The sequence below is a fragment of the Mycobacterium sp. P2_H7 genome (assembly GCF_056403275.1).
The window spans coordinates 1-110,073 of sequence record NZ_JBFUFU010000019.1 but is presented as its reverse complement, the minus strand read 5'-3'; the positions used below and the strand labels follow the sequence as shown (position 1 = coordinate 110,073).

At 67.2% G+C, this 110,073-nt stretch carries 121 protein-coding genes and 1 pseudogene (1 of these 122 only partly in view); 71 read left to right on the top strand and 51 right to left on the bottom strand.

Translation table 11 applies throughout. The annotated features are described in order from the left end of the window. Positions 1-268, bottom strand: partial view of a Rieske 2Fe-2S domain-containing protein gene (locus AC1DY7_RS25875; RefSeq protein ID WP_477496601.1) — the 5' end (the start) only. Its footprint begins 761 nt before the window's first position; 268 of the gene's 1,029 nt are visible here — the first part of the coding sequence; it begins with the start codon at positions 266-268; the stop codon falls past the left edge of the window. A 56-nt stretch (positions 269-324) separates the two neighbouring features. Here AC1DY7_RS25875 and AC1DY7_RS25870 point away from each other — a divergent pair, with 56 nt between their 5' ends. Genes AC1DY7_RS25870 through AC1DY7_RS25855 form a run of 4 tightly spaced genes read left to right on the top strand, consistent with a single transcriptional unit; the run spans position 325 to position 4,370 of the window. Next, entirely contained in the window at positions 325-948 is a 624-nt protein-coding gene (locus tag AC1DY7_RS25870; RefSeq protein WP_477496600.1) for a TetR/AcrR family transcriptional regulator, read from the top strand. Between the two features lie 48 nt (positions 949-996). After that, positions 997-1,974, top strand: coding sequence for an Acg family FMN-binding oxidoreductase (locus AC1DY7_RS25865; protein ID WP_477496599.1), 978 nt, complete (start codon positions 997-999; stop codon positions 1,972-1,974). Positions 1,975-2,018: 44 nt separating this feature from the next. After that, positions 2,019-2,666 (top strand): hypoxia response regulator transcription factor DosR/DevR, encoded by a 648-nt coding sequence (gene dosR, locus AC1DY7_RS25860; protein ID WP_477496598.1) that lies wholly within the window; start codon positions 2,019-2,021, stop codon positions 2,664-2,666. Between the two features lie 6 nt (positions 2,667-2,672). Next, positions 2,673-4,370 carry a GAF domain-containing sensor histidine kinase gene (locus AC1DY7_RS25855; RefSeq protein WP_477496597.1) on the top strand — a complete coding sequence of 566 codons (1,698 nt, stop codon included), beginning with the start codon at positions 2,673-2,675 and terminating at the stop codon, positions 4,368-4,370. Between the two features lie 11 nt (positions 4,371-4,381). Here AC1DY7_RS25855 and AC1DY7_RS25850 read toward each other — a convergent pair whose 3' ends face one another. Both AC1DY7_RS25850 and AC1DY7_RS25845 read right to left on the bottom strand, forming a co-directional pair. Next, positions 4,382-4,957 carry a TetR/AcrR family transcriptional regulator gene (locus tag AC1DY7_RS25850; protein ID WP_477496596.1) on the bottom strand — a complete coding sequence of 192 codons (576 nt, stop codon included), beginning with the start codon at positions 4,955-4,957 and terminating at the stop codon, positions 4,382-4,384. 72 nt (positions 4,958-5,029) lie between these two features. Next, entirely contained in the window at positions 5,030-5,887 is an 858-nt protein-coding gene (locus tag AC1DY7_RS25845; protein ID WP_477496595.1) for a LysR family transcriptional regulator ArgP, read from the bottom strand. 95 nt (positions 5,888-5,982) lie between these two features. Between AC1DY7_RS25845 and AC1DY7_RS25840 the strand changes: the two genes are divergently transcribed. Both AC1DY7_RS25840 and AC1DY7_RS25835 read left to right on the top strand, forming a co-directional pair. Then, entirely contained in the window at positions 5,983-6,579 is a 597-nt protein-coding gene (locus tag AC1DY7_RS25840; protein WP_477496594.1) for a TetR/AcrR family transcriptional regulator, read from the top strand. A 92-nt stretch (positions 6,580-6,671) separates the two neighbouring features. Next, entirely contained in the window at positions 6,672-7,145 is a 474-nt protein-coding gene (locus AC1DY7_RS25835; protein WP_477496593.1) for a nuclear transport factor 2 family protein, read from the top strand. On the opposite strand, the gene AC1DY7_RS25830 is transcribed toward AC1DY7_RS25835, so the two are convergent. Both AC1DY7_RS25830 and AC1DY7_RS25825 read right to left on the bottom strand, forming a co-directional pair. Then, a complete protein-coding gene (locus AC1DY7_RS25830) occupies positions 7,142-7,975 on the bottom strand; it encodes an SDR family NAD(P)-dependent oxidoreductase (protein ID WP_477496592.1) in 834 nt (277 codons plus the stop codon). The genes AC1DY7_RS25835 and AC1DY7_RS25830 overlap by 4 nt on opposite strands. After that, on the bottom strand, positions 7,972-8,460 hold the full coding sequence (locus tag AC1DY7_RS25825) for an SRPBCC family protein (RefSeq protein WP_477496591.1): 489 nt from the start codon (positions 8,458-8,460) through the stop codon (positions 7,972-7,974). The genes AC1DY7_RS25830 and AC1DY7_RS25825 overlap by 4 nt, the downstream gene beginning before the upstream one ends. A 59-nt stretch (positions 8,461-8,519) precedes the next feature. Between AC1DY7_RS25825 and AC1DY7_RS25820 the strand changes: the two genes are divergently transcribed. From AC1DY7_RS25820 to AC1DY7_RS25810, 3 genes are read left to right on the top strand one after another with little or no spacing between them, the layout of a single operon-like run. Then, positions 8,520-9,335: a thioesterase family protein gene (locus AC1DY7_RS25820; protein ID WP_477496590.1), complete on the top strand. Its 816-nt coding sequence runs from the start codon at positions 8,520-8,522 to the stop codon at positions 9,333-9,335. A 24-nt stretch (positions 9,336-9,359) separates the two neighbouring features. Next, positions 9,360-9,917 (top strand): thiaminase II/PqqC family protein, encoded by a 558-nt coding sequence (locus AC1DY7_RS25815; protein WP_477496589.1) that lies wholly within the window; start codon positions 9,360-9,362, stop codon positions 9,915-9,917. Further along, positions 9,914-10,528, top strand: coding sequence for a TenA family protein (locus tag AC1DY7_RS25810; protein ID WP_477496588.1), 615 nt, complete (start codon positions 9,914-9,916; stop codon positions 10,526-10,528). The genes AC1DY7_RS25815 and AC1DY7_RS25810 overlap by 4 nt, the downstream gene beginning before the upstream one ends. 33 nt (positions 10,529-10,561) lie before the next feature. Here the strand turns inward: AC1DY7_RS25810 and AC1DY7_RS25805 are convergent, their stop codons facing one another. From AC1DY7_RS25805 to AC1DY7_RS25785, 5 genes are all read right to left on the bottom strand, one after another. Further along, complete coding sequence (locus AC1DY7_RS25805; RefSeq protein WP_477496587.1) at positions 10,562-11,023, bottom strand: PPOX class F420-dependent oxidoreductase; 462 nt, start codon at positions 11,021-11,023, stop codon at positions 10,562-10,564. Positions 11,024-11,032: 9 nt separating this feature from the next. Then, positions 11,033-11,914 carry a DUF4436 family protein gene (locus AC1DY7_RS25800; protein ID WP_477496586.1) on the bottom strand — a complete coding sequence of 294 codons (882 nt, stop codon included), beginning with the start codon at positions 11,912-11,914 and terminating at the stop codon, positions 11,033-11,035. 72 nt (positions 11,915-11,986) lie between these two features. Next, positions 11,987-13,024 (bottom strand): ABC transporter permease, encoded by a 1,038-nt coding sequence (locus tag AC1DY7_RS25795; protein ID WP_477496585.1) that lies wholly within the window; start codon positions 13,022-13,024, stop codon positions 11,987-11,989. 4 nt (positions 13,025-13,028) lie between these two features. Continuing rightward, positions 13,029-14,606 carry a sugar ABC transporter ATP-binding protein gene (locus tag AC1DY7_RS25790; RefSeq protein ID WP_477496584.1) on the bottom strand — a complete coding sequence of 526 codons (1,578 nt, stop codon included), beginning with the start codon at positions 14,604-14,606 and terminating at the stop codon, positions 13,029-13,031. A 5-nt stretch (positions 14,607-14,611) separates the two neighbouring features. Further along, positions 14,612-15,952: a sugar ABC transporter substrate-binding protein gene (locus AC1DY7_RS25785; RefSeq protein ID WP_477496583.1), complete on the bottom strand. Its 1,341-nt coding sequence runs from the start codon at positions 15,950-15,952 to the stop codon at positions 14,612-14,614. Between the two features lie 164 nt (positions 15,953-16,116). On the opposite strand from AC1DY7_RS25785, the gene AC1DY7_RS25780 reads away from it, so the two are divergent. Then, entirely contained in the window at positions 16,117-17,442 is a 1,326-nt protein-coding gene (locus AC1DY7_RS25780; protein WP_477496753.1) for an LLM class flavin-dependent oxidoreductase, read from the top strand. Positions 17,443-17,494: 52 nt separating this feature from the next. Here AC1DY7_RS25780 and AC1DY7_RS25775 read toward each other — a convergent pair whose 3' ends face one another. Genes AC1DY7_RS25775 through AC1DY7_RS25750 form a run of 6 tightly spaced genes read right to left on the bottom strand, consistent with a single transcriptional unit; the run spans position 17,495 to position 25,196 of the window. Beyond that, positions 17,495-18,709, bottom strand: coding sequence for an acyl-CoA dehydrogenase family protein (locus AC1DY7_RS25775; protein WP_477496582.1), 1,215 nt, complete (start codon positions 18,707-18,709; stop codon positions 17,495-17,497). Next, the gene (locus AC1DY7_RS25770) at positions 18,706-20,076 is read right to left on the bottom strand and encodes an LLM class flavin-dependent oxidoreductase (RefSeq protein ID WP_477496581.1); all 1,371 of its coding nucleotides are present in this window, start codon (positions 20,074-20,076) and stop codon (positions 18,706-18,708) included. Before AC1DY7_RS25770 ends, AC1DY7_RS25775 begins: the two co-directional genes overlap by 4 nt. Beyond that, positions 20,073-21,713: a dipeptide ABC transporter ATP-binding protein gene (locus AC1DY7_RS25765; RefSeq protein ID WP_477496580.1), complete on the bottom strand. Its 1,641-nt coding sequence runs from the start codon at positions 21,711-21,713 to the stop codon at positions 20,073-20,075. The genes AC1DY7_RS25770 and AC1DY7_RS25765 overlap by 4 nt, the downstream gene beginning before the upstream one ends. Then, positions 21,710-22,576, bottom strand: coding sequence for an ABC transporter permease (locus tag AC1DY7_RS25760; protein WP_477496579.1), 867 nt, complete (start codon positions 22,574-22,576; stop codon positions 21,710-21,712). Before AC1DY7_RS25760 ends, AC1DY7_RS25765 begins: the two co-directional genes overlap by 4 nt. Beyond that, positions 22,573-23,544: an ABC transporter permease gene (locus tag AC1DY7_RS25755; RefSeq protein ID WP_477496578.1), complete on the bottom strand. Its 972-nt coding sequence runs from the start codon at positions 23,542-23,544 to the stop codon at positions 22,573-22,575. Before AC1DY7_RS25755 ends, AC1DY7_RS25760 begins: the two co-directional genes overlap by 4 nt. Further along, positions 23,541-25,196, bottom strand: a complete 1,656-nt coding sequence (locus AC1DY7_RS25750) for an ABC transporter substrate-binding protein (RefSeq protein ID WP_477496577.1) — start codon at positions 25,194-25,196, stop codon at positions 23,541-23,543. The genes AC1DY7_RS25755 and AC1DY7_RS25750 overlap by 4 nt, the downstream gene beginning before the upstream one ends. Before the next feature lie 189 nt (positions 25,197-25,385). On the opposite strand from AC1DY7_RS25750, the gene AC1DY7_RS25745 reads away from it, so the two are divergent. After that, the gene (locus AC1DY7_RS25745) at positions 25,386-25,808 is read left to right on the top strand and encodes a nitroreductase family deazaflavin-dependent oxidoreductase (RefSeq protein ID WP_477496576.1); all 423 of its coding nucleotides are present in this window, start codon (positions 25,386-25,388) and stop codon (positions 25,806-25,808) included. 3 nt (positions 25,809-25,811) lie between these two features. Here the strand turns inward: AC1DY7_RS25745 and AC1DY7_RS25740 are convergent, their stop codons facing one another. Next, positions 25,812-26,975 carry an aromatic ring-hydroxylating oxygenase subunit alpha gene (locus AC1DY7_RS25740; RefSeq protein WP_477496575.1) on the bottom strand — a complete coding sequence of 388 codons (1,164 nt, stop codon included), beginning with the start codon at positions 26,973-26,975 and terminating at the stop codon, positions 25,812-25,814. Positions 26,976-27,044: 69 nt separating this feature from the next. Between AC1DY7_RS25740 and AC1DY7_RS25735 the strand changes: the two genes are divergently transcribed. Next, positions 27,045-27,662: a TetR/AcrR family transcriptional regulator gene (locus tag AC1DY7_RS25735; RefSeq protein WP_477496574.1), complete on the top strand. Its 618-nt coding sequence runs from the start codon at positions 27,045-27,047 to the stop codon at positions 27,660-27,662. On the opposite strand, the gene AC1DY7_RS25730 is transcribed toward AC1DY7_RS25735, so the two are convergent. Further along, on the bottom strand, positions 27,592-28,206 hold the full coding sequence (locus AC1DY7_RS25730) for a class I SAM-dependent DNA methyltransferase (RefSeq protein ID WP_477496573.1): 615 nt from the start codon (positions 28,204-28,206) through the stop codon (positions 27,592-27,594). The two genes, AC1DY7_RS25735 and AC1DY7_RS25730, sit on opposite strands and share 71 nt — an antisense overlap. A 98-nt stretch (positions 28,207-28,304) precedes the next feature. On the opposite strand from AC1DY7_RS25730, the gene AC1DY7_RS25725 reads away from it, so the two are divergent. After that, positions 28,305-29,006, top strand: a complete 702-nt coding sequence (locus tag AC1DY7_RS25725) for a TVP38/TMEM64 family protein (RefSeq protein WP_477496572.1) — start codon at positions 28,305-28,307, stop codon at positions 29,004-29,006. A 23-nt stretch (positions 29,007-29,029) separates the two neighbouring features. Here the strand turns inward: AC1DY7_RS25725 and AC1DY7_RS25720 are convergent, their stop codons facing one another. Both AC1DY7_RS25720 and AC1DY7_RS25715 read right to left on the bottom strand, forming a co-directional pair. Continuing rightward, on the bottom strand, positions 29,030-29,803 hold the full coding sequence (locus AC1DY7_RS25720; protein WP_477496571.1) for a TIM barrel protein: 774 nt from the start codon (positions 29,801-29,803) through the stop codon (positions 29,030-29,032). Further along, positions 29,800-30,774 carry a Gfo/Idh/MocA family oxidoreductase gene (locus tag AC1DY7_RS25715; RefSeq protein WP_477496570.1) on the bottom strand — a complete coding sequence of 325 codons (975 nt, stop codon included), beginning with the start codon at positions 30,772-30,774 and terminating at the stop codon, positions 29,800-29,802. Before AC1DY7_RS25715 ends, AC1DY7_RS25720 begins: the two co-directional genes overlap by 4 nt. 78 nt (positions 30,775-30,852) lie before the next feature. Here AC1DY7_RS25715 and AC1DY7_RS25710 point away from each other — a divergent pair, with 78 nt between their 5' ends. The 9 genes from AC1DY7_RS25710 to AC1DY7_RS25670 all read left to right on the top strand — a co-directional run bounded on the left by AC1DY7_RS25710 (position 30,853) and on the right by AC1DY7_RS25670 (position 40,039). After that, positions 30,853-31,842, top strand: a complete 990-nt coding sequence (locus tag AC1DY7_RS25710; RefSeq protein WP_477496569.1) for a LacI family DNA-binding transcriptional regulator — start codon at positions 30,853-30,855, stop codon at positions 31,840-31,842. Positions 31,843-31,886: 44 nt separating this feature from the next. Beyond that, positions 31,887-32,945 (top strand): amidohydrolase family protein, encoded by a 1,059-nt coding sequence (locus AC1DY7_RS25705; RefSeq protein ID WP_477496568.1) that lies wholly within the window; start codon positions 31,887-31,889, stop codon positions 32,943-32,945. Positions 32,946-33,052: 107 nt separating this feature from the next. Next, positions 33,053-33,820, top strand: coding sequence for an SDR family oxidoreductase (locus tag AC1DY7_RS25700; protein WP_477496567.1), 768 nt, complete (start codon positions 33,053-33,055; stop codon positions 33,818-33,820). A gap of 7 nt (positions 33,821-33,827) precedes the next feature. Further along, positions 33,828-34,493, top strand: coding sequence for a nitroreductase (locus tag AC1DY7_RS25695; protein ID WP_477496566.1), 666 nt, complete (start codon positions 33,828-33,830; stop codon positions 34,491-34,493). 47 nt (positions 34,494-34,540) lie between these two features. Beyond that, the gene (locus tag AC1DY7_RS25690) at positions 34,541-37,330 is read left to right on the top strand and encodes an AAA family ATPase (protein ID WP_477496565.1); all 2,790 of its coding nucleotides are present in this window, start codon (positions 34,541-34,543) and stop codon (positions 37,328-37,330) included. Positions 37,331-37,434: 104 nt separating this feature from the next. Further along, on the top strand, positions 37,435-38,031 hold the full coding sequence (locus AC1DY7_RS25685) for a sigma-70 family RNA polymerase sigma factor (protein WP_477496564.1): 597 nt from the start codon (positions 37,435-37,437) through the stop codon (positions 38,029-38,031). Positions 38,032-38,038: 7 nt separating this feature from the next. Then, positions 38,039-38,755 (top strand): SDR family NAD(P)-dependent oxidoreductase, encoded by a 717-nt coding sequence (locus AC1DY7_RS25680; protein ID WP_477496563.1) that lies wholly within the window; start codon positions 38,039-38,041, stop codon positions 38,753-38,755. A gap of 14 nt (positions 38,756-38,769) precedes the next feature. Further along, positions 38,770-39,192, top strand: coding sequence for a cupin domain-containing protein (locus AC1DY7_RS25675; RefSeq protein ID WP_477496562.1), 423 nt, complete (start codon positions 38,770-38,772; stop codon positions 39,190-39,192). A gap of 7 nt (positions 39,193-39,199) precedes the next feature. Beyond that, positions 39,200-40,039, top strand: a complete 840-nt coding sequence (locus AC1DY7_RS25670) for a hypothetical protein (protein WP_477496561.1) — start codon at positions 39,200-39,202, stop codon at positions 40,037-40,039. Here the strand turns inward: AC1DY7_RS25670 and AC1DY7_RS25665 are convergent. Then, positions 40,014-41,039 (bottom strand): alpha/beta fold hydrolase, encoded by a 1,026-nt coding sequence (locus tag AC1DY7_RS25665; protein WP_477496560.1) that lies wholly within the window; start codon positions 41,037-41,039, stop codon positions 40,014-40,016. The genes AC1DY7_RS25670 and AC1DY7_RS25665 overlap by 26 nt on opposite strands. Further along, positions 41,036-42,595 carry a GMC family oxidoreductase gene (locus AC1DY7_RS25660; RefSeq protein ID WP_477496559.1) on the bottom strand — a complete coding sequence of 520 codons (1,560 nt, stop codon included), beginning with the start codon at positions 42,593-42,595 and terminating at the stop codon, positions 41,036-41,038. The genes AC1DY7_RS25665 and AC1DY7_RS25660 overlap by 4 nt, the downstream gene beginning before the upstream one ends. A 72-nt stretch (positions 42,596-42,667) precedes the next feature. Between AC1DY7_RS25660 and AC1DY7_RS25655 the strand changes: the two genes are divergently transcribed. Next, positions 42,668-43,567: a LysR family transcriptional regulator gene (locus AC1DY7_RS25655; RefSeq protein ID WP_477496558.1), complete on the top strand. Its 900-nt coding sequence runs from the start codon at positions 42,668-42,670 to the stop codon at positions 43,565-43,567. A 2-nt stretch (positions 43,568-43,569) separates the two neighbouring features. On the opposite strand, the gene AC1DY7_RS25650 is transcribed toward AC1DY7_RS25655, so the two are convergent. Then, positions 43,570-44,172 carry a TetR/AcrR family transcriptional regulator gene (locus tag AC1DY7_RS25650; RefSeq protein ID WP_477496557.1) on the bottom strand — a complete coding sequence of 201 codons (603 nt, stop codon included), beginning with the start codon at positions 44,170-44,172 and terminating at the stop codon, positions 43,570-43,572. A 209-nt stretch (positions 44,173-44,381) separates the two neighbouring features. Between AC1DY7_RS25650 and AC1DY7_RS25645 the strand changes: the two genes are divergently transcribed. Continuing rightward, positions 44,382-45,308, top strand: coding sequence for a metal-dependent hydrolase (locus tag AC1DY7_RS25645; protein WP_477496556.1), 927 nt, complete (start codon positions 44,382-44,384; stop codon positions 45,306-45,308). After that, positions 45,301-46,437 (top strand): DUF7802 domain-containing protein, encoded by a 1,137-nt coding sequence (locus tag AC1DY7_RS25640; RefSeq protein ID WP_477496555.1) that lies wholly within the window; start codon positions 45,301-45,303, stop codon positions 46,435-46,437. The genes AC1DY7_RS25645 and AC1DY7_RS25640 overlap by 8 nt, the downstream gene beginning before the upstream one ends. Here the strand turns inward: AC1DY7_RS25640 and AC1DY7_RS25635 are convergent. Then, positions 46,420-47,112 (bottom strand): hypothetical protein, encoded by a 693-nt coding sequence (locus tag AC1DY7_RS25635; RefSeq protein ID WP_477496554.1) that lies wholly within the window; start codon positions 47,110-47,112, stop codon positions 46,420-46,422. The genes AC1DY7_RS25640 and AC1DY7_RS25635 overlap by 18 nt on opposite strands. Positions 47,113-47,226: 114 nt before the next feature. Here AC1DY7_RS25635 and AC1DY7_RS25630 point away from each other — a divergent pair, with 114 nt between their 5' ends. Further along, positions 47,227-47,970 (top strand): SDR family oxidoreductase, encoded by a 744-nt coding sequence (locus AC1DY7_RS25630; RefSeq protein ID WP_477496553.1) that lies wholly within the window; start codon positions 47,227-47,229, stop codon positions 47,968-47,970. Between the two features lie 120 nt (positions 47,971-48,090). Next, on the top strand, positions 48,091-48,474 hold the full coding sequence (locus tag AC1DY7_RS25625) for a thioesterase family protein (protein ID WP_477496552.1): 384 nt from the start codon (positions 48,091-48,093) through the stop codon (positions 48,472-48,474). 3 nt (positions 48,475-48,477) lie between these two features. Here AC1DY7_RS25625 and AC1DY7_RS25620 read toward each other — a convergent pair whose 3' ends face one another. Continuing rightward, on the bottom strand, positions 48,478-48,735 hold the full coding sequence (locus AC1DY7_RS25620; RefSeq protein ID WP_477496551.1) for a DUF7218 family protein: 258 nt from the start codon (positions 48,733-48,735) through the stop codon (positions 48,478-48,480). Between the two features lie 351 nt (positions 48,736-49,086). On the opposite strand from AC1DY7_RS25620, the gene AC1DY7_RS25615 reads away from it, so the two are divergent. The 3 genes from AC1DY7_RS25615 to AC1DY7_RS25605 are packed head-to-tail and all read left to right on the top strand — an operon-like array spanning position 49,087 to position 52,065. After that, positions 49,087-50,151, top strand: a complete 1,065-nt coding sequence (locus AC1DY7_RS25615) for an LLM class flavin-dependent oxidoreductase (protein WP_477496550.1) — start codon at positions 49,087-49,089, stop codon at positions 50,149-50,151. A 29-nt stretch (positions 50,152-50,180) separates the two neighbouring features. After that, positions 50,181-50,945, top strand: a complete 765-nt coding sequence (locus AC1DY7_RS25610) for a DUF1684 domain-containing protein (protein ID WP_477496549.1) — start codon at positions 50,181-50,183, stop codon at positions 50,943-50,945. 58 nt (positions 50,946-51,003) lie between these two features. Further along, positions 51,004-52,065 (top strand): LLM class flavin-dependent oxidoreductase, encoded by a 1,062-nt coding sequence (locus AC1DY7_RS25605; protein ID WP_477496548.1) that lies wholly within the window; start codon positions 51,004-51,006, stop codon positions 52,063-52,065. Positions 52,066-52,074: 9 nt separating this feature from the next. Here the strand turns inward: AC1DY7_RS25605 and AC1DY7_RS25600 are convergent, their stop codons facing one another. Next, on the bottom strand, positions 52,075-52,671 hold the full coding sequence (locus tag AC1DY7_RS25600) for an HD domain-containing protein (protein WP_477496547.1): 597 nt from the start codon (positions 52,669-52,671) through the stop codon (positions 52,075-52,077). Positions 52,672-52,750: 79 nt separating this feature from the next. Between AC1DY7_RS25600 and AC1DY7_RS25595 the strand changes: the two genes are divergently transcribed. Beyond that, positions 52,751-53,680, top strand: coding sequence for a 2-hydroxyacid dehydrogenase (locus AC1DY7_RS25595; protein ID WP_477496546.1), 930 nt, complete (start codon positions 52,751-52,753; stop codon positions 53,678-53,680). Here the strand turns inward: AC1DY7_RS25595 and AC1DY7_RS25590 are convergent. Next, positions 53,667-54,455, bottom strand: coding sequence for a TauD/TfdA dioxygenase family protein (locus AC1DY7_RS25590; protein WP_477496545.1), 789 nt, complete (start codon positions 54,453-54,455; stop codon positions 53,667-53,669). The genes AC1DY7_RS25595 and AC1DY7_RS25590 overlap by 14 nt on opposite strands. Positions 54,456-54,573: 118 nt before the next feature. Between AC1DY7_RS25590 and AC1DY7_RS25585 the strand changes: the two genes are divergently transcribed. Then, the gene (locus tag AC1DY7_RS25585) at positions 54,574-55,017 is read left to right on the top strand and encodes a TIGR03618 family F420-dependent PPOX class oxidoreductase (protein WP_477496544.1); all 444 of its coding nucleotides are present in this window, start codon (positions 54,574-54,576) and stop codon (positions 55,015-55,017) included. Between the two features lie 341 nt (positions 55,018-55,358). After that, on the top strand, positions 55,359-56,099 hold the full coding sequence (locus AC1DY7_RS25580; RefSeq protein ID WP_477496543.1) for an SDR family oxidoreductase: 741 nt from the start codon (positions 55,359-55,361) through the stop codon (positions 56,097-56,099). Here AC1DY7_RS25580 and AC1DY7_RS25575 read toward each other — a convergent pair. The 4 genes from AC1DY7_RS25575 to glgX all read right to left on the bottom strand — a co-directional run bounded on the left by AC1DY7_RS25575 (position 56,075) and on the right by glgX (position 60,673). After that, positions 56,075-57,004, bottom strand: a complete 930-nt coding sequence (locus tag AC1DY7_RS25575) for an iron-containing redox enzyme family protein (RefSeq protein ID WP_477496542.1) — start codon at positions 57,002-57,004, stop codon at positions 56,075-56,077. The two genes, AC1DY7_RS25580 and AC1DY7_RS25575, sit on opposite strands and share 25 nt — an antisense overlap. Positions 57,005-57,085: 81 nt before the next feature. After that, positions 57,086-58,117 (bottom strand): zinc-binding metallopeptidase family protein, encoded by a 1,032-nt coding sequence (locus tag AC1DY7_RS25570; RefSeq protein ID WP_477496541.1) that lies wholly within the window; start codon positions 58,115-58,117, stop codon positions 57,086-57,088. Positions 58,118-58,192: 75 nt separating this feature from the next. Continuing rightward, a complete protein-coding gene (mbp1, locus tag AC1DY7_RS25565; RefSeq protein ID WP_090358965.1) occupies positions 58,193-58,423 on the bottom strand; it encodes a microaggregate-binding protein 1 in 231 nt (76 codons plus the stop codon). Between the two features lie 108 nt (positions 58,424-58,531). Beyond that, complete coding sequence (gene glgX, locus AC1DY7_RS25560) at positions 58,532-60,673, bottom strand: glycogen debranching protein GlgX (protein WP_477496540.1); 2,142 nt, start codon at positions 60,671-60,673, stop codon at positions 58,532-58,534. A gap of 352 nt (positions 60,674-61,025) precedes the next feature. Here glgX and AC1DY7_RS25555 point away from each other — a divergent pair, with 352 nt between their 5' ends. Beyond that, on the top strand, positions 61,026-61,451 hold the full coding sequence (locus AC1DY7_RS25555) for an STAS domain-containing protein (protein WP_477496539.1): 426 nt from the start codon (positions 61,026-61,028) through the stop codon (positions 61,449-61,451). On the opposite strand, the gene AC1DY7_RS25550 is transcribed toward AC1DY7_RS25555, so the two are convergent. Next, a complete protein-coding gene (locus tag AC1DY7_RS25550; protein ID WP_477496538.1) occupies positions 61,448-62,137 on the bottom strand; it encodes a PAS and ANTAR domain-containing protein in 690 nt (229 codons plus the stop codon). The genes AC1DY7_RS25555 and AC1DY7_RS25550 overlap by 4 nt on opposite strands. A gap of 394 nt (positions 62,138-62,531) precedes the next feature. On the opposite strand from AC1DY7_RS25550, the gene AC1DY7_RS25545 reads away from it, so the two are divergent. From AC1DY7_RS25545 to AC1DY7_RS25535, 3 genes are all read left to right on the top strand, one after another. Then, entirely contained in the window at positions 62,532-63,233 is a 702-nt protein-coding gene (locus AC1DY7_RS25545) for a HemK2/MTQ2 family protein methyltransferase (protein WP_477496537.1), read from the top strand. Positions 63,234-63,327: 94 nt separating this feature from the next. Next, positions 63,328-63,711: an STAS domain-containing protein gene (locus AC1DY7_RS25540; RefSeq protein ID WP_477496536.1), complete on the top strand. Its 384-nt coding sequence runs from the start codon at positions 63,328-63,330 to the stop codon at positions 63,709-63,711. An 83-nt stretch (positions 63,712-63,794) separates the two neighbouring features. Next, complete coding sequence (locus AC1DY7_RS25535; protein ID WP_477496535.1) at positions 63,795-64,247, top strand: ATP-binding protein; 453 nt, start codon at positions 63,795-63,797, stop codon at positions 64,245-64,247. On the opposite strand, the gene AC1DY7_RS25530 is transcribed toward AC1DY7_RS25535, so the two are convergent. From AC1DY7_RS25530 to AC1DY7_RS25520, 3 genes are read right to left on the bottom strand one after another with little or no spacing between them, the layout of a single operon-like run. After that, positions 64,183-64,626, bottom strand: coding sequence for a response regulator (locus AC1DY7_RS25530; RefSeq protein WP_477496534.1), 444 nt, complete (start codon positions 64,624-64,626; stop codon positions 64,183-64,185). The two genes, AC1DY7_RS25535 and AC1DY7_RS25530, sit on opposite strands and share 65 nt — an antisense overlap. Further along, on the bottom strand, positions 64,623-66,200 hold the full coding sequence (locus AC1DY7_RS25525) for a sensor histidine kinase (protein ID WP_477496533.1): 1,578 nt from the start codon (positions 66,198-66,200) through the stop codon (positions 64,623-64,625). Before AC1DY7_RS25525 ends, AC1DY7_RS25530 begins: the two co-directional genes overlap by 4 nt. Then, positions 66,197-67,447, bottom strand: a complete 1,251-nt coding sequence (locus tag AC1DY7_RS25520; RefSeq protein ID WP_477496532.1) for a PP2C family protein-serine/threonine phosphatase — start codon at positions 67,445-67,447, stop codon at positions 66,197-66,199. The genes AC1DY7_RS25525 and AC1DY7_RS25520 overlap by 4 nt, the downstream gene beginning before the upstream one ends. A 199-nt stretch (positions 67,448-67,646) precedes the next feature. On the opposite strand from AC1DY7_RS25520, the gene AC1DY7_RS25515 reads away from it, so the two are divergent. The 5 genes from AC1DY7_RS25515 (at position 67,647) to AC1DY7_RS25495 (ending at position 70,473) form a co-directional block, all read left to right on the top strand. Then, on the top strand, positions 67,647-68,066 hold the full coding sequence (locus AC1DY7_RS25515) for a phage holin family protein (RefSeq protein WP_477496531.1): 420 nt from the start codon (positions 67,647-67,649) through the stop codon (positions 68,064-68,066). Then, positions 68,053-68,394: a DUF3618 domain-containing protein gene (locus AC1DY7_RS25510; protein ID WP_477496530.1), complete on the top strand. Its 342-nt coding sequence runs from the start codon at positions 68,053-68,055 to the stop codon at positions 68,392-68,394. Before AC1DY7_RS25515 ends, AC1DY7_RS25510 begins: the two co-directional genes overlap by 14 nt. Beyond that, positions 68,391-68,690, top strand: a complete 300-nt coding sequence (locus AC1DY7_RS25505) for a DUF4235 domain-containing protein (protein WP_477496529.1) — start codon at positions 68,391-68,393, stop codon at positions 68,688-68,690. Before AC1DY7_RS25510 ends, AC1DY7_RS25505 begins: the two co-directional genes overlap by 4 nt. Before the next feature lie 83 nt (positions 68,691-68,773). Next, positions 68,774-69,058 (top strand): DUF4193 family protein, encoded by a 285-nt coding sequence (locus AC1DY7_RS25500; protein ID WP_477496528.1) that lies wholly within the window; start codon positions 68,774-68,776, stop codon positions 69,056-69,058. Positions 69,059-69,126: 68 nt separating this feature from the next. Continuing rightward, positions 69,127-70,473, top strand: a complete 1,347-nt coding sequence (locus AC1DY7_RS25495) for a hypothetical protein (protein WP_477496527.1) — start codon at positions 69,127-69,129, stop codon at positions 70,471-70,473. On the opposite strand, the gene AC1DY7_RS25490 is transcribed toward AC1DY7_RS25495, so the two are convergent. The 5 genes from AC1DY7_RS25490 to AC1DY7_RS25470 are packed head-to-tail and all read right to left on the bottom strand — an operon-like array spanning position 70,399 to position 73,910. Next, positions 70,399-70,866: a hypothetical protein gene (locus AC1DY7_RS25490; protein ID WP_477496526.1), complete on the bottom strand. Its 468-nt coding sequence runs from the start codon at positions 70,864-70,866 to the stop codon at positions 70,399-70,401. The genes AC1DY7_RS25495 and AC1DY7_RS25490 overlap by 75 nt on opposite strands. After that, a complete protein-coding gene (locus AC1DY7_RS25485) occupies positions 70,863-71,954 on the bottom strand; it encodes a molybdopterin-dependent oxidoreductase (RefSeq protein WP_477496752.1) in 1,092 nt (363 codons plus the stop codon). Before AC1DY7_RS25485 ends, AC1DY7_RS25490 begins: the two co-directional genes overlap by 4 nt. A 5-nt stretch (positions 71,955-71,959) precedes the next feature. After that, on the bottom strand, positions 71,960-72,589 hold the full coding sequence (locus tag AC1DY7_RS25480; RefSeq protein WP_477496525.1) for a class I SAM-dependent methyltransferase: 630 nt from the start codon (positions 72,587-72,589) through the stop codon (positions 71,960-71,962). Further along, entirely contained in the window at positions 72,589-73,257 is a 669-nt protein-coding gene (locus tag AC1DY7_RS25475; protein WP_477496524.1) for a TIGR04282 family arsenosugar biosynthesis glycosyltransferase, read from the bottom strand. The genes AC1DY7_RS25480 and AC1DY7_RS25475 overlap by 1 nt, the downstream gene beginning before the upstream one ends. After that, entirely contained in the window at positions 73,254-73,910 is a 657-nt protein-coding gene (locus tag AC1DY7_RS25470; RefSeq protein ID WP_477496523.1) for a glycosyltransferase family 2 protein, read from the bottom strand. The genes AC1DY7_RS25475 and AC1DY7_RS25470 overlap by 4 nt, the downstream gene beginning before the upstream one ends. A gap of 102 nt (positions 73,911-74,012) precedes the next feature. Between AC1DY7_RS25470 and AC1DY7_RS25465 the strand changes: the two genes are divergently transcribed. From AC1DY7_RS25465 to AC1DY7_RS25415, 11 genes are all read left to right on the top strand, one after another. After that, positions 74,013-74,708, top strand: coding sequence for a response regulator transcription factor (locus AC1DY7_RS25465; protein WP_477496522.1), 696 nt, complete (start codon positions 74,013-74,015; stop codon positions 74,706-74,708). A gap of 4 nt (positions 74,709-74,712) precedes the next feature. After that, entirely contained in the window at positions 74,713-75,741 is a 1,029-nt protein-coding gene (locus tag AC1DY7_RS25460; RefSeq protein ID WP_477496521.1) for a sensor histidine kinase, read from the top strand. Between the two features lie 4 nt (positions 75,742-75,745). Beyond that, positions 75,746-76,786 (top strand): NAD-dependent epimerase/dehydratase family protein, encoded by a 1,041-nt coding sequence (locus tag AC1DY7_RS25455; RefSeq protein ID WP_477496520.1) that lies wholly within the window; start codon positions 75,746-75,748, stop codon positions 76,784-76,786. A 71-nt stretch (positions 76,787-76,857) separates the two neighbouring features. Beyond that, positions 76,858-77,562, top strand: coding sequence for an HAD family hydrolase (locus tag AC1DY7_RS25450; protein ID WP_477496519.1), 705 nt, complete (start codon positions 76,858-76,860; stop codon positions 77,560-77,562). Positions 77,563-77,583: 21 nt separating this feature from the next. After that, entirely contained in the window at positions 77,584-78,012 is a 429-nt protein-coding gene (locus AC1DY7_RS25445; RefSeq protein ID WP_477496518.1) for a hypothetical protein, read from the top strand. A gap of 95 nt (positions 78,013-78,107) precedes the next feature. Next, positions 78,108-79,199, top strand: a complete 1,092-nt coding sequence (locus tag AC1DY7_RS25440; RefSeq protein WP_477496517.1) for a glycosyltransferase family 4 protein — start codon at positions 78,108-78,110, stop codon at positions 79,197-79,199. 89 nt (positions 79,200-79,288) lie between these two features. After that, entirely contained in the window at positions 79,289-80,485 is a 1,197-nt protein-coding gene (locus AC1DY7_RS25435) for an AI-2E family transporter (protein WP_477496516.1), read from the top strand. A 54-nt stretch (positions 80,486-80,539) separates the two neighbouring features. Continuing rightward, on the top strand, positions 80,540-81,916 hold the full coding sequence (locus AC1DY7_RS25430) for an NAD(P)/FAD-dependent oxidoreductase (RefSeq protein WP_477496515.1): 1,377 nt from the start codon (positions 80,540-80,542) through the stop codon (positions 81,914-81,916). A gap of 191 nt (positions 81,917-82,107) precedes the next feature. Beyond that, positions 82,108-83,613 (top strand): SulP family inorganic anion transporter, encoded by a 1,506-nt coding sequence (locus AC1DY7_RS25425; protein ID WP_477496514.1) that lies wholly within the window; start codon positions 82,108-82,110, stop codon positions 83,611-83,613. Between the two features lie 23 nt (positions 83,614-83,636). Further along, positions 83,637-84,026: a MerR family transcriptional regulator gene (locus AC1DY7_RS25420; protein ID WP_477496513.1), complete on the top strand. Its 390-nt coding sequence runs from the start codon at positions 83,637-83,639 to the stop codon at positions 84,024-84,026. A 38-nt stretch (positions 84,027-84,064) separates the two neighbouring features. Then, on the top strand, positions 84,065-84,226 hold the full coding sequence (locus AC1DY7_RS25415; RefSeq protein WP_477496512.1) for a hypothetical protein: 162 nt from the start codon (positions 84,065-84,067) through the stop codon (positions 84,224-84,226). A gap of 34 nt (positions 84,227-84,260) precedes the next feature. Here AC1DY7_RS25415 and AC1DY7_RS25410 read toward each other — a convergent pair whose 3' ends face one another. Continuing rightward, positions 84,261-86,042 carry a diguanylate cyclase domain-containing protein gene (locus AC1DY7_RS25410; protein ID WP_477496751.1) on the bottom strand — a complete coding sequence of 594 codons (1,782 nt, stop codon included), beginning with the start codon at positions 86,040-86,042 and terminating at the stop codon, positions 84,261-84,263. 467 nt (positions 86,043-86,509) lie between these two features. Here AC1DY7_RS25410 and AC1DY7_RS25405 point away from each other — a divergent pair, with 467 nt between their 5' ends. Further along, positions 86,510-88,816: a putative bifunctional diguanylate cyclase/phosphodiesterase gene (locus AC1DY7_RS25405; RefSeq protein ID WP_477496511.1), complete on the top strand. Its 2,307-nt coding sequence runs from the start codon at positions 86,510-86,512 to the stop codon at positions 88,814-88,816. 84 nt (positions 88,817-88,900) lie between these two features. After that, entirely contained in the window at positions 88,901-89,332 is a 432-nt protein-coding gene (locus tag AC1DY7_RS25400; protein WP_477496510.1) for a hypothetical protein, read from the top strand. A gap of 4 nt (positions 89,333-89,336) precedes the next feature. Here AC1DY7_RS25400 and AC1DY7_RS25395 read toward each other — a convergent pair whose 3' ends face one another. Then, on the bottom strand, positions 89,337-90,743 hold the full coding sequence (locus AC1DY7_RS25395) for an aldehyde dehydrogenase family protein (protein ID WP_477496509.1): 1,407 nt from the start codon (positions 90,741-90,743) through the stop codon (positions 89,337-89,339). Between the two features lie 300 nt (positions 90,744-91,043). Between AC1DY7_RS25395 and AC1DY7_RS25390 the strand changes: the two genes are divergently transcribed. Genes AC1DY7_RS25390 through AC1DY7_RS25375 form a run of 4 tightly spaced genes read left to right on the top strand, consistent with a single transcriptional unit; the run spans position 91,044 to position 93,065 of the window. Continuing rightward, positions 91,044-91,520, top strand: coding sequence for an RNA polymerase sigma factor (locus AC1DY7_RS25390; protein WP_477496508.1), 477 nt, complete (start codon positions 91,044-91,046; stop codon positions 91,518-91,520). After that, positions 91,520-92,125, top strand: coding sequence for a methylated-DNA--[protein]-cysteine S-methyltransferase (locus AC1DY7_RS25385; RefSeq protein WP_477496507.1), 606 nt, complete (start codon positions 91,520-91,522; stop codon positions 92,123-92,125). The genes AC1DY7_RS25390 and AC1DY7_RS25385 overlap by 1 nt, the downstream gene beginning before the upstream one ends. Next, positions 92,125-92,811 (top strand): 2OG-Fe(II) oxygenase, encoded by a 687-nt coding sequence (locus tag AC1DY7_RS25380; protein ID WP_477496506.1) that lies wholly within the window; start codon positions 92,125-92,127, stop codon positions 92,809-92,811. The genes AC1DY7_RS25385 and AC1DY7_RS25380 overlap by 1 nt, the downstream gene beginning before the upstream one ends. Next, positions 92,808-93,065, top strand: a complete 258-nt coding sequence (locus AC1DY7_RS25375) for an Ada metal-binding domain-containing protein (RefSeq protein ID WP_477496505.1) — start codon at positions 92,808-92,810, stop codon at positions 93,063-93,065. The genes AC1DY7_RS25380 and AC1DY7_RS25375 overlap by 4 nt, the downstream gene beginning before the upstream one ends. Here the strand turns inward: AC1DY7_RS25375 and AC1DY7_RS25370 are convergent. From AC1DY7_RS25370 to AC1DY7_RS25355, 4 genes are read right to left on the bottom strand one after another with little or no spacing between them, the layout of a single operon-like run. Beyond that, positions 93,035-94,117 carry a glycosyltransferase gene (locus tag AC1DY7_RS25370; protein ID WP_477496504.1) on the bottom strand — a complete coding sequence of 361 codons (1,083 nt, stop codon included), beginning with the start codon at positions 94,115-94,117 and terminating at the stop codon, positions 93,035-93,037. The genes AC1DY7_RS25375 and AC1DY7_RS25370 overlap by 31 nt on opposite strands. Then, positions 94,117-94,815 carry a glycosyltransferase family 2 protein gene (locus AC1DY7_RS25365; protein WP_477496503.1) on the bottom strand — a complete coding sequence of 233 codons (699 nt, stop codon included), beginning with the start codon at positions 94,813-94,815 and terminating at the stop codon, positions 94,117-94,119. The genes AC1DY7_RS25370 and AC1DY7_RS25365 overlap by 1 nt, the downstream gene beginning before the upstream one ends. Then, positions 94,812-96,164: a bifunctional PIG-L family deacetylase/class I SAM-dependent methyltransferase gene (locus tag AC1DY7_RS25360; protein WP_477496502.1), complete on the bottom strand. Its 1,353-nt coding sequence runs from the start codon at positions 96,162-96,164 to the stop codon at positions 94,812-94,814. Before AC1DY7_RS25360 ends, AC1DY7_RS25365 begins: the two co-directional genes overlap by 4 nt. After that, complete coding sequence (locus AC1DY7_RS25355; protein WP_477496501.1) at positions 96,157-97,179, bottom strand: acyl-CoA dehydrogenase family protein; 1,023 nt, start codon at positions 97,177-97,179, stop codon at positions 96,157-96,159. The genes AC1DY7_RS25360 and AC1DY7_RS25355 overlap by 8 nt, the downstream gene beginning before the upstream one ends. 142 nt (positions 97,180-97,321) lie before the next feature. Between AC1DY7_RS25355 and AC1DY7_RS25350 the strand changes: the two genes are divergently transcribed. The 6 genes from AC1DY7_RS25350 to AC1DY7_RS25325 all read left to right on the top strand — a co-directional run bounded on the left by AC1DY7_RS25350 (position 97,322) and on the right by AC1DY7_RS25325 (position 101,251). Beyond that, complete coding sequence (locus AC1DY7_RS25350; RefSeq protein ID WP_477496500.1) at positions 97,322-98,119, top strand: lysophospholipid acyltransferase family protein; 798 nt, start codon at positions 97,322-97,324, stop codon at positions 98,117-98,119. Positions 98,120-98,166: 47 nt separating this feature from the next. Then, positions 98,167-98,595, top strand: coding sequence for a PPOX class F420-dependent oxidoreductase (locus AC1DY7_RS25345; protein ID WP_477496499.1), 429 nt, complete (start codon positions 98,167-98,169; stop codon positions 98,593-98,595). A gap of 31 nt (positions 98,596-98,626) precedes the next feature. Further along, the gene (locus tag AC1DY7_RS25340; RefSeq protein ID WP_477496498.1) at positions 98,627-99,571 is read left to right on the top strand and encodes an alpha/beta fold hydrolase; all 945 of its coding nucleotides are present in this window, start codon (positions 98,627-98,629) and stop codon (positions 99,569-99,571) included. Positions 99,572-99,654: 83 nt separating this feature from the next. Further along, on the top strand, positions 99,655-100,071 hold the full coding sequence (locus AC1DY7_RS25335) for a histone-like nucleoid-structuring protein Lsr2 (RefSeq protein WP_477496497.1): 417 nt from the start codon (positions 99,655-99,657) through the stop codon (positions 100,069-100,071). Positions 100,072-100,102: 31 nt separating this feature from the next. Next, positions 100,103-100,477: a DUF4345 domain-containing protein gene (locus AC1DY7_RS25330; protein WP_477496496.1), complete on the top strand. Its 375-nt coding sequence runs from the start codon at positions 100,103-100,105 to the stop codon at positions 100,475-100,477. A gap of 174 nt (positions 100,478-100,651) precedes the next feature. Beyond that, positions 100,652-101,251 carry a LysE/ArgO family amino acid transporter gene (locus tag AC1DY7_RS25325; RefSeq protein ID WP_477496495.1) on the top strand — a complete coding sequence of 200 codons (600 nt, stop codon included), beginning with the start codon at positions 100,652-100,654 and terminating at the stop codon, positions 101,249-101,251. 18 nt (positions 101,252-101,269) lie between these two features. Here the strand turns inward: AC1DY7_RS25325 and AC1DY7_RS25320 are convergent, their stop codons facing one another. From AC1DY7_RS25320 to AC1DY7_RS25310, 3 genes are read right to left on the bottom strand one after another with little or no spacing between them, the layout of a single operon-like run. Then, on the bottom strand, positions 101,270-101,671 hold the full coding sequence (locus AC1DY7_RS25320) for a MarR family winged helix-turn-helix transcriptional regulator (RefSeq protein ID WP_477496494.1): 402 nt from the start codon (positions 101,669-101,671) through the stop codon (positions 101,270-101,272). A gap of 47 nt (positions 101,672-101,718) precedes the next feature. After that, positions 101,719-101,979: a hypothetical protein gene (locus tag AC1DY7_RS25315; protein WP_477496493.1), complete on the bottom strand. Its 261-nt coding sequence runs from the start codon at positions 101,977-101,979 to the stop codon at positions 101,719-101,721. Between the two features lie 27 nt (positions 101,980-102,006). Next, entirely contained in the window at positions 102,007-102,591 is a 585-nt protein-coding gene (locus AC1DY7_RS25310; protein WP_477496492.1) for a TetR/AcrR family transcriptional regulator, read from the bottom strand. A 19-nt stretch (positions 102,592-102,610) separates the two neighbouring features. Between AC1DY7_RS25310 and AC1DY7_RS25305 the strand changes: the two genes are divergently transcribed. Continuing rightward, positions 102,611-103,870, top strand: a complete 1,260-nt coding sequence (locus tag AC1DY7_RS25305; RefSeq protein ID WP_477496491.1) for a cytochrome P450 — start codon at positions 102,611-102,613, stop codon at positions 103,868-103,870. Positions 103,871-103,897: 27 nt separating this feature from the next. Continuing rightward, complete coding sequence (locus tag AC1DY7_RS25300) at positions 103,898-104,797, top strand: SAM-dependent methyltransferase (RefSeq protein WP_477496490.1); 900 nt, start codon at positions 103,898-103,900, stop codon at positions 104,795-104,797. Positions 104,798-104,800: 3 nt separating this feature from the next. Here AC1DY7_RS25300 and AC1DY7_RS25295 read toward each other — a convergent pair whose 3' ends face one another. Then, positions 104,801-105,169 (bottom strand): SRPBCC family protein, encoded by a 369-nt coding sequence (locus AC1DY7_RS25295; RefSeq protein ID WP_477496489.1) that lies wholly within the window; start codon positions 105,167-105,169, stop codon positions 104,801-104,803. Between the two features lie 106 nt (positions 105,170-105,275). Here AC1DY7_RS25295 and AC1DY7_RS25290 point away from each other — a divergent pair, with 106 nt between their 5' ends. Further along, positions 105,276-105,725 carry a hypothetical protein gene (locus tag AC1DY7_RS25290; RefSeq protein WP_477496488.1) on the top strand — a complete coding sequence of 150 codons (450 nt, stop codon included), beginning with the start codon at positions 105,276-105,278 and terminating at the stop codon, positions 105,723-105,725. A gap of 6 nt (positions 105,726-105,731) precedes the next feature. Here the strand turns inward: AC1DY7_RS25290 and AC1DY7_RS25285 are convergent, their stop codons facing one another. Continuing rightward, the gene (locus AC1DY7_RS25285; protein ID WP_477496487.1) at positions 105,732-106,331 is read right to left on the bottom strand and encodes a TetR/AcrR family transcriptional regulator; all 600 of its coding nucleotides are present in this window, start codon (positions 106,329-106,331) and stop codon (positions 105,732-105,734) included. 220 nt (positions 106,332-106,551) lie between these two features. Here AC1DY7_RS25285 and AC1DY7_RS25280 point away from each other — a divergent pair, with 220 nt between their 5' ends. From AC1DY7_RS25280 to AC1DY7_RS25270, 3 genes and pseudogenes are all read left to right on the top strand, one after another. Further along, positions 106,552-106,983: an MmpS family transport accessory protein gene (locus tag AC1DY7_RS25280; protein ID WP_477496486.1), complete on the top strand. Its 432-nt coding sequence runs from the start codon at positions 106,552-106,554 to the stop codon at positions 106,981-106,983. 47 nt (positions 106,984-107,030) lie between these two features. Next, on the top strand, positions 107,031-109,856 hold the full coding sequence (locus AC1DY7_RS25275) for an MMPL/RND family transporter (protein WP_477496750.1): 2,826 nt from the start codon (positions 107,031-107,033) through the stop codon (positions 109,854-109,856). Positions 109,857-109,891: 35 nt separating this feature from the next. Next, positions 109,892-110,073: pseudogene (locus tag AC1DY7_RS25270) on the top strand (DUF732 domain-containing protein); the annotation flags it as partial.

The window sequence follows — 110,073 nt, the reverse complement described above, 5'->3', positions numbered from 1 at the left end:
TGCAGACGTTGCGCCCCTCGTGGTTCCACTGCCATCCATGGAACGGGCATTCGATGACCTCGCCCTCGACGTGGCCGCCATGCCCGAGGTGCGCGCCGAGATGTTCGCAGTAGGCGTCCATGACGGTCAGACGCCCGGATTGCGCCCGCCACGCGATCATCTCGCGCCCGAAGTACGTCATCCGGTGCACATCGGCGACACCGATCTCGGCGGACCACGCCACCTGGAACCAGCCCGTCGGGACCATCGACAACGGCGGTTTTGCCATGGGCCAACAATCACAGAGGGTTCTATCAAAGTCAATACTCGCGTAGCATCCCCGTGATGACCGAGGCTGCCGAACGCCGCACCAACCGGCGAGGCCAGGCTTCGCGCGAGAGCATGCTGGATGCTGCGCTGCAGGCCTTGGCCTCCGGTGAACCGGGGTCGGTGTCGGGCAACCGGATCGCCAAGGACGCCGGAGCCACCTGGGGCACGGTCAAATACCAGTTCGGCGACATCGACGGACTGTGGGCCGCGGTGCTGCGCTTCACCGCGGAACGGCGGGGTGAACTGCCCTCCCGCGCCGCGCCGCACGGCCCGCTGGCCGGGCGTGTGTCGGCCATCCTCGAGATCATGTACGACGGTTTGACCGCGACGGATTCCCGCGCCATCGAGAACCTGCGCGCAGCGTTGCCCCGGGACCGGACCGAGCTCGAGCGGCTGTTCCCCCAGACGGCGGCGGAGCTCGCATCCTGGCAGCGGACGTGGATCACGGCCTGCCAGAAGGCTTTCGCCGACCTGGATGTCGACCCCGCCAGGGTCCGGGAGGTGGCGTTGTTCATTCCCGGCGCCATGCGCGGCATCACCTCCGAACGCCAACTCGGCAGCTATATCGATCTCGACGAGGCCCGCCGCGGCCTGTCCAACGCGATCGTGGCCTATTTGGAGGCCTCGCAATCGGACTAGGGACTTCTGGCCCTGCTGCACACGGCGGCAACGGAGCACGATCCAACTATGCCGACGACACTGCAACAGGTCACTCTCATCGAGGACGCCGTGCACCTCGCGTGCCGCGCTCCGTCGTATCACAACAGCCAGCCGTGGCGCTGGGTGATCAGGTCCGGCACCGTGTCGCTGTTCCTGGACCCCGACCACCTGGTCGCCTCCGACGCGGGTGCGCGCCAGGGCCTGCTCAGCTGCGGTGCCGCGCTGGATCATTTCCGGGTCGCGATGGCGGCGGGGGGCTATGGGACCCACGTCGTGCGCTTTCCCAGCACTCGAGATCCCCACCACATCGCGGACATCAGCCTGAGCACGCCGGCCGACGTGAGCGACGAGCAGCGCAGGCGCGCGGACGCGATCCTGCAGCGGCGCACCGACCGCTTGCCGTTCGCCGCGCCGCCGGACCGGGACTCCTTCGATCGGCTGGCGTGGGTCGGCGCGACACCGTCGGGGTGCACCCTCGACGTGATCGACCCCGCCGATCGGGAGACCCTGGCCGACGCTTCCCACCTGACCGACGCCATGCGTCTCTACGATTCCGAGTACCACCACGAGATCACCTGGTGGACTTCGCCGTTCGAGGTGAACGACGGAATACCCCACACCGCACTGGTCTCGGCGCAGGAAGCCGACCGCGTCGACGTCGGCCGCACCTTCCCCATCACCCGCAACCGGGAACGCCGGCTCGACATCGGCGACGATCAGGCGCGCCTGCTGGTCATCTCCGCGGCCGAGGACAGCCCCGAGGGAATCCTCGCGGCCGGTGAAGCGCTGTCCGCGGTGCTGCTGGACGCCACGATGGCCGGCATGTCGTCCTGCACGCTGACCCACGTGACCGAGATGCCCGTCAGCCGCGACATCGTCGGCGCGCTGGTCCACCGGAGCTCGCCGCAGGTGCTGGTGCGGATCGGGATCGCGCCACCGCTGGACGAGGTGCCGCCACCCACACCGCGCCGCCCGCTGCACGGTGTGCTGCGGGTGGAGATCTGACCGGGGGGACAATGGTGACAGGTCAGCTCGCGAAAGGTGTCGCCATGGTGTCGGTGTTCCTCGTCGACGACCACGAGGTGGTGCGCCGCGGGCTGATGGACCTGCTCGGCTCCGACCCCGACCTCGATGTGATCGGCGAAGCCGGGTCGGTGTCCGAAGCGTTGGCGCGCATCCCCGCGCTACGCCCCGACGTCGCCGTCCTGGACGTCCGGCTGCCCGACGGCAACGGCATCGAATTGTGCCGGGAGTTGTTGTCGCAGCTACCTGACCTTCGGTGTCTGATGCTCACCTCGTTCACCTCCGACGAGGCGATGCTCGACGCGATCCTGGCCGGCGCCAGTGGCTATGTGGTGAAGGACATCAAAGGAATGGAGCTCGCCCAGGCCATCAAGGAGGTCGGGGCGGGCCGTTCGCTCCTGGACAACCGGGCGGCCGCGGCGCTGATGGCCAAGCTGCGCGGTTCCGCCGAACGGTCCGACCCGTTGTCCGGACTCACCGACCAGGAGCGGGTGCTGCTCGACCTGCTCGGTGAGGGGCTGACCAACAAGCAGATCGCGGCCCGCATGTTCCTGGCCGAGAAGACCGTGAAGAACTATGTGTCGCGACTGTTGGCCAAGCTCGGGATGCAGCGCCGCACCCAGGCCGCGGTGTTCGTCTCGAAGCTCGATCGCCGGACCACCCGCGAACAATAGGATCGTGTGGTGGCCGGACCGGACGAGGGACGCAACCGCCCGCTGCGCGAGACACTCTCGCAGCTGCGCCTGCGCGAACTGCTCAGCGAGGTACAGGACCGTGTCGAACAACTCGTCGAGGGCCGGGACCGTCTCGACGGCCTGGTCGACGCGATGCTGGCCGTCACGTCCGGTCTGGAACTCGATGCGACCCTGGCCACGATCGTGCACACCGCGATCGAATTGATCGATGCCCGCTACGGCGCCCTGGGTGTACGCGGGCAGGGGTCGGAACTCGTGGAGTTCATCTACCAGGGCATCGACGAGACCACCCGCCACCAGATCGGGAAGCTGCCGCAGGGCCTCGGTGTACTGGGGGTGCTGATCGACGATCCGCAGCCCATCCGGTTGGACAACATCCGCGATCATCCTGCGTCCGTGGGCTTTCCGGCGCACCACCCGCCGATGACGACCTTCCTCGGGGTGCCCATCCGGATCCGCGACGAAGTGTTCGGCAACCTGTATCTGACCGAGAAGAACTCCGGGCAGCCGTTCAGCGAGGACGACGAGGTGCTGGCGCAGGCGCTGGCCGCCGCCGCCGGCATCGCGATCGACAACGCCCGGCTGTACCAGCTGTCTCAGCGCAGGCAGGCCTGGATCGAGGCGACCCGCGACATCGCCACCGAACTGCTGTCCGGTACCGACCCCGCGGCGGTGTTCCGGGTGATCGCCGAGCAGGCCCGAAAGCTGACCGGGTCCGCACTGGCCGTCGTCGCGGTCCCCGGCGAGGAGGAGGACGACGGGTCCGTCGATGAGCTCGTCGTCGTCGAGGCCGCCGGTGCCCAACCGGTCGACTTCGCGAACATTGCGCCGTTCCCGGTCGGCGTGGGAGTTATCAGCGAGGCGTATGCGCAGCGGATTCCGGTACGTACCGACCATCTCGAGCTCGCCGGCGCGACCGGCCCGGCGATGGTGCTTCCGCTACGCACCACCGAAACCGTTGCGGGCGTGTTGATCACCCGGCGCGACCCCGAATTTGGCCCGTTCAGCGACGACGACCTGTCGATGGCCGCCGCGTTCACCGATCAGGCCGCGCTGGCTTGGCAGCTGGCCACCACCCAGCGCCGGATGCGCGAGCTCGATGTGCTCACCGATCGTGACCGGATCGCGCGCGACCTCCATGATCACGTCATCCAGCGGCTGTTCGCCGCGGGGTTGGCGCTGCAGGGCACCATCCCGCGCATCCGCCCGGCCGACGCGCAACAGCGTGTGGAGAAATGTGTGGACGACCTGCAGGAGGTCATCTCCGAGATCCGCACCGCGATCTTCGATCTGCACAGCGGCTCGGCGGGAAGCACCCGACTGCGTCAGCGACTCGATTCCGCGCTGACCCAGTTCGGCTCCGCCGGCGTCCGCACCTCCGCGAGCTACACCGGTCCGCTGTCGGTGATCGAGGCGGCGACCGCGGACCACGCCGAGGCCGTGGTCCGCGAAGCGGTGAGCAACGCCGTGCGGCACGGACACGCCACCGAGGTCGGCATATCGGTGCGCGTCGACGACGAACTGACCATCGAAATCGCTGATAACGGAATCGGTTTCGATGGCCCCATCACCGAGAGCGGGCTGGCGAATCTGCGGCTGCGTGCGCAGGAGTGCGGCGGCACGCTGGCGTTCGGTGAGGGCGGCGGCACCACCAAGGTCGTGTGGCGGGTCCCGCTGCCCTGACCTTGCGCGGCTCAGTCCCGCTGCGCCAGCATCGATTCCAGGATGCTGCGCAGCTCCCGGCCCACCGTGTCCAGTGGCTGGGTGGCGCGTTCGGCCCGGCACATCGCCACCGCCCCCTCCACCGACGCCACGATCAGGGTCGCGGTGCCGGTGGCCTGCCGGTGGGCGACGCCGTGCGCACGCAGCGCACCCGCCAGGATCGAGGTCCAATTCCCGAAGGCGAACACCGCCGCATCACGCGGCGCCGGGTCACCGTCGGCCGGGTCTTCGACGGCGACCGCGAGCACCGGGCAGCCGGCCCGGAACTCAGTGTCCGTCAATGTGTTCCGCCACATTGTGATGAAGGCGTCCAGCCCTTCCACCGGCCCGGTGGCCCGAGCCAACGTCTGGGCGGTCAGGTCGTCGGCCCAGCGGACCGCCTCGGCGGCCAGCTGCGCCTTCCCGCCGGGAAAGTAGTGATAGGTGGAGCCGAGCGGGGCGCCGGTGTGTTTGGCCAGTTCCCGGACGCTGGCGGCGTTCACCCCGCGACGGCCGATCATGTCGGCCGCGCCTGCGACCATGCGCGTGCGAGCATCCGTTTCGGCCATGCGACCTCCTATGACGACCGCCATAACAGTAGCTTAAACACTACTTATAACAGACGTCATAGGCACGGCGCGTCACCCGTTCAGACCCTCGGCCGCGTTCTGTACCGCCGCAGTCACGGTGTCGACGACGGGGCTGTCCAGTTTCCAGCACTGCCAGAACAGCGGCACGTCCAGGTGGACGTCGGCGATCCGGACGAAGTCCGGGCCGATCAATTGTTCGGGGTACATCCCCCATCCCAGCCCTGCCTGCACCGCCGCCCGAAACCCCTCGGCCGTCGGCACGTAGTGCACCGGCCGGCGCACCTCCCGGCGGAACACCTTGCGGAGCAGGTCGTCCTGCAATGCGTCGTCGCGATTCCAGGCCAACGACGGCGACTCGGCGGCCGATTTCGCGGTAAATCCGCCGGACAGATGGGCTTCGATGTAGTCGGGTGTGGCCACCGGGATGTAGCGCATGACGCCCAGCGCCCGAACCCGGCATCCGGCCACCGCGGCACGCTCGGTGGTGACGGCGCCCATCACCTCGCCCCCGCGCAGCAGCCGTGCCGAATGGTCCTGATCCTCGATCCTGATATCGAACAGGATGCCGGGCAGGCGGGCGAACACGCCGGTGAACCACGTCGCCATCGAGTCCGCGTTCACCGCGACGGCCACCCTGATCCGCTCGTCCGGACCACCGCCCGCCTCGGCGAGCGCCTCGGATTCCAGCAGTGCGGTCTGCGCGGCCAGGCGGAGCAGAGGAGTGCCCGCTGGTGTTGCACGGCAGGGCTTTTCCCGGACCACCAACACCTGACCGACCCGCTGCTCGAGCGCCTTGATCCGCTGACTCACCGCCGACGGGGTGACATGGAGGCGGGCCGCCGCGGCATCGAAACTGCCGAGCTCGATGACGGCCGCGTATGCCGCCAGCTGCTGACCGTCCAGCCTCATGGGCGCAATGCTAGTGCCGCCCACATGTCACCCTGACCACTTCAGCGTGTCGAGAATCTAGAGAGATCGCTCTATCGAGCCACTACGATGGCGACATGCCGAATGAGACCAGGGGCCGGATCATCGAAGCCGGCGCGCAACTGTTCCGCAGGCAGGGCTTCACCGGCACCGGCGTCAAGCAGATCGTCTCCGACGCGGGCGCCCCGTTCGCATCGCTCTATCACTTCTTCCCCGGCGGCAAAGAGGAACTCGGCGCCGAGGTGATCCGCTGGGCGGGCGGCATTTACGGCGATTTCGTGATGTCCACCTACTTCACCGCGGATGCCGACCCGATCGCGGCGACCCGCGCCGCTTTCGACGGAGCCGCAGAGGACCTCGCCGCCTCCGGCTATGCCGATGCCTGTCCGATCGCCACCGTGGCGCTGGAGGTCTCCAGCTCGAGCGACACCATGCGCACGGCGTGCGCCGAGGTGTTCACCACGTGGATAGACGCCTTGGCCGACCGCTTCGAGTCCTACGGCATCGCCGACGGCGCCGCTCGCGACCTCGCCCTCTCGATACTGATGTCCCTGGAGGGTGCCTTCATCCTGTCCCGGGCCTTGCGCAGTACCGAGCCGCTGCGCGTTGCCGGTGAAACATCAACCGCCGCAATGATGGCCGCGCTGCCCAAGCGCCGGCGCAAGCAACCCTGACCTTCCCCTGTCGCGCGCAGGGTTGACACGTCTCCCTACTAGATAGATCATTCTATTAATCACATGGGGACACTCACCCTCGGAGGCGTCACATGCCCACATTCGTCGTCGGAACGGCGGCCGGAATCGCCATCGCGGTCATCACCCGTCAACTGCTGATCGCCGCCTTGACCGCTCGCCTCCGCCACGGCGTCGCCCGCCTCGCACAGGGTGACGCCGGCACGCTGCTGGCCGGTTACCACGGGAACGCGGTGCTGCACTTCCACGAAGGCGGGCATCGCTGGAGCGGCGAGTACCGCGGTCGCGACGAGATCGGCCGGTTCCTCCAGGACTTCGTCGAAGCCGCAATTATCGGCGAGATCAAGAACATCTGGATCGGCGGCCCGCCGTGGGCGCTGACCATCACCATCCGGTTCGACGACCACGCCACGCTGGCCGGCGAGACGATCTACGCCAACCGGACGGTGCTCTGGGCCCGCACCCGCTGGGGCAAGATCGTCGAGCAGCGGGATTTCTACGAGGGCACGCAGCGGTTGGTCGACCTCGACCGGCGCCTGCCCGCCTAGTGCTTTCGCCGCGCCTCACCCAGGCGTGACGCCCTCGCCAGCAGTCCGACGTAGCCCGCCCCGAGTAGCCGGGGCAGCGCCGCGGCAAGGCGACCGTCGGGACCGACGAGAATGCGGGCCCGGTTGCGTTCGGCGCCCCGCAGAATGACCTGTGCCGCCTTCTGCGGCGACGTCAGCGCGGCGCGCTCGAACATCTGCCGCGTCTGCTCGGCCGCGGTGTCCGCTTCCGCGACGCGCATGTTCGCGCCGAAGTTCGTCTTGATGACACCGGGGTGCACGCTGTGCACGGTGACCGGATGCCGCTCGATGATCATCTCCTGGCGCAGTGCCTCGGTGAAGCCGCGCACCGCGAATTTCGAGGTGCTGTATGCACTTTGATGCGGGACGGCGATCAACCCGAATGCGCTGGACAGATTGACCAGCCGCGACGGCCGCGCTGCGGTACCCGATTCGATGAGCTGCGGCAGGAAGACCTTCGTTCCGTTGACCACCCCGCCGACATTGATTCCCATCAGCCAGTCGAAGTCCTTCCAGGACATGTCCTGCACCCGGGCCACGAGGTCGACCCCGGCGTTGTTGAACAACATCGACGCGGACCCGATGCCACGGCGCACCGCCTCACCGAAGTCGCCGACCGCATCCCGGTCCGCGACGTCGACGATGAAGGAGGTGACACTGCCTGCGGGACAGACGGCTTCGGTCTCGGCCAAGCCGTCCTTGCTGATGTCCGCGGCGGCGACGTGTGCGCCGCTGCGCGTCAGCTCAAGGGTCAATGCCCGCCCGATCCCCGAACCGGCGCCGGTCACGACGGCGATGTGCTGGTGGGTCACTGGACCCCCTCGGTGCCCGATGTCGATTCGGCGAGCGCGCGGATGCGGTCCACCGACAGTTCGAGATTGGCCTGCAGGTCAGCCCGGCGGTCGGTCACGTTCAGGAACAACCATTCGTAGACCAGGATGCCCACGGGCAGCCGGACACACATCCGGAAGGTCTCCGTCAGTCGCACATGGTCCGGCGCCGAGCCGGGATCGACCCGGTACGTCCATTGCGTCCAGTCCCCACCCATCGCCTGTACGACGAAGGAGAATTCACGTCCGGGCCGCGCTGCGACCACGTTCGACACGGTGTGCCATCGGGCCAGCCTGCGCCGGTTCCAGGCCCGGAACCGCTGCGGGCCGTCCCACTCGACGCGCACCGTCTCGGGACTCCATTGCGGAATGCGGGTGACATCGGAGATCAGCGCGTAAAGGTCCTCGGCCGAACACCGGATGTCGGCGTGCGCGGACAGCGTCTCGTCTCGCTGTAGAACCGGCATGCCCGGCGACACTAGCTTACTGTTGTTACAACGGTAACTATTTTTGTAATATCCTCGGCATGGAGCGCACCGCGACGACACCCTTTCTGGTCCAGCGTGGCGACGAGCTGGTGCCCAACCCCATCGCGCACGGCGGGTGGGGGCCGACCCTGGGCGGGCAGGTGGTCGGCGGCCTGCTGGCCCGCGCCATCGAAGGCCAGGTCACCGATGCCGGTCTGCTCCCCGCCCGGCTTACCGTGGAGATTCTGCGCCGGGTGGCCTCCGAGCCGCTGCGGGTCAGCGCCTCGGTCGTCCGTGCCGGCAGCCGCATGCAGTCCGTCGACGCCGCCATGACCCAGGGCGGCGAGCTGGTCGCCCGTGCGTCGGCGCTCTACCTCCGTCGCGGTGAGCAACCCGTCGGCGAGTTCTTCACCACGGCGGTCAGTCTTCCGCCCATCCCCCAGGAGCCCGAACAGTTCGACGACACGTTACCGATGTTCATTCGGGCCTACGGGGCGACCGCCGACGACGATCGGTATGAATTTCCCTGGCAGCAGGCGGGTCCGAGGTACGCCTGGGTGCGCGAGATCCGGGACCTGGTCGACGGCGAGGAACTCACACCGTTCATCCGGGCCGCCCTGGCCGTCGATGTCACCAGTTCGATGACCAACTTCAGCACCGAGGGTCTGGCGTTCATCAACGCCGACTACACCTTGGCGTTGAGCCGGCTGCCCGACGGCCCCTACATCGGGTTGGCGGCGCTGACCCACAGCAGCGCCGAGGGTATCGCCACCGGCTCGGCCCAGTTGTCCGACCACCTCGGGCCGTTCGGTACCGGAATGTCTGCCTCGATAGGAAATTTCAACTTCAGCCCCAACGGCAAGCACAAGCGTTGAGCGCCCACCGCTATTGTTCATGGCGTGTCAGATGAGCTCTGGGGCGCCGCGACCCGGCATCCGTTCCTGGATGCGGTGCGCGACGCCACCATCACCGATGAAGCCTTCGATCGCTGGTTGTGCCAGGACGCCATCTTCGTCGCCGACCTGCTGACGTTCCAGGGCCGCCTGCTGGCCCGGGCACCGCGCCCGGCCCAGTCGGTGCTCGCGGCCGGCTGCGTCGCGCTGGTGGCCGAGCTGGACTGGTTCGAGGAGCAGGCCCGCACCCGCGGCATCGACCTGGCCCAGCAGCCGCTGCCTGCCACCCTGGCTTACCGGGAGCTGTTGCGGGTGCTCGACGCCGAGCCGTTCGACGCCGCCCTGACCGCGTTGTGGGTGCTGGAACGGGTGTATCTGCTCGCGTGGACCCATGCACGGTCGGACACCTCGCGGTTCCGGGACTTCGTCGATCATTGGAGCACACCGGAATTCGCGTCCTACGTCGACGAACTCGGTGCCCTGGCCGGCCCCGAGGGCAGGGCAGCACTCGTCGACGAGGTGCTCTCCCATGAGGTCGACTTCTGGGAGATGGCCGGCGCATGAGTCTGTCCGCGCGGCTGTGGTCGGAGAACACCGACGTCACGTCCCAGATCCTGGCCCACCCCTTCGTCCGCGGTATCGGCGACGGGTCGCTGACCCGGGAACTGTTCGCCGGTTATGTCGCCCAGGATGCGTTCTTCCTCGAATCCTTCGCGCGCGCTTACGCTTTGGCACTCGTCCACAGCGCCGACACCGCCACCCTGCTCACCCTGGCCGATCTGCTGGCCGGAGTGCGCGAGGAACTCGGTCTGCACGCGTCCTACGCGGACTCCTGGGGCATCGACATGTCCGGTGTGACGCCGTGGCCAGCCACCCTGGCCTATACCGATTTCCTGTTGGCCACCGCGGCCACCCGGGATGCCGCGTCGGTCTATGCGGCGATGACACCGTGCATGCGGCTCTACGCGTGGCTGGGACAGTCCCTGGACGCCGGTGCCGCCGGCCCCTACGCGCAGTGGGTGCAGACCTACGCCGATCCCGGATTCGAGGCGCTGGCGGCACAGCTGGAACAACTGCTCGACGACCAGGGCGTCGACACACCCGCCGTGCACGCCACCTACCGGCGGGCCATGCAACTGGAACTCGGCTTCTTCGAAGCAGCCTTCACCGCTTAGCGGTTCGCTGCGGTCCCCCGAGTCGCTGCGCTCCTACCCCCGGGGCGGCGGGAACCCACCGGTGGCCACCGGCCCCCAGCGCCGAGGGGTGATGCGCAGCAAGCACTTCCGCTGATCGACCATCGCCTGGCGGTATTCGTCCCAGTCCGAGTGCTCACCCGCGACGGCGCGGAAGTAGTCGACCAGCGGCTCCACCGCGTCGGGCAGGTCGATTCGTTCCGCATCCCCGTCGACCTGCACATACGGTCCGTTGAACTCGTCGGAGAGCACCGTGACGCTGGCGCGCGGCGTCCGCCCGATGTTCACCGATTTGGCACGCTGAGGATAACTGGCGATCACAATGCGGCCCTGGTCGTCCACTCCGCCGGTGACCGGTGAGGTCTGCAACGAGCCGTCCGCACGGAAGGTGGTGAGCACCATCCGATGGCGTGGGCGGACGAAATCCAGCAGTTTCTCCAGGCTGACATCGTCTGCGGTGGCATAGGTGCGGGGCATCACCCAAGTCTACGAGCGTCCACCGGCACGCTCCTTGCCCCGCTCGATGTGGTGGCCGATGACCACACCGGCGATCAGCGAGACGGAGATGACGATCTCCGCGACGAAAAACGAGCCGAAGTCGATGACCGAACCGATCGGCGGGTCACCGGGTACCGCGTTGCGTAACGGGACCAGCGCGAACAACATGGCCGCCATCATCGAACAGGCCGGGAACAGCAGTCCGCGACGACCGCGCAGGACGTAATACGCGGCGGTGGCCGCGGCGATCGCCAGCCCCAGCATCAACACCATGATGAACAGCGCATAGACGACGGTCGGGGTGCTGCGTTTCAGGGTGAGGTCGATACTCACACCGCCGGGCCCGGCGGTGTCCGCGGCCGTGCGCACCGAGAAGAACGAATCGGTGCTGAACAGAGTTACCGCAGTGGGTAGTTCGGTTCCGTCGGCATCCAGGACGTGGATGTCGAGATTCGTCGTGTAGCGGTCGAAGGGGTAGTCGGTGGCGACACCCGTGAGTGCGAAACGCTGTTCGATATCGGGTGCCACCTCCCCGTGCTTCAGCGGCACGGACAGATTGGTCAGCGATGTCGGGACGTACAGCCGAGCATCCTCGCGCAGGAAGCCTGAGTCATCGGCCAACGCGCCACGCGGCAGAAGGTCGGAGATGCTCACCGAGACGGTCCCGGCGGCCGTGTCGACGCGGGTGATCCAGGCGGACACATCGACACGGTCCGGGTTGGCATCCTCACCCTCGACGACCGCCGAGTTCTGGCTGGTGCGCGCCGGAATGTACATGCCCAGGCTCGCCGCCAGCATCGCCACCAGCAGGAATCCACCGATGATCGCCACCTTGAGCCCGGGCCTGATCCCTTTGCCGGTGAATGCCACCACGTCCCCCTCACGGCGCCGTCGGACACACCCTAGGCGTCGTTGCGGCCGCGCACCCGCGGGATGACGCTGTTATTTGACGATCAGCTTGCGCTGCGACGCCATGGTGAACACCGCGGCCACGATGATCACCAGACCCTTGATGATGGTCTGGGTGTAGTCGGCGGCACCGATCTGGTTGAGCCCGTTGGACAGCACGGTCAGGATCAGCACACCGAGCACCGTCCGGCCCACGCCGCCGACACCTCCCGACAGCGCGGTCCCACCGATGACGATGGCGGCCACCGAGTCGAGCAGGATCTGGGAACCCAATGTCGGCCCCGCCGCGCCCAATTGGGCCGTCAGCAGCAGACCGGCCAGCCCGGCGGTGATCCCGGAGACCACCAGGATGAGCACCTTGACCCGGCGGGTGTTGACACCGGCGAGCTCGACGACCTTCTCGTTGCCACCCACGGCATACACGTACAGCCCGAAGCGGGTGCGCCGCGCGAAGAACCACACCACCGCGAGCGCCAGCAGCGCGATCAGCGCCGCGTTCTGGAAGTTCGGGATGAACTGCCCGATGGCCAGGTCACGGATGCTCTGGCTGGTGAAGTTGATGGTGCTGCCTTGCAGGAAGGTCAGACCGATACCGGCGAACAGGGACAGGGTGCCCAGAGTGGCGATGAAGGACGGTACCCGCCCGTAGGCGAACACCACGCCGTTGATCAGACCGATGACCGCCCCGACCGCGACCGCGATGAGCAGCACCAGTAGCGGATTGTCGAAGCCCTCGTTGATCAGCGACGCCACGATGGCGCCGGTGAGCAAGGCGATGGACCCTACCGACAGGTCGACGCTACCGGCGATGATCACCAGCGTGGCTCCGAGCGACGCCAGCAACAGGATGCCGGCCTGACCGCTGATAAGGGTGAGGTTCGCGGCAGTCAGGAACGCCTCGGCGCGCACCGAGAAGAACACGATCAGGGCCAGCAGCGCCGCCAGCGGCAGCACATCCCGGGTCAGGTTCAGCCGGGCGAACACCGATGACGAGGAATTGGCACCCCGTTGCGGGGCAACAGGTTCGGCCACTTCGGTCGAAGGGACGGGAGCGGTCAGTTCAGTGGTCATGTTGTCATCCGATGGTGGTAGGAACGGCGAGGGCGCCGGGGATCATCAGGGCTACGAGATCGTGCTCATCCGGTTTGGCGTCCGGCCGCGCGTCGACGATCGCGACCAGTCGGCCTTCGGTGATCACCGCGACGCGGTTGGACAACCCGATCAGCTCGGGCAGGTCATCGCTGACCAGGATGATGGTGGTGCCCGCCGCGGCAACCTTGCGCAGCAGGTCGTAGATGCCCTCCCGGGCACCGGTGTCCACACCCTGGGTGGGTTCGTCGAGCACCAGGATATCTGGTTGGCGCAGCAGCCATTTGGCGATGAGAACCTTCTGCGCGTTGCCGCCCGAGAGTGATGACACCGGTGCATCGATGCTTTCGGCCACGATGCCCAGTTCATCGACATACTGCTGGGCCACCTTCCGCGCCCGGCCCACCGCCCACAGCCCCACGCGAGGTGTGGCGAACCGGTCGTGCAGGGAGGCCAATTGGATGTTGTCTGCGATCGACTGCGTGACGACGAGGCCCTTGTCGGCCCGATCCGGTGGCACATAGGCGATCCCGGCGCGCACATGGTCGCCGATGGTGCCGCTGACGGGTTTGTCGTTGACCAGGATGCGACCCGTGCTCGGCCGAACCACCCCGGCGATGATCTCGCCGAGCACACGTTTGCCGGAACCTTCGGTGCCGGCCAACCCGATGATCTCGCCGGGCGCAACCTCCAGCGAGGCCTCGTGGAGCACGCCGGCGCCGCCGACGCCCTCGACCACCAACCGGGGCGCGACGTCTGCGGTGATCGCCCGCTGGGTGTGCTCACGGTAGTAGTTCTCGGTCCGCACCCGGCCCACCATCAAGCGGTGCAGTTCGCTCTCGTCGACGCCTTCGGTCGGCCGGTGCGCCACCGACTCACCGTCTTTGAAGACCGTTATCCGGTCAGTGGATTCGATGATCTCGGGGAGCCGGTGCGAGACGAACACGACGGCCGCGACCCCACGCAGCCGCTCCAACAGGCGCAGGAAGTTGTCCTCGTGTTCGGAGTCCAGCGCGGTCGTCGGCTCGTCGAAGAGCACGACCGGTCGCTCCACCTCCAGCAGCTGCGCCAGTGCGGTGACCCGGGCGATGTCCAGGTTCTGCCGCTGTCCAGGGGCCAGCTTGCCGGTCGGAGCGGAGACATCGACGCCGTCCACCCCGGCCTTGTCGAGTGCCTCACCCGCTGCCCGGCGCAGCGCGCGTCGATCCAATCCGCCGGTGCGGGAACGGAACAGGTGCTCCCAGCCGAAGAACACATTCTCATAGACTGCGAGTGAGTCCACCAGGTTCGCCTCCTGGAACACCCGGAAGATGCCCAGCCGGTTGGCCTCCTGATAGGTCTTCGGGGCGATCTCGCGACCGTCGAGGATCAGCGATCCGGAGTCATAGGGCAGCACCCCGGAGATGATGTTGAGGATGGTGCTCTTGCCTGCCCCGTTCTCGCCGATCAGTCCGACGACCTCGCCGTCGCCGACCGTCAGGTCGACACCTTTGAGGGCTCGGTTGGCTCCGAAGGACTTGACGATTCCCGTGGCCTGTAACCGGGGTGGAGGCTTCGTGGTCATCTGGTTCACACCTTCTGGTACGGGGACGGCGCGAGCACGGGCGTCCGGTAGTGGTCCTTGTACAGCTGCCGGATCCGCTCGAAGTCACCGTTGCGCTGAGCCGCCAGATAGGTCTCCGGCAGTTGGAAATTCTTGGGCTTGGGCACGCCCGGCCAGATGGTCTCCAGGTCTTCGACGGGGTATCCGGCGAACTGCAGGTCGAAATCGTCGGGGTGTTCGACGCGGGACAGCAGCTTGACGTCGAACGACTCGCCGATCGGCCCGTCGACGTAACGCGATTTGAAGGCCTGCACATTGTCGGCGGTGATGATCTCGGCATGCCAGCCGTAGAACCGTTCGGCCGCTTCGGGTTTCCAGCCGTTGAGCCGGTCATGGAACTGCGCAACCGAGAAGAAGGACGGGTAGGCCGGCACATTGCCGGTCGTCACCAACTGGCTGCCCTTGACGATCCGATCTATACCCGCGGTGGAACCATTGGCCCCGACCACGAAGACATCCTTGCCGGGTACCTTGCCCGCCGCTTCGATTCCCGCGACCACCCCGGTGGCGGCATCGTCGTTGACCGCGACGATGCCTCTGGTCTCCGGGTAGCGGGCCAGCAGGGTCGCCGCGGCCCGCTGCGAGAGGTCGGCGTCGTACTTGGCATGCAGCTCACCGGCGAACTTGATCTTCGGGTACTTCTTCAGCGTGTCGTACACGGCCAGGCGGCGCTGCGTCTCGCACCCGTCGATGGACGGGTAGTAGCCGCCGACCCGGACGATGGTGCCCTCTTCGCCGATCTTCTTGGCCAGCACGTCGACCGCCTTACCGACCGCGACGTACTCGTCGGGCATCAGGAAGGTGTTGAACTTGTCGCCGTCGGCGTCACTGTGCCACGGGGTGTACCAGGCCGGAGAATTCCACGCGGACTGGAACAACACTCCGCCGCGGTTGGAGTCCTGGGCCATCGTGGGCAGTGCGCCGGGGTCATTGAGGCCGACGAAGATGGCGGTGGTTTTCTGCGTCAGCAGTTGATTGAACTGGTTGGACTGCACCGCGGCATCGCTCTTACCGTCCAGAACGACACTCTTGTAACCCAATTGACCAGCTGCCTCCTGGAAGGCCTTGGCCCACTGCACCTGGTAGTCGCCGGTGGCCGACCAGTTCAGCAGCGCGAACTGGCCATCGGTGTAGGCGACCGCGTCTCCGCGTGCCTCGCTGCGGCGCCCGACCGCGGTGAGCGCACCGGCCGCCGTGAGCGCGGCGGCACTCCCGGCGAGCAGTTTCACGAACTGCCGCCGCCCCAGGCCGTAGGTGTCCAGGCGCTCCAGGATGGGGTCGATCACACGGCGCTCTTCGGCATTCATCGCGCAGACGGTAGTTGCCTGCCGAATTATTCCCCAGCGTCTGGATCAGGATAAGAATTACCGCGACTCGAACGCACGCTGAGTATAACTGTTGCAGCAACCGGTGTTTCAGGCCGAAATTCGGTGGGGTGTCCAATCAGCACCTGCACTTCTCGGCCTTCGTCATGAACACCACCTCGCACATCCTGCAGGGGGTGTGGCGCCAGCCCGGCGCGGGCCAGACGAACTTCAACTCGCTGGAACACTGGGTGCATCTGGCGAAAGTCCTTGAGCGGGGCCATTTCGACTTCATCTTCTTTGCCGACGTGGTCGGCCTGTACGGCGACTACGGCGGGTCCTACGAGAAGTACGTGCAGGCCGGGCTGCAGATCCCGAGCAACGACCCGAGCGTCATCGCCTCGGCGATCGCCTACAACACCTCCGACATCGGCATCGCGGTGACAAGCTCTGTCATCCAGGACCACCCGTTCAACTTCGCCCGCAAGATGTCCACCCTGGACCACGCGTCGAACGGGCGGATCGCGTGGAATATCGTCACCAGCGCACTGGCCAACGCCGCCCGTAACTTCGGCTACGACGGCCTGGAGGAGCACGACGAACGTTACCGCTGGGCCGACGAATACGTCGATGTCACCTACAAGTTGTGGGAAGGTTCCTGGGACGACGGCGCCCTGCTACAGGACCGCGAGCGCGGTCTGCACGGCGACTACTCCAAGATTCACAAGATCCATCACGTCGGCAAGCGTTACCGGGTGGAGGGGCCGCACCTGGTGGCCCCGTCACCACAACGCACACCGATCCTTTTTCAGGCCGGATCATCAACGGCGGGAAGGGATTTCGCGGCACGCAACGCCGAGGCCCAGTTCATCATCAGCCCCGGCCCCGAGCAGGCCCGCGAGCTGATCGACGATACCCGCAGACGGGTGGTGGCCGCCGGGCGTAAACGCGATGACCTGAAGTTCTTCCAGGGGCTGCACTTCGTCGTCGGCAGCACCGAGGAGGAGGCCCGCCGCAAAGAGGCCGAACTGGACGAGGCGATCGATCTGGACGGGATGGTGGCCCACCTGTCCGGTGCGGTGGGCGTCGACTTCGGCGGCCACGATCTGGACACCCCGCTGGGTGACATCGGCAACACCGATGGCACGCGCAGCATCGTAGAGTGGGTTCAGGAATCAGTCACTGGCAGAGCGGCGACAGTGCGTGATCTCGGCCTGCTGCAGGGACGTAACTCCCGGGTGGTGGGCACCCCCGAGTCGATCGCGGACCAGCTCCAGCGCTGGCGGGACGCCGGCGTCGACGGCATCAACGTCGTCAACGCCACCATCCCCGGCAGCTACGAGGATTTCGTCGACCACGTCACCCCGGTGCTGCAGCAGCGGGGGTTGGCTCAGCGGGAGTACCGGCCCGGCAGTGTGCGCGCCAAGCTGTTCGGCGCCGACCTGATCAACGAGCGACACCCCGCGGCGCAATACCGCGGCTTCTTCTCGTGATATGTGGAACCGCACCCGTGATGGTTACGGGTGCGGCTCCACCAACCGCCTGTCAGAAGTAGCCGCTGCCGGGGAGCTTGGTGCCGCGCGTGTAGTAGGCACCGACGGCCTGCGCCTTGTAGGACGTCGGATTGTGCGACGCCAAGGTGCGGATGTTGCGCCAGTGCCGGTCCAGCAGGTGCGACTGGCGGACCACCGAAGCCCCGCCGACGTCGAAGATCTGGGACGCGGCCTTCTGCGCCAGCCCGTCGATGACGACCTTGGCGGCCGCGGCCTGCAGGGAAGCCTCGTGAGCCAGCTCCAGATTCGGGTCGGTCTTGTCGATATCGGCCTGGAAGGCGATCGCCAGCGCATCGGCGGCGGCCAGCACGGTCGCCGTACCGACGTAGGCGGCGGATGCGATCTCACCGATCTCGCGCTGCAGCAGCGGGTCATCGGGCGCCGACGGGTTGGGCGCCCAGGTGAAGCTGCGGGCCCGCTGGTGCACGTGCGCGACGGCATCCTTGCGGAGGGCATGCAGCACACCGACTTCCAGTGCCGTGACATACAACTGGAAGAACGCGCCGGAGTGGTACAGCGGCGGTCGTTCAGCGTCGCTCTCCGGTGGCGAGAACTGCAGTAGTTCATCGGCGGTCACTGCGACGTTGTCGAAGATCGCGGTGCCGGTGCCGGTTGCGCGCTGGCCGAAGCCGTCCCAGTCGTCGAGCACGGTGACGCCGTCCCGGTCGGTCGGCACCAGGGCGATCACCGAGGCATCCTCGGGGTCGCTGGCCAGTACCTCGGCGTAGTCGGCGTACAAGGTGCCCGTAGTGAAGAACTTCTTGCCGTTGAGCCGGTAACCGTCGCCGTCCTTGGTGAGCTTGGTCTGCCAGACGAAGCCGCCGGCCGGTTCGGATCCGAGTTCGGTGGAGGCGTTGCCCACGATGGCCCCGGACAGTGCCAGGTCGATCGCCCGTTGCCGTGCCTCGCCGGGCAGCCGCAGCCGTTCCTCGACATGCGCGAAATGCCCACGCAGGATGTGCGCGACGTTGACATCGGCCGCCGCCAGGGTGATCACCGTCGCGAACAGTTCGCGCAGGCTCGCTCCGCCGCCACCGTCCTCACGCGGCACCCGCAGCGCCCCCAATCCGGACTCGCGAATGAGATCGATTGCGGCGAACGGGCGTTCGTTGCGGCGCTCGCGTTCCAGCGAGCCGTCGCCGATGACGGCGATCAGCCGGTCCAGGCGCTCGGAGCCGTAGGTCAACGGTTCAGTGGTGGTCGTCATCGTAGTGCCTCCTCGGTGACGCGCCGGTAGCGCGCCGCTCGGTGTGATTCGGGCAGGCGGGATCCCCCGCCGAACAGCTTGTGCCGCAACGTGCCTTGCGTGTACTCGGTCTTGTAGACGCCGCGTCGCTGCAGCTCCGGAACGACGTGCTCGATGAAGTCGGCGAACGACCCCGGGGTGATGACGTTGGTGAGGTTGAACCCGTCCACATCGGTCTCCTCGACCCAGGACTGCAGATCGTCGGCCACTTCGGTGGGACCTCCGACGCTGAAGCCACCCTCGGCGTCGATGGCGTGCGCGTCGATGAAATCGCGCAGCGTCCACTGACCCTGACCGAACATCTGCACGGACGACTTCAGGTATTCGTTGTCGGTGACGGCCACCGGGTCGTCGAGGTCGAACTGCGACAGGTCGCTGCCCAGCCAACCGGACCAGAGTGCCAGTGCGCCTTCAGGATCGGTGTACCGGCGGAAGTCCTCGTAACGGTCACGGGCGGCTTGGGGCGTGGGCCCGGTGACCGCGACATGCCCGTTGACGATCTTCACGTCGTAGGGATCACGGCCCGCATCCGAGGCGCGCGTCCGGATATCGGCGACGGCTTCGCGCAGCACCTCTTTGGTGGGGGCACCGATGAAGATCACCTCTGCGTTCTCCGCGCCGAACTGCTTGCCGCGCGTCGACGCGCCCGCCTGGTACAGCACGGGAGTCCGCTGCGCCGACGGCTCGCACAGGTGGATGCCCGGGACGCGGAAGTGCTTGCCCAGGTGCTCGATCGGATGCACCTTGGCCGGATCCGCGTAGTGCGCGCGGCCTGGTTCGCTACCGACGGCGTCGTCCTCCCAGGACCCCTCCCATAGCTTGTAGAGGACTTCGGTGTACTCGTCGGCGATGTCGTAACGGTCGGCGTGCGGGGTGATGGTGTCCAGGCCGTGATTGCGGGCCGCGCTCTCCAGATACCCGGTCACGATGTTCCAACCCACCCGGCCCTTGGTCAGGTGATCCAGGGTCGACATCCGCCGGGCGAAGGAGTACGGGTGCTCGAACGAGGTGGCGGCGGTGATGCCGAAACCGAGATGCTCGGTGGCCGCGGCCATCGCAGGGACCACGAGCAGTGGATCGTTCACCGGAACCTGGGCTCCGGAACGCAGCGCCGCTTCCGGTCCACCCGCGTACACGTCGTAGATGCCGAGCACATCAGCGATGAACAAGCCGTCGAACAGTCCCCGTTCCAGCAGCTTGGCCAGATCCGTCCAGTAGTCGAGGTCTTTGTACCGGGCCGCCTGGGATTCGGGATGGCGCCAGGTCCCGGCGACGATGTGCGTCACGCAGTTCATGTCGAACGCGTTGAGGATGATCTGGCGGGTCACGAAAGGCCTCCGGGTACGGGTTCTGGTTGGGCCACGGGCAGGCTCGCCAACAGCTCACGGGTGTACGGCTCGCGTGGGGCGGTGAAGATCTCTTCGGCGGTGCCGGATTCGACGACCCGGCCACCCCGCATGACGAGCACGCGGTCGGCCACGTGGTGGATGACGCCGAGGTCATGAGAGATGAAGAGGTAGGACAGTCCGAGCCTGTCCTGAAGATCGGCGAGCAGGTCGAGCACCTGAGCCTGGACGGTGACGTCGAGCGCGGACACCGGTTCGTCGCACACGATCAGCGCAGGCTCGGGTGCCAGCGCTCGGGCGATCGCGACGCGCTGGCGCTGACCTCCGGACAGGAGCAACGGACGGCGGTCGGCATGTTCGTCGCCCAATCCGACGTCGGCAAGCAGGTCCGCGGTGCGGCGCGCCCGTGCGGCGGCATCGGGATAGAGGTCTGCGGGCAGGGCGTCGTCGATGATCCTCCGGACGGTCCAGCGTGGATCGAATGAGCTCAGCGGGTCCTGGTAAACCACCGAGACTTCGCGCCGCCGGGTCCGCCGCTGCGCCTCGCTCACCGTGCTCCACGGCTGCCCACCCAGCGTGACGGTTCCGCTGTCGGGTTCCAACAGTGCCAGAGCCAACCGGGCGGTGGTCGTCTTACCGGAGCCGGACTCGCCGACGATCCCGAGGGTTTCGCCCACCGCGATGGAGAACGAGACATCGTCGACCGCTGTCCGTTGCACGCCGTCCGGACCGCGGAAGCGCTTGGTCAGACCGTCTGCCTGCAGCAGCACGCCTTCCGGCCGCGTCCGCTGTCCGGCGTGCACGGGGCGGGGTGGTTCAGCGGAAAGCCTGGTGCCTTTGCGATGTACGGCGGGTACCGCATCCAGTAGTGCTCGCGTGTAGGGGTGCGCCGGCTGGTCCAGCACTGCCGCGACGCTTCCGGTTTCGACGATCCGGCCCGCGCGCATCACAGCAACCCGGTCGGCCAACCGGCTCACCACCGACAGATCGTGGCTGATCAGAATCAAACCGGTGCCGCGCTCTTTCATGTCCGCCAACAGATTCAGGATCTGCGCCTGGATGGTGACGTCCAGTGCGGTGGTCGGCTCGTCGGCGATCACCAGGGCCGGATCGAGTGCGATGGCCTGGGCGATCAGGGCGCGTTGACGCTGTCCCCCGGAGAGTTCGTGCGGAAGCTGGCGGGCGCGCAGTTCCGGCTCGGGCACGCCGACAGCCGTGAGCAACTCCAACACCCGCTTCTTGCGTGCGGCCCGGTTGCCGTACTTGTGCAGCCGCAGTGTCTCGGCGATCTCGGAGCCCACGGTGCGCAGCGGGTCCAGGGACACCAGGGCGTCCTGCAGCACGAACCCGACTGCACGGCCGCGTATCTTGCGCCAATCCCGGTCCCGATGACCCAACGTCGAAACACCCTGGAGTTCAATATGATCCGCGCGAACCTGCGCATCGGTCCCGGACAATCCGAGCAGCGTGCGGGCCGTGACGCTCTTACCCGAACCGGATTCGCCGACGATGGCGAAGCACTCGCCCGCAGCGACCTCGAAGGACACCCCCGACACCACCGGCCGGGCGCCGAAAGTGACGTCCAGATTGTCCACGCGTACCAACGGGGTGGCGGTCATGTCAGTCGCCCTTCGAGTCGCTGCTGCAGATGCCTGCCCAGCACGGTGACTGCGAGCGTGCAGCCCACGATCGCCAGCCCGGGGAACAGTTCCAGCCACCACGCGGTCGACACGAAGTCGCGGCCGGCATCGAGCATCGCGCCCCACTCCGGCGCCGGCGGCGCTACTCCGAGTCCGAGAAAGCTCAGCGAGGATGCCCACACGATGGACTGACCGATGCCCAGCGTCGCCAGCACCACCAGGGGCCGCATCGCATTGGGGAAGATGTGCCTGCGGATGATCCGGGCGGGTTCGTGGCCCAGGGCCAGCGCCGCTGAGACGTAGGCGGAGTCCTTCACCGCGATCACCTGGCCGCGCACCATCCACGCATACCCGGGTGCGGAACCGGCGGCGACAGCCACGATCTCGGTGAGCACGCCCGGACCGAACACGGCGATGAACAGGAAGGCGATCAAGAGACCCGGAATCGCCAGCAGCACCTCGAGAAAGCGGCTGATGGCGCCGTCTGTGATGCGGCCGCCGAGCCCGGCGACGAAGCCGAACACAATCGCAACAGCCAGCGCCAGCGCGGTGGCGCCGACGCCGATCAGCAGCGAACTGCGCGCACCGAACACCACCCGGGTGTAGATGTCGCGCCCCGACGCATCGGTGCCGAACCAATGACTGAGCGACGGGTTCTGCAGTGCCGCATCGATATCGGTGTCGAACGGCGACTCGTGGGTGAACAATCCCGGTGCGACCGCCCACACCAGCACCACGAAGAGAAACAATGCCGACAACCAGACTGCGGGGCGGAATGTTCGCGAACCGGCAGCCAACGAGGTGGTCCGGATCGCTGCAGCGTCGGCGACGTTGACGGTCATCGACCCGCCTCGCGCAACCGCGGGTCGATACGCCCAAAGGCGATGTTCACCGCGAGGTTGGCCAGAACATACACGGCGGCGACGAAGAGCGTCACCCCGAGAACCACCGGTATATCATGGGAGACAACGGCATCCACCAGAGTCCGACCCAACCCGGGCCGGACGAAGATCGATTCCACGATCACGGCCGTGGAGAACAACGAGCCGAGCGCCCAGCCCGACAGGGTCAGACCGGGCAGCACGGCGTGCCGAAGGGCGTGGCGCCAGCGCACACCCCAGTCGCTCATGCCGCGCGCCCTGGCCGACACCGCGAACGGCTGCTCCAGCGCCGTGGCGAACTCGTCCCGGGTGACCTGGCCGAGAAATCCTGCCAACGGCAGCGCCAACGTCAAGGCTGGCAGCAGCAAGCCGATCGGACCGTCGCCGACCACGGGCAGCCAGTGCAGGGTGAAGGCAAAGACGACCAGCAGCATGATCCCGAGCCAGTACTGCGGTAGCGCCGCCAGAAACGTTTCCAGTGCCGAGCCGAGCGCGGACAGCGCCCGGCCGCGCTGCGCCGTCAGCAGCGTCACTCCCACCGCGATCAGCCATGCGGCGACGAGAGAGGCCGCAGTGAGTGTCACGGTGGGCCCGATCTGAGCCAGGATGATCTGCACGACGGGTTGCTTGCGCACGTACGAGGTTCCCAGGTCACCACGCACGAGTCCGCCCAGATAGTCCAGGTACTGGAGCAACACCGGCCGATCCAGGCCGAATTCTGTTCGAGCGGAGGCGATTTGCTCAGGGGACGGCTTGGCGCCCGCTCCGCCAAGGATCGCGAGCACCGGATCGGTGCGCATCAGCTTGGTGAACAGGAAGGTGAGGGTGACCGTTCCCCACAACACGCCGATGGCGCCGGCCAGCCTTCCGATACTGCGCCGCAGCGCGATCCGCGTCGCCGAGTGCTCGGCTATGGCCTCAACCGTCACTGCGCCAGCCAGGCGTCGTGCAACACCGGCTCACCCTCGGACGGCTCGATCCACACGTCCCGCAGATGCTTCTTGGAGACCAGCCGGGTGGTCTGCGGGTAGAGCCCCAGGAAGTAGGCGTTCTCGGCGACGATCTTCTGCACGCTGCCGTAGAGCTGCTCCTGCTGCTTGGGATCGTTGGATGCGGCGACCTGATGCAGCGGCTCGTCGATGGCCGGGTTCTGCACCCACGACATGTTGTTACCGGGAGCCAGTTTCAGTGAGTCGGTGGAGTACACGATCGACAGCACCAATGGCGTCGGGCTGTTCCAGTACGCACCCGCCAGGATGTCGGTGGCATTGGGATCGGTGAAGGCCGCGTAGTACTGGTCCTGCGGGATCGGCTTCAGGATCACATTGAAGCCGACCTCTTTCTCGGCGGCCTGGATGTCCTGGTAGAGCGTGAGATCAGCCGGTGGGGTGTCGCCAGGATCCGAGGAGTAGATCACCGTCGCGGCGAGTTGCCTACCGTCCTTGGTCCGGAAGCCGTCGGCGTCGCGCTGCGTCCATCCGGCAGCGTCGAGTAACTGGTTGGCCTTGTCGGCGTCGTGCGCGAAGTACTCACCGAGGTTCTTGTCGAAGAACGGCGTGGTCGAGGACAGCGGTCCGTGCTCCCAGTTGAAGACACCGAGGTAGGCGCTCTTCACTGCGGCTTCGGCATTGGCGCCGTGCACGAATGCCTGGCGCACGGCGGTATCGGTGAACGGAAAGCGAGTCGTGTTGAGCGCCCAGCCATTCGGCTGACCGGTGTGGGTGAATTCCTGCAGCGCGAGATTGGGATCCGCATTCAGCGCCGCGTTCTGCTGTGGTGGCGGGTTGAAGATGAGATCGGCGCCCTGGCCCTGCACGGCCGCGAACCGAACGGAGCCGTCCTCCAGGAACTTCCAGCTGACGTGGTCCAGATACGCGGGGCCTTGATGCTTGGCGTCGGCGGGGGCGGAGTTGTAGTCGGGGTTGCGGTCGAGTTCGACACTCTGCCCGTGCACCCACTCCTTCACGATGAATGGGCCGGTCCCGACCGGCGACTGGCAATTGTCCTTCAAACCGCGGGCCAGCGCCTTAGGCGACTGGATCCCGAAGAACGCCTGGGACAGCACGGGCAGCAGCGCGGAGTACGGCTTCGACAGCGTGAGCTCGAAGGTCGCCGGATCCACCGCCCGGGTTGCCTTGTAGTACGGCTTGAGGTAACCGGAGTCGGTGAGTGACTGGGTCGCCGGGTCGAGCATGTGCTCGAAGTTGGTCTTGACGGCGGCGGCGTCCAGCGGCGTCCCGTCGTGGAACTTCACGCCCTGCTTGATCTTGAAGGTGTATGTCAGCCCGTCCGGTGACACCGTCCACGAATCCGCCAACCACGGCACCACCGTTCCGTCGGGCTTCTCCGAGACCAGCGAGTCGAGGAACTGCCGGGCCACATACGTTTGCGGCATATCCCCGTTGTTGTGCGGGTCCAGGCAGGCAGGTTCGCGGTCGGCGCCATAGGTGATGGACCCGCCGCTGCGGGGCGGTCCGGACACGTCGGCGGAACCGCCGTTCTGGGTGCCGCATGCGGCGAGGATGAGGCTGAGGGCGGTTCCCGCGGACAGGAACGCTCCGGCCGTACGCAGTGATGACATCGAGGATTGTTCTTTCGGTCCCGGCGTTCATGGCCGGTCGTGCCGGATGATCCGCGTAGTCGTGCTAACTCCGACACGATGGCCGAGCGGAAATCTCAGCGATAGCGATCAAATCTGTGCGATTTTCTTCCGTAACGTTGCGTCACAAACGGCGGGAATATCTGCACGTCGGCTGGTGTTGCGACCCAGGTGACTGAGCATCCTGAACTGAGCCCCACCGACTGGGTACGCGACCAGACCTCGAAGATCCTGGAGACGGGCACCACCGACGGCGTCGAGGTGCTGGATCGTCCGATCGTCCTGTTCACCACGACGGGCGCGAAGTCGGGCAAGAAGCGGTACGTCCCGCTGATGCGCGTCGAGGAGAACGGCAAGTATGCGATGGTCGCCTCCAAGGGCGGCGACCCGCAGCACCCCTCCTGGTACCACAACGTGCTGGCGCATCCGCAGGTCACGGTCCAGGACGGCGACAAGGTGGCCGAGCTGACCGCCCGCGAGATCGAAGGCGACGAGCGTGCGCACTGGTGGGATCTGGCTGTGGAGGCCTACCCGCCCTACGCGGAGTACCAGACCAAGACGACCCGGCAGATTCCGGTTTTCATCGTCGAATAGCGGTCACGCCAGCGCGACGCCCAGCTCCTGGGCGAACACCTTGATCATGTGCTGCACCCCGATCTCGTTGCGGCCGATGATCATGTGGTCGTGCTGGCCGTGCCGCACACCCTGACCGCACTGCGGCAACATCGCGAAATCCTCGTCGCGCACGGCGGCGTGCACGCCCTCATAGACGGTGTCGTAGAGGGCGCGCATGTCGGCGTCGACCGCGGGGATGCGGCCCATCCAGCTGTGCCGGACGGTGCAGCGGGTGGGCTCACCCTCGGGAAGCATGTCGATGATCTCGACCCCGACCGGGCTGTTGGCCAGGATGAGGTTGGGATACACCCAGTAGATGACGCCCATGTTGGCCGACGGGTCGATCGATGCCGCGGCGTCCTCGCTCAGGTTCTTGATCCAGTTGAACGGGAAGCCCATCCGATGGTGCCTGCCGAACTCGTCGTAGATGGATGTGTTGGGCAGCGTGTTCAGCCCGATCAGGCTCTCCCCGTGCACGAACGGGAAGTGATAGCTCTCGGCGAACGCTTCCAGGGCTCCCTTCCAGGACACCTCGGACGAGAACTCGCGGTCGGTGTGATAGCCGTACGACTCGTAATTCCATTGCGCCAGTTCGGCTCCCAGCGGGCCGAGGTGGGCGTCGACGTCGATGGTGGCATCCGCGGTCAGCACCGCCCAGATGAAGCCGTGCCGCTCCTGCGACGGGAGTTCGACCAGTCCGTAGTCGGCGTTGTCCATCGTGTCGAACCCGGATTTGCCCGGCACCATGAACAATTCGCCGGTATTGCGGTACGTCCAGGCGTGATACGGGCACACGAAGCGTGAGGCATTACCCGACCCACAGGCCGGCATGGCCCCGCGGTGCCGGCAGTAGTTGAGGAAGACATGACTGGCGCCGGTGCGGTCGCGGGTCACCAGCAATGAGTCACCCAGCACCGAGCGCACGACGAAGTCGTTGTTCTGTGGTAGCTGCGCCGACGGGACGATGGCCAGGGGCACCCGCCGGAGGATCTGCGATTCCTCGATCTCGGTGATCTTCGGATCACGGTAGTAGTGCAGCGGCACCTTCAGTACGGCGTCCGCCATATCGGTCGTGCCATCGAGCGCGTGCTGCAGCGCACGCCGAGTCAGCGATTCGTCCGTGCAGATCAGCGGGCCATGAACCATGGGTTGACCATACATTCATAGTCACTTGTATTGTCAAGATTGAGCATGCTTTCGTGCGACGATCGTCGGATGCGCAGGCACGGCTGGTCCGGTGACATCCCGGTCGACGACGAGGAGGCGGTCCGCCGCATCATCGACACGTCCCGCTCCGCCATCGACGCCCACGGCACGGTCAGCGTGTCGGAGGTGGCCCAGACCCTCGGCGTCACCCGCCAGACCATCTACCGGTACTTCCCCACCCAGGAAGTCCTGATGGCCGCCACCGCGGTCTCCTCGGTGGCTGGATTCCTCGATCGCCTTGCCGCCCAACTGGGTTCGATCACCGATCCGACCGAGGCCGTCATCGAAGGCATCGCCTACACCCTCGAACAGCTGGCACACGACCGCTATCTCAGCCTGGTGATGCAGCCCGGTAAAGCCAGCGCGTTCACCGCGGGCGTCACGTCCGACCTCGCCATCGGGTTCGGCCGCTCCATCCTGCTGCGGTTCGATGTCGATTGGGCCGCAGCAGGATTCGCCGATCAGACGCTGGACGAACTGGTGGAGTTCATGCTGCGCATCCTGCAGTCGTTCATCCTCGACCCGGCCCGGCAAGGCCCTAACCTGCGCGCGTTCCTCAATGACTGGGTTGCGCCCGCGGTGCGGTCACGCGCCGGTGCACCGACACCGCATAATCCCCGCCGCTGAATTCCGCACGGTCCCAGGTCGCCCAGCGCGCCACCGATTCCAGACCCGCCGCCTCGGCGTGCCGGTCGTAATCGGCCGCTGTCAGCCGATCCGGTCGCAGTGAGAAACCGGCCACCAGCAGCCCGCCCGCAGGAAGGTGCCCCGCCAATCCGGTCAGCACCTGCGCCTCGGTGCCCGGTTCCAGGAAGATCATCACGTTGCCGGCCAGGACGATCAGGTCGAATTCCCCGCTCACGCCTGCCTGCGGCGCCGACAGGTCGGCCGTGATCCAGCTCAGCTGCGGCGCCTTGGCACGCGCGGTGTCCAGCATGCCCGCGTCGGCGTCGGCCCCCACGACGGAGAACCCCCGGGCGGCCAGCTCGATGGCGACCCGGCCCGTCCCGCAGCCGGCATCCAGCACACGGGTCCCGCCGTGCTCCCGCAGCAGCGACTCGACCAGATCGGCCTCGCCGTGCACGCCCTGGCCACTGGCCGCCAGCGACCGCCAGCGCGCGTCGTAGTCGTCGCCGCGGGGTGCGTCCGTGTTCTGCCAGCGGGTGCCCATGGTTCCCAACCTATCCCCGCGCGACTTGTGCACGTTTCGTCACCCTGAACGCAACGAAACGTGCACAAATCGCGAGACAGGGAAGAATCGCGGGCGAGATGACCGACACCGAGCCCACCGAGAGCCCCGCCGGCCCCGACGCTGCCGACCGGCGGCGCCACATCATCCGTCTGGCGCTGTTCGCCGCGTTCCTGGGTGGACTGTTCTGCCTGATGGTGTTCGGCCGCGTCATCGACGCCGACCAGATCCGGGCCGCCGTCACCGCCACCGGACCTGCCGCGCCGTTCACCTACATCGTGTTGTCGGCCGTCCTCGGCGCGATCTTCGTACCCGGTCCGATCCTGGCCGCAGGCAGCGGACTGCTGTTCGGTCCGATCGTCGGCCTCGGTGTGACCCTCGGCGCCACCGTCGGCACGGCCACGATCGCCAGCCTCGTCGGGCGCCGGGCCGGCCGGGACAGCGCCCGTGCCCTACTCGGCGCCGACCGTGCCGATGCGCTCGACAGTCAGATCCAGCGGCGTGGACTGTGGGCCGTCGTCGGGCAACGGTTCATTCCCGGGATGTCCGACGCGATGGCCGCCTACGCGTTCGGTGCATTCGGAGTTCCGTTGTGGCAGATGGCACTCGGCGCTTTCATCGGGTCCGTCCCGCGTGCCTTCGTGTACACCTCACTCGGCGCCTCGCTGGGCAACAAGTCGGCCGCGCTGGCCTTCGCCGCCGCCGCGGTGTGGTGCGTCACCGCCGTCATCGGCGGGTACGCCGCACACCGCGGCTACCGGGGTTGGCGCGGTCGGCGCTGAATCCGCAGGCTGGTTTCCGCGCACTACACACTGAACGCCGCGCGGAACGCCTCCAACGCGAGCTCGCTGTCGGCGGAGTTCCACGCCTCCATGCCGATGGTCCCGGTGAACCCGATATCGCGCAGCGCCCGCGCGATCGCCGGGTAGTAGATCTCCCCGGTGCCCGGCTCGCAACGCCCGGGCACATCGGCCACCTGGATCTCACCGATGGCATCCCCGCACCGACGGACCAGTTCGACGAGATTCCCCTCGCCGATCTGCGCGTGGTAGAGGTCCAGCATCATCTTGACGTTGGGGTGCCCGACGCCTTCCACCAACGCGAGCGTGTCCTTGGCCCGGGCCAGCGGCACCCCGGGGTGGTCGACGATCGTGTTGAGGTTCTCCACGCAGAACGTCACGCCCGCCTGCGCACCGAGCTCGCCGATGCGTTCCAGGGTGCGTAGCGCGGTCAGCCACATCTGCCCGGTGGCGCGCTGCCGGGGGCGGGCGGCCTGCCCGTCCACCAGTTCCGCGGTGTGCAGGTTCAGCCGCGTCACGCCGAGGATCTCGGCGGCCTTGATGCTGAGTTCGGCGGTGCGGACCACCTCGTCGGCAGAGTCCGGATCGATCAGGTCGCCGTGTAGGTAGCCGGTCATCGACGTGAATGTGGCTCCCGTCGCGGCGAGCGCCTCGAGGTCCTTGTCGTGCCAACTCCAGATCTCCGCGGCGAACCCCAGCTCGTGAATCCGCTTTACGCGGTCGATGATCGGTAGGTCGCGGAACACCATCTCCGAGCAGACGGCCAACTGGAAGCTCATCGCACTGCCTCCACGGCGAGCGCGACGGGAGCTCCGGTTTCGACGGATTCCCTCGCGGCGAGCGCGATTTCGAGTGCCACCCGGGCGTCGACACCGGTGACCGACGCGTCCCGACCGGCTCGGATGCTCTCGGCGAAATGCGCGAACTGGGCGACGTACGCGTCGCCGAACAACTCGGTGTTCAGCGTGCCGGCCTGCTCGGGGTCCTTACCGGCCAGCAGCACACCACCGGATCCGAATACCTCGCCGCGGACGTCGTAGCCGTAGACGGCCTGGAAGCTGGCCTCGGCGACGCCATAGGCGCCGTTGTCGAAGGTCAGGTGCACCACCGAGGTGTCCAGGAAGCCGGCGTCGGCGAACTGCGGATGCACCAGCGCGGTGGCCTGCGCGTACACGCTGACCACGCGTGCGCCCGGGTTCAGCCAGCACAGGGTGTCGAAGTCGTGGATCAAGGTCTCGTTGAAGATGGTCCACGGTTTGACGCGCGCCGCGGTCTCCGCCGAGATACCGGGATCGCGGGTCAGCGAACGCAGCAGTTGCGGTGTGCCGATGGCCCCGTCATCGATACGGGCCCGCATAGCGGCGAAGTCCTCGGCGAAGCGCCGGTTGAAACCGACCTGCAACACCACACCGGCGTCCCGGGCAGCCTCGATGGCGCGGTCGGCATCGGCCAGCGTGAGCGCCATCGGCTTCTCACAGAACACGTGCTTGCCCGCCTGGGCCGCGGCGACGACGAGGTCGGCGTGCGTGGCGGCGGGAGAGCAGATGGCCACGGCGTCGATGCCCGGATCGGCGATGAGCTCCAGCGGGTCACGGTAGTGCCGCTGAGCGGAAAGTCGCTGTGCGGCAGTCTCATCCAGATCGGCGACCGCTTCCAGGCGCACACCGGGGAGCCGGTGCGCCAACGTCTCGCCGTGATACGAGCCGATCCAGCCGGCCCCGATGAGACCACAGGGCAGTGATTCCGACATCTTCCTTCTCCGTTCGACTAGAACGTTCTAGTAGCGACTAGTAAAGCATGAACAACTAGAACCTTCTAGTCTCTTTTCATGCAGTCCCGACCGACGCTGGAGGACGTCGCCCGCCACGCCGGCGTCTCGCGCGCTCTGGTGTCCATCGTCATGCGTGATGCCCCCGGTGCCAGCGACGAGACCCGGGCCCGGGTGCGCCGGGCCGCCGACGACATCGGCTACCGACCCGATCCGCGGGCCCGACGGCTACGCCAGCTGCGCACCAAGCTGCTGGGGGTCACCTTCGCCGCCGCACAGGAGTTCCACGCCGAACTGGTAGACGGTGTCTACGCAGCCGCCGACGAATTCGGTTACGAGGTGGTGCTCAGCGGCGTCACCCCGCATCACGACGAGCGCCGCGCCCTCCGCACTCTGATGGATGACCGCTGCGAGGCCGTCGTGCTGATCGGCCCGGACCTGCCCACCGCCGAACTGACGGCCCTGGCCGCCAAGACCCCGGTCGTCGTCGTCGCACGGAAGGTGCGCGGTGTGGACGCCGTCCGCAGCGACGACGCCGCAGGCGCCGCGATGGCCGTCGAGCATCTGCACGGCCTCGGCCATCGCCACATCACCTATCTCGACGGCGGCCGCGCTCCCGGGGCGGTCGAGCGACGCCGGGGCTACGCGCGGGCCATGGGAGCGGCGGGCCTGCACGCCCAGGTACGCCCCGGCGGCCTCACCGAACGAGAAGGCGCGGCGGCCGCCGCCGCACTCCTCGCCTCCGGCGAACCACTCCCCTCCGCGGTCTTCGCCTTCAACGACCGCTGCGCCCTCGGCGTGCTCGACGTGCTGCTGCGCGCCCGGATCGCGGTGCCCGACCAGGTATCGGTCATGGGTTTCGACGACAGCCCGCTGGCCAGTCTCGCCCACATCGACCTCAGCACCATCCGCCAGGAAATCCCGCAGCTCGCGCATGCGGCCGTATCGCGCCTGGTGAACCGCCTGGATCACGAGGCCGACGACGCCGAAGCACTCGACATCGTGGTACCGCCGACCCTTTTGGCCCGCGGTACCACCGCACCAGTCTGACGTTGCACTGGACATCCACTCTGTAACGGCCGCACAGTAGAGGCATGACCGCCGAAGCCCGTCCCCGCATACCCGCGGCAGAGCGCATTGCCGTGCGCTGCGTCGACTCCGACGTCCACCCCGTCCCCCGCCAGGGCGAGCTGGGCCAATACATCCCCGAGCCGTGGCGCACGAAGTACTTCGGCTCGCGCACGGTGGGCGACCAGATCTACTACGACGCCCCCGACTACGCCCACGCCTACGCGATGCGCACGGATGCCTTCCCGCCCGACGGCGAGTTCGCGTGCAGCGATCCGGACTTCGCCTTCAAACAGCTGATCATGGAGGCCGGTGCCGATATCGCGATCCTGGAGCCGGGTGCCTATCCGGCCCGACTGCCCGAGGCCGAGCAGGCGATGAGCGCCGCCTTGAACTCCTGGCAGGCCAACCATTGGCTGGATTCCCACAACAACTGGCATGAGCGGTGGCGCGGCTCGGTCTGCGTCGCGATCGAGGCGCCCGACCTGGCCGCCGCCGAGATCCACAAGTGGGCCCAGCACCCGTACATGGCGCAGGTCCTCATCAAAGCCGAACGGCGCCCCTCCTGGGGTGACCCGATGTACGACCCGATCTGGTTCCCCAGCTACAACCACGACTTCATGGTCACCTACTCACTCCTGGCCGCCAACCAAGTCATGAGCCTCATCTTCGACGGCGTCTTCGACCGCTTCCCCACCCTGCGCATCGTCTTCGTCGAACACGCCTTCAGCTGGATCCTGCCGCTGATGTGGCGCATGGACGCCATCTACGCCGCCCGCAAAGGCTGGATGGACATCAAACGCAAACCCAGCGACTACGTCAAAGACCACATCAAATTCACCACCCAACCCCTGGACTACCCCGAAGACAAAACCGAACTCACCCGCGCCTTCGAATGGATGGAAGCCGACAAAATCCTGCTCTACTCCAGCGACTACCCCCACTGGACCTTCGACGACCCCCGCTGGCTGGTCAAACACCTCCCCGAACACGCCCGCGAAAACATCATGTTCCGCAACGGCATCAACACCTACAAACTCCCCGACACCGTCCCCGCCCTCGAAGGACAGGTCCGCGTCTTCTGATCTCGGCGGGGTGGAGCGCAGCGACCCGGGAATCTGAACGGGGATGAATTCTCGTGGCGGTATCCGTTCTGGCTTGCAGAAGCGGAAACCCACACGAGAGGGACATCATGCGCGTCGTCGTCATCGGCGGAACCGGCCTGATCGGGTCGAAGTTGGTGCACGCCTTGGCCGAACACGGTCACGACGCCGTCGCGGCGTCGCCCCGGACCGGGGTGAACGCCGTCACCGGCGAAGGACTGGCCGACGCGCTCACCGGCGCGGCGGTCGTGGTGGATGTCTCGAACTCACCCACCTTCGAAGACGGGCCGGCGCTGGACTTCTTCACCACATCCACCATCCATCTGCTGGCCGCCGAGGCGGCGGCCGGGGTCGGTCACCATGTCGTGCTGTCGGTGGTCGGTACGCCGACGCTGGCCCAGCAGAGCGGGTACTTCGACGCGAAGCTGACCCAGGAAAAGCTCATCGACGCCGGGCCGATCCCCTACACCATCGTCCGCGCCACCCAGTTCTTCGAATTCCTGGACACCATCGCCGATTCCGCGACCGTGGACGGTGCGGTCCGGTTGCCGGCCAAAGGAATTCAGCCGATGGCTGCGGTGGACGTCGCCGAAGGTGTCGCGGTCGCCGCACTCGGCGACCCGGTCAACGGCATCGTTGAGATCGGCGGCCCGGAACGCTTCACGCTGCCAGATCTGATCCGGACCGCCCTCACCGCGCACGGGGACCAGCGCTCCGTGGTCACCGATCCGGCCGCGACGTACTGGGGCATCGACATCGAGGACGACACCCTGGTGCCGGCCCCCGGTGCGACCTTCTTCGAGACCCGCTTCGCCGACTGGGTGCTTGAGCACGCGGCCACTCGGCACCGAAAGTGATACGGCCGTGGACATTTACGAAGCGGTCACCAGCCGGCATGCGGTACGCGGCTTCACCGACCAGCCGGTCCCGCCCGAGACAGTGCGCCACGTCCTGTCCGCGGCGGGTGCCGCTCCGTCGGGTTCCAACATCCAGCCGTGGACCATCTATGTGGTGACGGGTGCGCCGCTCGCAGAACTCAAGAAGCGAGCCGTCGAACGCGTGACGGCCGGAATCGCCTGGGACGACCGCGAGTACGACATGTACCCGCAGGCGATGCCGTCGATCTACCACGAGCGCCGCGCCGCATTCGGCCGGGAACGCTACAGCGCGCTCGGCATCGAACGGGAGGACTGGGAGGCCCGCCAGCGCGCGGCCGTCGAGAACTGGAACTGCTTCGGGGCACCGGTCGCGTTGTTCTGTTATCTCCATCGCGGCCTCGGTCCCGCGCAGTGGGCCGACGCCGGGATGTACCTGCAGACGGTGATGCTCCTGCTGCGCGGCGAAGGGTTGCACAGCTGCCCACAGATGGCGTGGTCGCAGGTGCGGGCAACCGTGGCGGACGTCGTGTCCCCGCCACCGGAGCTGGTCCTGTTCTGCGGCATGTCGATCGGCTACGAGGACGAGGCCCGTGCCCTCCCGAGAACGGGCCGCGCCCCGCTCGCCGAGACGGTCACCTTCATCGACGGCTGAGCCGCTCGCTAGCATTCAAGATCGAATCTAGAGACGCGGTGGTGGCGATGGCGAGGCAAGCGGGGGCACCGGGGGTGGCGCTGCATGGCCGCAGCCGTGAATGCACGGCGCTGACGGACCTGGTCACCCAGGTGCGCTCCGGGGCCGGCCAGACCTTGGTGCTACGTGGTGAAGCAGGCATCGGTAAGACCGCGCTGCTCGGCCACGTGTCCTCGGCCGCAACCGATTTCCAGATCATCCAGGTGGCCGGCGTCGAGTCGGACATGGAGCTGGCGTTCGCCGGCCTGCAGCAGATGTGCGCGCCGCTGATGGGTCACCTCGGCATGCTGGCCGACCCGCAACGCGACGCCCTTTCGGTGGCGTTCGGATACGGCGTCGGCCCGACCCCGGACCGGTTTCTCGTCGGGCTCGCCGTGCTGAGTCTGCTCGCGGCGGCCGCCGAGGACCGGCCGCTGCTCTGCCTGATCGACGATGCCCAGTGGCTCGACCAGGTGTCGGTGCAGACGCTGGCGTTCGTGGCGCGCCGACTGCTGGCCGAGCGGGTGGCCATGGTGTTCGCGATCCGCGACGGCTACGGCGAGTTGCTGTCCGGTCTGCCCGAACTCATGGTCACCGGTCTCTCCGATGCCGACGCCCGGAAACTGCTGGAATCGGTGATGCTCGGCGGAATCGACCCGCTGGTCCGCGACCGTATCGTGGCGGAGACGCGCGGTCTGCCGCTCGCCCTGGTCGACGTGCCGCGCACCGCAACCGCCACCGAGTTGGCGGGCGGGTTCTGGATCGCGGGCAAACGATCGTCGACCGCGGCGATCGAGACCGGATTCGTCTCGCGGATCACCGCCCTGCCCAACGACACTCAACGGTTGCTGCTGGTCGCCGCCTCCGAACCGGTGGGTGATGCGGCACTGTTCCTGCGGGCAGCCGCACGGTTGGGCATTCCGGTGGACGCGCTGGTACCGGCCGAGGCGGCGGGGATCATCGAGTTCGGGCACCGGATGCGGTTCCACCATCCGCTGATGCGTTCGGCCGCGTACCGCGCCGCCGACCTCGTCGACCGCCGGGCCGTGCACGGCGCCCTCGCCGCGGCGACCGACGCGGTGGCCGACCCAGACCGCCGGGCATGGCACGCCGCCAGCGCCGCCACCGGTCCCGACGACACGGTGGCGGCCGAGCTCGAGGCCTCTGCCGACCGCGCCCAGAGCCGGGGTGGAATCGCCGCGGCGGCAGCATTTTTGGAGCGTTCCGCGGTGCTCACCCTGGATCCGGAATTGCGTGGGTCCCGGGCGATCGCCGCGGCACAGACCAAACGCGATGCGGCCGCGCCGGAGGCCGCCTATGAGCTCCTGTCACTGGCGGAAGCCGGCTCGTTGTCGGCCCTGCAACGGGCCCAGGTCGGCCGGATGCGGGCACAGATGGACTTCGTCCGCAGCCGGGCGAAATCGACCGGCGCTCCCCTGGTCGGTACGGCTGCCGCGCAGCTGCTCGATGCGGCCAACGGTTTGCGGCACCTCGACGACGAGCTGGCCAGGGAAACGTATCTGGAGGCATTGACCGCGGCGATGTATGCCGGGCGCCTCGGCGCGCCGGGCCTGCTCACCGAGATCGCCGAGGCCGGCCTGACAGCGGTCGGCGGGATGACGCAGCTGCACCGGCCGGTCGACTACCTGTTGCGCGGAATGTCGGCCCGGATCATCGACGGCCCCGGTGCGGGCTCAGCGGATTTGCATGCGGCACTTGAGCTCTGGAACGCGCACGCCCAGGAGCACGCCGGGCAGTGGTTGTACTGGCCGTTCCCCATCGCGCAGGAATCCGCCGCCCACGAGATGTGGGATGACGAGGTGCTCGAACGCATCGCCACCGATACCGTGCGTCGCGCGCGGGACGCGGGGGCGTTGGCAGCCTTGCCGCCCGCACTCGGGTATCGGGCCGGGGTGCATTTCTACCGCGGCGAATTCGATTCGGCCACAAGGCTGATCGAAGAATCCAAGACGATCACCGCGTCGATGGGTTACGCCCCGGTCCGGTACCACACGTTGATGTTGGCGGCGTGGCGAGGCGCCGTCGCCGAAGCCCAGGGCATCATCGAGGCCGCGGCCTCCGACGGCACGGCCCGCGGCGAGGGCCGGCTGCTCGGGTTGGCCGGGTTCAGCACGGCCGTGCTCTACAACGGCCTCGGCCGGTATGACGAGGCGCTGGCCGAGGCCCGCCGGTGTTGCGAATACGAAGACCTGGGTTTCTACGGGTGGTGCCTGTACGAACTCATCGAGGCGGCCGTGCACGCCGGTGACCGGGACGCCGCCGCCGCGGCCCTGCCGAAGTTCGAGGAACGCGCCGGCGCCAGCGGCACCGACTGGGGGCTGGGCGCCGTTGCGGCGGCACAGGCACTCCTCGCCGACAACGACGCCGCCGAGGACGCCTTCGTCGAGGCCATCGAACGGCTGGAGCGCGCCGATATCGCGCTGCATCTGTCCCGGGCCCGGCTGTCCTACGGCGAGTGGCTGCGCCGCGCGAACCGTCGCGCCGATGCGCGCAAGCAGCTCAGCGCCGCCCACGAGCTGTTCACCGCGATGGGTGCCCACGGTTTCGCCGAACGGGCGCGCCGCGAGCTCAATGTCAGCGGCGAGAAGGTCCGCAAACAGCCCGTCGGTTCCGGCGACGAGCTGACCGCCCAGGAAGAGCAGATCGCCCGGCTGGCTCGTGACGGGCTGACCAACCAGGAGATCGGTGCGCAGCTGTTCATCAGCACCCACACGGTGGAATGGCACCTGCGCAAGGTGTTCGTGAAGCTCGCGATCTCCTCCCGCAAGCAGCTGCGCACCCTGCCCTGGAGCAGCTGACCCCGGTCCCCCGACTACGGACTACGGACTTTCAAGGGTCCGCCACGCACGGCCACGGATGAGGCTGGTTCCAGACCTGAGAACCCACTCACCCGGAGGTAGGCATGAACACGCTCCTGACGCTGACAGCTGTACCCGACACACTCGAATCCGACACCGAACTCGCGGCACGTTTCGCCAACGAGACCCGGCCACTGTTCGACGTGCTGCACCGCGGCGCCCGCCGGCTGACCCGTACCGAGGCCGACGCCGAGGACCTGTTGCAGGACACGCTGTTGCACGCCTACACCGGATTCCGGAAGTTCCGGGCCGGCACCAACCTCAAGGCGTGGCTGTTCCGGATCATGTACAACCGGTGGGTCAGCAATCACCGTGGCAAGCAGCGGCGCCCGGCCGAGGTCGCGGTGGAGGAAATCACCGACCGGGACCTGGCCCGCGCCGCCACCCATCAGCCGGGTGGATTGCGTTCCGCCGAAGCGGTGGTGCTCGCCACCCTGCCCGACCCTGCACTGACCGAGGCCCTCGCCGAACTGCCCGACGGTTTCACCGAGGCGATGTTCTACGCCTATGTCGAGGGCTACACCTACGCCGAGACCGCCGCCATCATGGATATCCCGATGGGCACCGTGATGTCGCGGGTGTCCCGTGGCCGCCAGCGTCTGCGCACGTCGCTGACGCCCCTCGAGCAGCGAATCGCGTAGGAGAGAAATGGAACTCGCACACCAGACAGCTCTGGTCACCGGGGGCACCGCCGGAATCGGGCTGGCGTCCGCCCGGCTGCTCGTCACGGAGGGCGCGTCGGTCATCATCAGCGGCCGCGACGCCGACCGCGGTAATGCCGCCGCGGCGCAGATCGGTGCCCGCTTCGTCCGCACCGACCTGGCCGACAGCGAATCGGTGAAAGCGCTTGTGCACCAGGCCGGTGACATCGACATCCTGGTCAACAACGCCGCCGGGTTTCCCGCCGCCCTGACCGTCGACCAGGAGATCGGCCCGTTCGAGCGGACTTTCGACACCAATGTCCGGGGGCTGTACTTTCTCACCGCCGGCCTGGTTCCCGGCATGCTCGCCCGTCGGCGGGGCAGCATCGTCAACGTCACCACGATGGTCGCCACCAAAGGGGTGCCCGGCGCGTCGGCTTACAGCGCGTCCAAGGCGGCGGTGGAGTCGCTGACCCGAACCTGGGCCGCCGAGTTCGGCGCGAGCGGCGTACGGGTGAACAGCGTGGCACCCGGACCCACCAGAACCGAAGGTGTGCAAGCGGCATGGGGTGACACCAACGAGGAGCTGGGCCGCTCCCTTCCGCTGGGGCGTACTGCCGCACCCGAGGAGATCGCGCAGGCGGTGCTGTTCCTCGCCTCGCCCCGCGCCAGTTTCATCACCGGTTCCACCCTGCACGCCGACGGCGGCGGCAGCGCAATCTGACGAAGGAGCTTTTCATGACGAAGACGTATGACCCGGGCTGGGAAGATGCCCTGACCGTGGTGCAAGAAGTGATGCCCCCGTTCATCCCCGACGGCGCACATGCGATGACCGTCGTCATCGAGTACCCGCCGGGCAGTGCCGGTGCCCCACCGCACAAGCATCCCAGCGGACCGGCGTTCGGCTACATGCTCGAAGGCGAGATGTTGTTCGAACTCGAAGGCGAGCCGCCGCGGGTGATCCGGGCCGGCGAGGCGTTCTGGGAGCCGGGCGGTGACATCATCCACTACTCGGATGCCAACAACCGCTCCGATATCAGGAGCCGGTTCCTGGTCACCATGCTGTGTGTGCCCGGCCAGCCGATGCTCACCCTGGTCGACGACGACGAGCTGGCCGCGCGGGCGCACCGGCGTGTGCCCGCCGCACCGGGGCACGAGTGAGCATCCGATGTCCAGAATCCTTCTGCAGACGACGATCCCGGCCCACGTCGACGACTGGGACATCTCGCGGTTCGCCAAGCTGACCGACGAGTTGCGGGCAGCCGGGCACGAGGTGCTGGCCCGCAATCGGTCCGGCGGCGCCGAGGATCCGGTGCTCGCGCACGTCGACGAGCTCGGCTTCGACCAACTGTGGCTGATGGCCGTCGACACGGGTGACGGCCTCACCCCCGCCGAGTGCGCCGCCATCCTGCGGTTCCGCCGGGGCGGCGGTGGCGTGCTCACCGCGCGCGACCACCAGGAGCTCGGCAGCCGCCTGCGTGGGCTCGGATCGCTGGGAGCGGTCAACCGGTTCCACGATGCGAGCATCGATCCCGGCACCATGTGCGACGACCTCGACAATCCCGAGATATCCTGGCCCAACTATCATTCCGGTTCCAACGGCGACTACCAGCCGGTGCTGGTCGATGGAGTCGCCCACGAATTGCTGAGCACCGCCCGGACCACCAGCGGATGCATCGAATGGTTCCCTGCCCACCCGCACGAGGGTCTGGTGTCCGCCGAGGTGCCGGGCGCGCGGGTGGTCGCCCGGGGGCGCAGCGCCACCACGGGCCGGCGGTTCAACCTCGCGGTGGCACTGGACGGCGAACCGGGCCTGGGCCGCGCCCTGGCCGCGTCGACCTTCCACCACTTCGCCGACTACAACTGGGATATCGGCAGTGGTGCGCCGAGTTTCGTCACCGAAGTACCCGGCTGCGAGATCAAGGACGATCCCGCTCACCTGGACATCTTCAAAGACTACGTGCGCAATATCGCGGCCTGGCTCAGCCCATCCGGCGCACATCGCTGACCGCGGCAGCGAACTGGTCGGGTGCTTCCTGCGGCACGTTGTGGCCGATACCGTCGAGCACCCGGTGCTCGTAACGGCCGGTGTACTGCGCGCGGTACCCCGCGCCGTCCTTGGCGGCTCCGTCGAAGTCGCTGCTGATGGTGATGGTGGGGACGGTGATCGGCGGCTTGTGGGCGAGCCGTCGTTCATCGTCGTCGTAGCGGGCCTGGCCGGGGGCCAGGCTCTGGCGCCACCGGTAGTTGTGGATCACGATGGCGACGTGGTCGGGGTTGTCGAACGCGGCGGCGGACAGGTCGTAGGTGGCGTCGTCGAAATGCCAGAGCGGTGAGGCGTTCTGCCAGATGAGCCGGTTGAAGTCCTTGGTGTTCTCCCGGTAGCCGAGCTCGCCGCGCGGGGTGGCGAAGTAGTACTGGTACCACCAGCCGTATTCGGCCTTGGGTGGCAACGGCGCGAGGTTGGCCGCCAGGTTGACGACGATGTAGCCGCTGACGGCAACCAGTCCGGTCACGCGTTGGGGCCACAGGGCGGCAACGACATTGGCGGTGCGGCCACCCCAGTCGTAGCCACCGAGGATGGCGGTGGGAATCTGCAGGGCATCCATCAGGTCGATCACGTCGTGGGCGAGGGCCGACTGTTGTCCGTTGCGCACAGTGTCCGCCGAGCGGAACCGGGTGGACCCGAATCCGCGGGCGAACGGAACGATCACCCGGAACCCCTGGCCGGCAAGGGTATCGGTGACATCGGCGTAGCTGTGGATGTCGTAGGGCCAGCCATGGAGCAGGATCACGGGTTGGCCGTCGGCCGGACCGGCTTCGACGTAGCCGACGTTCAGTTCGCCTGCGTCGATCTGCTTGACCGCGCCGAGCGGGTGCCTCGGCGCGGCCGGCGGACCGGCCGGGGCGGCCGTGCCCTCTGGTGCGGTGCTGCAGGCGGCGACGGTCAGCGCGCCCGCGGCGACCGTGGTGAGCCGAGCGAAGTTCCGGCGGCTGATCCCGTTCACAATCCGTGCTCCGTTCTGATGAGGTCGGCGGCGCGTTCGCCGATGACGACGCAGGGCGCCATGGTGTTCCCGGTGGTCACCCGGGGCATGATCGAACCGTCGGCGATCCGGATACCTTGAAGTCCATAGACTTTGAGTCGGGCGTCGACCACCGACATCGCGTCCCGGCCCATCTTGGCGGTGCAGGTCTGATGCCAGTAGCTCGATGCCGCATCACGGACGAAGTGTTCCAGATCCGGACCGGTGAGGTTACCGGGCATGACCTCGCGGCGGGTGAATGGCCGCAGCGGGGCGGAGTTGCCGATCTCGCGGCACAGAGTCACCGCGGCCACCGCGGCCTTGACGTCGTCGGGGTGGGACAGCATGTTGGCGTGGATGTCGACGGGGTCGAGCGGGTTCGCCGACCGAAGTGCTATGTGCCCCCGGCTCTTCGGTCGCACCACCCCGGCGAACAGCGTCCACCCCGCCTCCGGCAACCCGAAGCGCGCGATGTTCTCGACGCTGGACTTGGGCACTTCGGCCTGGCAGGTCTGCAGGTCGGGGGCCTCCATCCGCGCCGAGCTGGTGGCGAAGTAGGTGGCTTCCGACGCATTGTTGCGCGGCGCCAGCGGTTCGCGGTACTCCCACACGCAGTCGAAGCCGGGATGGTCCTGCAGGTTGTGCCCGACGCCAGGCAGGTGCATCCGCAGCGGCACCCCGACCCGGTCCAGGTCGGCTTCGGCGCCGACACCGGAGTGCATCAAGACTTTCGGCGTGTTGATGGCTCCCAGCGACAGCACCACCTCGGCGGCGGCGGTCACCTGGTGCGGACGGCCGTTGCGCACCAGCTCCACCCCGGTGGCCCGGCCACCGTCGAAGGTGAGCCGGGTGACCAGGGCTCCGGTCACGACACTCAGGTTGGGCTGATGCAGCACGGGCGCCACATAGGAGCCGAACACCGACTCGCGCCGTCCCGCCCGCGCCCGGATATCGGTGATGGCCGCGCCCGACGCGGCCTCCATCATGCGGCCGTTCTGATTCTCATAGGTCGGGATGCCGGCGGCGGCTGCTGCCTCGACGGTCGCGGGCGCCAGCGGGTTCGGCCAGGGGGCCGGTTCGACGTAGACCGGCCCGCCGGTGCCGCGATAACCGGGATCGGGTGCACCGTGAAAGTCTTCGATCCGCCGGTAGATGTCGAGCACCGCGTCGTATCCCCAGGCCGGGTCACCCGACTCGAACGCGAAGTAGTCCCAGTCGCTCTTGTGCCCGCGCGCCCAGACCATCAGGTTGATGCTCGAGCCGCCGCCGAGCACCTTGCCCATCGACAGTGGCACCGACCGGCCGTTGACGTGGGCGCTGGGTACGGCCGAGAAGGCCCAGTCGCGTGCACTGCCCAGGTTGCGCGGCCATTGATCGGCCGCGCTGACACTGGGCACCCTGTCATCGCCGCCCGCTTCGAGGAGCAGCACCGACACCGCGGGGTTTTCCGCGAGCCGACGGGCAACGACGGACCCTGAGGTGCCGGCACCGCAGACGATGAAGTCGTAGGCCGGGGCGATCGAGGTGATGACGGGCATGAGTTCATCTGACCCGCCACGCATCATCACGTCCAACGATTCTTTTCAATTGAAGTCATCTATGGTGCAGATATGGAGTTGCGCCAGATCGAACACTTCGTCGCGGTCGCCGGCGAACTGAGCTTCACCCGGGCCGCCGAACGCGCCCACGTCGTGCAATCGGCCCTGTCGACTTCGGTTGCCAAGCTCGAGCGCGAACTCGGCGTTCAGTTGTTCGACCGAAGTCGCCAGCAGATCACCCTCACCGCCGCAGGTGAGCGCTTCCGGGTGCATGCGTTCGACGTGTTGCGGGCGACCAAGACCGCGACCGAGTCGGTCGGCGAATTCCGCGGATCATTGACCGGCACCGTCGAGTTCGGATCGCTGATCTCATTCGGCCCACTCGATGTCGCCGGAGCGCTCGGCGAATTCCACCGGGCCCACCCGCATGTGCGGCTTCGGTTGCGGCTCAGTCAGAGTGGCGCCTCTGCGTACCTGGCCGCGTTGACCGAGGGCTCACTGGACCTGGCCCTGGTGTCCATGCCCAACCGCTTCCCGGCACAGTTGGACCTGCGGTTGTTGTTCGAGGAACCGATGGCTTTCGTGTGCCGTCCCGACCACCCCCGGGCCGGCGCGACGCGCCTGGACATCGCCGATCTGGCCGACGAGGAGCTCGTGGGCTTCCCACCCGATTTCGGCCTGCGACGACTGGTGGACAACGCCTTTCACGCCGCCGGGGTGCGCGCGCAGACCCAGTACGAGGTGCCGGCCGGGTTCGCCGCCATCGCCGAACTGGTGAGCAACGGACTGGGCACCACGTTCATGCCCCGCTGCGAGGCGGTGCGCTTCCCCGGCCTGCACGCCGTCGATCTGGCGAGCCCGGTGACCTGGCAGGTGTACCTCGCCTCACCGCCGGTCGAGCAGATGACCCCGGCCACCGCCCGCCTCGCCGACACACTGCTCGCCGCGGCGGCACGGGCCCGGTCGCTCTAGCTCTAGCTCTGCGCCGAGATGGTGCCACCCAGCCACCGTTTGATGAAGCGGCGCAACTCTTCTCGTGACCGGGTGGCCGGATTGGGCGCCACGAAGAACGACAGCATGACCCGCAGCGTGAACTCCACCAATTCCTGAAGGGCCGCGTCGTCATACCCGTGGCCGGCCCAGTCGACATCGAACCGGTTGATCATCCGCATCCCGAAGTCCTGCGCCTCGTCGGATGCCATGCTGCTCGGCCGCGCGTTCTCGTACGACTCGGACAACAGGATCGCCAGATGCGGGATCCGGGCCACCTCTTCGAGGGTGAAGAGCATCCCTTCGGTCATCGCCTCCGCCGGGTCGGCGATACCGCTGACCGCGCCGGCCAGCCGGTCCAGGAATCCGTCCACCGAGGCGATGGCCGCGGCGTGCATCAGCGCGTCGGCCGTCGGGAAGTACCGGTAGACCGTCTGCCGGATGACACCGAGTGACGCCGCGACGTCGGCGATGCTGATGCCCTTGCCGGTTTCCGCGATGAGCCGCACGGCCGCGTCGACGATGCGGGCGGTCGCCTCGTCGTCGGTGCGTGGTGGTTCGCCGCCCCAACCGCGCCTACGCGCCATGATCGGTCCTCTGCACGAACCGCAGGATATCCCGGCACCCCGTCGTGGAGGCTCCGACGAGATTGCGCTGAGGGTCGTGAATCTCGCCGAAACCGAGCAATCCACGACCGTCAGCGCAATCTCGCTGGAGCACCGGCATTGACGGTCCGCACCCCTCGGTGTCAACATACAACCGACGATCTATTTGTATGATTACAACGAGGTGGCCCATGACGGATCTACAAGTACGCAAGATGCGGTTCGCGTTCGCCGACTACGACGTGCCCTTCTGTTGGAACCAGACCAATCCGGCCTTCTCCGCGATGGCGAACGCGGTGTCCTTCCTGGCCATCGCGTTCGAGAAGATGATCGTCACCACCATGGCCGAGGCCAAACCTCTCCTCACCGATCCGGTGATCGCCGAGGAGGCCGACGCGTTCGTGCGCCAGGAGGGTCAGCATTCGATGGCCCATCGCCAGCACGCCCGCGGGCTGATCAAGGCCTACCCGGCGCTCAAGGAAACCCTCGACGAGGTCATCGCCGCCTTCGACGACCTGGTCGAACACAAATCGCTGAAGTACCGGCTGGCTTACACTGCCGACCTGGAGGCCACCTTCACGCCGGTGTTCAAGCTGATGCTGGACAACGATTCGACGCTGTTCGCCCCGGGCGATGACAGGGTGGCCTCGCTGTTCCTGTGGCACTTCGTCGAAGAGGTCGAGCACCGCAGCTCGGCCCTGATCATCTACAACGGTCTGGTGAACGAGCCGTGGTACCGGATGCGGGTGGCGCCGTCGATCTTCAAACACGTGCTGGCCGTGGTCCGGATGGCCTGCGAAGGTTTCAACAAACACATCCCGCTGGAAGTCCGCAAGGTCGACGCACTGTCGGCCTTCGCTCTGGAAGCCAAGAAGAACACGCTGCTCAAGAAGATGGGCCGGATCCCCGACTACGGGCCTTTCGAAAACGCCTTCGCCGGGCTGGGACTGCGGGAATCATTGACCGCGCTGTCGGGAATCGTGCGCAGCCAGATCCCGGGGCACGACCCCACCCACGAGAACCTGCCGGTGCTGGCCGCCGAATGGTTCAAACGCTACGACGAGGGATATGACGTGACGAAGTGGTACACGGCCACCAAGGCCTCCGCCGATGTCTGATCTGTGTGCGGCGACGTTCGCCGGTCTGGCTGCGCGCCTGGGCTTCTCGTGTGATCAGATGGGCGGCCTGGTCTCGTTCCGCAACCCGCTGAATCTGGAGAACTGGACCCTCCCGGTGCTCGAGCTGGTCGTGATCTCCGGGGCGATCCTGTCATTGGTGTATGCCGTCAACCGGTGGCGCCGGCACAACGACCCGACCAACGTGGTGCTCTGGTTCGGCGCCATCGCCTATCTGCTCATCGTGGAGCCGCCGCTGTACTTCCCGGCGCAGTTCGGGATCGGCGAATACGTGGACACGATGTTCGCGCACAACGTGTTCAGCGTCGACTTCCTCTGGGGCCGGCTGCCGCTGTACATCATCGCGATCTATCCGATGATGGCCACCGTCGCGTTCGAGATCGTGCGCATCCTCGGGGTGTTCCAGCGGAGGGGCGTTCTCGTCGGCGCCATCTGCGTGGGCTTCGTCCATCACGCCTTCTACGAGATCTTCGATCACCTCGGTCCGCAATTGCGTTGGTGGGAGTGGACTCTGGACCATCCGATGAATCAGCCCTTCTTCGACTCGGTGCCACTGCCCAGCGTCGTGGTGTTCGCCGCGCTGTGGCCGATGTCGCTGGCGTTCTGTGTGCAGTTGTTCGTAGGCCGCCACGTCGACGCCGGCAGGAACTTCACCGGACTCCAGATCCTCGTGCGCACTGTGGTTGTCGGTGTGCTGGCGTCGATCGGCACCGTGCTGTTGCCGCTGCCCGCGACGGTGGTCGGCAAACTCACCGACAGCACCGACATCGGTGGTGTCGTGTACGCCCTCGAACTGGTTGCGCTCACCGTCGTCGCGGTCCCGGTGCTGATCGGACAGTGGAGATCCCTGCGCAAAACCGGTGCGAGCCATGCCAACCCGCTGATCCTCGGTTACGCCGCGGTGTACCTGGCCGTCATGGCCGTGCTGTGGGCGGCGGCGCTGCCCGCCTACTTCGGTGCGACCGACGGGGTGACCTCGGCAGGCGATCCGGTGGGCAGTCTCTGGTACGCCGTGCTGTGCTTCGCGATCGGCGGGCTGTCCATCGCGGCGTGCCGCAGCGTGGCGCCCCGGGCGCAGACCGCTCCGCAGCCGCTACTGACGGGCAGCTGACCCGACCGTGTCGGCGGATGCGGCCAGCCATGCTTCGCCCGCCGCGGCGGCGCGCACCAGGGCGCCGTACTCACCGAGATAGTCGGCGATCGCACCCAACCAGGGCAGCATGCCGAGGTAGCGGAAGAGGCCGCGCGGATGCGGGCGCTTGCCGAGCTCCGCACCGATGGCGTTCAGGATGCCCACCAGGTGCCACAGCTTGCGGGCCAGCGACATCTGCGACCAGCCGGGCTCTTGAGCCGGCGCCGGATCCGGACCGTCGGTGAGGTCGCGGGCGCACAGAATCGCCGCCAGCATCCGCACCCGGGTGGACGTGTCGGTGACGCCGTACTCGCGAGCGACCGCGCACAACACGATGGCTTGATTGGCGAACCCGAACAGATCCTGGATCGGCAGCCGGTCGGCGATCACACCCAACAGTCCGGGGAACGCCACCAGCACGGTGTCCAGAGCGCCGACCCGCCGCACCCACCAGCGGATGCGCGCGGTCCGGTCCTTGTCATCCCACGCCTTGGTCCCCGGCAGGTCGACGCAGCCCAACCGGGGCCGCACCCCAAGTGGATCTGCTTCGGCCAGCACGTCCAAGATGAGGTCGATCAGGGTCACGGCGCGCCCGAGCGCACCCGCCACGTCCTCGTCGGTGAGTTCGGCTCTCGGTATCGGGATCAGGCCCATACCGCCCATCCTGCTGCATTTGCCTCTACTTGGGCGAAACCAAAAGCCGTGGCCGGGCCACCGCGCAGCACCGCGCCACCGGCCGTGTTGCAGGGCCACGGCTAGCGTCGCCGCGTGACTTCGACATCGTTGTTGTCCGCGACCGCGTTCACCGGCCGCACGATCGTGCTCATCGGCGGAGCGTCGGGTATCGGGCTGGCCACCGCGCGGCTGATCAGCGCCGCAGGCGGAACCGTCGTCCTCGGTGGCCGCACCGCCGACAAGCTGACGGCCGCCACCGCCGAGTTGGGTGGCGGCGCACGGGCGCGGGTCGTCGACACCGCTGACCAGAGCAGCCTCGACGAGTTCTTCGGTGCACTGGAGGTGGTGCACGGGGTGTTCACCACCGCGGCGACCTACGTCACCGGGTCGTTGTCGGATTTGTCGGTCGAGGAGGCCGCCACCCCGTTCGATTCGAAGTTCTGGGGCCAATACCGGGTGGTGAAGACGGCACTGCCCCACCTCGCCGCCGACGCAGCAGTGGTGCTGATGTCGGGTGCGGCCAGCATCCGCCCGGCGGGCAGTGCGCCCGCCTACGTCGCCGCCAACGCGGCCATCGAGGGCTTGGCCCGCGGGCTGGCATTCGAGCTCGCGCCCGTGCGGGTGAACGCGATCGCCCCCGGCACGGTGGACGGAAATCTGTGGAACCACAAGGATCCCGCCGTACGCAGTGCTGCATTCGAGTTCTTCGGCGCGCAGTCGGTGCTGGGCCGGGCCGTCACCGAGGACGAGGTCGCGCAGGCCGCCGCCTACCTGTTGCTGAACACGGGCACCACCGGTTCCACGCTGTTCCCGGATGGCGGCTACAGCTTCCGGTAGCTCACTTGGGTGATGATCGTCGGGTGCATTACTTCCACCGACTCGACGACACGATGTATCAGGCGACCGATCACACCGGTGGGGCATGGAACATCTCCGAACAACACATCGCGCCGTCGCTTGGTCTGCTGGCGCACGCGGTCGAGGTCGATCGCGACGCCCGCCGGTCCGACGGGCTGCGGGTGGCCGGGCCGCGCCACCGCCTGGGTCCGTACCGATGTCCGGCTGATCGAAGGCGAAGCCGTAAGCCCGACAGCTCGCGCCATCGGCCTACTCGACATCGCCAACGGCCTTGCGGTCCGGATGAACCCGGCCGACGTCGCGTTCCCGAACATCGACCTCACCGCCCACCTGTTCGCCGAGCCCACAGGTGAATGGCTCGGCTTCGACACCACGGCGTCGGTCAGCGCCACCGGAACCGGCTTGACCCACAGCGTGATTCACTACGAGACCGGCCCCATCGGGGTCTCTTCGCAAATGCTGACGGTGCGCCCCAGCCGATGACTCCTAGTATTCGCGCAACTTGGTGATCAAGTTGTCTTTGGACAAATTGGAGTATCCGGACAGCCCGAGTTCCTTGGCGCGCTTGCGCAACTCCGCCACCGTCCAAGCGTCGTAGCTGCCGGACCGGCCGCCTCTCCTGCCTACCGAGGACGCTCCGCGTGATGCAACGGCGTTGGAGATCCGCGCCGCTTTCTCCTTGGAGTCCCCCTCCTCACGCAGGTCCCGGTACAACTCCTCATTTTGTATCGATGCATTCGGCACCGTGATTACCCCCTTAGGCAAATCGTGTGCCGTCTTTTCATTCCCGAAGATCGGCCCGAGCAAACCTGTCAGCGGTTTGCCAGTCGAATGACCGCACGCCCATCGGGGCCGCCAATAATTGACGTCGGCGCTGTTTCTCACCCCGAACCGGAGGCGGGATGCCGGATCACGGGGGTTGCCAACGACCGGTTCCCTACACTCTGCGGTGCCGTCCGCCCGAATCCCGGTGATCGCAACCAGGGTGTCTCGACTGGACTTCTGTAACCGTTCGGTGCATGGCGGCCGGGGAATGAATCCACGCACCGCCGGGTTGGTCGGGATACTTCTGCGACGACTGACGGAGCCGGCCCGGTGAAGTTTCTACTGCTCACCCTCATCGCGCATCACCCCGATGCGGTGACCGGCGAGAAGAAGAGCCCGGCTGAACGATTGCAGGATGTCGTCGAGTCGGCGGTCCTTGCCGAGGACCTCGGGTACGACGGGTTCGCAGTCGGCGAGCGGCACGAGGACCCGTTCCTCTCCTCATCCCCGCCCGTCGTGCTCAGCAACATCGCAGCCCGCACCTCGCGCATCGGCGTGTTCACCGGGGTGACCACCTTGAGCCTGCTGGATCCGGTGCGCGCGTTCGAGGACTACTCGACCCTCGACAATCTGTCCGGCGGACGCCTGGAGCTGATCATCGGCAAAGGCAATGGCGCCGCACAGGCCGAGTTGTTCCACGTCACCACAGCCGATCAATGGGACCGCAACCGCGAGGGCTATGAGCTGTTCCGCGCACTCTGGGACAGCGATGAGGTGACCTGGTCGGGCCGGTTCCGCCCGGACCTGTTGGCCGCCAAGGCATTGCCCCGACCACTCCAGCACAAGATCCGGATCTGGCACGGCAGCGCCACGAGCGAGGAGTCGGTCGACCTCGCCGCCCGGCACGGCGATCCGGTCTTCTCGGCGAACGTCACCTACCCGATCGAGACCTACGCCGCGTTGATCCGGCATTACCGGCAACGATGGGCGTTCTATGGCCGTCGCCCCGAGGAGGCACTGGTCGGTGCCGGCACCGCGGGTTTCCACATCGCGTCCGACTCCCAGCAGGCGGTGCGCGAGTTCCGGCCTGCGTTCGAGGCCAGACTCGCGTTCGCCCGGCGCGCCGGGTTGCCGGTGGTCTTCGAATCCATCGAGGATTTCGTCGACCGCAGTTCAGCGCTGATCGGCAGCCCGCAGCAGGTGATCGACAAGGTCGGCCGTTACCACGCCCAACTCGGCCATGAGGTCATCCACCTCAGCGCCGACACCGACGGGGTCAGCCCGACCCAGAAACGCCGCAGCCTGGAACTGTTCCAGAGCGATATCGCGCCGGCGCTGCGCGCCGAGATCCCCAGCCGTCCATTGGCGGCGACCCGTAATCCTGTTGCACTGTAATACTTTTCATCGATACGAGGAGCAACGCCATGACGAGCGCCACCGATACCTTCGCTGCCGCCTGGGACCGGTGGCACGCCGACCGCGAGCACTACTACGGGCAACCACTGGGCTGGGTGAGCCTGACGGGTTTGTACTGGCTGACCGATGAATTCGCTGCCGTCGCCGACCTGCCCGGCCACTGGCGTGCCGACAGGGACGCGGTGTACATCGACGGCATCGAAGGTACCGAGCGACTGGAACCGGTAGAGGGGGCGCCGGGACTGCTCGTCGAGGACGGCGACCGGCGCATCGAAGTCATCCGCCGCAGCGGTTGGGTGGGGCTGCGCGTACACGACCCCGCGTCGCCGCACCTGGTCGCCTACCGGGGTATCCCGGCGTACGCTCCCGCCGAACGATGGCGTCTCAGCGGGACGTTCACCGCCTACCCGCAGTCCCGCACGGTCACCACCGGTGCCGTCGTGGAGGGCCTCGAACACCACCACCACGCGGTGGGGGTTCTCGATTTCGAGTGGGAAGGCACTCCAGCGCAACTCGTCGCGTTCAGCGGTCCCGGTGGCGCGGACGACGGTTTGCAGGTGCTGTTCACCGACGCCACGAGCGGAAAGACGACCTACGCCGGGGTCCGGTCCCTCGCTGTGTCGGCGCCGGATCCGGACGGCACGGCGACGCTGGACTTCAACCGGGCGGCGAACCTGCCCTGCGCGTTCACCGACTACGCGACGTGCCCCGTGGCACCGACGGAGAACCGCTTGCCGTTCGCCGTCGACGCGGGCGAGCAGAATCCTCGTTGAGAAAATCAGCCTGACGGCAACCGTTTTCACCCCGACCACTCATTTCTAGCCTGGGGCGGTGAGTACCTCCGCGGTGCGATTCGGTGTCTGGGCGCTGGTGTACGGCACCTGGGGTGCGAAACGGCATCCACTCGAGCCGGTGGACGCGACCTGGGCACGCAACAGAGACCAGATCGTCGAAGCCGACCGCCTCGGTTTCGACGCCACCCTGGTGGCCCAGCACGAGGTGAATCCCTCCGGCGATCACTACGACCAGCTCGAAGCCTGGACCGCCAGTGCAGCTTTGGCGGCGGTGACCGCGAACATCGAGATCATCACCGCCATCAAGCCCGCCTTGTATCACCCCGTGGTCCTGGCCAAACAGGCGCTGCAGATCGAGGAGATCAGCGGCGGCCGGTTCGGCATCAACGTCGTCAATGCGTGGTTCGCCCCGGAGATCGCGCGGGCCGGCCTACCCTTCCTGGAGCACGACGAGCGCTATGCCTACGGCCGCGAATGGCTGACCGTCGTCGACTCACTGCTCCGGGGCGCTCGAACCACGTTCCACGGCAAGTACTTCCACGTGGACGACTACCAGCTCAGGCCCGCGAGCCGCTACCGGTCCCGGCCGTCGATCTACGTCGGAGGTGAATCGGAACCGGCCCGCGCACTGGCGGCTGACCATGCTGATGTCTGGTTCATCAACGGCCAGCCCGAGGAGAACGTGCGCCGCCTGATCGCCGATGTCGCACGGCGCCCCCGCGCGGGTGCACCGGCGCGCTTCGGTCTGGCGGCGTTCGTGATCGCCAGGGACACCGACCGCGAGGCCGCCGACGAATTGGCCTATGCGTTCGACCTGGCCGGCCGCGACACAGCCGAGACGCACGCGGTGCTGTCCAACGCCGACCCGAACGCCGAGATGTTCAAGACCTTTGCCGCACACCCGCATGTGGGCACCAACGGTGGGACCGCCGCCGGCCTCGTCGGCAGCTACGACACCGTCGCCGAACGCATCGTGCGGTTCGGCGGCGTCGGCATCGAGTTGTTCATGCTGCAGTTCCAGCCGTTCGAGTCGGAGATGCGCCGGTTCGCCGAGCACGTCATTCCACGGGTGCGCCGGCTGGAGCAGCGCGCCGCGTGACGCGCCTCCTCAGCGATCGGCACCTCGGTGACCAGAGCGTTCCAGCGCGTCGCGGGGCCGCAGGAAACCCAGCGGTTGCAGCGTGCGCACGGCACGCACCGCCCCGGTGGGAATGACCCGGGTGAAGAAGACGCCGGCGTCGAATGTGCCGCGGACCTCATTGACGAAGGTTTTCGACAGGCCGAATCTGATGAGCCCCTGGCTGACATCTATCAGGTCGGCCCGACGCATGGCCTCGACCAGTTCCGCGTACGGCCGCGGGGCGCCGTACCTGGAGAAGCGGTGATGTTCGGCGACCACAACCGCCAGCTCGTCGGACCACTCGTCGCGCCCGGTCCGCCGCAACCAGGCGTCCTGTGCCACGATCGACGGGACCAGGTAGTCCAGGGTGTCGAAGGCGGCCAGGTCATGAAACGCAGCGGCAACGGCCAGTTTGTCGTCACGTGCCGGGGAATCCGGCGACAGCGCGCGGGCGAAGTTGATGACGCGGTAGACGTGCGCCTTGTAGGCATCGAAGCCGGCGTCGTCGCCGTGGGCGCGGTAACGGTGCGATTCCAGGATCTCCTCGGCCAGGGGCTGGCTGTGCAGGATCTCGACCGTCGCCACAGGAAAATCCTAGGCCGTGCCCACGAAATACGCGGCGCGTCGGCGCAGTTTTGAAGGGCAGCGACGAATTGGAGTGCGCATGGGAAACCCGGTGAAGGTACTAGTCCCCGACGAGACCGGCCTGCGGGCGATCGGAGACTCGCCGGACCTCGAAGCCATCCGCTACGAGCCGGGTGCGCCGTGGCCACAGGAGGGACGCGAGGCCGCGGTCGTGGTCGTCGGGTACGAGAACGCGCCCGCCGTCGGCGCCAGGTTCCCCGAGCTTGCGGCACTGCGTCTGGTGCAGACGCTCAACGCCGGGTACGAACAGTGGCTCCCGCTGCTCCCTGACGGAGTCCTGCTGTCCAATGGCCGCGGCGCACACGGTGGTTCGTCCGCGGAGTGGGTGGTGGCCGCGCTGCTGTCCATCGTCCGGGAGTTGCCCTACTTCGGCGATCAGCAGGCTGCCGACGCCTGGCGGCCCCGGGTGACGGAGACACTGATCGGCAAACGGGTGGTCATCCTGGGCGCCGGCGACCTGGCGGTGAACCTTGCGGCCAGGTTGGCGCCGTTCGAGACCGAGGTGATCCTGGTCGGCCGGCGAGTCCGCCCCGGCGTGCACACCCTCGACGACCTCGACGCCCTGCTGCCCCACGCCGACGTCGTGGTCGCCATGCTGCCCGCCGACGACTCGACCTATCGACTGATCGACGCGGATTTCCTGCGCAAGCTACGCGACGGTGCGGTGGTGGTGAACGCCGGCCGTGGTGGGGCGGTGCACACCGATGCACTGCTGGCCGAGCTGACGTTGGGCCGGCTGCGTGCCGCGCTCGACGTCACCGACCCCGAACCACTGCCGGAAGGCCATCCCTTGTGGTCGGCGCCGGGCCTGTTGTTGACCCCGCACGTGGCAGGCAGTACCGAGGGCGCATGGGAACGGGCTTGGGCCGTTGCTCGGGCGCAGATCGACGCCTATGCCGCCGGCGACCGGCCGTCCAATGTGGTCGCCGGTGCTCTCAACCGGCGATGACCTTGCGGTACGCCCGTGGTCCGTCGTAGTCGTTGACCGCGAAATGCCATGTCGCCAGGTTGTCCCAGATCACGAAATCACCCGGCTTCCAGCCGAATCCGGCCGAGTAGTTAGGTGACGAGGCATGCGAGAGCAGGAAAGGCAGAAGGGCCTGCCCCTCGGCGGGTTCGATACCGGTGAGCCGCAGGGCCGACGAACTCAGGAACAACCCCTTCCGGCCGGTGTGGCGGTGGGTGCGCACCACGGGATGCTCGACCGTGTCGGTGACCGGCGGACGGTCGGGCGTGCCGTCGCCCGGATAGGCGCTGTACACGGCGCGCACAGACTCCAGCAGTTCCTGAACGGGCCGAGACAGGCCGTCGTAGGCCGCCTGCAGATCCGCCCACAGCGTGCGGCCGCCGATCTCGGGCACGACTTGGTAGGTGAGCGATTCGATGTTGAACGGCGGATTGCGCCAGGTGCCGCCCACATGCCAGGTCGAGGCGCTGCCCGCCTTGTCCAAGTCGAACACGTAGACCAGCCGGTTGTGTTCGTCCCGGCGCAGCCACAGCGGGTGGTCAAAGGGCTCGTCGAAGATCCGTGCCGCCGCCACATGCTGGTCCGGGGACAGGTGCTGTCCACGGAAAACCAGCACCTTATACCGCCAGAAGTCGGCCCGTAACGCCTGCGCGGTGGCTTCGTCGACGCCGTCGGACAGGTCGACGCCGACGATCTCGGCGCCGAGGACCGGACTGGCCGGCACGGCCGAGTAGGAAACGGATTGGACAGTGGTCATGTGCATCACCCGCTGCGACGTGAATGGTCAACTCGATTGCCATAGCGTAGGTTTCGCGGGTAGAACGGCATAAGGGTTCGGATCACGGTGTGCGTATGTTGCCGGGAAGGAATACGAGATGCCGACACTGCAGGAGGCGGCCGCGTTGGCCGCAGCGGATCAAGGCCTGGCTGTGGTGTCCACCCTGCGCGCCGACGCCACCATTCAGTCGTCGCTGATCAATGCTGGAGTGTTGCCGCATCCGTTGACGGCGGCTCCGGTGTTGGGATTCGTCACCTACGGGCCGGTGAAACTGGCCAATCTGCGTGCTCGTCCGCAGATCTCGGTGACCTTCCGGTCCGGCTGGCAGTGGGCCACGGTCGAGGGTCGTGCCGAACTGGCCGGCCCGGCCGATCCGCAACCATGGCTGCCAGATCCCGACCGGCTGCGCCTCTTGCTGCGCGAGATCTTCACGGCAGCCGGCGGCACGCATGACGACTGGGACGCCTACGACCGGGTGATGCGTGAACAGGGACGCACCGCGGTGCTGATCGATCCAGTCCGGATCTACAGCAACCGCTGAGGATCCCTACGTGTAGGCAACCCGCACACCGTGTCCCGCATCTGGGCGAGCTTGTCCGGCAACGATTCCGCGAGATCCTTCGCCTGCGACCAGTCCTCATCGAGGTGACACAGCTCCCACCGGTCGTTGTCCGCACTCACCTGTTCACGCAGGCACGGGCGGCCCACTGTGAGCCACACCGTGGTGCGTCGAACTTACGGACGGGTGCCGAACTCGACCACCCCTACACCTTACCGTTACCTTAGGTATCTCTTAATATTCTTAATTTCCGTGTAGGGTGACCGTTGTAGGTGCCAGCACGGGTGGAGTGTTCTCCCCTGTGATCAGCGGAAGGAACCGATATGCACGACACCCGGATCGTCTTGGTCACCGGAGCGTCCCGCGGAATCGGCGCCGAGGTCGCGCGCCAGCTCGCCGAGCCGGGCACCCACGTCGTCGTCAACTACCGCGAGAAATCCGCCCGCGCCGAAGCCGTCGCCGACGACATCCGCCTGCTGGGTGGCCAGGCCTCCACCGTCGGTGCCGACATCGCCGACGAGGCTGCGGCGGCCGCCATGATCACCGAGATCGGGCAGCGCTTCGGTCGGCTCGACATGTTGGTCCTCAACGCCTCGGGCGGCCTGGAGCTCGGCGCGGACTCCGGCTACGCCATGCGGCTCAACCGCGACTCGCAGCGGCGGCTCGTCGAGCTGGCCCTCCCTCTCATGCCCGTCGGTGCCCGCATCGTGTTCGTCACCAGCCATCAGGCGCACTTCTATCCGCACAAGGCCGTGCCCAAGGGCTACGCGCCCATCGCACTGAGCAAGCGCGCCGGGGAGACCGCCCTGCACGGGATGAAGCGTGAATTCGACCGGCACGGCATCCATTTCACCGTGGTCTCCGGCGACATGATCGACGGGACCATCATCATCCGGCTGCTGCAGCGCCGCGATCCCGACGCGGTGGACGCCCGCCGCGCCTATGCTCCGCTGCCGACCGTCGAAGAGTTCGCCTCCGCGATCGCCGGTGCGGCCCGCTCGCCCCATCATCCCGGCGTCGTCTACGTCGGCGGCTCGGACTATCTGATGGACCGATCCGCCTGAGTTTCCTGGCGATCCGGGGCTCCCTGCTCGACCCAGCGTGTCAGCAAGCGCGTCGTGAATCGTCGCTCCAGAAGCTCGAACGCCCGGATACCCAGCACCACTTCGGATTCCAGTTCCGGTTCGGCGTCCAGCAGCGCGCCCACCGTTTCGCACCGCGCCTTCAGCCCAGTGCGGACGTTGTCCCGGTAGAACTGCACACAGGGCTGCGGAGCGCCGAACCGCACCAGCGCGTCCACCAATCCGGCCGACGCGCTGCGCACGGCAATCCTGGTGGCCAGCACCTGACCGGAAGCGGCGCCACGCAGATTCCCGTGCAGCGAGAACATCGACATCATGTTGACCATGGCCAGCGCCTCGGCACTCGCCTCGTCGAGATAGTGCAGATATGTAGCGTCCAGTCCGGCCGCCCGGAGCACCTCGGCGAACCGTCGCCTCGGGGCGTGATCTGTTGCACCGAAGGCTGATTCGCCGAACTTGGCCGGCGTCATCCCGTCCGCGGACGATGCGTCGTCGGTTCTGACCCGATACACCGACCGCTGCACGAAGTACTCGCGCATCTGCGCCCACGTGCCGTGCTCACGCAGATACTCCGCCAGCGGCGAAGGCTGCGTGCACAACCGCGGGATCTCGTCGACAGCCTTGGTCTGCGAGACGTCTCCGATGCCGCCACGCAACGCCGTCCCGAAGGCCTCTTCCAGACGGGACCGCAGCTGCAGCACCCCCGGATCCCATTCCCAACGCGGGTCGACACCGGCGAAACCCCGGTGGTGCAGCTCGTAACTCACGTACAGCGCCAGCTGCAGATCCTGGCCGAGGGGCTCGGTATCGGCCACCGGCGCGGGGACCGGGACGTAGTGACGCCGGGGTGCCCGGCAGGCGAGATGGTCGAGGAGCGCCCCGCTCACCGGTCCTACAGCTGACGGCAGGGCGGGCTGGAGGTTTGTGGCAGTCGGCGGCACGAATGTGTATACCCGCACGTAGGTGGACTAAACCGAGGCCGTGCTCTCGTCGACGACCGTGTGCAGAAAGCGCATCTTGTCCAGCACCGTGGCCGTCAGCACGAACGGATAGAGATCGTCCTTGCCCATCGACCGGTTGACCATGTTCAGTCCCCACGACAAGGGCAGCCACATGTCGGTGAGCGTGCCGAACCCGCTCGGACCGAGCACTCGCCGATCGTAGGTCGCGCCGGCGGGCGCGAACCCGAACGCGGCGGCCGTATCGAGGGTGTCCCGGATGTGCAGGTAGTGCGCGAACGTCTCGGCCCAGTCTTCGGCCGGGTGCATCGTGGCGTAGGACGAGACGTAATCCCGCTTCCAGTCGGCGGGTGGTCCGTCGTTGTAGTGGCGGTCCAGCGCCTCCTGGTAGTCCGCGTCGGGGTCGCCGAACAACTCCTCGAACTGTTCGGCGTAGGCCGCCACGGGCGCGATCAGCCGGTAGAAGTAGTAGTGCCCCACCTCGTGCCGGAAATGCCCGAGCAACGTCCGATAGGGCTCCTCCATCGCGATGCGGAGCTGCTCACGGTGGACATCGTCCCCTTCGGCCAGATCCAGTGTGATGACCCCGTTCTCGTGGCCGGTGAACACCTTTTCCTGTTCGCTCGACAGCAGGTCGAACGCCAGGCCGAACTCCGGGTCGACATCGCGACCCTCGATCGGCAACCCCAGCTCGTGCAATTCGACGATCATCCGACGCTTGGCCTTCTCGGCCTGCGCGAAGGCGGCCATCGCCTTGCTGTCGGCGTCGTTGGGCCGGGTGCGTGTCAGCGTGCAGGATTCGCACAATCTGCGCACCCGCGCGAACGGGACGATCCAATTGCATTTGGCGATATGCAGATTGGCGCACAACTGATACTCGGTGTCGGCGACGGAACCGGCCTGATCGGCCACGTCTTCCTCGGCGATCACCAGAAAGGCCATCTGGTCCAGCGAAAAGCCCAGTCTGCTCTTACAACTCAGGCATACCGAGTTCTCGAACGACAGTCGCTGTCCGCAGTTCGGACAGGTGAAATCCCGCATCGGGCATCCTCAATCTCAGTGCAGCAGACGAGCGGCAGGAGCCATATGACTCCTGCCGCTCGGTGGAAACTGCGGTTATTCGGCGGCCTTCTGGCGCGCTTCGGCGGCACTCTCGGCAGCACGGGCGGCCTCGGCTTCGGCTTCCTTCTTGGCGACGTCGCGCGCGGCGTCGGCCTTGTCCTGCTGGGCCTGGCCCTCTTCGCGAAGGTCGTCGCGATCGGTCACGATGCCGATGACTTCCTTCGCCTTGCCCTTGACGTCTTCGACAATGCCCTTCACGGCTTCTTCGGGTCCGCTGTCGCCCATGGTTCTACCTTTCGTCCGAGGAACTCGTGACCGGTTGATACCCCGCAGGGGCATCGCTTCAAACCTGCTGTGGTGGAGGTGAGGCCTGGTCAGACGGCGTGACCGCGGTCACGTCGGCGGCGCAACCGCACGGAGCACCAGCGTGGACCGGGCGTCGATGGTGATCGTCTGCCCGGCATCGACCGGCTTGGCGCCCTCCACGTGCACGGCATCGGCGGTGTAGAGCACCGGCTCCCAGCGGGCGGCGAATTCCGCGGGCGGAACGACGTACTGGATGGACTCATGGTGGGCGTTGAAGCACATCAAGAACGAATCGTCGGTGATGCGCTGGCCCCGGGTATCCCGATCGGGGATGCCGTTGCCGTTGATGAACACCGCGACCGACTTCCCGAAGCCACTGTCCCAGTCATCGTCACCCATCACCGTGCCGTCCGGCCGGAGCCAGGCGATGTCGGGCTGCCCTTCTTTGGAGCGCTGCCGGACGGGTCTGCCATCGAAGAATCGGCGGCGCCGGAACGCCGGGTGTGCGGTGCGCAGCGCGGAAACGCGCCGGGTGAAGTCGATCAACTCGGTGTCGGCGTTCGCCCAGTCGATCCAGGACAGCTCATTGTCCTGGCAGTAGACGTTGTTGTTGCCCTTCTGCGTTCTGCCCAACTCGTCGCCGTGGCAGATCATCGGCACACCCTGGGACAAAAGCAACGTCGTGAGGAGGTTGCGCTGTTGGCGGCCGCGCAACTCGTTGACCGTCGCATCGTCGGTCGGGCCCTCGACCCCGCAGTTCCAGGACCGGTTGTGACTCTCGCCGTCGTTGTTGTCCTCGCCGTTGGCGTCGTTGTGTTTGTCGTTGTACGACACCAGATCTCGCAGCGTGAAGCCGTCGTGCGCGGTGATGAAGTTGATCGAGGCCACGGGCCGGCGGCCGGTGTGCTCGTAGAGGTCCGCCGATCCGGTCAACCGGGAGGCGAACTCGTCGAGGGTGGCCGGTTCGCCGCGCCAGTAGTCGCGGACCGTGTCGCGGTACTTGCCGTTCCATTCGGTCCACTGCGGGGGAAAGTTGCCCACCTGATAGCCACCCGGCCCGACATCCCAGGGTTCGGCGATCAGTTTGACCTGGCTGACCGTCGGATCCTGTTGTACCAGTTCGAAGAACGACGACAGCCGGTCGACATCGTAGAACTCCCGGGCCAGTGTCGCGGCCAGGTCGAACCGGAATCCGTCCACGTGCATCTCGGTGACCCAGTACCTCAACGAGTCCATGATCAGCTGCAGCGCATGGGGATTGCGCACGTTCAGGCTGTTACCGGTGCCGGTGTAGTCCATGTAGTAGCGGCCGTCGTCCTCCATCAACCGGTAATAGGCGGAGTTGTCGATACCCCGGAACCCGATCGTGGGCCCGAGGTGATTCCCCTCGGCAGTGTGGTTGTAGACGACGTCGAGGATGACCTCGATGTCGGCCTCGTGCAGGGCACGCACCATCGCCTTGAATTCCTGCACCTGCCCGCCGGGGGTGGTGGTGGCGCTGTATTTGTCGTCCGGGGCGAAGAATCCGATGGTGTTGTAGCCCCAGTAGTTGGACAGTCCCTTGTCTATCAACGTGGAGTCGTTCGCGAAGTGATGGATCGGCATCAGTTCGATCGCATTGACGCCCAACGCTTTGAGGTGGTCGATGATCACCGGATGCCCGACGGCGGCATAGGTGCCGCGCATCTGCTCGGGGATGTCGGGGTGGGTCTGCGTCAGACCCTTGACGTGCGCCTCATAGATCACCGTGTCCGCGTATTCGTGGTTCGGCGGCCGGTCCACACCCCAGTCGAAGAAGGGGTTGATCACCACCGACTTCGGCATGCTCGCCGCGGAATCCTCGTCGTTACGGCTGTCGGGGTCGCCGAAGTCGTATCCGAAAAGACTTTGCTCCCATTGGAATTGGCCGTCAATGGCTTTGGCATACGGGTCCACGAGCAACTTGTTGGGATTGCACCGCTGACCGTTGGCCGGATCGTAGGGGCCGTGGATGCGGTAGCCGTACCGCTGGCCGGGTTCGATGCCGGGGATCATTCCGTGCCAGACGAAGGCATCGACCTCCGGCAATACCACCCGGGTCTCGGCGCCCTCGGCATCGAACAGGCACAGTTCGACCTGCTCGGCAACTTCTGAGTACACCGAGAAGTTGGTGCCATACCCGTCATAGGTCGCGCCCAGTGGATACGCTTTGCCCGGCCAAATTTCTACAGGATCGGTGTACGACATCATCTCTGCATACCCCAGCCGGGTAAACAAGAAACGCCGAAAAGCCAGATGTAACCGGGCCGACACACGAGGTGCGGCCCACATCACACAATCGGCTGCTACGCAACATCATTGGCGCTGCTCGTCCGACTGGTCCACCGTTGGTCTACCCGCGTGCGACGACGGACAAACCGGCAGATGGCACTTCGGCGCGCGACGGCGGCGATTGTGCGGTAGAGGAGCCCTACCGTAGGGTCGGGCCGGGTTGAGTTCACAGCCGCTGCGGGACGTCCACCTGACGGTCCGAACATCAGTACCGACGTCATCGAGACTGAGCCGCAGGTCGAATACGTGTATTCCGACTGATGGAGTCACCATGACAACGCTTTCGACTACGGGGCGAATACCCGCCCCGCAGAGCAATCTCGCGTCCTTTTCCACGTGCTGGCTGGAGACGTCGACCGCCGCGGTCACCGCGCACGGCGAACTCGACGCGTCCAACTCGCCCGCATTCACCGAATACATCTCGGCAGTACTGCCCTTCGCCGAGCGACTGATCGTCGACCTCAGCGCCGTCCGGTTCTTCGGCACCGAAGCCTTGTCGGCCGTGCATGCGGTGAACACCCGCGCCGCCGGTCACGGAGTCAATTGGGCCATGGTCCCGAGCGGCGAGGTGGACCGCGTCCTGCGCATCTGCGATCCCGACGCCGTGCTGCCGGCCCGCGCGAATGTGACCGCCGCGCTCGGCTGTACGCGACGCGGTGCGCGGGGATTCCCGCGGCTGGTCCCCGACCGGATTTAGCGCGGCCGCTGGGCGGTGCGCGCTCTGATCCGTTGATGCGCCGTCACGAGCAGTCGATCGAAGACATCCCTGGGCGGCAGCCGTTCACCGCCGCCGATCTGCGCGAAATCGGCCTTCAGTTGTTCCGCGAGCGCGCGTAGCTTCACGTTCGTCTCCTGCGACCGCCACCTGAGCACGTCGAACGCGACCTCCGGTTCGATCCGGTAGACCAGGCACAAGACGCCTTTCACCTGCTCGATCACCGCGCGGTTGTCGGCGATCTCTGCCACCGCATCGGAGATCAGCGCGTCGCGGGCCGGTGTGACGTCGATGTAGTAGCCCTGGGTGCCGACCACCGCGCCGGCGTCGTCACGCAATGGTTCGCCGATCACCACGACTTCACGGATGGTGTCCTGCACGGTGATGACGCGGTGACGGGTGCTGAACGGTTTGTGCGTGCGCCGGATGTCGTCCAGCGTCGCGGCGACCTCGTCGTAGTCGTCGGCGTGCTTGTGTTTGAGCACCAGCTCCGTGGTCGGCTCGGCCGTGCCCGGCACATAGCCGTGAATGGCCTCCACCTCCGGCGACCACTCCCAGCGCTCATCGGCGAAATAGAAGCGATACCAGCCCACCCGCTGGGGAATGCCGCCCGCCAGCGCCTGCTCCACCGGTGAGACGTCGGATCCGCCGTCCTGTGCCTCCACCACACGAGAAACCTAACCGATGGGGTAGCCCCGCAGGCGGAGGCGGCGGAAGCAGAGCGGCCCGATCAATCGGGTTTCGAGGATGCCCTGCACGGGGTACAGGGTGGCAGCCGCGCCGCGCCGGCGCCGGACCGCCAGCTGGAGGAGACGCTCGTGATCCCGTTTATCTGCCCCGCGTGTGGTCAGTTCGACATCGACTCGACTGACTGTGTCTCCTGCGTGCAGCCTATGACCGCGGATGCCGCCGTGGCCTGACCTCGATGTTCAGCAGACGCCGTCGTTCGGCCGGACGCTCGCGGTGCGGTGAATGCCGCGCGAGGGTTTAGCGAGACCGAGAACTGGGAACTATGAGCCGTCCGCTCACGCGGATCGCGTGTGTTCGCCCAGGAAGGATCCAATGACCGTCATTGCCGATGGCTTCGTCAAACCCGCCGCCACCGGTCGTTTTCTCGATGTGGGTCCGGACGTCTACGAACCGCAGCACGACTCCTATCTGCTCATCGAGGCCATGACGTCGGTCGCACCGCCGGAGGGCTTGACCGTCGCCGATCTGTGCACGGGTTCCGGGGTGGTCGCGCTGGCCGCCGCCGCTGGTGGCGCCGATGCGGTGAATGCCTTCGACCGTTCACCCGCCGCTGTCGAATGCGCACGCCTCAACGCCCTCGACGCAGACGCCGACATCGACGTGTTCGAGGGCGCCTGGACACTTGCCATCTCGACCGGCCCTTACGACCTCGTCGTCTGCAATCCGCCGTACGTGCCGGAACCTCCGACGGGCGGAGCCGACGCGACCGGCCTCGCGCTGGCGGTCAACGGTGGCCGTGATGGCCGGCAGGTGCTGGATCCGCTGTGCGCGGCGGCCCCCGCGCTGCTGCGCAGGCGCGGCACGTTGCTCATCGTGCAGTCCGAACTCGCCGACATCTCCCGGACCGTCAACACGCTGCAGGCCAATGGCCTACGCAGCTCGGTGGTCGCCCAGAAGCGGGTGCCGTTCGGACCGGTACTGCACAGCCGGGCCGCCTGGCTGGAAGAGACCGGGCTGCTCCCGGTCGGCAAGCGCATCGAGACGCTGGCCGTCATCGCCGCGGTCAAGCCGTGATCGACAGCGATCCGAGGGATCAGTCGCGCACGCCGTACTCCTCGTTAGACTCTGGCGACTACCGGAGTCAGGCACGAACACCTCGGAGGTGGCGATGACCAGCCAACCAGATCCATCCCCCGGCAATGCGGCGACGGCGACGTGCACCGTCGAAGAGAAGCGGGTCGGTGATGTGAGCGTGGTCTCGGTGACGGGCACGCTCGACATGCTCACCGCACCCCAGTTGGAGGCGGCCATCGCCGCGGCCGCGGCGACCTCGCCACAGGCGGTGGTGGTGGATCTGGGGGGCGTGGACTTCCTGGCATCCGCAGGAATGGGACTTCTGGTGGCCGCCCACGGCGACCTGACGCCGGCCGTGCGCTTCGCCGTGGTCGCCGACGGGCCGGCGACGAGCAGGCCGCTCAAGCTGGTCGGGATCGCCGATGTCGTCGATCTGTATGTCTCGCTTGACGAAGCTCTCAGTGCAGTGACGACATAAGACATAAACAGACGACGATCGGGTAGCCAGCAGTCGATATGACAGACCAAGCGCAGTCAGGTGCTCGCTTTACGCGAACCGGCGTGGCGGCGGCACCCGACCGTGCCGCCGTCGTCCGCCATGAGTTCTCGGAGTGGCTGCACGGTCAATTCGATCTGGATGCGACGAAAACCAGCGACATTCTGCTCGCGGTCAACGAGGCGTTGGCCAATGCCGCCGAATTCGCCTACGTCGACGCGCCGGCCGGGGAGATGCACATCGAGGCGGGCCACGACCAGCAACTCGGAACGCTGACAGTGACCATCTCCGATGACGGCGCGTGGCGCCCGAAGGATCCCTCGATCAGCAATCCCGCTCGCGGACGCGGCATCCCGCTGATGCATGCCCTCACCGACCGGGCCGTCATCGACCCCACTCCGGAGGGCACCCGGGTGAGCCTGCAGTGGGATCACATCGGCGCGGTCCCCGAGATCAGAACTGCGGCAGCCGGACCACCTGAACGAAGAACTCATCGATCTGCCGAACCGCATTCATGAACTGATCGAGATCCACGGGTTTGGTGACATACGCGTTGGCGTGCAGCTTGTAACTGCGCAGGATGTCCTCTTCCGCCGACGACGTCGTGAGCACGACGACGGGGATATGGCACAGATCCGCGTCCGACTTGACCTTCTCCAACAGCTGCCGCCCGTCGTACTTGGGCAGGTTCAGATCGAGCAGGATCAGGTCCGGCCGCGGGGCGTCCCCGTAGACACCCCTGCGATACAGGAAGTCCAGGCCTTCTTCGCCGTCCCGCGCGACGTGCAGCGTGTTCTTGATCTTGTTGTGCTCGAAGGCTTCCCGGGTGATCAGCTCATCCCCCGGGTCATCCTCGACCAACAGGATGTCGATCGCTCTGCTCTCGGGCAGGGTCATTCGCGGTTTCCTTCCGACACGAGTTCTGCGATGGGGTTGGGTTCGGTGGTGGGGGTGACGGGCAGCGTGAAGATGAAGCGGGTACCGGTCGTGTAGGTGGTGTCGATCCGGATCAGTCCGCCATGGTGTTCGACGATCTTCTTACAGAGCGCCAGTCCGATGCCGGTGCCGGTGTAGGAATCCCGGCTGTGCAACCGCTGGAAGATGACGAAGACCTTCTCGATGAACTCCTCGCCGATACCGATGCCGTTGTCCGACACCGTGAACACCCAGTTCCCGACGTCTTCGCCGCTGCCTTCCCGACAGTCGATTGCGATACGCGGCGTCACACCCTCCCGGTGGAACTTCACGGCGTTGCCGATGAGGTTCTGCCACAACATCGCCAGCAGCGTCGGGTCACCGTCCACGCGCGGCAGCGGATCGGATGGCCGGATGATGTCGGCTCCAGACTCCCCGATGGACGCCGCGAGATTCTTCAGCGCGGTATCCAGTGTCGCGTCGAGGTTCACCTCGGTGTGCGTGGCGTTGAGCCTGCCGACCCGGGAGAAGGTGAGCAGGTCGTTGATCAGCACCTGCATGCGCTTGGCGCCGTCGACGGCGAACGCGATGTACTCGGTGCCACGCTCATCGAGCTTGTACCCGTAGCGTTTTTCCAGCAGCTGACAGAAGGAGGCGACCTTGCGCAACGGCTCCTGCAGATCGTGGGAGGCCACATACGCGAACTGTTCCAGCTCGGCGTTGGAGCGCCGCAGTTCCTCGGCCTGTTCGTCGAGGGAATCGCGCGACTCCTGCGATGACGCGAGCTCGTCCACGATGCGCTGCCGCATGTCCTCGACGTCGGCCGCGATGGCCCGGATGTCGCTGGGCCCCTGCGGGACGATGCGCTCCCCGAAGCTGCCCTCGGTGATCCTGCGGCAGGACGCCGCCAGCTGCGTCAGCGGGCGGGTGACGGCGTTGCGCACGACGATCGCCAACAGGGCGCCCATCACGAAGAACGCCAGCACCATCGCGACCAGCACGCCGTCCCGCCAGTTGCGAACCCAGTCCAGCTCCTCGATGGCGAGGCTGCGCGCCTGGCCCAGTTGGGTGTTCTGGGCGTCGAAAAGTGTTCGCAGACTGTCGAATTCAGTCTTTCCGCGCTCGGCCGTGCCGGTGGCGACGACGGCGGGACGGCCCGGGACGACGGTCGCGATCAGCGGCTCCGCGTAACCCGCCCGCCACTGGGCCGCGGCCCCCTCGATCGCATCGAGAGACTTGAGCAGGTCATCACGACCTAGGAGAAGGTCCCGAATGTCTTGGGCCGCATTCGCTTCGTTGCGCTGGCCCTCCTGGTAGGGGTCCAGGAACTGCCGGTCCGCGGCGATCGCATAGCCACGGACGGAAGTCTCCTGGTCGCGCAGCGCGGCCTGCAGTTCGTAGGCGGCCACCCGGGCGGGCTGGATGTGGTCGATCAGGTCGGCCGAGACCTGATCGGTCCTGCTCATCAGGACAGCACCGCCGACGGCGCCCGACAGCACCACCACGCCCATCACCGACAGCACCAGATTCTGCCAGCCCTGCACGGTGAGCCTCATCGGGTGGACTCCCGGCGAGCGGAGTGACCGGAGTTGTCCCGCTCCACCCGGATGACGGCAATATCGTCGGTGAGGCCACCGTGGGGCCTGGCCCGCGCGTCGGCCTGACTGATCAGCGCATGGACGAAGTCCGGCCCCGGCAGGGCGGCCACCGAGCGTGCGAGTTCCAGCAGCCCATCCTCACCGAGGCGTTCCTCACCGCTTCCCGCGTGCCCTTCGAACAGACCGTCGGTGAGCAGGAGCAGTCCGTGCCCCTCCTCCAGTTGCAGCTCGTTGACCGGCCATTCCCTGGCACCGAGCCCCAACGCCGGCCCGGCGGGCGGTTCCAGCCAGTCCACGGTGCCCTCGCCGTGCAGCAGCAGGCCCGGATGGCCGGCCCGCACTGCCGTGAATCTGCCGGTGTCGGGTTCCAGCGCCACGCTGAGCAGCGTGGCGAACGTGCCGCGGCCGGGCCGCTCGGTCGTCAGGATGCGGTCCAGCTGACGCATGCGGTCATTCCCGCGCAGCCCTGCGAAGGTCAGCGCCCGCCAGCCGATGCGCAATGCCACCCCGAGGGCGGCCTCGTCGGGACCGTGCCCGGCGACGTCACCGATCATGACGTGCACGGTACGGTCCGCGGTCTGCACGACGTCGTAGAAATCCCCGCCGAGCAGCGCTTCCCGCCGGCTCGGCAGCGATTGGGTGACGATGTTGACCCCCGGCTCCTCGTGCAGCAGCGGGGACGGCAGCAACCCACGCTCGAGTCGCTTGTTCTCCTGGGCGCGCAGCCGGCTGGCGTGCAGGTCCACCGCTGTGAGCTCGGCCCGCTTGCGTTCGATCGCGTAGAGGACGGCACGGCGCAGCATCTCCGGGTCGACGCGACCCTTGACCAGGTAGTCCTGTGCGCCCGAGGCCACCGCCGAGACCCCGAAATGCTCGTCGTTGAGCCCGGTGAGAACGATGATCGGAATCGTCGAATCGAGCTTGCCCACGCGTTGCAGGGCGTCGATCCCGTCGGCGTCGGGCAGGTTGAGGTCCAACAGGACACAGTCCGGCCGGGCTGCGGCCAGCTTGTTCTCGGCGTCGGCGATGGACTGCGACCAGACGAAGTCGATCTCGATGGCGGCGTCCGAGATCAGCTCTTCCACCAGCAAGGCGTCGCCGCGGTCGTCTTCGACCAGCAGCAGCGACAGTCGCTGAGCGTCGGGTAGGCCGGTGTCACCGGCCACAGGGACCGGCATCAGCCGTGGGTCCGGTGGCGCGCGCATGGATGATCACGTCCTTCACGTAAGTACGTATGAAGGTCACCCTTGGTCGCGCTGACCACTGCTTCAGTGACAGAGCCGACAATACCCAGTCGCCCGGCCGAAGTTGCAATTGACGGTCGCGACAGTCGCGTCCCGCATGTTTAGCCCCCGATGGGGCCGGGCACTGCCCTGAGTACGTGAGCGAAGGGAGTAGTCCGCGATGGCCGAGGTGAGCGTGGCGCCCAAACCAGCCGGCGAGGCGTCGGTGACCGAGCTGATGACACAGCTGTCGACCCAGACCACACGTCTGGTGCGCGACGAGTTGTTGTTGGCACAGAAGGAATTTCAGGCTTCGGCCAAGCGCGCCGGAATCGGCGCAGGCCTGTTCAGCACCGCAGGACTGCTCGCATTCGTCGGCCTTCTGGCGTTGGCCGCCGCCGCTGCCGCGGGACTGGCGCTGGTGGTGCCGGTGTGGGCGGCCTGCCTGATCGTCGCGGCTGCACTGCTGGTGGCAGCCGGGATTGCGGGCGCGGTCGGCACCAAGGAGGTCAAGCAGGTGGCCCCGCCGGCGCAGCAGGCGGTCAACAGCGTGAAGACGGACATCGAGCAGTTGAAGGAGGCCCGGCATGACCGAACCTGAGCAGCCTCGACCGGCGTTGAGTTCCGACGCCAGCCTCAACGAGATCGAAAAGGACATCGAACGCACCCGGGACGAACTGGGTGAGACGGTGAACGCGCTGTCGCACAAACTCGACGTCAAGGGCCGCGTCCACGACAAGGCCGCCGAGACGAAGGACCACGTCGTCGACCGTGCGCGGGACACCAAGGCCGCGGCCGTCCACAAAGCATCGGACGCGGTGGCGGCGGTCACCGACGGGCGGCGCACCGTCCGTCCGATCATCCCGTTGGCGGCGGCGCTGGCAGCGGTGCTGGGCATCGTGATCTGGCGGCGCAGGAGGCGAGCATGACCGTGTCGACCAACCGGCCCAGCGTGGCCGCGCGGGTCCTGTACCGGCCGGTGGGCCTGGCCAGTTCCGTCGCGGGCGGCGTCGTCGCCGGGGCGATCTTCAAACAGGTCTGGAAACGCGCCGCGCCCGGCAGGCATCCCGACCCACCCAGTGCGTTGGAGACCGACTACCCGCTGCGCCAGATCCTGCTGGCCGCGGCATTGCAGGGCGTCATCTTCTCGGTGGTGAAGACGCTCATCGATCGCCAGGGCGCACGCATCTTCGAGAGGGCCACCGGCGAATGGCCCGGCAGCTGATAGCAAGTTTCAGAGTCGCCCCGGCGGGGCATCATCACCGCACCATCTGAGGTCAGTGATTGTGTATCGAGAGGCCACCACCTGTGACGACTGATTACGACACCCCGCGCCGCACCGAGACCAGTGACAGCGCGGACGAATCCGTCCAGCTGCTGATGGTCCGCGACGACGCCGCAACCGACCTGCTCGACGCAGAGGACATGGACGCCGTCTACGAACTTCCGGGGGCCGATCTGTCCGGGGAAGAACTGGCCGTCAAGGTCCTGCCCCAGCAGGTCGACGAATTCGTCTGCACCAGTTGCTTCCTGGTGCATCACCGGCACAACATGGCCAACGAGGACGCCCGGGTGTGCTTCGACTGCTCGTGATCAGCGCCCGGGAAAGTGTCACCGAATAGTCAGCAAACCCGGCGCCGCCCTCCCCTAACGTGGTCAGGGTGACGGGACGAACCAGGGAATGGGTGGCTGCAGGCGCCGGACTGGTGCTCGTCATCGCCGCCTTCGTGGTGCCCCGCCTGCATCTCGGCAATGTGACGCCGTTGATCAACAGCACGCCCCAGCAGATCAGGGACTTCGCCCAGGCTGCCCCCATCTTCGGATGGTGGAATGCCCACGTCGGCTGGGGGTCCGGGCCCGCCGTGCTGCTCGGATCCGCGGTGGTGCTGTGGGGGCCTTCGGTGTTCAGCCGGATTCCCCGGCGCGCGCTGCCCTGGACCGTATGGGCGACCTCCTTCGTGTGGGCCTTCGCCCTGGCCATGATCGACGGCTGGCAGTGTGGATTCGCCGAGCGCCTCACCGCCCGCCACGAATACCTGCGCCAGGTACCCACCATCACCGACATTCCCGAGGCGCTGCGCGACTTCTCGTCGAGAATCCTTGATTTTCAGCCGAACTCATGGATGACCCATGTTTCCGGGCACCCCCCGGGGGCGCTGTTGACCTTCGTCTGGCTGGATCGCATCGGCCTGAGCGGCGGCGCGTGGGCGGGTCTGTGGTGTCTGCTCATCGGCTCCAGCGCGGCGGCCGCCATCGTGGTCACCGTCCGCGTCCTGTCCGGGGACGAACTCGCCCGGACCGCCGCACCGTTCGTCGCGGTGGCGCCCACCGCGATCTGGATCGCCGTCTCGGCCGACGGGTACTACGCGGGCGTCGCGGCCTGGGGTGTCGCGTTGCTCGCCATGGCCACCCGCAATCGCCGGCCGATCGTCACCGGCGCGGCCGCGGGTCTGGTGTTGGGCTGGGGCATATTCCTCAACTATGGCCTGGTTCTGATGGCGTTGCCTGCGGTGGCGGTGTTGCTCACCACCGATCGACGCACCGCGACGAAGGTGCTGTCGGCGGCCGTCGCGGCCGCCCTGGCCGTCGTCGCGGCGTTCGCGCTGGCCGGATTCTGGTGGTTCGACGGCTATACCCTGGTCCAGCAACGCTATTGGCAGGGCATCGCGGTGAATCGGCCGTTTCAGTACTGGGTGTGGGCGAACCTGGCGTCGGTGGTGTGCGCGGTCGGGCTCGGCACGGTCGCCGGGATGGGCCGGGTGTTCGATCTGGCCGCGCTGCGGCAGCGGTCCGGCCTACACCTGGTCGTGTTGGCCGCGCTGGTGGCGATCCTGTGTGCCGACCTGAGCATGCTGAGCAAGGCCGAAACCGAACGGATCTGGCTGCCGTTCACCGTGTGGCTGGCCGCGGCGGGCGCGCTGCTGCCTGCGTCGTCACGCCGGTGGTGGCTCGCCCTCAACGTGCTCGGTGCGCTCGCGCTCAACCACCTGATCCTGACGAACTGGTAGCCACCTGGCCGTCAGCAGGTAGATTGGCACGGCCGCCCACACCAGTGTCAGCGAAAGCCACAGTCCGAGATGGTAATCGCGATCGAGCACGGTGTTGTTGTCAGGACGCAGCCCCGGCTTGTCGAAAACCGGGATGGCCAGCACGAGCAGCACCACCGTGCACAGCCCCGCGACCGCGACGGGCGGCCACCAGCTTGCGGGCAGAAGCCTGCGGCCACCCCAACCGACGGCCACGCACAGGGGCGCGAACACGGCGTCGTGAACCACCACCGCAACCAGCGCCCACATCGCGATGCGCAGTAACACCGCCGGCGCGTTGTCCCACAACAGCGTCATCCCCCAGCCGGCGAGTACGACGCCGACGCCGAGCAGGACGACGCGCACCGCTCTCATCGGGCCACCTCGATGCGGGTGAGCCACTTGGTCTGCAACACACCCGGGCGGGAGGGCGCGATCAACCGGCACGGATATCCATGGTCGGCGTTCAGCGTCTCGCCGTTGAGCCGCAACGCGATCAACGTCATCCGGTCCTGGGCGAAGGTGGCGGGCAGCACCGTACGGGAGTAGGGGCCGGGCGGTTCCAGGGAGATCATCCGGATGTCGCGGTCCGGCGCTCCCCCCACCGCCGCCAGCAGGTCGGCCAGCACCACGCCGGTCCATTCCGCGTCGGCACTCCAGCCCTCCACACAGGCGATCGGCAGCCGGTGTGTCACCTGGGTCAGGCCGTTGAGTTCCGCGACACTGAACGTCCGAACCGTGTCGCCGTCGGCCACCGTCAACCGGTAGTCCGGCGCATACGCCCGGCGCAGCACACCCGCCGCCACGGCGCTGCGATTGATCGGAAGACCTTGTGGCCCTGTGCCGGACCGGGGGGCCAGCACGGAGACGCGGCGCAGCAGCGGCACCGTCTGCCCGGCCGTGGCCAGTGCCGCCACGCCGACCGCCAGCCACGTGCCGCGCAGCACGGTACGACGCGTCGGACCGACCGACCCGCCCGCGGTCACCGGATCGATCGGTTCCCCCAGCGCGCGCCGGATCACCGGGAGCTTGACCGCCAGATGTACCAGCACCGCGCCCGCCGCCACGTAGGCCATCGCATAGTGGGTCGTCGTGAAGAAGAAGCCGAACACGTACCACTGGGCGGTGTTGAGCAGACCCGTCGACAGTTCGAAGAGGATCGAACCCACCAGCACCAGGATCGACAGCCGTTCCAACTGCCGCACGACACCGCCGATGAGGGGGCGTTCGAAGAGCTTGGGCCACACCGACCACAGCTTGACGATGACCAGCGGTATCGCCGCGATTCCGCTGATGACGTGGGCGCCCTGCGTGGCGCGGTAGAGCCACACCGGACTCGTCGGCCAGAAGAACCACGGCTGCGGATGCTGCAGGAAGTGGCTGATCAGGCCGGTGAGGAAACAGACGGTGATGGCGATCCCGAGCGCGATGCCGACCCGCGCGGTGACGGCGGTGCCACGCAGGCCGTTCACCGCAGCGACAAACTTGCCAGCACGCGGTCACCGATCGGGTGCACGGCGGACACCGCCAAACCGACCGCCTCGGCCACCCGCTCGATGCTATCGAATCCCACTGTGGCCCAACGGAACCACGGGCCGATCGTATCGGGTGATTCGAGCCGCACCCACTGGGTTCGGACCCCGCCGGGTGCTGAATCGAACTCGGTCAGGCACACCCCGCCGCGGCACAGCAATTCCGCGGACCGGCGCAGGATGCGCAACGGGTCGCCGCCCAGGCCGATATTGCCGTCGGCCAACAGGACGGTCTGCCAGCGGCCCGCGCCGGGCAGCGGACCGAACACGTCGCGGCGCAACGCGGGTGCCCCACTGCGCCTGGCGAGTTCGACCGCGGTGGCCGACAGGTCCACCCCGAGCGCAGGCACTCCCCGGCGGATCAGATCGATGACCAGACGTCCCGGCCCGCAGCCCAGGTCGATGGTGGGCCCGCTGCACCGATCGAGGACCGCGCGATCGAACCGCTGATCCGCGCGATGCCCGCCGAGCCAATTGTGCACCGGTAGCACGTGCACGCTGCCGTCGGTGTGACGGATCCAGCAGCGCTCGCCGTCCAGCGCCCGCTCGTAGAGTTGCCCGAACATCACACCTCCAAAGCCAGTGCCGCGCTGCGAAACCGGCTGTCGGGCGCACATTCTCGGCATACCCGGTCCACGTCCTCGACGGTGTCGACATCGGCCAGGGTGGGAAGCAGTTGCACGTCCACCCCGACGTCGCGCAACGCCCGCAGGGTTTCGGCGCCGGTGTCGGCCCGCGACATCGGCACGGAGCGTAGGCAATCGGCCACCGACACGTCCTGCAGGCCGAGTGCCCACCAACCACCGTCGGCTGCCGGACCCAGTACCGCCTGCGTGCCCAGCAGCGCGTCGGCACATTCCGCCAAGAGCTGCGCACTCACCTGTGGGGTGTCCATCCCGATCTGCAGTACCGGGTAGCCGAGGGCGCCCGCGTCGTGGTGTGCGTGGGCGAGCCGTTCGGCGAAACCGTCACCGCGCTGCGCGATGACCGTGAAGTCGGCCAGCCTGCTGCGGAGTTCTGCGGCGCCACTCGCGCGTTCCAGGTCCCCGGTGAGCGCGACGGTACGTGCCACCACCGGTGTGCCGGCCACCGCATCCAGGGTGTCCGCAAGTGACGCGGCAGCAAATTCTGCGGCTCGCTCGTTGCCGATGGCGGCCGCCAATCTGGTCTTGGCGTATCCGGGGACCGGCGCCTTGGCGACCACCAGGACGTTGACCGGACAGCACCCGCTCATCGGATGGCCCGCCAGAAATCGACGGCTGCCACGACACTTCCGCGCAGGGAGCCACTTACCTTGGACTCTCCCCCGGTGCGGGATCGATAGGTGACATCGCGTTCGACCACTTGCCACCCTTCCTGCGCCGCGCGGACCAACAGTTCCAGCGGATACCCAGAACGCCGGTCGCTTACCTCTAATGCCAGCAAAGCGTCCCGACGGAAGACCCGAATGGGTGCGATGTCGTGCACCTGCAGGCCGTGACGGGTCCGCAGCCGCCAGCACACCGCGGCGGTGCCCAGCCGCGCATGCCAGGGCCACGCCACGCCCGGTGTGCTTCGCCGGCGCCCCACCACGAGGTCGGCGCCGCGCTCCAGTTCGGCCACCAGAGCGGGTAGGGCCGCCGGGTCGAGCGAGCCGTCGGCGTCGAGCACCGCCACAATCGGGCCCGCCGCGGCCTGCACGCCGGCGTGTACGGCCGACCCGTATCCGGGCCGGGACTCGTGGACCACTTCGGCACCGTGCGCGCGGGCGACATCGGCAGTGCCGTCGGTGCTGTTGTTGTCCACCACCAGCGGCCGATAGTCACTCGGGACGGCGGCCAGCACACCGGGAAGTGATGCCGCCTCGTTGAGACACGGCAGCACGACGGTGACTCTCGGGGGCGGCATAACCCGAACCTATTCCCGCCCCGGCCGTTGCGTAACCCCGCAATGATGACGAGTCCGTGACATCGCTGCAGGTCGCGCATCCAAAACGCTAGTGTCGGTGAGGTGACGCGCGTTTTGATAGCCGACGACGACCCCGTCGTGCTCGATGTCGTGCGCCGCTACCTGGAGCGCGACGGCCACGAGGTGTCCGTGGCCCGCGACGGCGTGGAGGCGTGGGAGGTGCTGAGAGCCGAGCAGGTCGATCTGGCGGTTCTGGACCTGATGATGCCCGGCCCCGACGGACTGACCCTGTGCCGCAGCATGCGTCGAGGTGGCGACTACGGCGTACCCGTGATCATGCTGACCGCCCTCGGTGAAGAGGATGACCGCATTGCCGGGCTGGAGGCCGGCGCCGACGACTACCTCACCAAACCTTTCAGTCCGCGCGAACTCGCGCTGCGCGTCCGCTCTGTGCTGCGCCGCGCACCGGCACCACCCTCGTCGGTGCCCGCCGAACTCGGTGCGGGCGAGTTGTACGTGAACACGACGGCCCGGGCGGCGTCCGTCGGGGGCGTACCCGTCAGCCTGACCGCCCGGGAATTCGATCTGATGGTCTTCTTCATGTCGCATCCGGACACCGTGTACTCCCGTGAGCAGTTGTTGAGACTGGTGTGGCAGTGGGATTTCGGCGATCTGTCCACGGTGACGGTGCACATCAAGCGGTTACGCGCCAAGCTCGGCGAGCACCATCGCGTGCAGACCGTCTGGGGCCGGGGATACGTGTGGGGCACCGACGGCCATGACGACCGGGAGTGTTGATCGCGTGCCGACGGCGGACTTGTGGGAGATCGCGGGCTGGGCACTTGCCTGCTCGGTGCCGGTGGTGATCGCCGGCGCCCTCACCATCAGACTCGCCCGCTCGTGGTCGCTGGCGGTCAGTATGGTTGCCCTCGTACTCATTCCGACCCTGGCCACCTTCACGGGGGTGCTCGGGGCCAGTGGATTCATGATCACCGAGACGTTCGAACGCATCGCCGTCGTACTGGTCATCGTCTCGGTGGTGACCATTCCGGCCGCCGTCCTGCTGGCCCGATACCAGGCTCGGCGCACCGTGTGGGAGCAGGAGATCCGCGCGTCCGAACGCGCCGCCGAGCAGTCCCGCCGCCGGCTGGTGGCCTTCGTCAGCCACGACCTGCGCACCCCGCTGGCCGGCATCCGCGCGGTCGCCGAGGCCATCTCCGACGGGCTGGTCGACGGGGCCGAGACGCGTCAGCACGCGAAACATATTGAACAGGAATCGATTCGGTTGTCCGAAATGGTGGATGATCTGTTCGAGATGTCCAAGATCAACGCCGGGGCGGTGCAGCCGGCCCACGACACCGTCGCGCTCGACGAGGTGGTCGACGATGTGGTGGCCACCCACCGGATCGCCGCCGAACGCGCGGGCGTGCTATTGCGGGCCAGCTTGCCGGCCCAGCCCGTGCGGGTGGTCGGCAGCGATCGTGCGCTGGTGCGGGTGCTGTCCAACCTGGTCGCCAACGCGATCGCCCACACACCCGAAGGGGGCCGGGTGGAACTCACCCTCGGTCACGACGAGCACGGTGCGTGGGCACGTGTCGACGACACCGGCGTCGGTATCGACGAGAGCGATCTGGCCCGCGTCTTCGACATCGCCTATCGCGGGTCTAACGGCCGTGTCCCACGGTCGGATTCGTCACTCCCCAGCGGTTCCGGTCTCGGGCTGGCGATCGCCGCCGGCCTGGTACAGGCGCACCGCGGGACGTTGTCGGCCCACAACCTGGACACCGGGGCGCGGTTCGAAGTGCGCCTGCCACTCGCGGAGGACGATTGAGCTCATGAGAGTGCTACTCACCGGTGCAGCCGGCTTCATCGGCGGCCGGATCGCCACCGCCCTGACCGCCGCCGGGCACGAGGTGGTCGCTGTCGACGCGATGCTGGCGCAGGCGCACGGACCGGATTCCACACCCCCGCAGGGCTGCACGCGGCTGGACGTGCGCGACGCGGCCGGTCTTGCCGAACATCTCCGCGGCGTCGATGTCGTCTGCCATCAGGCCGCGGTGGTGGGTGCCGGGGTCGACGCCGCCGACGCGCCGTCCTACGGCAGTCACAACGACTACGCCACCACGGTGCTGCTCGCGGAGATGTTCGCGGCGGGGTGCCGCAAGCTGGTGTTGGCGTCCTCGATGGTGGTCTACGGACAGGGCCGATACGACTGTCCCGAGCACGGCCCGGTCGACCCCCTGCCGCGCTCCAGGTCCGACCTGAACGCCGGCGTGTTCGAACACCGATGCCCGGTCGGCGGCGAGCCGCTGCAGTGGCGACTGGTGGACGAGGATCAGCCGCTGCGTCCCCGAAGCCTCTACGCGGCAAGTAAAGCGGCGCAGGAACATTACGCACTGGCCTGGGCCGAGGCCACCGGAGGCTCGGTCGTCGCGTTGCGCTATCACAACGTCTACGGACCGGGGATGCCGCGCGACACACCGTATTCGGGCGTCGCCGCCATCTTCCGCTCAGCCCTGGAGGCGGGCGTGCTGCCCGACGTCTACGAGGACGGCGGGCAGATGCGGGATTTCGTGCACGTCGATGATGTCGCCGCGGCGAATGCCGCGGCCGTCGGCTCGGACCTCGGCTCCTTCGAAGCCTTCAATGTCTGCTCGGGCCGGCCCGTCGCCATCCGCGAGGTCGCCGACTGGTTGTGTGAGGCGCGCGGGCAGAGCAAGCCCGCGGTGACGGGCCGCTATCGCAGCGGCGACGTCCGCCACATCGTGGCCGACCCCCAACGGGCCCGTGCCCGATTGGGTTTCGGTGCCGCCATCTCGCCCGCCGAGGGGCTTGCCGCCTTTGCCTTCGCCCCCCTGCGCGCCGCCGTGTCGTGACCTCAGTTTGTCGCCGTAGCCCTTCGGGTACCTGAACCGAAGACCATTCGGCGCGAGATGAGGAGCAAGTGATGCGGCCCGCTTCTTCGGATGTACCTGCTGTGCTCTTCGATGTCGACGGCACCCTGGTGGACTCCAATTACGTTCACGTTCAGGCGTGGGTACGCGCCTTCGAGGTGGAAGACCAACCCGTTGCCGCCTGGCGGGTGCATCGCAGCATCGGGATGGACGGCGACATGTTGATCCGGACATTGGCGCGCGGTGCGGACGAGGCGGTCCAGGACCGGTTGAAGGACCACCACAGCCAGTTCTACCGGGAGATGGCCGCGCAGTTGACCGTGTTGCCGGGAGCGCGCGACCTGCTGCACCGGGTGTCCGACCTGGGTATGCATGTCGTGCTGGCCACGTCGGCGCCCGAAGACGAACTGATGCTGCTGCGGCGCGTGCTCGACTGCGAAGACGTCATCTCGCTGGTGACGTCCTCCCGCGACGTCGAGATGGCCAAGCCCGATCCGGGCATCGTGAATGTGGCGTTGGAACGGGCCGGCGTCGACGCCTCCTGTGCGGTGTTCGTCGGTGATTCGACATGGGACGCCCTGGCCGCCCGGCGCGCCGGTGTCGTCACCATCGGGCTGCGCAGCGGCGGAGTGGGGACCTGCGAACTGGACTGCGCCGGTGCATCCGTGATCTACGACGACCCTCGGGACCTGCTCGACCATCTCGACGAGAGCCCGATCGCGGCGCTGGCGGACCGTGTCGTGGGTGCACGGGTCTGACCACGCGCTAGCCTTCACGTCATGGCGGCCTTCGCGCTCAGACGTACAGCGTTGATCGTCGGTACAGCGGGCGTGCTCCTTGCGATCGTCCTGGGTGCCTACACCGTCTTGTCCCGGCATCCCGACTGCGCTGACCTGTACCTGTGCCGCCGCGTGGTCGATCGCACGGTGTTGCTCGGATACACGGCGATGGCCGCCGCAGCGTGGGCCGGTGTCATCGCTGTAGTAGCGACACGCATCGGCCGGCACGGGGCGACGGTGCTGCGAGTCGTGCTCATCGTCGGCGCCTGCATCCTGGCGGCGGCATATTGGAAGACCCAATTCGGCTCGCTTCGTGCGGATCTCGCTCACCACATGGCCCTCACTCCCGCCGTGTGGACGGCCAGTACGGCGCTGTGGTCTGCTGTTGGTGGATTCCTCGGGCTGGCGCTCGGCGCACAACCCAGGTAGCCCGGCGCACGGGGCTGTCCGCGATGTTTGCCCACCACCGTTGCGGGGTAAGCCCTAACCGATGATCGCGTGCGCGCGACGAGGAGGTGGTCGCGGTGAAGATCGCCATCACCCTCGGGACGGACAGCGAGCGAGTAGGCGCGGAGCACAGCCGGTCGCTGCCGACCCTGCTAACTGCGGCGGGTCACGATGTCGTCGTCTACCTGCTCGGGGGTGCGCCGCTACCCGGATCCCGCACCGCGTCGAAGCACGTCGTGGCCATAGCCGGAACCGACGGCGAACTCGTCGACGGGCTGGAATGCGCGTGGCGGCTCGACCCGCCCGATGTGGTGCACGCCCATACCTGGCCGATCGGACTGTTCGCACAGTTGGCCGCGGTCCGTTGCGGACTGCCGACGGTGCAGACGTTCCACGGCACGTCGCCGACGGGCGCCCAGGCAGGTTTGGCGGCGCAGGTCCTCCGAATGGCCACCTGGGTGACGGTCGACTCCAATCAGGAGCTGGAAACCGTTGCCCGGCTGCGCCATTCGCGAGGACGCATATCGGTGGTCACCGACGGAATCGATGTGGACCTGGTGTCGCCGACGCCGCCCGCCGCGGCGGGGACGGAGCCGCTGATCGTCGGCCTTCCCGGCACCGACGACCGGGATCCCGGATTCGGTGTCGTGGTGCACGCCCTCGCCAGGATTGCGGGCACACCGCACTTCCTGGGCCTCGCCCGCCCGGCACAGCTCGAGCAACTGCGGGTTTGCGAACGGCTCGCGGCCGCCCTCGGTCTGCAGGATCGCGTCCGGCTCGAGGTGGTCGACACCGCCGCGGACGTGGGGCGGCACCTGGCCCTTGCCGATATCGCCACCTGCACAGCGGTTTCCGCCACCGACCACTCATCCGTCCTGCAGGCCATGGCGGCGGGCATTCCGTTGGTCGCCAACGATATCGGCGTCCACAGCGACACCGTCATCGACGACGTCACCGGCTTCCTCGTTCCGTCCGGGCAGCCGGGCCCGTTGGCGAAGGCCCTCAAATCGTTGATCGCACAGCCTTTCCTGCGCCAGAGTATGGGTGCTGCCGGCCGGGCGCGGGCTCGCGGTCGGTACAGCTGGAAACGCATCGCTCAGGAATACGAGTGGGTCTACGAGCGGACCTTGACCGCCGCGATGAGTCTGGCGAAACCGGCTCTGCGTTAAGCCTTTCCGCTCCACGATTAATTTACGCGCGCGACGGGTACTTCCTAGGTGGTCGCATCCCGCGTCGGCCGTTGGAGGTCGTGGTGATCATGTCGCATGACGACTCCGCTGTGCCGGAGAAGGACGGTCCCGCCGTGGATGGGCATCATGACCGCGTCGCCCAACCGCACACCGCCGCCGAGGAAGGCCCGGTGGCCGAGGCCGAACAGATTGCCGCCGATCTCAGTTCGCAGGAGCGCCCGCTCGGCGAGCCGGGACGGCGCTTCAACCGCCGCTCCCCGTTCTTCATCGGCATGTCGGCCGCCGCCGGGGTGGCCGTCACCTATGGCGCCGTGGAACTGCTCTCGCTGACATCCTCCATGCTGCTGCTGATCTTCGTCGCCTTCTTCCTGGCGCTGGGACTGGAGCCCGCCGTGTCGCTGCTCGCGGCCCACCGGGTCCCCCGCTGGGCCGCGACCACCGTCGTCTTCTTGGTCGTACTGGCGCTGCTGGCCGGGTTCATCGCTGCGGCGATCCCCCCGCTGTCGCAACAGGCCAGCGAGCTCATCGCCCAGGCCCCGCTCTATCTGCAGCAAGCCCAGGACCATTCGTCGACCATCGGCCGGCTCAACGAACGATTTCAGCTCCAGCAGCGGCTCACCGACCTTCTCAGCGCCTCCGGCGGATCGGCGGTGAATCAGGTGATCAGCGCGGGTTCAGCGGTTTTCGAGGCCGTGGTCGACACCGTCATCGTCGTCGTGCTGACCGTCTACTTCCTGATCGACCTGCCGCGGATCCGGACCTTCCTGTACCGGCTGGTCCCCCATTCCCGCCGGCCGCGGGCCATTCTGATCGGCGATGAGGTCTTCGCCAAGGTCGGCGCGTACCTGCTGGGCAATCTGGTCATCTCGTTCGTCGCAGGAGCGGCGACCCTGATCTGGCTGTCGGCCTTCAACGTTCCCTACCCGCTGCTGCTGGGCATTCTGGTCGCCCTGCTCGACCTCGTGCCCGTGGTCGGCTCGACGATTGCCGGCATCGTGGTCGCGGCAGTGGCATTCACGGTGTCCCTGCCCGTCGGGTTGGCGACCATCGTGTTCTTCGTCGTGTTCCGGCTCGCCGAGGACTACTGGCTGATCCCGCGGATCATCGGGCGCGCGGTCGACGTGCCGGCGCTGGTGACCGTCGTCGCCGTGCTCATCGGAGGCGCCGTGCTCGGCATCGTCGGCGCCCTGGTGGCCATCCCCGTCGCGGCGGCCATTCAGCTCGTCGTCCAGGAAATGGTCTACCCGCGGTTGGACAGCACGTGAGTTGATGCCGGGTTCCCGCACACGGACCGCGTCGGAGCGGGTACACCGGGATGCATGGCGTCTTCTCGGACACGGGTCTTGATCATCGGCGGTGGCTTCGGCGGATTGTTCTGCGCGCGCCGGCTCGGGAAGGTCGACGTCGACGTCACCCTCCTGGACCGCGCGGCCTGCCATGTCTTCCAGCCGCTGCTCTATCAGTGCGCCACCGGGACCTTGAGCATCGGCCAGATCAGCCGCTCGCTGCGCGAGGAACTGGCTCGGCACGCCAATGTGACGACGCTGCTCGGTGAAGCGGTCGACCTCGACGCAACCGCCCGCCGGGTGACCGCGCGCAGGCCGGACGACACCACCTTCACCCTGGACTACGACGTGCTGGTGGTGGCCGTGGGCATGCGGCAGGCCTATTTCGGCAACGACGAGTTCGCCAAGTGGGCGCCCGGCATGAAGACCCTCGACGACGCCCTGGGCATCCGGCGCCGGCTTTTCGGAGCCTTCGAGATCGCCGAGACCCTTCCGCCCGGCCCCGAGCGCGACAGTTGGTTGACCTTCGCCATTGCCGGCGGCGGCCCGACCGGGGTGGAGCTGGCCGGCCAGATCCGGGAGATGGCCACCCGCGCCCTGGCGCACGAGTTCCACAGCATCCAGCCCGAGGAGGCCCGCGTGCTGTTGTTCGACGGCGGCACCTGCGTCCTGAGCAGTTTCGCCCCGGACCTCACCGAGAAGGCGACCCGCGCGCTCGAGCACCTCGGCGTGGAACAGCGGATGGGTGTGCACGTCACCGACGTCAGGCCCGACGGCGTGACGGTGACGCCGAAGGACGGCGGCCCGGCCGAGGACTATGCGGCGCGCACCGTGCTGTGGACCGCGGGGGTCGAGGCGGTGCCCTTCGCTCGCCGGGTCGCCGAAGTCACCGGAGCCGATGCCGACCGGGCCGGGCGGATCGCCGTGGAACCCGATCTGTCGGTGCCGGGACACCCGGAGATCTTCGTCATCGGCGATCTGGTCGGCCGCGACAAGCTGCCCGGCGTCGCCGAGAACGCCATGCAGGGCGGTCTGCACGCCGCCGCCTCCATCCGCCGGGAGCTGGACGGCAAGCCACGCCGCCCCTTCCGCTACCGCGACCTCGGCTCGGCGGCGTACATCAGCCGCGGGCACGCACTGTTGCAAGCCGGCCCGGTGCGCCTGGCCGGGTTCTTCGGGTGGCTGGGCTGGGGCTTCATCCACATCGCGTTTCTCACCGGCGTCGAGAACCGGATCAGCACGGTGGCCACCTGGCTGGCGACCATCGCGCGGGCCCGCCGGACCGACCGCACCTTCATCCTCGGCGGGACCACCTCACCCGAGCACCCCTACACGTGGCTGAAGTTCTTCCACCCCAACATGCTTCCGGTGGCGGCGAAGGACGACCGCGAATCTGGGCCACGGCACTGAGGCGTTGGGCACATCCGGCCCGCCGGATTTGGGTTTCAACCCTCCGGTAGGGGTAGAGTTCGTGTCCGCGGCCCGAATGCGCCGTGCCCACCCAGTCGGTGACACGAGCACCAATTCGGCTTTCCGGCAATTACTTTCACGCAACGCTGCGTGTCCATTCGCGCATTCTCGACACGGGAACGGAAGTACCGATGAACCGGCCTCCCGGCAATCTGCTCACACCGCAACAGCAGCAATCGATATCGGGGACGCTGCGTTCGCCCCGTCGGCTGCGCACCGAGGTGCTCGCCGGTCTCGTGGTGGCGCTGGCCCTCATCCCCGAGGCGATCTCGTTCTCGATCATCGCCGGCGTGGATCCTCGGGTGGGCCTGTTCGCGTCGTTCACCATGGCGGTCACCACCGCGATCGTCGGCGGCAGGCCGGCGATGATCTCGGCCGCCACCGGGGCCGTCGCCCTGGTGGTCGCACCGCTGGTGCACAGCCACGGCTTGGAGTACCTGATCGCCACGGTGATCCTGGCCGGCGTCATACAGATCGCGCTGGGCCTGCTGGGTGTCGCCAAGCTGATGCGCTTCGTGCCGCGCAGCGTGATGGTCGGCTTCGTCAACGCACTGGCGATCCTGATCTTCGTGGCCCAGCTGCCCCACCTGATCGGCGTGCCGTGGCTGGTGTACCCGATGGTGGTGGCCGCGCTCGCCATCATCGTGGCACTGCCCAAGCTGACGTCTGCGATTCCCGCCCCGCTGGTGGCCATCGTGGTGCTGACCGCGGCCACCGTCGGATTCCGTTGGGCGATACCGAATGTGGGCGACGAAGGAGCGTTGCCGTCGAGCCTGCCCGCACTGCTGATCCCGGACGTGCCGTTCACCTGGCACACGCTGGGGGTCATCGGTCCCTACGCGCTGGCGATGGCCGTCGTCGGGCTGCTGGAATCGCTGATGACCGCCAAGCTCGTCGACGACATCACCGACACACATTCGGGCAAGTCACGCGAAGCCGTCGGGCAGGGTGTGGCCAACATCGTCACCGGGTTCTTCGGTGGCATGGGCGGCTGCGCGATGATCGGTCAGACGATGATCAACGTGAAGGCCTGCGATGCGCGCACCCGCATCTCGACCTTCCTGGCCGGTTCCCTGCTGCTGGTGCTCGTCGTCGGACTCGGCGATGTGGTGGCCAGAATTCCGATGGCCGCGCTGGTCGCCGTCATGATCATGGTGTCGGTCGGCACGCTGGACTGGCACAGCATCAACCCGAAGACGTTGCGGCGCATGCCCAAGAGCGAGACCGCCGTCATGCTTGCCACCGTCGCGGTGACCGTTGCCACCGACAACCTGGCCTTCGGGGTGGGGGTGGGGACGCTGACGGCGATGGTGCTGTTCGCCCGTCGCGTCGCGCATCTCACCGAGGTGCTCGAGCTCTCCCGTGCCGACGACACCCGCACGTATGCGGTCAGGGGTGAGCTGTTCTTCGCCTCCAGCAATGATCTGGTCTACCAGTTCGATTACGCCGGCGACCCGGCCCACATCGTCATCGACATGAGTCAGGCCCACGTCTGGGACGCCTCGAGCGTCGCCGCCCTGGACGCCATCACCACCAAATACGCGGCCAAGGGCAAGAGCGTCAGCATTGTCGGGATGAACGACAACAGTGCGCAGCGCCATGCGCAGCTCAGCGGCCGGCTCACCGCAGACCACTAGCCCGCACTCTCAGGGAGACGTCATTGGACGACCAGGAGCACCTGCAGATCGGCGAGGTCGCTACCCGAACCGAACTGTCCATCAAGACAATTCGGCACTACGACGAGGTCGGACTGGTGGTGCCGTCCGCGCGGTCGGTGGGCGGCTTTCGGCTGTACACCTCCGTCGACGTCGACCGGCTGCTGGCGATCCGCCGGATGAAGCCCCTGGGGTTCAGTCTCGACGAGATGCGTGAACTCCTGGCGGCACTGGACACCCTCGCCGCGCCGGCCGCTTCCCCGGCCGAACGGGACCGGGCGACGGCCCACGTGGCCGAATGCCACACCCGGGCCGAGGAAGCCTGCGTCAAACTCATCCGACAACTGGCCTACGCCGAGGAACTGACCGACCAACTGGCCCGCTACCGCAGCTGATCTCCGACCAGCGTCGGCGCGTCGGCCTGGAGCCGGCCGTGGCCGCCGTCGCCGGATGGTCGCTGCTCGGCCAGACACTGGGCTGGACAGACACACTCGCCATTTCCGCGGTCGTGATCGCCTCGGTGGTGGCCACCTTCGAACGGCGCGCCCCGGTCGAACGACCGGCACCGATTCCCGCGCCGGTCCACGCGGGCTGAACCGGGCGGCGTTCGGCGGGCACTTCGACGTCCGTCAGTCCGGGACGCCGTCTGCGGTATCCGCGTCGGACAGGTGCTGCAGCGGCGTGCCGTCGTGCAACCGGTAGTGGGCTCCGTTGCGCGGTGCGTAGAAGCGTGTGCGACCGCGCCCGCTGGCCTTGGCCTGATACATGGCGGTGTCCGCCCGGCGCAGGATCTCGGTGGGTGTCGACGGTCGATCCGTGTCGATGACCGTGACGCCGATGCTCGCGCTGGCGGTGACAGCCTGGCCGTCGATGAGGACCGGACCTTTCAGCGCATCGTGCAACCGCTCGGCGACCTGCCGGATATCGTCGCCGTTCGCCGGCGCGGCGATGAGCACCACGAACTCGTCCCCGCCCACTCGGGTGAGCGTGTCCGCGGAACGGAGCACCCCCTGCAGACGTTCGGCGCTGGTGATCAGCACCTGGTCGCCCGCATGGTGCCCCAGGGTGTCGTTGACCTGTTTGAGCTGATCGATGTCGATGAACATGACCGCGGCCAGTTGCGGATTTTCGCTCGGCGTCAGTGCCGCCGTGATGAGGGCGAGCGTGCGGATCCGGTTGGGCAGGCCGGTCAGTGCGTCGTGGTGCGCGTGCCGGCGCAACTGCTGGTTGGTCACGTGCTCGGTGGTGACGTCCGCCAGCGACAGGAGCACCGGCGAGCGTTCGGCGTCATCGGGGTCAAGAAGGGTGGCGGTGAAGGAGATCCACGTCTGATGACCGTCGTAGCGACGCAGTCCGAGCACGCGGTCATGCACGGACTGCCCGGTGCGCAAGGTGATGTTGGCCGGTCGTTGCGCGGCGGGCAGGACATGTCCGTCGGTGTCGAAGACCGGAAAGTCCAGCGCGCGTTCGGCGTTCGTGCCGGGGAATCCGCCGACGCCGTAGCCGAGGATGCGCTCCGCGGCCGGGTTGATCGAGTGGATGCTGCCGTCCCGGCGAATGACGACGATCCCGCGATCCAGCGAATTGACCACCGATTGGAAATGGTCGGCGCCGCGCTGCTGGACGGGATGCTCCGCGGATACCAGCACGTAGCCGGAATCCATTGCCGCGGCGGAGGTTCGAACGGAAACCGGAGATCCGGTCGCCGTGTGATGAGTGGTGTGCAGCACGCCACCGGCGGCGAGCACGGCCGGGTCGAGCGGCGCGCCCACGGCCTCGCTGATCGGGTGGCCGAGCACCTGGTCGCGGTGCCGGCCGTACATTGCCTCGGCCGCCGGGTTCCAGTGCGTGATCACACCGTCGCGGTTGGTCGAGATGATTGCGTCGGGCACGTGGTCGACCAACATGGCGCGGCCCGCAGCTGCGCGCTGCGCGGCGCTGCCGGAGGAGATCTCACGCAGCACGGTCTGATGGGCACTGCGACCCGCCCACGTCGTGGGCGTGGTGACCGCCTCGACGTCGAGCACACTGCCGTCGAGGCGGGACAACATCGATACGACGGGCTCGTGTGCCTCGGTTGGTCGCGTCAACGCGACGAGGATTGCCTCGGGATCGACGAACTCGGTGATCAACCGGCCCAGCACCTGGTCGGCGGAAGCGGCGGCGACGGATCGCGCTGCCGCGGGGTTCACGTAGACCACCCTCCCGCCGTCGTGCACGAACACCGCACCGGGACTGCTCTCGATCAGGTGACGGAACCCCTGGGCATCGTCCGACGCGCCGAAGGTACTGCCCCCGACGTCCAAATGGTCACCACCTCGGACGAGGTGGCCGCCGGGAGTGCCCAACGCTTCCCCCCTGTAGCCGCCGTCGGATCCATACGCGGCCCATAACTCGTCGTTGTGGTACATCGTCACCGCACGGACGACGCGCGCCGGTTCACATCACCGATCGGCTCGCCGTCGAGCTTCCTCTCCGTGGACGTCTCACAGCAAATAATATTTACATCGCCATGATCACAACTTAATACACTATTTGCATCATCAAGCGCCTCGACGCGCCGCTGGTGAATACTTCTGAAGGCACCGAAGGACCCGCGCTCCGACTCGGCACGACATGTGTGTCGCGCACCCAGAGCGGCGTGAAAATCACCGTTCACATGCAATGATGAGCTCATCGTCACTGGCATCTAGTTGTCACACCCCCTTGGGGCCGGTCCGGGAATCTGTCACAATGACTTCGCCTAAAACACGAGGTTATGACCTACAGGAGGTTGCACGCAAGCCATCCACGCCGGTAGATAGCGTCGGCAACAATTTAACTAGAAGGTAAAATAGCAAACAATTGGGGAAGATCATCGGCATGGTCTCGAGTAGCAGTGGCGACTGACACTGCCCGACGCCCGTCGCTACTTCCACCGCTGCGCACCGGCCGCGCGAAGGGAGTTGCCGGAGCTCTCGGTGGGATCGGTCTCTCGGTGTTCGTCGTCGCGATGCTCGTCGGGAAAGCAGCACTGCCCGCGGCCACGGCACCGCTCGGACTCCTGGCCGTCGGCGCACTGGCATCCGGATGCGCATTTCGGGCGGCGCGTGCGGCACGCGGTGGGCAACGGTCGGCATGGGCCGTGCTGGCCGTCGGACTGAGCGGTTGGGTGCTCGGCGACGCAGTCTGGGCCGCTGCCGCCATCTCGGGTTCCGCCGGCGCGGTCAGCGGATGGTGCCTCGGGCTCGGCTACGCTCTTTTGCCCGTCTCGGGACTGATCGCCGCGGTGCTGGTGCCGAGCACATCGGGCACGGGATTCGGTCTGCGCCTGCTGCTGGACGGCGTCCTGATCACCTCGTCCCTGCTGATGATCGCGGTGATCGCCGCGCGCCACTACGACATCAGCCTCGATATGCCGTGGGCGATGTCGATGCCGTTCACCGCGACGTATTTCGGCCTGGCCGTCGTCACGACGGTCGTCATCTCCAAGTCCGGTGCGGGCCGGCGGTGGTCACCCAGCCTGGCGGCAACGGGCTTCTTCCTGCTGGGCACCGGCGGCGTGCTCTACGGACAGCTCGCCCGCAGCGGCGGCGACATCACGGTCCTGCCGGTCGTGGCGTGGGCCTGCGGCCTCTACGCGTTCGCTCTCGCCGCGACCACCTCGCACCCCGGTCCTGCCATCGACACTGCCAGCCGTGCGGCGCCGTCACGCCTTCATCAATGGCTGCCCGTCGCGCCGTTGATCGTCGCCACCGCCCTCGGCTCGCTGTACCTGTGGCCCGACTCCGACAATCAGATCGCCGTGTTCAGCATCGGATTGGTGATGGCGGCCGCGGTGGTGGGACGCCAACTGCTTCTGCTCGACCACAACCGGCGACTGCTCCGCGCCACCACACCCGCGACGGGCCTGGCCACCCGGCGGCAACTGAACGAGCATCTCAGGAACAGCGTCCGGCGCCATGCCGAGCGGGCCAGCCCCATCTGCGTGGTCATCATCGGGCTGAGCGACTTCGCGATGATCAAGGCGGCCGTCGGGCCCGGGGTCTCCGAGGCGCTGCTGCACGAGGCCCGGGCGCGGGTCCTGGCCAACGCCGGACCCGCGCGCACCGTGGCCCGCCTCAGTGAAGACACCCTCGCCATCGTGGTCGACGACACCTGCGATGCGGCAACGACTCTCGCGACCGATATCGTCGCCACCTTCGGCGAACCGCTGGGATTGTCGGGCACGAACGTCCACGTCCACGTCCGCTACGGCCTGGCCTGCCCCGCCGCCGACGCGCTCGATCCCGTCACCGCCGACGGTCTGCTCGCGGACGCGCTGGCGGCACTTGAGGGCGCCCGAAACGCCCCCTCGGCGGGCCAATCTCTGTGTGCCACCGACCCGCCCGGCCACGAGTTGGCGGCGCCCAGGTGGCGCGGCGGCCTGGACCACGTGCGTTTCATCCACCAGCTGCGCGTGGCGGTCGACAACGCCGACCTCACCCTGCTGTATCAACCCAAGTTCGACCTGCGCACCCAGACGCTGTCCGGTGTCGAGGCCCTGCTGCGCTGGCCGCACGACGAACTCGGCGTGCTCTCCCCCGCCGACTTCCTCCCACTCGTCGGCGAACTCGGCCTTCTCGACGCGGTCACCGACATCGTGCTCCAGCGGGCCATCAGCGACGCCGCATGGTGGAGCACCACCGGCCCCGCCATACCGGTGGCCGTGAACATGTCGGCGCCGACGTTGATCGACCCGGCGCTGCCCCGGCGCATCACGTCCCTGCTGGGCGACCACCACGTCGCCGCGAGCACGCTGACCGTCGAGATCACCGAGGACCTGTTGATCAGCGACCTGGATCAGGCACGCAGCGTGCTGCACCGGTTGCGCGAGTCCGGCGTGCGTGTCGCCATCGACGATTTCGGGAGCGGCTACGGATCGATGACGTATCTACGCGTGCTGCCCATCGACGACGTGAAGATCGACCGGCCGTTCGTCGCACCGATCGTGTACGACGAACGCGCGGCCGCCATCGTCAAGGCCATGATCGAGTTGGCCGGTGAACTGGGCATCACCACCACCGCGGAGGGTGTCGAAAACCAGGCGACCGCCGACAAACTGAAACTGCTGGGATGCGATTTCGTCCAGGGCAACTTCTTCAGCCGGCCGCTGTCGGCCGAGGCGGTTCGGGCCACCTACCAGCCCCGGCAGCACGACAGATAACCGTGCTCGATTCTGCTTAATGTGATTCGAAACGGGGTACTAGCGACTCGCACGTTGCCGTACTCCGAGAGAATCGAGCCTCACATGACTGTCGCCCAGATCGTTCGTGGTGTCCCTCTTGCCGCCGCCGTCGCAGGCGCCGTACTGCTCGGCGGCCTGACCGCGGGCTGCAGCTCGGACAAGGGCAGCGGTGATTCCACCTCCACCACCTCGACGACGACGGAGTCCACCACGGCCCCGACGACCACCGTCACCACCACCATGGAGACACCCGCACCCTCGATGACCGAGACCGGCGCCCCCGGTGCCGGCGCAGGTCCGGGCGGGGCCACGGCAGGTGTGCCCGGAGCCGGCGCAGGTGCCGGGCCGGGTGGCGCCACCGCAGGCGTGCCCGGAGCAGGAGCAGGCGCCGGTCCGGGTGGCGCCACCGCGGGCGTGCCCGGGGCAGGAGCCAGCGCCGGTCCCGGTGGCGCCGGAGCCTGCGCAGGTCCGGTCTGCGTCGGCACCGGCGGCTAGCCGGTCAGAGCCCGATGTACACCGATTTGGTGTTGAAGTAGGCCTCCAGGCCCTTCTTTCCGCGCTCGCCGCCCCAGCCTGACTGCTTGTGCCCGCAAATCGGCATGGACGGGTCGGCGGCGAGCGCGGAGTTCACCCAGATCTGGCCGCCGCGCAGGGCATTCGCGACGCGATGGGCACGGCTCAGGTTCTCGGTCCAGATCGCGCCGGCCAAGCCGTATTCGGTGTCATTGGCGGCCGCAACCGCCTCTTCCTCGTCGTCGAACGGGATCACCGAACCGACCGGCCCGAAGATCTCCTCCTTGATCAAGCGCATGTCCGGCGTGGTGTTCGTGATGATCGTGGCCTCGTAGAAATAGCCCTTACGATCCATCGGCTTTCCGCCGGTGATCACCTCGGCACCGCCCGCCACCCCGTCGTTGACGATGCCCTCGACGCGGGTGCGCTGCTTGGCGCTGATCAGCGGGCCGAGCACCGAGGTCGGATCCTCGTAGCCGCCCATCGGCAGCATCTGGGCGAATCCGGCGAGGCCCTCGACCACCTGGTCGTAGATCTTGCGCTGGACGTAGATGCGTGACGTGCAGGAACAGTTCTGCCCCGAACCGGCGAGCAGTCCCATGGCCGCACCCATGATGGACTTCTCCAGGTTCGCGTCGTCGAACATGATCAGCGGCGACTTGCCGCCGAGCTCGAGGGTCAGGCGCTTGAGATTGCCCGCGGCGGCCGCGACGATCAGCCGGCCGACCTCCGTGGAACCGGTGAAAGCGATCTTGTCGACATCCGGGTGCGCCGTCAGCGCCGCACCGGTGGTCTCGCCGTAGCCGGTGATGACGTTGAGGACGCCGTCGGGCAGGCCGGCCTCACGGAAGATCTCCTCGAGCTTCAGCGCCGAGAGCGGCGTCTCCTCGGCGGGCTTGAGCACCGCGCTGCAGCCCGCCGCCAGAGCCGGCGCCACCTTGAGCATGGCCACGAAGAACGGGCCGTTCCACGGGATGATCAGGCCGACGACGCCGACGGGCTCCAGCTGGGTGAAGGTGTGGTACTCCTCGAAGTGGCCGAGCAGGCCGTCGGAGACCAGGTTGGCCGACTCCCCATGGATCTTGCCGACCCAGCCGGCGTAGTAGATCAGCATCTCGTTGGCGACCTTGATGATCTGCTGCGCGGCGATCGCGTTCATGCCGTTGTCGCGGGCCTCGATCTCGGCCAGTTCCTCGGTGCGGCGCTTGATGATCTCGGCGGCCTTGAACAGGACCTCGGCCCGATGCGCGGCGGGCAGCCTGCGCCACACACCCGACTCGAAGGTCTCGCGTGCTCTCGCCACCGCCGCGTCGACGGCGGCCTGGTCGGAATCGGGGACCTCGGCGATCTGCTCCTCGCTGGAGGGGTCATACACCGCAATGGTGGTACTCAACGTCCGTCATCCTTTCGCCGGGCCGCTCACGATCCGCGGGCCCTGATGGGCAAACCACGGCGAGCTTATGCGCGTAAGCAGCGGGCGTCCAGAGCCGAGTGGGTATTCGAGTGGGTATTGCGGTGCCGACGGGACGTCGAGCGTGCCCCCAGAGCGCGATTGCGCGGGCACTCGCGATCCAGGTGCACGCTGGCGGGTATCGCTACTCGACGCCGAGGGCGTTGCGTGGGAGGCCCTTTTGCCGCGACCATGCTCCACAATCGATACTCACAAAACGTGCGGCCGGAGCGTCTACCCAGTGTGACAGTCAAACAGCCCTTCCAAGCGGTGGTCGCCGATCACGGCGCCACCGTGTTGCGAGTCTGTCGGGTGATAGTCGGACCCGTGGATGCCGACGACGCGTGGTCAGAGACCTTCCTGTCCGCGCTGAAGGCCTACCCGGACCTACCGGCCGACGCGAACGTCGAAGCCTGGTTGGTGACGATCGCCCACCGCAAGGCGGTCGACATCATCCGCCTCCGGACACGCCGCGCCGTCCCCACCGACGACCTCCCGGACCGACCCACCGCAACGCGCGACGACGACCGCAGCGATCTCCTGGACGCGCTGAATCGCCTGTCGCCCAAGCAGAAACACGCGGTGGCCTACCACTACCTGGCCGGCCTGCCGTACGCCGAGATCGCACACATCACCGGCAGCAGCCCCGACGCCACCCGGCGCGCGGCGGCCGACGGTATCGCGGTGCTGCGACGTACCTTCACGAAAGGACACCACTGATGACCACCGACCCGATCCTCGATCTCGCCCGGACCACCGCCCCCGGCGCGGGTGACCTTGCCGCGCTGCAGGCCCGGCTTGCAGCCGACGCGGATCGCGACGGTGTCCTCGACATCGCCTACCGCGTCGTCGACAGCCCCGTCGGGTCGCTCCTGATCGCGGCCACCGACCAGGGCCTGCTGCGCGTCGCGTTCGCCGGCGAGGGCCACGACGCCGTCCTGCAGCAGCTGGCCGACAAGGTCAGCCCACGGATCCTGCTGGCGCCCGAGCGCCTCGACGCCGCGGCGCACGCCCTCGACGAGTACTTCGCCGGCACCCGTCGCCACTTCGACCTGCCGCTGGACTGGCGGTTGTCCGCAGGCTTCCGCAACACCGTGCTGCGCCATCTCCCCGACATCGGGTACGGGCACACCGCCAGCTATGCGGCGGTCGCCGCGTTGGCGGGCAATCCGAAGGCCGTCCGCGCCGTCGGCACCGCCTGCGCGACCAACCCGCTGCCGGTCGTCGTGCCGTGTCACCGCGTCGTCCGCAGCGACGGCACCATGGGCGGCTACCTGGGCGGTGCCGAGGCCAAGCGACTGTTGCTCGACTTGGAAGCCGCGTGATGACGCCCGATTGGGCGCACGTGGCCGACCAGCTGAACAACGTCGGCGCCGCCCCCCTCGGCCCGCTGGTGTCGGGGGCCGAGGCGGCCGCCATCGCCGCGCTCTACGACGACGAGGTGCGGTTCCGCTCCACGATCGACATGCAGCGCTACCGCTTCGGACAGGGTCAGTACCGCTATTTCGGCAGGCCCTACCCGACCGTCCTCGACGATCTCAAGCACGCGCTCTACCCGCGACTGCTGCCGATCGCACGCGACTGGTGGTCCAAGCTCGGCCGGGACGCCCCGTGGCCGGACAGTCTCGATGACTGGCTGCGCATGTGTCACGATGCGGGGCAACCGAAATCGACGGCGATCCTGTTGAAGTATGGTCCGGGAGACTGGAACGCCCTGCACCGAGATCTGTACGGAGAGCTGATCTTTCCGCTACAAGTAGTGATCAGTCTGAGCGCGCCCGGCGTCGACCACACCGGTGGGGAGTTCCTGCTTTATGAACAGCGGCCACGCGCGCAATCGCGGGGCACCTCGATCGTCATCCCGCACGGCCACGGTCTGGTGTTCACCACCCGCGAGCGTCCGGTCGCCTCGCAGCGCGGATGGTCGGCGGCGCCGATCCGTCACGGCGTGTCCACCGTGCGGTCGGGCACACGGTTCAGCCTCGGGCTGGTCTTCCACGACGCGGCATGAAGTCTTACCGCCTGCTCGGTGCGGACGGCCGGCCATACACCAGCCCGGCGCCAGGCACCCTCGGTGGGCACCGCCGCGGAAAGCTCTACGGGCGGTTGGACTGTCCGTCGGCGCTGCGCACGCTGGCCGCCGGCGGCTACCTCGAACACCGGGTGTTCTTCGCCGACGAACCGACCGCGATCGCCGCCGGATACCGGCCCTGCGCAGTATGCCTGCCGGCCGCCTATCGGCGGTGGAAGGCGCGCGGCGGCTGATCGCCGACCGCCATCAGCAGATCCTCGTAGGCCTGCACCGTCCGGTCGTTGCCGAGCCGAACCCGTGCGCATCGGCCGACCTCACCCCTGTCGGCCCGCGTCACGGTGACGATCGCCGCTGCGAGCCGGTCGACCTCGCCGGGACCGGGATCGACCAGCGTGCCCCCGGGCGGGGTGACCACTTCGGGTAGACCGCCTCGGCGCAGGCCCGCCACGGGTGTGCCCGTCATCTGAGATTCCGCGGCCACCAGACAGAACGGCTCCTCCCAGCGGGGCGTCACCAGGGTCGCTACGCTCTCTCCGTAAAATGCAGCCAGTTCCGTATCCGTCAGTGCACCAACATATTCGGCACCACGTCCGAGCATCGGCCGGATGGCGTGATCGAACCACACCGGATCACTGATCGGGCCCGCCAACCGCAATGGGATTCCGGCGACGGCCGCAGCGTGCACCGCAAGGTCAGCCCCCTTCTCGGGCGTCAGCCGGCCCACCCAGGCCAGTACGTCTCCGCCGGGTCCCGCCGGAAAGCGGTCGCCGTCCACCCCGTTGTGGATCACGTGCACGGCCGGCAGTGTCTCCCATTGCCTGCGCAGAGCCGCACTGACCGCGACCAGGTGGGCCGACTCGCCGGCCAGCCACGCCCCGATCTCCATCCAGGGGAACGGCGGTGTGTGCAGTGTCGTGACCATCGGCGTTCGCATCGCCGAACTCGCCGCCAGCGGAAGTTGATGCAGGCTCTGGTTCACCACCGCATCGATGTCGTTGCGGCCCAACAGGTCACGGACCACGCCGAGGTACGCGACTTGATCCCGGAGGAACTCGGGTTCGGGCATGTTCGGGTCGCCGGAGGCGATCGTCGACAACGCCGGGGTCTCCGCCAACTCGTGTAGTCGATCGGCCAGCGCCACATCCGTGCCGGCCCGCGCCCACAATTCGACGTGATGTCCGCGGCCGCGAAAGCCGCGTACCAGGTCAGCGGTGAAGCGTTCCTGACCGCCGGCGTAGGGTTCGGCGATCGGGTGCCGTGCGGTGCCGATCACCGCGATCCGCATCACATGGCCTCCAGCGCAGCAACATACGATGCGAAGCCGCCCTGCACGCGCGACAGTTGGCGGCCGGAGGTCTGGACAGTGGTCTGATGGGTGGCCACCCACCTCGTCGTGACCTGCTGGATGCGCGCGACCAGGTCGACGTCTTCCTCACTTCGGATGTCGCGGAAACCTCCGGCGCTCGAATAGACGCCGGCACGGAAACCCAGATTCGCGCCGTGCACGTGGTGGTGGTTCTCGCCGAGCTGGTAGCGCTTGCGCCACAGTTGGTAGACCCGCGGGCTGACGTCCATGGGCGTGACGGTCCCGATGACGGCGTCCAAGCCCGAGTTGGCCAGTGCCACCTGACGTTCCAACCAGGTGGGGTCCACCACGGTGTCGGCATCGGTGTTCGCGATCCACAACTGCTGCTGCACCACTCCGGCTAGCGCCGCGCGCGAGATCGCATCGGTGATACCCGTTCGCCGTGTGGTGCCCACACACCCGGCTTGAACGGAGAGCGCGTGCACACCGAAGCCACGGACCACGGCGGGGGTGCTGTCGGTACAGCAGTCCAGCACCACCGTGATGCCGCAGGACACCTCGGGACGGTGCTCCGCGAGGTGCTCGGCGGCAGCGCACACACTGCGCAGGCATGCGGCGATCCGGCCCTGTTCGTTGTTCGCCGGTATGACCACCTCGACGTGCCGGATGGTGCTCATGGCCCGTCGCGATATTCGTCGTAGACGGAAACGGGCCGGCCCCACACCTCGACGAGCAGGTCGGCATCTTCGTACCGGGCCCGCAGCGGCAGGTCGAACAGCGCCGCGGCTTGTGCATGCACCGCCGCACCGTCCAGTGGGGTGTCGGTGACCGGGCCACGCCAGTGCGCCAGCACGATCTCGCCGTGCTCCCGCACCAGGCGCCGCGCGGCCCGCAGCGTGCCCAGCAATTCCTCCCCATCGAGGAAATAGCCGATCTCGGAAAGGATGACCACGTCAAATGGTGTGCTGGGTAGGTCGGCCGGTGCGGCGCCGAGTATCCACCGCACCCGGTCCGACCGTGTCCGGGCCACCGCCAGGGCCCGCGGACTGGCGTCCATGGCGACCACCTCGTCCGCGCGAGCGGCGAGCATCTCAGTGAGTTGCCCGGTGGCACACCCCACCTCGAGGATGTCGGCGTAGCGATCTCGGCCCAGGCACGCGAGCACGACGGCGAACCTCCGCCGTTCGTAGGCGAAATCGTCGAGGTGCCACGGATCGTCGCCACCCGAATCGAACATGGCGTCGAAAGGCTGCGCGATGGTGTCTCGCGGCCGGCCGGAGTCGATGAATGCACCGACCCGTGCGGCCAGGTCCGGCGCCGCAGGAATCAATACCGTCTCGACGACGCGGTACGCGCGGTTCAGTACGGCCGAACCCACGATCGGGAATCCGTCGGCGGCGACGAGCTGTGTGGTGTAGCAGTCGATCGCCGAGGATTTCGCGCGCAGGCCCCGCAGGCTCGGCGTGAGGACCCGCACCCTTGCCCACTCCATGTCATCGGGTGTCGCCCAGTGCCACAGCCAGATCGGATAGTTGAGCAGGATGGCCGACTGCCGGCGGGCAACGGATTCGGCGGCCCGCGCGACGGCGTCGTGGTCGGCGTGCCCGTCGGTCTCGACGGGCACGAACAGCAGAGTGTGTTCGTCGACCAGTGGTGTCAACCGTCGGCACAACTGGTCGGCCATCCGGTCCAGGGCGCCGTCGGGCAGGTCCCACCACACCGCCGAAATGCCCGGACCGAGCGCGGCCAGAGCCCGATCGCCTTCGGCGCGACGCGGATCCGCCGCACCGCCGTGCGTGACGAATACGACCGTGGCGTCGACGCCGCGCGCGCGCAGATCGGCCAGGGTCGCGCCCAGCGCCAAGGTTTCATCGTCGGGGTGCGGCGCCACCACGACGACGCGGGAGCAGCACGCCAGCACCGCGTCCAGATCCAACCGGGGTACCTGGTCCCACGCAGCGTCGAGCAGCCAGGCCGGTTCGCTGGTGCCCACATCGCGGTGACTGAACGAGCGGGCCTCAGCCACGAGATGTCTCCATTCCCGCGAGGACGAGCTCACCCAGGTAGGCGAGGTCGCGTTCGGCGTGATGCTGGCGCAGGTACACGCCGAGGTCCGCGACGCGGCGGGCGTAACTTTCGTCGCCGACCAAGGGTCCGGGCCCCAGCGCATGGCTCGCCGTCTGCAGGACGGCTTCGGCGCAGCGCACGACGACCGCGCGCACGCGTTGCGCCAGCAGCAGCGTCGTCTGCGGGCAGGCCCCGGCGTCGATGGTGTCGGCGGCGTGCTCCAGGCAGGCGCCGGCGGCGAACAACATCTCGTCGACACTGCCCAACTGCGACAATATAATTCGGTCCGCGGTACGCGTGGATGCGTGGTCCGCCAGCTTCGCCCCGAAGGCTCGAGCAATGCCATACCAGGCCGCGGCGACGCCGATGGCCCCCCACCCGAAACCGGGCCGGTCCAGGTACCAGCCCGGGTCGCCTACCGCGACGGCCGGCGCGCCGTCGAGCTCGATCGGTCCGCTGGGGATGGCCGCCAAGCCCCGCGCGACCCACCGCACCGGCGCGGTGGTGACGTGCGCGGAATCGAGTCGCACCGCGAAGGCCCGCTGCCCGTGACCGGCCACCTCAGCGGTGATCACGGCATGCGAGAGCTGTCCCGCAAGCGAACACCATGGTTTGGTGCCGCTCAGCGTCCAGCCCTGCGGACCCTCGTGCGCCTCGAGGCGGACGCCGGGCATGTGCGCCGCGTACACACCCCAGGTGGACGTCGCATCAGCGCCGATGGTGGGGATCACAGCGCCCAGTCCGGCTTGATAGAGGATCGCCTGGGCGTCCAGATGGGGTTCGGCCACCCGAACCACGGTGGCGTCGAGCAGCCCGAGGGTAGCCAGCGCGCGAAAGTACCCGATGGTGCGCCCTGCCCCGGGGCGGCAACCGGCGTTCGACAACTCGGTGGCGATCTGCAGTGCCGCAACGACATCCGGTTCCTCGCCGTCGAAGACCTCGGCCTTGGCACGATGATAGAGATGCTCGTCCACAAGCGGATTCCACCAGTCAACGAAGCCCTCTCCCACGTCCGATCTATACCCATTCGCCGGCGTTTCAAGCGGGTGATGGTTCAGCGCGCCGGAAAGCGGGCATTCCGTGATGTGCACGGCGTACGTGCTGAACGGAACAGTGATGAGCGACGAAAACGCACAGATCGTCAAATGGGATCCCACGGTGGCCCGACGGATATGCGGTGCGGTCGGACCGATCGTCAAGCGCTACTTCCGCGCCGAGGTCAACGACTTGGACCATCTGCCGCCGGCCGGTGGGGCGCTGGTGGTGTCCAACCATTCTGGCGGTGTCCTCACCCCCGACGTGCTGATCTTCGCGCCTGCGTTCTATGACGCCATGGGCTATGACCGGCCATTGCACATCCTGGCCCACTACGGGGTGTTGATGGGACCTTGGGGTTCGGTGTTGTCGCGAGCCGGGGCGATCGAGGCGTCGCCGGGCAACGCGGCTGCCGCGCTGAACTCCGACGCGGTGGTGCTGGTGTTCCCGGGCGGCGACTACGACGCGTTCCGGCCGACCCACGAAGCGAACACCATCGATTTCCAGGGCCGCACGGGGTACGTGCGCACGGCGATCGAGACGGGCGTCCCGATCGTGCCGATGGTGTCCATCGGAGGTCAGGAGACCCAGCTGTTCCTGGCCCGCGGTGACGGTCTGGCACGCAAGCTGGGACTGCACAAGATCCGGTTCAAGGCTCTGCCCTTGGCGTTCGGTCTGCCCTTCGGACTGACGACGGTGCTGCCGTCGAACATCCCGCTGCCCTCCAAGATCGTGATGCGGGTACTCGAACCCATCGACGTGGCGGCACAGTTCGGCGAGGACCCCGACATCGACGAGGTCGACGCGCACGTCCGGATGGTCATGCAAGCGGCGCTGGACGAATTGGCCCGGGAGCGCAGGTTCCCGATTCTGGGCTAGCTTCGCCACCTGATCGCCATGCGCCCACACCAGCCAGAGGAGACCCGATGCCAGATTCACCATTGTCCGCTGCGGCCAAGGAGATGTTGGCCAAACCCAACCCATCCGTCATCAGCACCGTACGCAGTGACGGGCAGCCTGTTTCGGCAGCGACGTGGTATCTGCTGCGTGGCGAGCAGATCCTGGTCAACATGGACGAGGGCCGAAAGCGCTTGGAGCATTTGAGGAAGGACCCACGGGTTTCCCTCACCGTCATCGATGGATCCGACTGGTACACCCACGTCACCGTCATCGGCCGCGTCACCGAAATATACGACGACGAGGGTCTCGCGGATATCGACGCGCTGTCGCGCCATTACACCGGCGAGTCCTACCCAACCCGAGACCGGGCGCGGGTCAGCGCACTCATCGATGTCGACAGGGTGCACGGCTGGGGAGCGCAGAAGAACAACAATCAGGCAAGCGGCGGTCGGTAGAAGCCTGCGTCAGTTCGACCTCAATGACGTCATGCGCCAAACTCACAACGTGAATCGAAAGTTTCGGCGCGCCCAGCCATCGGAGCCACCCGTGGCAGCAGACGTACCCACCTGGTTCACCACCGCGCTGGCCCAGACTCCCGATCATGCGACGATCGACGTCTCCGGCTGCACCATCCACCTGCGGCTCTGGGGCGATACCACCAAGCCCGCACTGGTGTTCGTCCACGGCGGTGGAGCACACTCCGGCTGGTGGGACCATCTCGCTCCGCTGTTCTCCACCACACACCGGGTGGTCGCGCTGGATCTGAGCGGGCATGGCGACAGCGGCACCCGCCCCGAGTACTCCATGTCGATGTGGGCCCGCGAGGTGCTGGCCGTCGCGCAGGCGTGCGGCTCCCCCACCCGGCCGACCATCGTCGGCCACAGCATGGGCGGCTGGGTCGGCGCCGCCACCGCCACCCGCTACGGCACGCAGATCGACAGCGCCCTGGTCATCGATTCACCGCTGCGCGACCGCGCACCGGAAGAAGTGCGGTTGCGCAACCGGCGCCGCGACACCCCGGGCTACCGCACCGAAGAGGACATCCTGTCCCGCTTCCGCGCGGTACCCACCCAAGAGGTGACGCTGCCCTACATCGAACGACACATCGCCGCGCAGTCCGTGCGCAAGACCGATCATGGATGGGTGTGGAAGTTCGACCCCGAGATCTTCGGCGGCCTGCGCCTGGAGGAGACCCCTGCCGACGAGGAGATCCTGGAGAACGTATTCGCCCGAATCCCTTGCCGGATAGGCTATTTGCGCTGCGAGCACGGCCTGGTTCCACCACCGATGGCCGACCAGATCCGTTCACTGCTCCAATTGCGGGGACCGTTCGTCGAACTCGCCGAGGCCGGCCACCATCCGATGCTGGACCAGCCGCTGCCACTGGTCGCCACCATCCGCACGCTGCTGGAATTCTGGTCCATCACGTAGAACGTTTCCTCCGCCGGACAGGGCGTCTCATGCCCGGCGCGTTAGGCTGCACGCGATAACCCGTTGCGTTTGGAAGGAATTTCGTGGGCAAGATAGTGACAGTCGAATACGTCGATGACATCGACGGTGTACCGATTGATGCAGAATCCGTTGAAACCATTGAATTTTCGTATCGCGGCAAGGACTACACACTTGTCTTGACGAAGAAGAATGGCGCCCAATTCGACAAGGACGTTGCTCGCTACATCAGGGCCGCCAAGAAGGCGCAGACCCGAGACGAACGATCAGCCCGTATGAAAGTTCGGCCGGCAAGCCACGTTGCGACGAAGAAGCCGGTCGCCAAGGGCAGGGCTTCTCGGGGCAACGCCGCGAAGCCCGCGGCGACCGGTCCCCAACGCGCGCAAGCGATCCGCGAATGGGCCGCACAGAACGGACACACCATCTCCGCTCGCGGGCGGATTCCCGCCGCGATTCAAGAGGCGTACGACGCAGCCACCTGACTCGCGCCTTCCTACGTGAGATCCTGGGATCATGACGAAGACGGCACGCGTGGGGCGTGTGATCGGATGGACATGCGTCGCAATTGGGGGCGTACAGCTCATCGGAGGGGTACGCGCAGAGCCCGGGATGTCCGCTGATGCGACTGTGGATTCCCACATTCGCTTCATGGGCCCCGTCTTTGCCGGATATGGGCTGGGGTGGCTCGACGCCGTGTCCGGCCCCACACCGGACTTCAAACGCCTGCGCACCCTCGCGAATCTGATGGCGCTGGGCGGCATCGGCCGGCTGGTGACGCGCGCCACCCTGGGTCGACCACATCGATTCCACGATCTCTTGCTCGGCGTCGAGCTCGCGGCGCCGGTGGTTGTCGTGGCGATGGGGCGGCTCGACCGCGTAGCGAATTGACTGCGGCAGATTCATCCCGGCGGGCGAACGCCTCTCGACGAAAGATCAACCGGCCCGGGTTCATTCCCCGCTGGTCTCCGCGACGCTCAGAGTTCTGGGCGGAATAAGCGCTGCTAATGCAAGCTAAGAATTATTAGCTGTACTGTCGACGCGACCGGCCTTACCGTCACAGATATGAGTTCGCCCGTCCTCCTCGGCTTCCTGACCACCATGACGCTGATCGCCGCCATCGGCGCGCAGAATGCGTTCGTGCTGCGCCAGGGCATCCGCGGCGAACACGTCATCCCGGTGATCGCGCTGTGCACGGTGTCGGACCTGATCCTCATCGCCGCCGGGATCGCAGGGGTCGGGGCGATCATCACCGCGCATCCCGACGCGCTGACCGTCGCCAAACTCGGCGGAGCCGTCTTTCTCATCGGCTACGGCGCGCTGGCCGCCCGGCGCGCCTTTCGTCCGTCGACGCTGAGTCCGACCGGAAAGGCCCCCGCGCGACTGGCCGAGGTGCTCGTCACCTGCGCGGCGCTCACCTGGTTGAACCCGCACGTCTACCTCGACACCGTTGTCCTGCTCGGCTCCATCGCCAACGAAAACCGGGATCAGCGTTGGCTTTTCGGAGCGGGTGCGGTGATGGCCAGCGCACTGTGGTTCACCGGGCTGGGCCTGGGCGCCAAGCGGCTGGCCGGGTTGTTCGCCACCCCACTGACGTGGCGGGTCCTGGACGGGGCGATCGCCGTCATCATGGTCGCGCTAGGCATCTGGATGGCGACGTCATAGCGTCGATTCGACGGTCACTCAGGCTTCGAATGCCTCGATGACATGCGCCAGTCCGTCTCGGGTGCCACGCATCAATTCTTCGGGTGCGGCCGCGAAGGCATTCTCGAACTGTCCGAACAGGCGGGTACGCATGGTGGCGACTGCCGCGACCCCGCGCTCGGTCAGCGTCAGCACCGTCGCCCTCTTGTCGCGGGGGTGCGATGTGCGTTGCACCAGTCCGGCCTCTTCCAACCGGGAGGCGTGCCGGCTGACGACGGAACGATCGATACCGATCGCCGCGGCCAGATCGGCGGCCGTGGTCGGACCGCCCCGCGCCAGGCCACTGATCACCGGATACGTCGCAGCATCGATCGCCTCGTCGAGGCCGGCGGTCAGTTCGCCGTAGAGACCACTGCGAAAGCTTCTACTGAGCAGTGTCACAACATGATTGGCGATATCACAGGCGAGCTCAGCCCGCTCGCTCGGCATCAGCGACCGAACAGTGCCGCGATGTCCGGATCGCGCGGAGTGAAGTGGTCGAAGAGTTCGACAGCCTCCAGCGCCGGTGCGAGGTCGCGCAGCGCGTCCGCGTGTGTCCGATAGGCGGGGTCGTCGGGGTTGAGCTCCCGCAACGCCTTGATGTTCTCTATCGCGGCCCGGACCGTGCCTTTACGCACATGTCGGCCACCGAAGTCGCTGCCGTCCATGCCGTCGGGCAGGACGGACTCGGGGGTGATCGCCTGAACCATGGCGCCACGCTAACACATATACGTGCATCATGCACGCAATCCCCCGACCAGTCGCGCCAGCGCCGCGCCCGCATCCCGGCGCGCGGTGCCACGATCGTCGGCCGCAGCGATCATCAGCGCGGTGTCGTTCACGAGCATCAGCAGGATCATCGCCAGCGGCCGCACCGGCTGGCTCTCGATGACGCCGGCGTCGATCGCCTCGATGATGCGCTGCTCGATCGGAACCAAGCCCCTGGCCTGCTCGGCCTGATGCCAGCGCGCGGGCCCGAACACCGCGGGGCCGTCGACCAACAACGCCTGCACGTCGGGCGCCTCGACCACGATGTCGAGAAACGACAGCAAGACCGCCTGCAGGGCGACCAGCGGATCCTCGGAGGACACAGCCCGGTCTTCCAGTAGGTGAGCAATCCTGCGGTGCACGTCGTCGACGACCGCGAGGAACAACTGCTCACGATCGGCGAAGTGCGCATAGAACGCGCCCCGGGTGCCGACGCCGGCCGCGCTGACGAGGTCAGAGGTGCTCGTGGCAAAGAACCCTTGGCGCGCCCACAGATCCCGGGCCGCAGAAATGATCGCGGTCCGTGTCGCAAGTGCCTGTTGCTGTCGACTCACCGCTGTTACCGTAACTCACATGCAGCCTGCATCTGAACTGCTCGACGTCGAGCGGGACCATCAGCACCACGATGACGACGTGTGGCAGTCATTCGAAACGTTCAACCTCCTGATCGGGTTCGGGCAGCCCTCGCCGCACGCGGCCTACGCCGCCCTGCGCGCCGAGGCGCCGGTCCATGCCGGACTGCCGCACCTGAACATGCCCGGCAACAGCGGCGGCGGTCCACCGACCTTCAGCGTGTACTCCTACGAGGCCGCCGCACAGGCGCTGCTCGATCCCGCGACCTTCAGCAATGCCGCATATTTCGACATCGTCACCAAGGTCATGGGGCGCTCCCTGATCGAGATGGACCCGCCCGAACACCGGGAGTACCGCAGCCTGCTGCAACCATCGCTGGGCCCAAAGACGATGGGCGGGTGGCAATCTCGGTTCATCACTCCGATGCTGGACGAGATGACGGCCGAGTTGCGGCCCGCCGGGCACGCCGACCTGGTCCGCGGGTTCCTGTTCACTTTTCCAATGCGGACCTTCGCCGCGATCCTGGGACTCCCACCGACGCAGTACTCGGCGTTCCACCGCACCGCGATCGAACTGCTCACGCTGTCCTACGACGTGGACAAAGGGTTGGCGAGCGCGGCCAAGCTCGCGGACATGTTCGCGCCGCTGCTGGCCGAGCGGCGCCAATCGCCCACCGCCGACCTCATCTCGGTGCTGGCCAACGCCGAGCATGACGGCCAGCGGTTGACCGACGACGAGATCTGTTCGTTCCTGCGGCTGTTGTTGCCGGCCGGGGCGGAGACGACATACCGGTCGTCCTCGTCGCTCATGGTGGCGCTGCTGTCCGACCCCGAACAACTGGACGCGGTGCGCAACGACCCGGCCGCGCTGAGCGCCGCAGTCAACGAGGCCGTGCGGTGGGAAACGCCGCTGCAGTTCGTCCCGCGCCTGGCCACCAGAGACACCGAACTCGGCGGAGTGCGGATTCCCGCGGGGTCCACGGTCATGGTGCTGATCGGGGCTGCCAACCGCGACCCGGCGCGGTGGGAGGATCCCGATCGGTTCGACCTGGCCCGGCCTTACCATTCCACCCTCGGCTTCGGGTACGGCGTGCACATGTGCCTCGGCATGCACCTGTCCAAGGTCGAAACCGAGGGCCTGGTCCGCGCTCTGCTGGAGGCGCTGCCCGGCCTGCGTCTGGACCCCGACCACCCGGCACCGACCATCGAAGGGACGTTGATGCGTTCGCCCGCGCATCTGAACGTGCTGTGGGATACCTGATTTGCGAACGCGGGTACCCTCGCGGCCATGCGCTCCGACAACGACACCTGGGACATCACCACCAGCGTGGGTTCGACGGCTCTGTTAGTCGCCGCGGCCCGAGCACTGGAGGCCCGCAAGCCCGATCCGCTGGCGGTCGATCCTTACGCCGCCGTCTTCTGCCGGGCCGTCGGCGGTCAATGGGCCGACCTCGTCGACGGTAAAGAGACCGACAGCCGGCTCACCACAACGGATTTCGGCACCCACTTCGTCGACTTCCAGGCCGCGCGCACGAAGTATTTCGACGACTACTTCATGCGCGCTGCCGAAGCCGGTGTGCGGCAGATCGTGATGCTGGCGGCGGGGCTGGACTCTCGCGCGTACCGCCTGTCCTGGCCGGCCGGCACGGTCTCCTACGAGTTGGACCAACCCCGGGTGCTGGAGTTCAAGCGCGAGGTTCTCGAGAAGCACGGCACGACGCCGAACGCGCGGCGCGTCGACGTGGCCGTCGACTTGCGCGACGACTGGGGTTCGGCGTTGCGGCAGGCGGGTTTCGACCCGACCGCCCCGGCGGCGTTCATCGCCGAGGGATTGCTCATCTACCTACCCGCCACCGCCCAAGGCGAGCTGTTCCGCGGCATCGACGCGCTGGCCGCGCCGGGCAGTCACGTCGGCATCGAGGAAGGTGATCCGATGCCGACCGAAGCCCACGAAGCGGCCAAGGCTTCCGCCGATGGGGACATCGACGGCGACAGCGCCTTCTTCGATCTGATCTACAACGAACAGTTCGCGAAGGCCGCCGACTGGTTCGGCGAGCGCGGCTGGAACAGCGAGGCCACCCCGCTGGCCGACCAGATCAGCAGCCTCGGGCGCCCGTTACCTGAGGCGGGATCGCAATCGGAGCTCATGATCAAAGCGAACACGCTGGTCAGCGCTGTCAAACGGTAGCTCTCACCCGCCCATGGCCTCGATGCGGTGCAGGGCCACGGCAAGTACCGGTAGATAGGCCGGCGCCCACAACGGCGCGCTCATCCAGGCACGACACCCCGACCCGACGGGGTCGACGCCGTGTTTGGTGGCCGGAACACCCGCCACCTTCCACGCCCACATCCGATCTGGCACGAATTCGGTGATCTCGAACGGCAGCGGCACACCCACCGCGGTCCACACCATTCCGCGGGCGCCGAGGCGCAACGGGCCACCGTCGTCCAGTTCGGCCCTCGCCACCGTCGGACCCCACTTCGGCCACGCCGACAGCGAGGTCAGGGCCGCCCACACCCTGCCGGCGGGAGCATCGATGTGCCTGGTCGTCGTCCACACGGGAATGGGGGTACCCGCAGGTCGGTTGTCCCCACCATCGGCCTGTTGGTTTTCCCGGCGGAGCAGTCGGGTACCCGGGGGCCAGCTGACGAGAGGGGATCAGGAGATGAGCTTCAGAGACGGACGCCATGCCCGCAAGGGCCCGCGGTCGACCGCCATCGCGCTGGCCCTCTCCTTCGTGGTCGCGTTCGCCGCCGTCGCCGCAGCGGTCATCATGCGAGTGGCAGATTCCGCCGCCACGGCCACGCCGCCACCCGCGCCCGACGCCGGCATCAGTCAACCGATCAGCCAGGAGGGCCGACTGATCGCGGTCTCGCCCAACTCGGTCACCGCCCAGGGACCCGACGGTGTGGCCCGCACGTACGTCGTCGACGCGCAGACCAATGGGATCACCCCGGCGGGCAGCCAGATGGGCGGCACCGCAAACGCTTTCGCCGTCAACGACGAAGTGGCAATCCTCGGCGTGACGCGTGGCAACACCAACGTCGCCACCGTGGTCGCACACCGCGACGCGACCGGACTCAACGGACTGCCGATGGACTACGCACTGCCGTGATTCGGACTACGTGCCCTGCCGGCCTCTGAGACTCGGCAACAACACTCCGTCGACCACCGCGCGTACGGTGTCATCGGTCGGAGGCCGGTCGGACACCAGTGACCGGAAGACCAGATAGCCCGGCAGCAGATCGAAGATCTCCTCGTTGATGGCCGAGGCATCGATCTCGCCACGCTGCACCGCCTCGGCCAGGACGCCGTCGATCACCAATTTGCGTTGAAGGACGAACTTCTCCTGCATCGCGTCCTGCAGCGCAGGGCTGTGCGACATCTCGTTGAGCACCGCACGCATGGTCCGCATGTGTTCTTGCGACTGCCGGCAGGTGGTGCGCCCGATCTCCAGCAGGTCGCCGCGCAACGACCCGGTATGCGGCGGGATCGCGGTACTCCGGGTGCCCTCGATGAAGGCTGCGAGCACCAGATCCGCCTTGGACGGCCACCGGCGGTACATCGTGGCCTTACTGGCCTTGGCCTTGATCGCCACCGCTTCCACGGTCAAACGGTCGTACCCGTGCTCCTGCAGCAGCTCCAAGGTGATGGCCAGTAGCTCGGCCTCGCGTTCGCTCCACGGACAGCGGCTCGCGTCGTCCGGGTGATCGGAGGTCATCGTGCGTCCTTTCCTTACCCCTTATGAATGGAATACCAGAGTCACATCGCGGCGTTGCACCGAGACGGTGCGTGGAGAGCAGTCATTTCTTCGCACGTCAAGCGGTTGCGACACGTCGTACGGTACCGTACCGTTCTCCTTTACGTGACAGATTCACAGCGTGTCAGTGTGCGGATCGTCAGCGGGGGCGTCGAAAGGCATTGGCTTGAAAAAGTTCTCGGTGAGCAAGTTCGCACTCCGGCAATGGATCGCGATCGTGGCCATCCTGGTGGTCGCTCTCGTCGGCTTCACCGTCAACCGGTTGCACGGCATCTTCGGCTCCGACAACGAGATCTCCAGACCGGGCTCCGACGCTCTGGAGAACACCGGCTACAACCCCAAACAGGTGTTGTTCGAGGTGTTCGGCTCACCCGGATCGGTGGCCACCATCAATTTCCTGGACATCCATGCGCAGCCTCAACGCGTGAGCAACGTGCCGTTGCCCTGGTCGCAGACGCTGACCACCGACGACCCGACGCTGTACGCCGACCTGCGCGCGCAAGGTGACGGAGACACCATCAGCTGCCGCATCACCGTCAACGGCATCGTCAAGGACGAAAGGTCCGCGAACAACGTGAACGGATACATCGCGTGCTTGGACAAGACGGCATGAGCAATGCCCCGCACGAAGCCCAGCACGAAGCCCCGGTCGAACCCCGGATGGCGCGGCTCATCCGGACGCTGTCGGTGCCGATCCTGCTGATCTGGATCGGCATCGCGGCGGTCACCAACATCATCGCTCCCCAGCTGGAGGTCGTCGGCGCGGAGCGGTCGGTGGGGCTCAACGCGCCCGATGCACCGGGCATCCTCGCGATGCGACACATCGGCCAGGTCTTCCACGAATTCGATTCCGACAGTGCGGCAATGATCGTGCTCGAGGGCGATCAGCCGCTCGGTCCCGAGGCGCACACCTTCTACGACGGCCTGGTGAAAAAGCTCCAAGAGGACACCGTGCACGTCGAGCACGTTCAGGACTTCTGGGGCGATCCGCTCACCGCCGGCGGTTCACAGAGCAAGGACGGCAAGGCCGCGCTGACCCAGGTGTACCTGCGCGGAAACCAGGGCGAGGCGCAGTCCAACGAATCCGTCGACGCCGTACGCAAGATCGTGGCCGATACGCCGCCGCCCGCGGGCATCAAGGCTTACGTCACCGGTGCGTCCCCGCTGGTGACCGACAACTTCGAGGTGGGCAGCGAAGGCACCCACGAAGTCACCGCCATCACCTTCCTGGTCATCGGCATCATGCTGCTGTTCGTCTACCGGTCGTTGGTGACCATGGTCATCGTGCTGTTGACGGTGGCCATCGAACTCGCCGCGGCCCGCGGCGTGGTGGCGGTCCTGGCCCATTCCGGAGTCATCGGACTGTCCACCTACTCGACGAATCTGCTGACGCTGCTGGCGATTGCGGCGGGCACGGACTACGCGATCTTCGTCGTCGGCCGCTACCAGGAGGCACGCAGCAACGGCCTGGAGCGGATACCGGCTTACTACGACATGTACCGGGGCACCGTCCATGTCATCGTCGGATCGGGATTGACCATCGCCGGCGCGGTGGCGTGCATGCAGTTCACTCGGCTCCCCTACTTCCAGACACTCGGTATCCCGGCCGCCCTCGGCGTGCTCGTGACGTTGGCCGCCGCGCTGACGTTGGGGCCTGCGGTGTTGTTGATCGCCAGCCGATTCGGGCTGTTGGAGCCCAAGGGACAGCTTCGAGCCCGCGGCTGGCGCCGCATCGGTGCGGCCATCGTGCGCTGGCCGGGGCCGATCCTGGTGGTGACGGGCGCGATCGCCCTCATCGGGGTGTTCGCCCTGCCCGGCTATCAGACAAGCTACGACAACCGTCCCTACATCCCCGACACGGCACCCGGCGTGATCGGAATGGAGGCCGCCGAACGGCATTTCACCGAAGCGCGGATCAACCCCGAATTGCTGATGATCGAAACCGATCACGACATGCGGAATCCGGCCGACATGCTGATCCTGGAGCGCGCAGCGAAAGCGGTGCTGCACACCCCGGGAATTGCTCTGGTGCAGTCGATTACGCGGCCGCTGGGAACGCCGATCACGCACAGCTCGATCCCGTTCCAGATCAGCGCGACCAGTGCCAGTCAGATCATGAATCTGGGCTACCAGCAGGACCGGGCCAATGATCTGCTCAAACAGGCCAACGAGATCGACAACACGATCGCCGTCCTGCGCCAGCAGCTCACGCTTCAGCAGCAGAGCGCAGCGGCCACCCACGAGCAGACCCAGGCGTTCCACGACACCGTGACGACGGTCAACGACCTGCGGGACAAACTGGCCAATTTCGACGATCAGTTCCGCCCGCTGCGCAACTACTTCTACTGGGAGCCGCACTGCTTCGACATTCCCATGTGCTCGGCGTTGCGGTCGGTGTTCGATTCCCTGGACGGGATCTCGGAGCTGTCCGACAAGTTCGGCACCATCACGGCCAGCCTGGACAAGTTGGACGCCCTGCAACCGAAATTGGTTGCGCTGCTTCCGCCGCAGATCGCCATCCAGGAACGCAACCGCGACCTCACGTTGTCGAACTACGCGACCACCGGTGGCACCAACGCGCAGAGCGATGAAGCCCTGAAGAATGCCACCGCGATGGGTCAGGCGTTCGACGACGCCAAGAACGACGACTCGTTCTATCTGCCCCCGGAGGCCTTCGACAACGCCGATTTCAAGCGTGGGCTCAAACTGTTCCTCTCGCCGGACGGCAAGGCGGCCAGGTTCATCGTGACCCACCAAGGCAATCCGGCCGATCCCGAGGCCATCCCCCACATCGACGCGATGAAGGATGCGGTGTTCGACGCGCTCAAGGCGACGCCGATGTCGGATGCCAAGGTCTATGTGGCCGGAATCGGCTCCACCAACAAGGACATTCAGGATGGCAGCAAGTACGACCTGCTGATCTCGGCGTTGGCCGCACTGGCTCTCATCCTGCTGATCATGATGTTCGTGACCCGCAGCATCGTCGCCGCGCTCGTGATCGTAGGCACCGTCGCGATCTCGTTGGGTGCCTCGGTCGGCTTGTCGGTGTTGTTGTGGCAGTACATTCTCGGCATCCACCTGTACTGGATCGTGGTGCCGCTGGCCATCATCCTGCTGCTGGCGGTGGGTGCGGATTACAACCTGCTGCTGGTGTCGCGGTTCAAGGAAGAGATGCACGCCGGCCTCAACACGGGCATCATCCGGTCCATGGCAGGCACGGGCCGGGTGGTCACGGCCGCCGGTCTGGTGTTCTCGGCCACGATGGCGTCGTTCATCTTCAGTGACCTGGTGATTCTCGGGCAGATCGGTACCACCATCGGTCTGGGTCTGTTGTTCGACACCTTGATCGTGCGGTCATTCATGACCCCGTCGATCGCGGCGTTGCTGGGTAAGTGGTTCTGGTGGCCACAGCGGGTGCGCCAACGTCCGCTCCCGTCGAACTGGCCCACCCCGATTCAGAAAACGCCCGAGGAGGCTTTGCCGTGAAACGTGCTCTGATCGGTGCCATCGTCGGCACCGCAATGACATTCGCTGGTGCTGGGGTCGCGCACGCTGATCCGGCCTATGACCGGGACCCCGACACCAACTTCGCCCACGAACTGCACACCTACGGCATCTACGGGCAAAAAGACTTCAACGCCTGGATCGGCAAACTGGTCTGCAAACGACTCACCAACAACGTCGACCACACCGCCTTCGACTC

What these genes read in the sequence shown, in the direction of transcription:
- AC1DY7_RS25870 (WP_477496600.1), top strand. Translation starts at nt 325, where the DNA reads ATGACCGAGGCTGCCGAACGCCGCACCAACCGGCGAGGCCAGGCTTCG.
- AC1DY7_RS25865 (WP_477496599.1), top strand. Translation starts at nt 997, where the DNA reads ATGCCGACGACACTGCAACAGGTCACTCTCATCGAGGACGCCGTGCAC.
- dosR (WP_477496598.1), top strand. Translation starts at nt 2,019, where the DNA reads ATGGTGTCGGTGTTCCTCGTCGACGACCACGAGGTGGTGCGCCGCGGG.
- AC1DY7_RS25850 (WP_477496596.1), bottom strand. Translation starts at nt 4,957, where the DNA reads ATGGCCGAAACGGATGCTCGCACGCGCATGGTCGCAGGCGCGGCCGAC.
- AC1DY7_RS25845 (WP_477496595.1), bottom strand. Translation starts at nt 5,887, where the DNA reads ATGAGGCTGGACGGTCAGCAGCTGGCGGCATACGCGGCCGTCATCGAG.
- AC1DY7_RS25840 (WP_477496594.1), top strand. Translation starts at nt 5,983, where the DNA reads ATGCCGAATGAGACCAGGGGCCGGATCATCGAAGCCGGCGCGCAACTG.
- AC1DY7_RS25835 (WP_477496593.1), top strand. Translation starts at nt 6,672, where the DNA reads ATGCCCACATTCGTCGTCGGAACGGCGGCCGGAATCGCCATCGCGGTC.
- AC1DY7_RS25825 (WP_477496591.1), bottom strand. Translation starts at nt 8,460, where the DNA reads ATGCCGGTTCTACAGCGAGACGAGACGCTGTCCGCGCACGCCGACATC.
- AC1DY7_RS25820 (WP_477496590.1), top strand. Translation starts at nt 8,520, where the DNA reads ATGGAGCGCACCGCGACGACACCCTTTCTGGTCCAGCGTGGCGACGAG.
- AC1DY7_RS25810 (WP_477496588.1), top strand. Translation starts at nt 9,914, where the DNA reads ATGAGTCTGTCCGCGCGGCTGTGGTCGGAGAACACCGACGTCACGTCC.
- AC1DY7_RS25805 (WP_477496587.1), bottom strand. Translation starts at nt 11,023, where the DNA reads ATGCCCCGCACCTATGCCACCGCAGACGATGTCAGCCTGGAGAAACTG.
- AC1DY7_RS25795 (WP_477496585.1), bottom strand. Translation starts at nt 13,024, where the DNA reads ATGACCACTGAACTGACCGCTCCCGTCCCTTCGACCGAAGTGGCCGAA.
- AC1DY7_RS25790 (WP_477496584.1), bottom strand. Translation starts at nt 14,606, where the DNA reads ATGACCACGAAGCCTCCACCCCGGTTACAGGCCACGGGAATCGTCAAG.
- AC1DY7_RS25785 (WP_477496583.1), bottom strand. Translation starts at nt 15,952, where the DNA reads ATGAATGCCGAAGAGCGCCGTGTGATCGACCCCATCCTGGAGCGCCTG.
- AC1DY7_RS25780 (WP_477496753.1), top strand. Translation starts at nt 16,117, where the DNA reads ATGAACACCACCTCGCACATCCTGCAGGGGGTGTGGCGCCAGCCCGGC.
- AC1DY7_RS25775 (WP_477496582.1), bottom strand. Translation starts at nt 18,709, where the DNA reads ATGACGACCACCACTGAACCGTTGACCTACGGCTCCGAGCGCCTGGAC.
- AC1DY7_RS25765 (WP_477496580.1), bottom strand. Translation starts at nt 21,713, where the DNA reads ATGACCGCCACCCCGTTGGTACGCGTGGACAATCTGGACGTCACTTTC.
- AC1DY7_RS25760 (WP_477496579.1), bottom strand. Translation starts at nt 22,576, where the DNA reads ATGACCGTCAACGTCGCCGACGCTGCAGCGATCCGGACCACCTCGTTG.
- AC1DY7_RS25750 (WP_477496577.1), bottom strand. Translation starts at nt 25,196, where the DNA reads ATGTCATCACTGCGTACGGCCGGAGCGTTCCTGTCCGCGGGAACCGCC.
- AC1DY7_RS25740 (WP_477496575.1), bottom strand. Translation starts at nt 26,975, where the DNA reads ATGGTTCATGGCCCGCTGATCTGCACGGACGAATCGCTGACTCGGCGT.
- AC1DY7_RS25735 (WP_477496574.1), top strand. Translation starts at nt 27,045, where the DNA reads ATGCGCAGGCACGGCTGGTCCGGTGACATCCCGGTCGACGACGAGGAG.
- AC1DY7_RS25730 (WP_477496573.1), bottom strand. Translation starts at nt 28,206, where the DNA reads ATGGGCACCCGCTGGCAGAACACGGACGCACCCCGCGGCGACGACTAC.
- AC1DY7_RS25725 (WP_477496572.1), top strand. Translation starts at nt 28,305, where the DNA reads ATGACCGACACCGAGCCCACCGAGAGCCCCGCCGGCCCCGACGCTGCC.
- AC1DY7_RS25720 (WP_477496571.1), bottom strand. Translation starts at nt 29,803, where the DNA reads ATGAGCTTCCAGTTGGCCGTCTGCTCGGAGATGGTGTTCCGCGACCTA.
- AC1DY7_RS25715 (WP_477496570.1), bottom strand. Translation starts at nt 30,774, where the DNA reads ATGTCGGAATCACTGCCCTGTGGTCTCATCGGGGCCGGCTGGATCGGC.
- AC1DY7_RS25710 (WP_477496569.1), top strand. Translation starts at nt 30,853, where the DNA reads ATGCAGTCCCGACCGACGCTGGAGGACGTCGCCCGCCACGCCGGCGTC.
- AC1DY7_RS25705 (WP_477496568.1), top strand. Translation starts at nt 31,887, where the DNA reads ATGACCGCCGAAGCCCGTCCCCGCATACCCGCGGCAGAGCGCATTGCC.
- AC1DY7_RS25700 (WP_477496567.1), top strand. Translation starts at nt 33,053, where the DNA reads ATGCGCGTCGTCGTCATCGGCGGAACCGGCCTGATCGGGTCGAAGTTG.
- AC1DY7_RS25690 (WP_477496565.1), top strand. Translation starts at nt 34,541, where the DNA reads ATGGCGAGGCAAGCGGGGGCACCGGGGGTGGCGCTGCATGGCCGCAGC.
- AC1DY7_RS25685 (WP_477496564.1), top strand. Translation starts at nt 37,435, where the DNA reads ATGAACACGCTCCTGACGCTGACAGCTGTACCCGACACACTCGAATCC.
- AC1DY7_RS25680 (WP_477496563.1), top strand. Translation starts at nt 38,039, where the DNA reads ATGGAACTCGCACACCAGACAGCTCTGGTCACCGGGGGCACCGCCGGA.
- AC1DY7_RS25675 (WP_477496562.1), top strand. Translation starts at nt 38,770, where the DNA reads ATGACGAAGACGTATGACCCGGGCTGGGAAGATGCCCTGACCGTGGTG.
- AC1DY7_RS25670 (WP_477496561.1), top strand. Translation starts at nt 39,200, where the DNA reads ATGTCCAGAATCCTTCTGCAGACGACGATCCCGGCCCACGTCGACGAC.
- AC1DY7_RS25660 (WP_477496559.1), bottom strand. Translation starts at nt 42,595, where the DNA reads ATGCCCGTCATCACCTCGATCGCCCCGGCCTACGACTTCATCGTCTGC.
- AC1DY7_RS25655 (WP_477496558.1), top strand. Translation starts at nt 42,668, where the DNA reads ATGGAGTTGCGCCAGATCGAACACTTCGTCGCGGTCGCCGGCGAACTG.
- AC1DY7_RS25650 (WP_477496557.1), bottom strand. Translation starts at nt 44,172, where the DNA reads ATGGCGCGTAGGCGCGGTTGGGGCGGCGAACCACCACGCACCGACGAC.
- AC1DY7_RS25645 (WP_477496556.1), top strand. Translation starts at nt 44,382, where the DNA reads ATGACGGATCTACAAGTACGCAAGATGCGGTTCGCGTTCGCCGACTAC.
- AC1DY7_RS25640 (WP_477496555.1), top strand. Translation starts at nt 45,301, where the DNA reads ATGTCTGATCTGTGTGCGGCGACGTTCGCCGGTCTGGCTGCGCGCCTG.
- AC1DY7_RS25635 (WP_477496554.1), bottom strand. Translation starts at nt 47,112, where the DNA reads ATGGGCCTGATCCCGATACCGAGAGCCGAACTCACCGACGAGGACGTG.
- AC1DY7_RS25610 (WP_477496549.1), top strand. Translation starts at nt 50,181, where the DNA reads ATGACGAGCGCCACCGATACCTTCGCTGCCGCCTGGGACCGGTGGCAC.
- AC1DY7_RS25595 (WP_477496546.1), top strand. Translation starts at nt 52,751, where the DNA reads ATGGGAAACCCGGTGAAGGTACTAGTCCCCGACGAGACCGGCCTGCGG.
- AC1DY7_RS25590 (WP_477496545.1), bottom strand. Translation starts at nt 54,455, where the DNA reads ATGACCACTGTCCAATCCGTTTCCTACTCGGCCGTGCCGGCCAGTCCG.
- AC1DY7_RS25585 (WP_477496544.1), top strand. Translation starts at nt 54,574, where the DNA reads ATGCCGACACTGCAGGAGGCGGCCGCGTTGGCCGCAGCGGATCAAGGC.
- AC1DY7_RS25580 (WP_477496543.1), top strand. Translation starts at nt 55,359, where the DNA reads ATGCACGACACCCGGATCGTCTTGGTCACCGGAGCGTCCCGCGGAATC.
- AC1DY7_RS25570 (WP_477496541.1), bottom strand. Translation starts at nt 58,117, where the DNA reads ATGCGGGATTTCACCTGTCCGAACTGCGGACAGCGACTGTCGTTCGAG.
- mbp1 (WP_090358965.1), bottom strand. Translation starts at nt 58,423, where the DNA reads ATGGGCGACAGCGGACCCGAAGAAGCCGTGAAGGGCATTGTCGAAGAC.
- glgX (WP_477496540.1), bottom strand. Translation starts at nt 60,673, where the DNA reads ATGATGTCGTACACCGATCCTGTAGAAATTTGGCCGGGCAAAGCGTAT.
- AC1DY7_RS25555 (WP_477496539.1), top strand. Translation starts at nt 61,026, where the DNA reads ATGACAACGCTTTCGACTACGGGGCGAATACCCGCCCCGCAGAGCAAT.
- AC1DY7_RS25545 (WP_477496537.1), top strand. Translation starts at nt 62,532, where the DNA reads ATGACCGTCATTGCCGATGGCTTCGTCAAACCCGCCGCCACCGGTCGT.
- AC1DY7_RS25540 (WP_477496536.1), top strand. Translation starts at nt 63,328, where the DNA reads ATGACCAGCCAACCAGATCCATCCCCCGGCAATGCGGCGACGGCGACG.
- AC1DY7_RS25530 (WP_477496534.1), bottom strand. Translation starts at nt 64,626, where the DNA reads ATGACCCTGCCCGAGAGCAGAGCGATCGACATCCTGTTGGTCGAGGAT.
- AC1DY7_RS25525 (WP_477496533.1), bottom strand. Translation starts at nt 66,200, where the DNA reads ATGAGGCTCACCGTGCAGGGCTGGCAGAATCTGGTGCTGTCGGTGATG.
- AC1DY7_RS25520 (WP_477496532.1), bottom strand. Translation starts at nt 67,447, where the DNA reads ATGCGCGCGCCACCGGACCCACGGCTGATGCCGGTCCCTGTGGCCGGT.
- AC1DY7_RS25515 (WP_477496531.1), top strand. Translation starts at nt 67,647, where the DNA reads ATGGCCGAGGTGAGCGTGGCGCCCAAACCAGCCGGCGAGGCGTCGGTG.
- AC1DY7_RS25510 (WP_477496530.1), top strand. Translation starts at nt 68,053, where the DNA reads ATGACCGAACCTGAGCAGCCTCGACCGGCGTTGAGTTCCGACGCCAGC.
- AC1DY7_RS25505 (WP_477496529.1), top strand. Translation starts at nt 68,391, where the DNA reads ATGACCGTGTCGACCAACCGGCCCAGCGTGGCCGCGCGGGTCCTGTAC.
- AC1DY7_RS25490 (WP_477496526.1), bottom strand. Translation starts at nt 70,866, where the DNA reads ATGAGAGCGGTGCGCGTCGTCCTGCTCGGCGTCGGCGTCGTACTCGCC.
- AC1DY7_RS25480 (WP_477496525.1), bottom strand. Translation starts at nt 72,589, where the DNA reads ATGTTCGGGCAACTCTACGAGCGGGCGCTGGACGGCGAGCGCTGCTGG.
- AC1DY7_RS25475 (WP_477496524.1), bottom strand. Translation starts at nt 73,257, where the DNA reads ATGAGCGGGTGCTGTCCGGTCAACGTCCTGGTGGTCGCCAAGGCGCCG.
- AC1DY7_RS25470 (WP_477496523.1), bottom strand. Translation starts at nt 73,910, where the DNA reads ATGCCGCCCCCGAGAGTCACCGTCGTGCTGCCGTGTCTCAACGAGGCG.
- AC1DY7_RS25455 (WP_477496520.1), top strand. Translation starts at nt 75,746, where the DNA reads ATGAGAGTGCTACTCACCGGTGCAGCCGGCTTCATCGGCGGCCGGATC.
- AC1DY7_RS25450 (WP_477496519.1), top strand. Translation starts at nt 76,858, where the DNA reads ATGCGGCCCGCTTCTTCGGATGTACCTGCTGTGCTCTTCGATGTCGAC.
- AC1DY7_RS25445 (WP_477496518.1), top strand. Translation starts at nt 77,584, where the DNA reads ATGGCGGCCTTCGCGCTCAGACGTACAGCGTTGATCGTCGGTACAGCG.
- AC1DY7_RS25435 (WP_477496516.1), top strand. Translation starts at nt 79,289, where the DNA reads ATGTCGCATGACGACTCCGCTGTGCCGGAGAAGGACGGTCCCGCCGTG.
- AC1DY7_RS25430 (WP_477496515.1), top strand. Translation starts at nt 80,540, where the DNA reads ATGGCGTCTTCTCGGACACGGGTCTTGATCATCGGCGGTGGCTTCGGC.
- AC1DY7_RS25425 (WP_477496514.1), top strand. Translation starts at nt 82,108, where the DNA reads ATGAACCGGCCTCCCGGCAATCTGCTCACACCGCAACAGCAGCAATCG.
- AC1DY7_RS25410 (WP_477496751.1), bottom strand. Translation starts at nt 86,042, where the DNA reads ATGTACCACAACGACGAGTTATGGGCCGCGTATGGATCCGACGGCGGC.
- AC1DY7_RS25400 (WP_477496510.1), top strand. Translation starts at nt 88,901, where the DNA reads ATGACTGTCGCCCAGATCGTTCGTGGTGTCCCTCTTGCCGCCGCCGTC.
- AC1DY7_RS25385 (WP_477496507.1), top strand. Translation starts at nt 91,520, where the DNA reads ATGACCACCGACCCGATCCTCGATCTCGCCCGGACCACCGCCCCCGGC.
- AC1DY7_RS25380 (WP_477496506.1), top strand. Translation starts at nt 92,125, where the DNA reads ATGACGCCCGATTGGGCGCACGTGGCCGACCAGCTGAACAACGTCGGC.
- AC1DY7_RS25375 (WP_477496505.1), top strand. Translation starts at nt 92,808, where the DNA reads ATGAAGTCTTACCGCCTGCTCGGTGCGGACGGCCGGCCATACACCAGC.
- AC1DY7_RS25370 (WP_477496504.1), bottom strand. Translation starts at nt 94,117, where the DNA reads ATGCGGATCGCGGTGATCGGCACCGCACGGCACCCGATCGCCGAACCC.
- AC1DY7_RS25365 (WP_477496503.1), bottom strand. Translation starts at nt 94,815, where the DNA reads ATGAGCACCATCCGGCACGTCGAGGTGGTCATACCGGCGAACAACGAA.
- AC1DY7_RS25350 (WP_477496500.1), top strand. Translation starts at nt 97,322, where the DNA reads ATGAGCGACGAAAACGCACAGATCGTCAAATGGGATCCCACGGTGGCC.
- AC1DY7_RS25345 (WP_477496499.1), top strand. Translation starts at nt 98,167, where the DNA reads ATGCCAGATTCACCATTGTCCGCTGCGGCCAAGGAGATGTTGGCCAAA.
- AC1DY7_RS25340 (WP_477496498.1), top strand. Translation starts at nt 98,627, where the DNA reads ATGCGCCAAACTCACAACGTGAATCGAAAGTTTCGGCGCGCCCAGCCA.
- AC1DY7_RS25330 (WP_477496496.1), top strand. Translation starts at nt 100,103, where the DNA reads ATGACGAAGACGGCACGCGTGGGGCGTGTGATCGGATGGACATGCGTC.
- AC1DY7_RS25325 (WP_477496495.1), top strand. Translation starts at nt 100,652, where the DNA reads ATGAGTTCGCCCGTCCTCCTCGGCTTCCTGACCACCATGACGCTGATC.
- AC1DY7_RS25315 (WP_477496493.1), bottom strand. Translation starts at nt 101,979, where the DNA reads ATGGTTCAGGCGATCACCCCCGAGTCCGTCCTGCCCGACGGCATGGAC.
- AC1DY7_RS25305 (WP_477496491.1), top strand. Translation starts at nt 102,611, where the DNA reads ATGCAGCCTGCATCTGAACTGCTCGACGTCGAGCGGGACCATCAGCAC.
- AC1DY7_RS25300 (WP_477496490.1), top strand. Translation starts at nt 103,898, where the DNA reads ATGCGCTCCGACAACGACACCTGGGACATCACCACCAGCGTGGGTTCG.
- AC1DY7_RS25290 (WP_477496488.1), top strand. Translation starts at nt 105,276, where the DNA reads ATGAGCTTCAGAGACGGACGCCATGCCCGCAAGGGCCCGCGGTCGACC.
- AC1DY7_RS25285 (WP_477496487.1), bottom strand. Translation starts at nt 106,331, where the DNA reads ATGACCTCCGATCACCCGGACGACGCGAGCCGCTGTCCGTGGAGCGAA.
- AC1DY7_RS25275 (WP_477496750.1), top strand. Translation starts at nt 107,031, where the DNA reads ATGGCGCGGCTCATCCGGACGCTGTCGGTGCCGATCCTGCTGATCTGG.